At 71.0% G+C, this 92,348-nt stretch carries 86 protein-coding genes, 3 tRNA genes and 1 pseudogene (1 of these 90 only partly in view); 71 read left to right on the top strand and 19 right to left on the bottom strand.

Annotated elements, in window-relative coordinates:
* Together ET526_RS04135 and ET526_RS04140 are read right to left on the bottom strand one after the other, a co-directional pair.
* A protein-coding gene (locus ET526_RS04135) for a CYTH and CHAD domain-containing protein (RefSeq protein ID WP_135466414.1) crosses the window boundary here: on the bottom strand, nt 1-1,098 show its 5' portion. It extends 399 nt beyond the left edge of the window; 1,098 of the gene's 1,497 nt are visible here — the first part of the coding sequence; it begins with the start codon at nt 1,096-1,098; its stop codon lies off the left edge, out of view.
* 29 nt (nt 1,099-1,127) lie between these two features.
* Nucleotides 1,128-1,670 (bottom strand): SixA phosphatase family protein, encoded by a 543-nt coding sequence (locus ET526_RS04140; protein ID WP_135466415.1) that lies wholly within the window; start codon nt 1,668-1,670, stop codon nt 1,128-1,130.
* Between ET526_RS04140 and ET526_RS04145 the strand changes: the two genes are divergently transcribed.
* Nucleotides 1,669-2,343, top strand: a complete 675-nt coding sequence (locus ET526_RS04145) for a DUF6134 family protein (RefSeq protein WP_158295485.1) — start codon at nt 1,669-1,671, stop codon at nt 2,341-2,343. The genes ET526_RS04140 and ET526_RS04145 overlap by 2 nt on opposite strands.
* A gap of 67 nt (nt 2,344-2,410) precedes the next feature.
* Nucleotides 2,411-3,175: a creatininase family protein gene (locus tag ET526_RS04150; RefSeq protein WP_135466417.1), complete on the top strand. Its 765-nt coding sequence runs from the start codon at nt 2,411-2,413 to the stop codon at nt 3,173-3,175.
* Between the two features lie 47 nt (nt 3,176-3,222).
* Here the strand turns inward: ET526_RS04150 and ET526_RS04155 are convergent, their stop codons facing one another.
* A complete protein-coding gene (locus ET526_RS04155) occupies nt 3,223-3,594 on the bottom strand; it encodes a winged helix-turn-helix domain-containing protein (protein WP_135466418.1) in 372 nt (123 codons plus the stop codon).
* Between the two features lie 96 nt (nt 3,595-3,690).
* Here ET526_RS04155 and modA point away from each other — a divergent pair, with 96 nt between their 5' ends.
* Genes modA through ET526_RS04170 form a run of 3 tightly spaced genes read left to right on the top strand, consistent with a single transcriptional unit; the run spans nt 3,691 to nt 6,269 of the window.
* Nucleotides 3,691-4,482 carry a molybdate ABC transporter substrate-binding protein gene (gene modA / locus ET526_RS04160; protein WP_135466419.1) on the top strand — a complete coding sequence of 264 codons (792 nt, stop codon included), beginning with the start codon at nt 3,691-3,693 and terminating at the stop codon, nt 4,480-4,482.
* 7 nt (nt 4,483-4,489) lie between these two features.
* Nucleotides 4,490-5,164, top strand: a complete 675-nt coding sequence (gene modB / locus ET526_RS04165; protein WP_135466420.1) for a molybdate ABC transporter permease subunit — start codon at nt 4,490-4,492, stop codon at nt 5,162-5,164.
* The gene (locus tag ET526_RS04170) at nt 5,157-6,269 is read left to right on the top strand and encodes an ABC transporter ATP-binding protein (protein ID WP_135466421.1); all 1,113 of its coding nucleotides are present in this window, start codon (nt 5,157-5,159) and stop codon (nt 6,267-6,269) included. Before modB ends, ET526_RS04170 begins: the two co-directional genes overlap by 8 nt.
* 7 nt (nt 6,270-6,276) lie before the next feature.
* Here the strand turns inward: ET526_RS04170 and ET526_RS04175 are convergent, their stop codons facing one another.
* The gene (locus tag ET526_RS04175) at nt 6,277-7,233 is read right to left on the bottom strand and encodes an arsenic resistance protein (RefSeq protein ID WP_240048247.1); all 957 of its coding nucleotides are present in this window, start codon (nt 7,231-7,233) and stop codon (nt 6,277-6,279) included.
* A gap of 466 nt (nt 7,234-7,699) precedes the next feature.
* Here ET526_RS04175 and ET526_RS04180 point away from each other — a divergent pair, with 466 nt between their 5' ends.
* The 3 genes from ET526_RS04180 to ET526_RS04190 all read left to right on the top strand — a co-directional run bounded on the left by ET526_RS04180 (nt 7,700) and on the right by ET526_RS04190 (nt 12,855).
* Nucleotides 7,700-9,400, top strand: a complete 1,701-nt coding sequence (locus ET526_RS04180; protein ID WP_158295486.1) for a sensor histidine kinase — start codon at nt 7,700-7,702, stop codon at nt 9,398-9,400.
* Between the two features lie 67 nt (nt 9,401-9,467).
* Nucleotides 9,468-10,322, top strand: a complete 855-nt coding sequence (locus tag ET526_RS04185) for a response regulator (protein WP_135466423.1) — start codon at nt 9,468-9,470, stop codon at nt 10,320-10,322.
* A gap of 10 nt (nt 10,323-10,332) precedes the next feature.
* A complete protein-coding gene (locus ET526_RS04190; protein WP_135466424.1) occupies nt 10,333-12,855 on the top strand; it encodes a hybrid sensor histidine kinase/response regulator in 2,523 nt (840 codons plus the stop codon).
* Nucleotides 12,856-12,879: 24 nt separating this feature from the next.
* On the opposite strand, the gene ET526_RS04195 is transcribed toward ET526_RS04190, so the two are convergent.
* Nucleotides 12,880-13,854 carry a crotonase/enoyl-CoA hydratase family protein gene (locus ET526_RS04195; protein ID WP_135466425.1) on the bottom strand — a complete coding sequence of 325 codons (975 nt, stop codon included), beginning with the start codon at nt 13,852-13,854 and terminating at the stop codon, nt 12,880-12,882.
* Nucleotides 13,855-14,293: 439 nt separating this feature from the next.
* On the bottom strand, nt 14,294-15,637 hold the full coding sequence (locus tag ET526_RS04200; RefSeq protein ID WP_135466426.1) for an NAD(P)H-dependent oxidoreductase: 1,344 nt from the start codon (nt 15,635-15,637) through the stop codon (nt 14,294-14,296).
* 210 nt (nt 15,638-15,847) lie between these two features.
* Between ET526_RS04200 and ltnD the strand changes: the two genes are divergently transcribed.
* The 9 genes from ltnD to ET526_RS04245 all read left to right on the top strand — a co-directional run bounded on the left by ltnD (nt 15,848) and on the right by ET526_RS04245 (nt 25,646).
* A complete protein-coding gene (gene ltnD, locus ET526_RS04205) occupies nt 15,848-16,759 on the top strand; it encodes an L-threonate dehydrogenase (RefSeq protein ID WP_135466427.1) in 912 nt (303 codons plus the stop codon).
* Nucleotides 16,760-16,827: 68 nt separating this feature from the next.
* Entirely contained in the window at nt 16,828-17,010 is a 183-nt protein-coding gene (locus tag ET526_RS04210; protein WP_135466428.1) for a hypothetical protein, read from the top strand.
* 110 nt (nt 17,011-17,120) lie between these two features.
* A complete protein-coding gene (locus tag ET526_RS04215) occupies nt 17,121-17,966 on the top strand; it encodes a flagellin (protein ID WP_135466429.1) in 846 nt (281 codons plus the stop codon).
* 102 nt (nt 17,967-18,068) lie between these two features.
* Nucleotides 18,069-18,410, top strand: a complete 342-nt coding sequence (locus ET526_RS04220) for a flagellar biosynthesis regulator FlaF (protein WP_135466430.1) — start codon at nt 18,069-18,071, stop codon at nt 18,408-18,410.
* Between the two features lie 18 nt (nt 18,411-18,428).
* Nucleotides 18,429-19,874, top strand: coding sequence for a methyltransferase domain-containing protein (locus tag ET526_RS04225; RefSeq protein WP_135466431.1), 1,446 nt, complete (start codon nt 18,429-18,431; stop codon nt 19,872-19,874).
* 1 nt (nt 19,875) lies between these two features.
* Nucleotides 19,876-22,170 carry an O-linked N-acetylglucosamine transferase, SPINDLY family protein gene (locus ET526_RS04230; protein WP_135466432.1) on the top strand — a complete coding sequence of 765 codons (2,295 nt, stop codon included), beginning with the start codon at nt 19,876-19,878 and terminating at the stop codon, nt 22,168-22,170.
* A gap of 83 nt (nt 22,171-22,253) precedes the next feature.
* Entirely contained in the window at nt 22,254-23,198 is a 945-nt protein-coding gene (locus ET526_RS04235) for an N-carbamoyl-D-amino-acid hydrolase (protein ID WP_135466433.1), read from the top strand.
* Nucleotides 23,199-23,258: 60 nt separating this feature from the next.
* Nucleotides 23,259-23,573: a hypothetical protein gene (locus tag ET526_RS04240; RefSeq protein ID WP_135466434.1), complete on the top strand. Its 315-nt coding sequence runs from the start codon at nt 23,259-23,261 to the stop codon at nt 23,571-23,573.
* Between the two features lie 303 nt (nt 23,574-23,876).
* Nucleotides 23,877-25,646: a flavin-containing monooxygenase gene (locus tag ET526_RS04245; protein WP_135466435.1), complete on the top strand. Its 1,770-nt coding sequence runs from the start codon at nt 23,877-23,879 to the stop codon at nt 25,644-25,646.
* 315 nt (nt 25,647-25,961) lie between these two features.
* Here ET526_RS04245 and ET526_RS04250 read toward each other — a convergent pair whose 3' ends face one another.
* From ET526_RS04250 to ET526_RS04260, 3 genes are all read right to left on the bottom strand, one after another.
* Nucleotides 25,962-26,276, bottom strand: a complete 315-nt coding sequence (locus tag ET526_RS04250; protein ID WP_135466436.1) for an antibiotic biosynthesis monooxygenase family protein — start codon at nt 26,274-26,276, stop codon at nt 25,962-25,964.
* Nucleotides 26,277-26,478: 202 nt separating this feature from the next.
* The gene (locus ET526_RS04255; RefSeq protein ID WP_135466437.1) at nt 26,479-27,981 is read right to left on the bottom strand and encodes a tripartite tricarboxylate transporter permease; all 1,503 of its coding nucleotides are present in this window, start codon (nt 27,979-27,981) and stop codon (nt 26,479-26,481) included.
* A 25-nt stretch (nt 27,982-28,006) separates the two neighbouring features.
* The gene (locus ET526_RS04260; RefSeq protein ID WP_135466438.1) at nt 28,007-28,612 is read right to left on the bottom strand and encodes a tripartite tricarboxylate transporter TctB family protein; all 606 of its coding nucleotides are present in this window, start codon (nt 28,610-28,612) and stop codon (nt 28,007-28,009) included.
* A 346-nt stretch (nt 28,613-28,958) separates the two neighbouring features.
* Between ET526_RS04260 and ET526_RS04265 the strand changes: the two genes are divergently transcribed.
* From ET526_RS04265 to ET526_RS04280, 4 genes are read left to right on the top strand one after another with little or no spacing between them, the layout of a single operon-like run.
* Entirely contained in the window at nt 28,959-30,137 is a 1,179-nt protein-coding gene (locus ET526_RS04265; RefSeq protein ID WP_135466439.1) for a M20 metallopeptidase family protein, read from the top strand.
* Entirely contained in the window at nt 30,134-30,922 is a 789-nt protein-coding gene (locus ET526_RS04270; RefSeq protein WP_158295488.1) for a creatininase family protein, read from the top strand. Before ET526_RS04265 ends, ET526_RS04270 begins: the two co-directional genes overlap by 4 nt.
* Entirely contained in the window at nt 30,919-31,902 is a 984-nt protein-coding gene (locus ET526_RS04275) for a ketopantoate reductase family protein (RefSeq protein WP_135466441.1), read from the top strand. Before ET526_RS04270 ends, ET526_RS04275 begins: the two co-directional genes overlap by 4 nt.
* A 41-nt stretch (nt 31,903-31,943) precedes the next feature.
* Complete coding sequence (locus tag ET526_RS04280; protein ID WP_158295489.1) at nt 31,944-32,783, top strand: VOC family protein; 840 nt, start codon at nt 31,944-31,946, stop codon at nt 32,781-32,783.
* Here ET526_RS04280 and ET526_RS04285 read toward each other — a convergent pair.
* Nucleotides 32,773-33,732: a DUF429 domain-containing protein gene (locus tag ET526_RS04285; RefSeq protein WP_135466443.1), complete on the bottom strand. Its 960-nt coding sequence runs from the start codon at nt 33,730-33,732 to the stop codon at nt 32,773-32,775. The genes ET526_RS04280 and ET526_RS04285 overlap by 11 nt on opposite strands.
* A 62-nt stretch (nt 33,733-33,794) precedes the next feature.
* Between ET526_RS04285 and ET526_RS04290 the strand changes: the two genes are divergently transcribed.
* From ET526_RS04290 to dnaE, 31 genes are all read left to right on the top strand, one after another.
* The gene (locus ET526_RS04290; protein WP_158295490.1) at nt 33,795-34,367 is read left to right on the top strand and encodes a cytochrome b; all 573 of its coding nucleotides are present in this window, start codon (nt 33,795-33,797) and stop codon (nt 34,365-34,367) included.
* Between the two features lie 168 nt (nt 34,368-34,535).
* A tRNA-Leu gene (locus ET526_RS04295) sits at nt 34,536-34,620 on the top strand.
* Nucleotides 34,621-34,662: 42 nt separating this feature from the next.
* On the top strand, nt 34,663-36,003 hold the full coding sequence (gene tig, locus ET526_RS04300) for a trigger factor (RefSeq protein ID WP_135466445.1): 1,341 nt from the start codon (nt 34,663-34,665) through the stop codon (nt 36,001-36,003).
* A 239-nt stretch (nt 36,004-36,242) separates the two neighbouring features.
* Nucleotides 36,243-36,887, top strand: a complete 645-nt coding sequence (clpP, locus tag ET526_RS04305) for an ATP-dependent Clp endopeptidase proteolytic subunit ClpP (protein ID WP_135466446.1) — start codon at nt 36,243-36,245, stop codon at nt 36,885-36,887.
* A gap of 160 nt (nt 36,888-37,047) precedes the next feature.
* Complete coding sequence (gene clpX, locus ET526_RS04310; protein WP_135466447.1) at nt 37,048-38,304, top strand: ATP-dependent Clp protease ATP-binding subunit ClpX; 1,257 nt, start codon at nt 37,048-37,050, stop codon at nt 38,302-38,304.
* Nucleotides 38,305-38,472: 168 nt separating this feature from the next.
* The gene (lon, locus tag ET526_RS04315; protein ID WP_135466448.1) at nt 38,473-40,890 is read left to right on the top strand and encodes an endopeptidase La; all 2,418 of its coding nucleotides are present in this window, start codon (nt 38,473-38,475) and stop codon (nt 40,888-40,890) included.
* 209 nt (nt 40,891-41,099) lie between these two features.
* The gene (locus ET526_RS04320) at nt 41,100-41,372 is read left to right on the top strand and encodes an HU family DNA-binding protein (RefSeq protein WP_135466449.1); all 273 of its coding nucleotides are present in this window, start codon (nt 41,100-41,102) and stop codon (nt 41,370-41,372) included.
* Between the two features lie 198 nt (nt 41,373-41,570).
* Nucleotides 41,571-41,642 (top strand) — tRNA-Val (locus tag ET526_RS04325).
* A gap of 97 nt (nt 41,643-41,739) precedes the next feature.
* Nucleotides 41,740-41,816 (top strand) — tRNA-Asp (locus tag ET526_RS04330).
* A 295-nt stretch (nt 41,817-42,111) separates the two neighbouring features.
* The gene (locus ET526_RS04335) at nt 42,112-42,480 is read left to right on the top strand and encodes an NADH-quinone oxidoreductase subunit A (protein ID WP_135466450.1); all 369 of its coding nucleotides are present in this window, start codon (nt 42,112-42,114) and stop codon (nt 42,478-42,480) included.
* 23 nt (nt 42,481-42,503) lie between these two features.
* Nucleotides 42,504-43,061, top strand: coding sequence for a NuoB/complex I 20 kDa subunit family protein (locus ET526_RS04340; RefSeq protein WP_135466589.1), 558 nt, complete (start codon nt 42,504-42,506; stop codon nt 43,059-43,061).
* Nucleotides 43,062-43,125: 64 nt separating this feature from the next.
* Nucleotides 43,126-43,740 (top strand): NADH-quinone oxidoreductase subunit C, encoded by a 615-nt coding sequence (locus ET526_RS04345; protein ID WP_275668631.1) that lies wholly within the window; start codon nt 43,126-43,128, stop codon nt 43,738-43,740.
* Between the two features lie 35 nt (nt 43,741-43,775).
* Complete coding sequence (locus ET526_RS04350) at nt 43,776-45,014, top strand: NADH-quinone oxidoreductase subunit D (RefSeq protein WP_135466591.1); 1,239 nt, start codon at nt 43,776-43,778, stop codon at nt 45,012-45,014.
* 29 nt (nt 45,015-45,043) lie between these two features.
* Nucleotides 45,044-45,694 carry a complex I 24 kDa subunit family protein gene (locus ET526_RS04355; RefSeq protein WP_135466592.1) on the top strand — a complete coding sequence of 217 codons (651 nt, stop codon included), beginning with the start codon at nt 45,044-45,046 and terminating at the stop codon, nt 45,692-45,694.
* Between the two features lie 4 nt (nt 45,695-45,698).
* A complete protein-coding gene (nuoF, locus tag ET526_RS04360; RefSeq protein WP_135466451.1) occupies nt 45,699-47,012 on the top strand; it encodes an NADH-quinone oxidoreductase subunit NuoF in 1,314 nt (437 codons plus the stop codon).
* Between the two features lie 6 nt (nt 47,013-47,018).
* Nucleotides 47,019-49,064, top strand: coding sequence for an NADH-quinone oxidoreductase subunit NuoG (nuoG, locus tag ET526_RS04365; protein WP_135466452.1), 2,046 nt, complete (start codon nt 47,019-47,021; stop codon nt 49,062-49,064).
* Between the two features lie 5 nt (nt 49,065-49,069).
* The gene (gene nuoH / locus ET526_RS04370) at nt 49,070-50,080 is read left to right on the top strand and encodes an NADH-quinone oxidoreductase subunit NuoH (protein WP_135466453.1); all 1,011 of its coding nucleotides are present in this window, start codon (nt 49,070-49,072) and stop codon (nt 50,078-50,080) included.
* 43 nt (nt 50,081-50,123) lie between these two features.
* Nucleotides 50,124-50,612, top strand: a complete 489-nt coding sequence (gene nuoI / locus ET526_RS04375) for an NADH-quinone oxidoreductase subunit NuoI (protein WP_135466454.1) — start codon at nt 50,124-50,126, stop codon at nt 50,610-50,612.
* A 99-nt stretch (nt 50,613-50,711) separates the two neighbouring features.
* On the top strand, nt 50,712-51,407 hold the full coding sequence (locus ET526_RS04380; RefSeq protein ID WP_135466455.1) for an NADH-quinone oxidoreductase subunit J: 696 nt from the start codon (nt 50,712-50,714) through the stop codon (nt 51,405-51,407).
* A 1-nt stretch (nt 51,408) separates the two neighbouring features.
* Nucleotides 51,409-51,717, top strand: a complete 309-nt coding sequence (nuoK, locus tag ET526_RS04385) for an NADH-quinone oxidoreductase subunit NuoK (RefSeq protein WP_135466456.1) — start codon at nt 51,409-51,411, stop codon at nt 51,715-51,717.
* Nucleotides 51,718-51,721: 4 nt separating this feature from the next.
* Nucleotides 51,722-53,638 (top strand): NADH-quinone oxidoreductase subunit L, encoded by a 1,917-nt coding sequence (nuoL, locus tag ET526_RS04390; RefSeq protein WP_135466457.1) that lies wholly within the window; start codon nt 51,722-51,724, stop codon nt 53,636-53,638.
* Entirely contained in the window at nt 53,635-55,149 is a 1,515-nt protein-coding gene (locus ET526_RS04395) for an NADH-quinone oxidoreductase subunit M (RefSeq protein ID WP_135466458.1), read from the top strand. The genes nuoL and ET526_RS04395 overlap by 4 nt, the downstream gene beginning before the upstream one ends.
* A gap of 4 nt (nt 55,150-55,153) precedes the next feature.
* Nucleotides 55,154-56,578, top strand: a complete 1,425-nt coding sequence (nuoN, locus tag ET526_RS04400; protein WP_135466459.1) for an NADH-quinone oxidoreductase subunit NuoN — start codon at nt 55,154-55,156, stop codon at nt 56,576-56,578.
* Nucleotides 56,579-56,670: 92 nt separating this feature from the next.
* Nucleotides 56,671-57,387 (top strand): biotin--[acetyl-CoA-carboxylase] ligase, encoded by a 717-nt coding sequence (locus tag ET526_RS04405; RefSeq protein WP_135466460.1) that lies wholly within the window; start codon nt 56,671-56,673, stop codon nt 57,385-57,387.
* Nucleotides 57,388-57,389: 2 nt separating this feature from the next.
* Nucleotides 57,390-58,190: a type III pantothenate kinase gene (locus ET526_RS04410; protein WP_135466461.1), complete on the top strand. Its 801-nt coding sequence runs from the start codon at nt 57,390-57,392 to the stop codon at nt 58,188-58,190.
* 141 nt (nt 58,191-58,331) lie between these two features.
* The gene (locus ET526_RS04415) at nt 58,332-59,918 is read left to right on the top strand and encodes a ribonuclease J (protein ID WP_240048259.1); all 1,587 of its coding nucleotides are present in this window, start codon (nt 58,332-58,334) and stop codon (nt 59,916-59,918) included.
* 54 nt (nt 59,919-59,972) lie between these two features.
* On the top strand, nt 59,973-60,236 hold the full coding sequence (locus ET526_RS04420) for a DUF1467 family protein (RefSeq protein ID WP_135466463.1): 264 nt from the start codon (nt 59,973-59,975) through the stop codon (nt 60,234-60,236).
* A 405-nt stretch (nt 60,237-60,641) separates the two neighbouring features.
* On the top strand, nt 60,642-61,952 hold the full coding sequence (gene proS / locus ET526_RS04425; RefSeq protein WP_135466464.1) for a proline--tRNA ligase: 1,311 nt from the start codon (nt 60,642-60,644) through the stop codon (nt 61,950-61,952).
* A gap of 10 nt (nt 61,953-61,962) precedes the next feature.
* A complete protein-coding gene (locus tag ET526_RS04430) occupies nt 61,963-63,219 on the top strand; it encodes a lipoprotein-releasing ABC transporter permease subunit (protein ID WP_135466465.1) in 1,257 nt (418 codons plus the stop codon).
* A complete protein-coding gene (locus ET526_RS04435; protein WP_135466466.1) occupies nt 63,212-63,901 on the top strand; it encodes an ABC transporter ATP-binding protein in 690 nt (229 codons plus the stop codon). The genes ET526_RS04430 and ET526_RS04435 overlap by 8 nt, the downstream gene beginning before the upstream one ends.
* A gap of 61 nt (nt 63,902-63,962) precedes the next feature.
* Nucleotides 63,963-67,403 (top strand): DNA polymerase III subunit alpha, encoded by a 3,441-nt coding sequence (gene dnaE / locus ET526_RS04440; protein ID WP_135466467.1) that lies wholly within the window; start codon nt 63,963-63,965, stop codon nt 67,401-67,403.
* A 15-nt stretch (nt 67,404-67,418) separates the two neighbouring features.
* On the opposite strand, the gene ET526_RS04445 is transcribed toward dnaE, so the two are convergent.
* Complete coding sequence (locus ET526_RS04445; protein ID WP_135466468.1) at nt 67,419-67,787, bottom strand: sensory rhodopsin transducer; 369 nt, start codon at nt 67,785-67,787, stop codon at nt 67,419-67,421.
* A gap of 115 nt (nt 67,788-67,902) precedes the next feature.
* Between ET526_RS04445 and chrA the strand changes: the two genes are divergently transcribed.
* Nucleotides 67,903-69,135, top strand: coding sequence for a chromate efflux transporter (gene chrA, locus ET526_RS04450; protein WP_135466469.1), 1,233 nt, complete (start codon nt 67,903-67,905; stop codon nt 69,133-69,135).
* Nucleotides 69,136-69,144: 9 nt separating this feature from the next.
* Here chrA and ET526_RS04455 read toward each other — a convergent pair whose 3' ends face one another.
* Genes ET526_RS04455 through ET526_RS04465 form a run of 3 tightly spaced genes read right to left on the bottom strand, consistent with a single transcriptional unit; the run spans nt 69,145 to nt 71,272 of the window.
* The gene (locus ET526_RS04455; protein ID WP_135466470.1) at nt 69,145-69,483 is read right to left on the bottom strand and encodes a DMT family transporter; all 339 of its coding nucleotides are present in this window, start codon (nt 69,481-69,483) and stop codon (nt 69,145-69,147) included.
* A complete protein-coding gene (locus ET526_RS04460; protein ID WP_135466471.1) occupies nt 69,480-70,493 on the bottom strand; it encodes a glycosyltransferase family 2 protein in 1,014 nt (337 codons plus the stop codon). The genes ET526_RS04455 and ET526_RS04460 overlap by 4 nt, the downstream gene beginning before the upstream one ends.
* A gap of 38 nt (nt 70,494-70,531) precedes the next feature.
* Complete coding sequence (locus tag ET526_RS04465; RefSeq protein WP_135466472.1) at nt 70,532-71,272, bottom strand: class I SAM-dependent methyltransferase; 741 nt, start codon at nt 71,270-71,272, stop codon at nt 70,532-70,534.
* 120 nt (nt 71,273-71,392) lie between these two features.
* On the opposite strand from ET526_RS04465, the gene ET526_RS04470 reads away from it, so the two are divergent.
* From ET526_RS04470 to ET526_RS04480, 3 genes are all read left to right on the top strand, one after another.
* Entirely contained in the window at nt 71,393-72,967 is a 1,575-nt protein-coding gene (locus ET526_RS04470; protein WP_240048248.1) for a hypothetical protein, read from the top strand.
* 72 nt (nt 72,968-73,039) lie between these two features.
* Nucleotides 73,040-74,011, top strand: a complete 972-nt coding sequence (locus ET526_RS04475) for a DMT family transporter (protein ID WP_240048249.1) — start codon at nt 73,040-73,042, stop codon at nt 74,009-74,011.
* A gap of 47 nt (nt 74,012-74,058) precedes the next feature.
* A complete protein-coding gene (locus tag ET526_RS04480) occupies nt 74,059-74,934 on the top strand; it encodes an MBL fold metallo-hydrolase (RefSeq protein ID WP_135466473.1) in 876 nt (291 codons plus the stop codon).
* A 7-nt stretch (nt 74,935-74,941) separates the two neighbouring features.
* Here the strand turns inward: ET526_RS04480 and ET526_RS04485 are convergent, their stop codons facing one another.
* The 4 genes from ET526_RS04485 to ET526_RS04500 all read right to left on the bottom strand — a co-directional run bounded on the left by ET526_RS04485 (nt 74,942) and on the right by ET526_RS04500 (nt 79,610).
* The gene (locus tag ET526_RS04485; RefSeq protein WP_240048250.1) at nt 74,942-75,637 is read right to left on the bottom strand and encodes an NUDIX hydrolase; all 696 of its coding nucleotides are present in this window, start codon (nt 75,635-75,637) and stop codon (nt 74,942-74,944) included.
* Nucleotides 75,630-76,460 carry a nitroreductase family protein gene (locus ET526_RS04490; RefSeq protein WP_158295491.1) on the bottom strand — a complete coding sequence of 277 codons (831 nt, stop codon included), beginning with the start codon at nt 76,458-76,460 and terminating at the stop codon, nt 75,630-75,632. The genes ET526_RS04485 and ET526_RS04490 overlap by 8 nt, the downstream gene beginning before the upstream one ends.
* A gap of 50 nt (nt 76,461-76,510) precedes the next feature.
* Entirely contained in the window at nt 76,511-78,571 is a 2,061-nt protein-coding gene (locus ET526_RS04495) for an acetate--CoA ligase family protein (RefSeq protein WP_135466475.1), read from the bottom strand.
* 127 nt (nt 78,572-78,698) lie between these two features.
* Nucleotides 78,699-79,610, bottom strand: coding sequence for an SDR family NAD(P)-dependent oxidoreductase (locus ET526_RS04500; protein WP_135466476.1), 912 nt, complete (start codon nt 79,608-79,610; stop codon nt 78,699-78,701).
* Nucleotides 79,611-79,755: 145 nt separating this feature from the next.
* On the opposite strand from ET526_RS04500, the gene ET526_RS04505 reads away from it, so the two are divergent.
* The 10 genes from ET526_RS04505 to ppa all read left to right on the top strand — a co-directional run bounded on the left by ET526_RS04505 (nt 79,756) and on the right by ppa (nt 87,917).
* The gene (locus ET526_RS04505) at nt 79,756-80,220 is read left to right on the top strand and encodes an SUF system Fe-S cluster assembly regulator (protein ID WP_135466477.1); all 465 of its coding nucleotides are present in this window, start codon (nt 79,756-79,758) and stop codon (nt 80,218-80,220) included.
* 8 nt (nt 80,221-80,228) lie between these two features.
* Nucleotides 80,229-81,728, top strand: coding sequence for a Fe-S cluster assembly protein SufB (gene sufB, locus ET526_RS04510; RefSeq protein ID WP_135466478.1), 1,500 nt, complete (start codon nt 80,229-80,231; stop codon nt 81,726-81,728).
* A 13-nt stretch (nt 81,729-81,741) separates the two neighbouring features.
* The gene (gene sufC / locus ET526_RS04515; RefSeq protein ID WP_135466479.1) at nt 81,742-82,491 is read left to right on the top strand and encodes a Fe-S cluster assembly ATPase SufC; all 750 of its coding nucleotides are present in this window, start codon (nt 81,742-81,744) and stop codon (nt 82,489-82,491) included.
* The gene (gene sufD, locus ET526_RS04520) at nt 82,488-83,795 is read left to right on the top strand and encodes a Fe-S cluster assembly protein SufD (RefSeq protein ID WP_135466480.1); all 1,308 of its coding nucleotides are present in this window, start codon (nt 82,488-82,490) and stop codon (nt 83,793-83,795) included. The genes sufC and sufD overlap by 4 nt, the downstream gene beginning before the upstream one ends.
* The gene (locus ET526_RS04525; protein ID WP_135466481.1) at nt 83,792-85,048 is read left to right on the top strand and encodes an aminotransferase class V-fold PLP-dependent enzyme; all 1,257 of its coding nucleotides are present in this window, start codon (nt 83,792-83,794) and stop codon (nt 85,046-85,048) included. Before sufD ends, ET526_RS04525 begins: the two co-directional genes overlap by 4 nt.
* Nucleotides 85,048-85,509, top strand: coding sequence for a Fe-S cluster assembly sulfur transfer protein SufU (gene sufU / locus ET526_RS04530; protein ID WP_135466482.1), 462 nt, complete (start codon nt 85,048-85,050; stop codon nt 85,507-85,509). Before ET526_RS04525 ends, sufU begins: the two co-directional genes overlap by 1 nt.
* Nucleotides 85,502-85,888 (top strand): SUF system Fe-S cluster assembly protein, encoded by a 387-nt coding sequence (locus tag ET526_RS04535; RefSeq protein ID WP_240048251.1) that lies wholly within the window; start codon nt 85,502-85,504, stop codon nt 85,886-85,888. The genes sufU and ET526_RS04535 overlap by 8 nt, the downstream gene beginning before the upstream one ends.
* 22 nt (nt 85,889-85,910) lie before the next feature.
* Nucleotides 85,911-86,282, top strand: coding sequence for a HesB/IscA family protein (locus ET526_RS04540; RefSeq protein ID WP_135466484.1), 372 nt, complete (start codon nt 85,911-85,913; stop codon nt 86,280-86,282).
* A gap of 72 nt (nt 86,283-86,354) precedes the next feature.
* The gene (locus tag ET526_RS04545; protein ID WP_135466485.1) at nt 86,355-87,107 is read left to right on the top strand and encodes an SDR family NAD(P)-dependent oxidoreductase; all 753 of its coding nucleotides are present in this window, start codon (nt 86,355-86,357) and stop codon (nt 87,105-87,107) included.
* Nucleotides 87,108-87,383: 276 nt separating this feature from the next.
* A complete protein-coding gene (gene ppa, locus ET526_RS04550; RefSeq protein ID WP_135466486.1) occupies nt 87,384-87,917 on the top strand; it encodes an inorganic diphosphatase in 534 nt (177 codons plus the stop codon).
* Between the two features lie 102 nt (nt 87,918-88,019).
* Here the strand turns inward: ppa and rpsU are convergent, their stop codons facing one another.
* A complete protein-coding gene (gene rpsU / locus ET526_RS04555) occupies nt 88,020-88,223 on the bottom strand; it encodes a 30S ribosomal protein S21 (protein ID WP_135466487.1) in 204 nt (67 codons plus the stop codon).
* 216 nt (nt 88,224-88,439) lie between these two features.
* Here rpsU and def point away from each other — a divergent pair, with 216 nt between their 5' ends.
* From def to ET526_RS22595, 5 genes and pseudogenes are all read left to right on the top strand, one after another.
* A complete protein-coding gene (def, locus tag ET526_RS04560; protein ID WP_135466488.1) occupies nt 88,440-88,961 on the top strand; it encodes a peptide deformylase in 522 nt (173 codons plus the stop codon).
* Nucleotides 88,958-89,542, top strand: coding sequence for a COQ9 family protein (locus ET526_RS04565; protein ID WP_135466489.1), 585 nt, complete (start codon nt 88,958-88,960; stop codon nt 89,540-89,542). Before def ends, ET526_RS04565 begins: the two co-directional genes overlap by 4 nt.
* A gap of 63 nt (nt 89,543-89,605) precedes the next feature.
* On the top strand, nt 89,606-90,751 hold the full coding sequence (locus tag ET526_RS04570; RefSeq protein WP_135466490.1) for an ATP phosphoribosyltransferase regulatory subunit: 1,146 nt from the start codon (nt 89,606-89,608) through the stop codon (nt 90,749-90,751).
* A 4-nt stretch (nt 90,752-90,755) separates the two neighbouring features.
* The gene (locus ET526_RS04575; RefSeq protein ID WP_135466491.1) at nt 90,756-92,045 is read left to right on the top strand and encodes an adenylosuccinate synthase; all 1,290 of its coding nucleotides are present in this window, start codon (nt 90,756-90,758) and stop codon (nt 92,043-92,045) included.
* A gap of 196 nt (nt 92,046-92,241) precedes the next feature.
* Nucleotides 92,242-92,348: pseudogene (locus ET526_RS22595) on the top strand (IS5/IS1182 family transposase); the annotation flags it as partial.

Genomic DNA, 92,348 nt, shown 5'->3' on the forward strand with positions numbered 1-92,348 from the left:
CGCCTCCAGCAGCGCCGCCTGCTTCGGCGCCTCGGCGGCTGCCTCGCGCCAGGGGCGGCAGAGGAGAAGCGCGATGCCGTCCAGCGCCAGCACCCGGAAGCCCGGCCCCTCAAGGGTCCGGCGCAGCGTGCGGTAGGCGAGGAGCCGCCGCGCCTCCATCGCCTTCAGCAGCGCGGCGATGCGGCGGTCGCCGGGGAAGCCCGCCGTCACCCTGGCGCCGAGCCCCTCCAGGAACACGTCGAGGTCGCGCGCCGCGCCAAGGGTGGCGGCGAGGTCCCTGAGCCCCGCCTCGAAGGCCGCCACGGCGGGGCAGCGCGCGGCGGGGCGGAAGGCGCGGAGCACCGAGCGCAGCCGGCGCAGCGCCACGCGCATCTGGTGCACCCCCTCCGGCCCCGCCTCGGGGCGGCAGAGCGGCGCCTGGTGCAGCAGCACCTCCAGCAGGTGGCCGGCGGCCCCGGCGAGCGCCGCCTCCACGGTCGCCGCGCCGCCGATCTCCGGCGGTCCCGCCCGGCGCGGCCGGGGCGCCTCGCCGCGGGCGAGGGCGCGGCCCTCCTCGGCGAGGGCGGGCCCCGGCAGCAGCGGGAGGTCGGCAGCCAGGGCGCGGGCGAGGGCGAGCACCGCCTCGGGGGCGCCGGAGAGGCGGAGCCGCGCCGCCGGCCGCTCGGCCGCCACGGCACGCAGCCTGCCCGAGCGGAGTTCGAGCTGCACCGGCCCCGAAGGTGCGGCGAGGGGGATGAGGAGGCGCCGGCCGCTGAAGGCGGCGACCGGCATGGTCGCCTCGCCGGCCGGCGCCGCCTCCTCCGGCGCGGCGGCGGGCGGGGTGCCGGGGATCCAGGCCTCCCCCTCCTCCGGCAGCACCCGCAGCAGGCGGCGCGGCCCGCGGCGCGGCGCCTCCGCCACCAGCCCCGCCGCGGCGAGCGCGCCGTCGGGCGTGTCGAGCCAGATCAGCTCCTCGGCCGTGCCGCGCGTCCGCCCGGCGCGCGCGGCGCCGATCGCCGGATGGCGGGCGAGCCGCGGCGCGGCCGCCGGATCGAGGACGAATTCAAGGTCGAGCCAGGGCCTGTCCTCGGCGGCCCCGGCTCCGGCCGTCCCCGGCATCGGCTCGGCATGGAGGGCTTCGAGGACGGTCAGGCCGGTATCTCCCCCGTGGTCGGCAGGTCGCGCGGGGCGAGGAAGCGCACGAGCCGCCCGCCGCCCGGCTCCAGCAGCCGCCAGGGGGAGGCGATGCTGAACTCGGCCAGCGCGCCCGTCGGGTAGGACTCGGCGAGGCGGCGCGCATCGGGGCCGGCGGTGGCGAGGCCGGCCGCGCCCATCAGCGCCAGGGCGAATTCGTGCAGGCCGGGATTGTGGCCGATCAGCATCAGGCTGCGCGCCGTCTCGGGCACGCCGCGCACCACCGAGAGCAGCGTCTGCCACGGCGCGAGGTAGAGCTGGTCCATCGGCTCGACCAGGGTGCCGGCCTCGAGCGGGCGCAGGGCATCGAGCGTCTGCAGCGTCCGCCGCGCCGAGGAGACGAGCACGATGTCCGCCGAGAGGCCGAGTTCCCGCATCGCCTGCGCCATGGCAAGAGCGGCCCGCCGGCCGCGCGTGTTGAGCGGCCGGGCGTGATCGGGAAGGCTCGGGTCGTCCCAGGAGGACTTCGCGTGCCGCAGCAGCAGGAGCTGACGCATGTTCGGGATGTTGCCACGGCCGGACCGCCCTGTCGCGCCCCCTCCGCCCGGGGCGGCGTCGGCGCGGCCCGGCCGGCGTGCGCTGCTCCTGGCCGTGGCGGGCCTCGCGCCGGCGGTGCCGGCGGCCCTGGCCGCGCGCGCCCCGCTCCGCTTCCGCATCCTGCGCGAGGGCGCCGAGATCGGCACCCATCTCGTGACCTTCGCCGGCACCGCCGGGGCGCCGACCGCGCTGACCGAGGTGGACATCACCGTGCGCCTCGCCGGCTTCACCGTGTTCCGGATGCGCCACAGCTTCCGCGAGAGCTGGGCGGAGGGGCGGCTGCGGGAGGCGGCCTCGCGGCTTGACCGCAACGGGCGCGTCTCCGAGATGGCGGCCCGCGCCGAGGGGGATGCGATCCTGGTGGAGGGAACGGCGGGGGCGCGGCGCCTGCCGCGCGAGGCGGCGCCGCTCACCTGGTGGGAGACGCGGCGCTTCGGCGGCCCGCTCTTCGACAACGCCACCGGCCGGCCGCTGCGCCTGCACTGGACGCGCACCCCGGCGGCGGGGGGGATGGTGCGCTGGCGCTGCACGGGAGACACCGAGGCCGAGGGGCTCTACGCCGCGGACGGCACCTGGCTCTCCTGGGCGACGCGCGGCGACGACGGCAGCGCCGTCACCTACGAGCGCGCGTGACGCCCGGCCGGCTTGCGCCCCCCGCGGGCCGGCGCCAGGATCCCGCGCGGGAGCGGGAGGAGACGCGATGGCCCCCGAGATCGAGTGGATGCACCTGACGGCGGAGGAGCTGCGCGCCCGCGCCGCGGCCGACGCGCTCGTGATCGTTCCCGTCGCCTCCCTGGAGCAGCACGGCCCGCACCTGGCGACCGGGGTGGACATCGTGCTCGCCACCGCGGTGGCGCAGCGCACCGCGCGCCGGCTCGCCGCGGCCGGGCAGGCGGTGGTGGTCACGCCCTGCGTCTGGACCGGCCTCGCCGAGCATCACATGGCCTTCGGCGGCACCGTCACGCTCGACTACGAGGCCTTCGCCGGGGTGCTGCGCGGCATCCTGCGCAGCGCCGCGCGCGGCGGCTTCCGGCGGGCGATGCTGCTGAACGGGCATGGCGGCAATGCCGAGGCGGTGGCGGTCGCGGCCTCCGCGCTCTCGGTCGAGCTCGGCATCCGCGTCGCCGCCGGCACCTACTGGCACGTGGCGCCGGAGGTGATCGCCCCGGTGCTGGAGCGCCAGCCGGGGCTGATGCACGCCTGCGAGGCCGAGACCTCCATGATGATGGCGCTGCTGCCGGAGGCGGTGCGGCGCGAGCGGCTGGCCGAGGCGCACGGCCCCGCCTCGACGCGGGTGGAGGGGCAGCCGCCGGCGCTGGCGCTGCGCCGCTCCTTCCGCGACCTCTCGCCGTCCGGCGTCATCGGCGATGCCCGCGCGGCGACGGCGGAGAAGGGCGAGCGGCTGCTGGAGGCGATCTCCGCGCGGATGGCGGAGGTGCTGCGCAACCCCGCCCTCTGGGCCTGACGCCCGGCGCGCAAGGCCCTGCGGGTGTCGGGGCGCCCGGCGGGATGTCACCGCCGCAGCCGCGCGCGCAGCCGGTTGAGATGGGGCTCCGTCGCCGTGATCGCCGCGCGCTCGACCTCGCGGTAGGTCGCCAGGACCTCCTCCCCCAGCGCGCTCAGGCGCGCCCCGCCGCCGCGCGCGCCGCCGACGGTCGCCTCCACCAGGGGCGCGGCGAAATCCCGGTTCAGGGCCGAGACCAGATCATGCGCCCGCTGGTAGGACATGCCGAGGCGCCGGCCGGCGGCGGCGATCGAGCCGGTATCGCGGATCGCCTCGAGCAGCGCCGCCTTGCCCGGGCCGAGCGCCACCCGCTCGCTCAGGTCCAGGCGCAGCGTGATCGGCAGGCGCGAGGCGGGGGAGGCGGCGGGTCTGCGGGGCATGGCGCCAGACAATCACGCGCGGCGGGCCCGTCCAAGCGCGATGGACAGCGTCGCCGTCGCCTCGCTATCCGTAAAGGAAGATAGCGAGGGGTCCCGATGCACGCCTTCCCGTCACCGCGCCGTGCCCTGGCCGCGCTGCTGGCGCTGCCCGTCCTCCTTCCCCGCGCCGCCCGCGCCCAGGCGCAGCCGCCCCTCGTCGCCGGCGCCGCCGACCTGCAATTCGCGCTCGAGGAGGTCGCGCAGCGCTTCCGCGCCGAGACCGGGCGGCAGGTGCGGCTTTCCTTCGGCTCCTCGGGCAACATCACGCGCCAGATCGAGCAGGGCGCGCCGGTGGAGCTGTTCCTCTCGGCCGACGAGGCCTTCGTCTTCCGCCTGCACGAGGGCGGCCACGCGCGCGACCGGGGCACGCTCTACGCCGTCGGCCGGATCGTGCTGTTCACCCCGCCCGGCTCGCCGCTGCGCACCGACCAGGGCATGGCCGCGATCCGCGCCGGGCTGGAGGCGGGCCGGATCCGCCGCTTCGCCATCGCCAACCCCGAACACGCGCCCTATGGACGCGCCGCCGAGCAGGCGCTGCGCGCCGAGGGGCTGTGGGAGCGCCTGCAGCCGCACCTCGTGCTCGGCGAGAACGTCTCCCAGGCCGCGCAATTCGCCCTCGCGGGCGGAAGCCAGGGCGGCATCGTCGCCTACTCCCTGGTCCTCGCCCCGGCGCTTCAGGGGCGGGGCGCCTTCGCGCTGATCCCCGACTCCCTGCACGAGCCGCTGCGCCAGCGCATGGTGCTGACGCGCCGCGCCGGGCCGGTGGCGGAAGCCTTCCACGCCTACATGCAGGCCGCGTCCGTGCGCGAGATCATGCGCCGCTACGGCTTCGTCCTGCCGGACGAGTGAGCCCGCCATGGACTGGGTCGCCTTCCGGCTTTCGGTCGAGCTCGGGCTCGCCACCCTCGCGCTGCTGATGCCGTTTTCGGTCTGGCTCGGCCGGGCGCTGGCATATCGCCGCTTCCCCGGCCGCGGCTTCGTCGAGGCGGCGGTGGCGCTGCCGCTGGTGCTGCCGCCGACCGTGGTGGGCTTCTACCTGCTCGCCGCCTTCGGCGCGCAATCGCCGCTGGGCCGGGCCTGGGAGGGGCTGTTCGGCCATGGCCTCGCCTTCTCCTTCGAGGGGTTGCTCCTCGCCAGCGTGATCGTGAACCTGCCCTTCGCCGTGCAGCCGGTGCAGAACGCCTTCGCCGCCATCCCCCCCCGCGTGCGGGAGGCGGGCGCGGTCTCCGGCATGGCGCCCTGGCGCGTGCTGCTGCGCATCGAACTGCCGCTCGCCTGGCCCGGCATCGCCACCGCCGCGGTGCTGACCTTCGCGCACACGCTGGGCGAGTTCGGCGTGGTGCTGATGGTGGGCGGCGCCATCCCCGGCGAGACGCAGACCATCGCCATCGCCATCTACGACCGCGTGCAGGCCTTCGACGATCGCGGGGCGGGGATCATGTCGGCGGTGCTGCTCGCCGTCTCGGTCGCCGCGCTCGGCCTCACCAACACGATCTCGCGCCGGGTCGGACGGCGGACCAGGGATGCCTGAGGGATCCGAGGCGGGCCTCGAGGTCGCGCTCGGCTCCGAGACGCCGATCCCGCTCGACCTTGCCTTCACCGCCGGGCCTGGGGAGGTGCTGGCCCTGGTCGGCCCCTCGGGCGCGGGCAAGTCCACCGTGCTGCGCTGCATCGCCGGGCTGCACCGCGCCGAGCGCGGAAGCGTGCGGTGCGCAGGCACGGCTTGGTTCGACGCGGCCTCCGGCCTGTGCCTGCCCGCCCATGCCCGGCGCGTGGGCCTGGTCTTCCAGGACTACGCCCTGTTCCCGCACATGACGGTGCTGGAGAACGTCGCCGCGGCGATGGGGCACCTGCCGCGGCGGGAGCGCGCCCCGCGCGCGCGGGACCTGCTGGCGCGGGTGCATCTGGCGGGACTCGACGAGCGCCGCCCGGCGGAGCTCTCGGGCGGGCAGCAGCAGCGCGTCGCGGTGGCGCGCGCCCTGGCCCGGGAGCCGGCGGCCCTCCTGCTGGACGAGCCCTTCTCCGCGGTGGACAGGGCGACGCGGCGGCGGCTGCAGGCGGAGCTTGCCGCGCTGCGCCGCGGCCTCTCCATCCCCGTCCTGCTCATCACCCACGATCTCGACGAGGCGCTGATGCTCGCCGACCGGATGGTGCTGATGCATCGCGGCCGCGGCCTGCAGACCGCGCCGCCGGCCGAGATGCTGGCCCGCCCCGCCTCGGCCGAGGTCGCGCGTCTGCTCGACCTGCGCAACCTGTTCCGCGCCCGGGTGGAGCGCCACGACGCCGGCGCCCGCACCACCTGGCTGCGCTGGGGCGAGCGGCTGGTGGAGGCGGCGCACGCCCCCGCCTTCGCGCCCGGGACCGAGGTGGACTGGCTGGTCCCGGCCTCCGGCATCGTGCTGCACAGCCGCCTGCGCCCCTCGGCGGGAGAGCGCGAGAACCCGGTCGCGGGGCGGATCGCCGAGATGATCGTCCTCGGCGAGGAGGCGCGGATCACGCTCGATGTCGGGGACCCCAGGGGGCATCCGCTCCGTTTCGGCCTGCCGCTGCACGTGGCGCGGCGGAACGGCCTGGCGCCGGGCGTGGCCGCCACCGTCTCGCTGCTGCGGGAGACGATCCACCTGATGGCGCCGTGACTCCCTCTCAGCGCCCGAACAGCCGGGGGACGATGCGGAGGAAGACCAGCATGCCGAACAGCTCGACCAGGGATTGCAGCACGATCACCAGCGCCGCCGCCCGCGCCTCCGGCATCGCCAGCGCGATCGGCAGCACGACGAAGGAGTTCCGCGTGCCGAGGCTGAAGGTGAGCGCGGTTCCCGAGGCCGAGGGCAGGGCGAGGCCGCGCGCCAGGAGAAGCCCGAGCGCCAGCGCCCCCGCCAGGTAGAGCGCGAACACGCCCGCCACCGCGGCGAAGCCCTCCAGCGCCCCGAGCAGCGCCTGGCCCTGGCCGAGCGCGATCAGGAACATCACCGCCGCGAGCAGCGGCACCGGCCAAGCCCCCAGGGCCTGCACCGCTCCCGCTCCCGTCCGCGACCGCTCCGCCCAGCGTTCCAGCAGGAAGGCGAGGCCGAGCGGCAGCAGGATGATGGTGGCGAAGACGAGCAGCAGGCGCTCCGCCGGCAGGATCACCAGCTCCGCCGCGCCGAGGAAGGCCCAGAGATAAGCCGGCAGGAGCAGGAACTGGAGCAGCAGCAGCCAGGGCACCGCCGCGATCAGCCCGGCGGTGTCGCCGCCCGCGAGATGGGTGAAGCTGATGGACCAGTCCGTGCAGGGCAGGAGCAGCACCAGCAGCACGCCGAGGCGGATAGCCGGATCGGGCGGCACGAGCGGCCACAGGGCGAGCAGGAGCAGCGGCACCAGGACGAAGTTGCCGAGCAGCAGCGCCCCCAGGAGCCGCGCATCGCGCAGCGCGCCGGCGATGCGGGTGAGCGGCACCTGGGAGAAGGTGGCGAAGAGCAGCAGTGCGAGCAGGGGCCAGAGCAGCGCCTCGGCCGATTCGGCGGCGGCCGGCCACAGCAGGCCCGCCCCGAGCCCGGCCAGGACGGCGGCGAGGTAGAGCCAGACCTGCAGGCGTTCGAGGGTGGCGCGGCCTGGCATCATCGGGCTGGCTCCTGCGGTCTGCGGCACAAGCGAGCCGGCCGGAACGGCGCGGCGGGAACGGCGCTGCAAGATGCGTGCCGGGCGCGGGCAAGCCAATGACTGTTCATCGGCAGCATGAGGCGCCGCGATGGGGCGCCTGGATTGCGCGCGGGACAGAAAAAACCGAACGATACCGCAATGGTCTTCGCGTTGCCGGAGGGTCGTTACCACCAGAAAGCGTGACACGAACCTGTGATTGTACTATAAGTCCTCTGGCGCTGTCTCGTGACGCGCAATGGCAGTCTGGCCGGCCGGGCTGCACGCTGAAGGATGGCCGAATGCGCCCACACGCGTTGCCGAAGTCCGAAGCCGGGGCCTGTACCAGCTTGCCCTGCGCCCTGCCCCTGCGGGCGGCGCCAGGATGCCGCGGGCGCTGGGCGCGGCGGGGCTGAGGCGGCCGGCGGGGGGACGGGGCGGCGCCGCATCCATGGTCGCGTTCCCTTCACATCCGGGCGCCCATTCCGAACCCGAGGAGGGCCGCGCGCGGCCGGAACCCGGCCTGCGCCTCGCGATCCTCCTCGGCACCGGGGCGGTCGCCGCCTTCCTGCTGGGTGCCCTGGCCCTGCATGGCATCACGGCGCCGCAGGCGCTGCTGGACGCCAGCGGGACGGAGGAGCCGGGGGCGGCCTCCTGGGCCGTGCTCTGGTTCGTGGCGGCGGCGGGCGCCGCCGGCCTCGGCGGCGGCGCAGCCCTGCGCGGCCACCTGCGGGTGCGGGCCCTGCGGCAGGAGAACGCGGCGCTCCGCTCCCGGCTGATGGCCTTCACCGAACTGTCGCCGGCCTTCGACCTCAGCGCGGTCATCCTCCGCTCTCCCGATGGGGTGATCCGCCACTGGTCGGCCGGCTGCGAGCGGCTGTTCGGCTTCACCGCCGCCGAGGCGCTGGGGCGGCTCTGCCACGAGCTGCTGAGCACCCGCTTCCCGGATGGCGGGCGGCGCACGGTGCAGGAGGAGCTGCTGCGGCGCGGCGAATGGCGGGGGGAGCTGCGTCATCGCCGCCGCAATGGCGGGCCCGTCGTGGTCGCCTCGCACTGGATCCTGCGGCGCGACCCCCAGGACGGGCGGCCGCTCGCCGTCATCGAGGTGCATGCGGACGCGACGGCGCTGAAGACCGCCGAGGCGGCGCTGCGGGCCGGCGAGGCGCGGCTGCGCCTGGCGCAGGAGGTGGCCGGGGTCGGCATCTGGGAGTGGGACCCGGAGGAGGACCTGTTCGTCTGGTCCCCGGAGCAGCACGCGCTGTTCGGCCTGCCGCCCGGTGCGCCGGCACCCTGCACGCTCGAGGCCTTCCTGGCGCTGATCCATCCCGATGACCGCGTCGCGGTCCGCGCCGCCGCCTTCGCCGCGCTCGATTCCGGCGAATACGAGGTGGAGTTCCGGGTGCCGCGCGTCAGCCGCAACGGGGCCGAGACGATCCAGTGGCTGATCGGCCGGGGCCGGCGCATGCCCGGCCTTGCCGGCCGGATGGGCGCGATCCTCGGCGTGAACGTGGACATCACCGCCCGCAAGCAGGCCGAGCAGCAGCAGGCGCTGCTGATGCGGGAGGTGGATCACCGCGCCAAGAACGCCCTCGCCGTGGTGCAGGCCGTGCTGCGCCTGACCCGGGCCGACAGCGCGCGGGCCTTCGCCAAGGCCGTCGAGGGGCGCGTGGCCGCGCTCGCCCGCGCCCAGACCCTGCTCACCGAATCGCGCTGGGCGGGGGCCGGGCTGGCCTCCATCCTGCGCGGCGAGCTGGCCCCCTTCATGGGCAGCGGCGGCATGGCGCGCGTCGTGCTCGAGGGGCCGCCGGTGACGCTGGTGCCGGAGGCGGCGCAGCCGCTCTCGATGACGCTGCATGAGCTGACCACCAACGCCGCCAAATATGGCAGCCTGTCCGTCCCCGGCGGCTCGGTCAGCGTGTCGTGGCGGACCGACGACCGCGAGGGCTGCCTCCGGCTGCGCTGGGCCGAGGCGGGGGGGCCGCTGATCACCGGCCCCCCGGCCAGGCGCGGCTTCGGCTCGCGCGTGGTGGAGGCCACCATCCGCGACCAGCTCGGGGGGACGCTGGTGTTCCGCTGGGAGGCCTCGGGCCTGGTCTGCGAGCTCGCGATCCCGATGGATCGCGTTCTCGCCTCGGGTCCGGATAAGGAGTAAGGGGGCTGAGGCACCAGCGGCCGTCAGCCTGCGTGCAGCAACGGCCGGGGCCGTCGAGAGTTTGAGCATGGCGATCATTCTGATCCTCGACGATCGGGCCACCAACCGGAACATCTACGCCCGCCTCGCCACGGCCATCGAGCCGGGCGTCTCGGTCGAGGTCTTCGCCGATCCCAACGACGCGTTGGAATGGCTCGAGCACAACCGCGTCGATCTGGTGATGACCGACTACAAGATGCCCGGCATGGACGGCGCCGAATTCACCCGCCGCCTCCGCGCCCTGCCCACCGGCAAGACCGTGCCGGTCGTGGTCGTCACCGCCTATGACGACCGCAATTTCCGGCTGCGGGCGCTCGATGCCGGCGCCACCGATTTCCTGCAGAGCCCGATCGACCATTTCGAGATCGTCACCCGCGCGCGCAACCTCCTCGCGCTCGGCCGCAAGGCGGCGATCACCGGCGCCCTCCCGAGCGGGCCGATCCCGCCGCCGCTGCCCGCCGAGGGGCAGCGCGCGCCGGCCGCGGCGGATCTGCAGGAACTCGCCCGCATCCTGGACACGGTGCCGGCGATGATCAGCGCCGCCGACCGGGAGGGGCGCTGCGTCTATGCCAACGCCACCCTCGCCGCGGAGCTCAACGCCTCGGTGGCGGAGCTTCTCGGCGCGCCGCCCGAGCGGCTGTTCGGACCGGTGCGCGGGGCGCGCAGCCGTCGTCACGACCTGGCGGTGTTCCAGTCCGGCAAGGCGATCGAGCCCTACCGCGAGGACCTGCCGGCGGGCGAGGGCCGCCAACGCTTCTTCGTCACCAGCAAGCGCCCCCTGCGCAACCCATCGGGAGAGATCGCCGCGGTGCTCACCACATCCTTCGAGGTGACCGGCGTGATGCTGAACGAGCCGGGGCCGTCCCTGCGCAGGGCGGGGTGAGGCCGCGCCGATGCAAAGGCTTCCATCCGGGATACGGCGCTTCCTCCGCTTCGGCTCCCTCCGGGGCGAGGCGGGCAGCGAGCAGGAGATGAGCTTCAACCGGCTCCTCTTCGCCACCGTCTTCTGCGTCTACCTGACCACCGCCGGCCAGGAGGCGGCCGATCCCGGCCTCTACGGCCTGGCGATCTGGAGCGCGCTCGCCCTCGGCATCTTCGTCCACATCCGCCTGCGGCCGGAGCGCTGCACCATCCGCCGCTCCTTCGCCCTGCTGCTCGACATGGGGATCCTGTCCTGGTTCCTGCATGTCGGGGGCGAGACCGCCTCGCCCTTCTTCCTGGTCTATCTTTGGGTCGCGCTCGGCAACGGCTTCCGCTTCGGCGTCCGCTGGCTGGTCGCGGCGATGACGGTCTTCCTGCTCGGCTTCGGCTGGACCGCCTGGCACACCCCCTTCTGGAACGAGAAGCCGCACCTCTCGGTCGGCCTCCTGATCGGCTCCTGCGTGCTCGCGGCCTATGCCGCGGTGCTGATCCGCAAGCTGAACCACGCCCGCCACCTCGCCGAGCAGGCGAGCGAGGCCAAGAGCCAGTTCCTGGCGAGCGTCAGCCACGAGCTGCGCACGCCGCTGAACGCCATCATCGGCATGGGCGGCCTGCTGCGCGAGACGCCGCTCGACCGCGAGCAGCAGGAGATGGCGCGCACCATCGACAGCGCCGCCAAGTCCCTGCTCTCGCTCATCAACGGCATCCTCGACTTCTCCCGCATCGAGGCGGGTGCGGCCAGGGCCCGGCCCGAACCTTTCGAGCTGGTGCCGCTGCTCGAGGAGGTGCGGCGGATGCTGCTGGCCCAGGCCCGGGAGAAGGGCCTGCGCCTGTCCCTGCACGTGACGCCGCGCACGCCCGCGCGCATCGTCTGCGACCGGGGGCATCTGCGCGACATCCTGCTCAACCTGGTCGGCAACGCGGTGAAGTTCACCGAGGCGGGCAGCGTGGTGGTCGCCGCCGACGCCGCGGAGGCGGCTCCGGGCCGGCTCGCCCTCCGCTTCGAGGTGACCGACACCGGCATCGGGCTCGACCCCGAGGCGCAGGCGCGGATCTTCGAGCGCTTCACCCAGGCGGACGAGACCATCGCCAACCGCTTCGGCGGCACCGGCCTCGGGCTCGCCATCTGCAAGGGGCTGGTGCGGCTGCTCGGCGGTGAGATCGGCGTGGAGAGCGCGCCGAAGCGGGGCAGCACCTTCTGGTTCACCGCCGAGGCGCTGCGCGCCGAGGGGGAGGAACCCGCCCCTCCGCCGCTCGCCGGCATCACCGCCACGCTGCTCACCACGGCGCCGGAGGCGGCGGCAGCGCTGGTGGCCCCGCTTGCCGGGGCGGGGGCCGCGGTGCGGGTGCAGGGGGTGGCGCCCGCGGCGCTGGGGGCGCTCTGGGGCGAGGGGGAGACGGCGCCGGCCCACCTGCTGCTGTGCGCCCCGGAAGGGCAGGAGCCGATCCCCGAGGAGGTGGGGCTGGCGCTGCGCGGCCAGGGCGACTTCGCGGAGTACCCGGTCTTCGCCCTCGGCGGCCCGCAGGCGGAGGGCCTGCCCGCCCCTGGGCTGCGCCGGCGTGTCGCCGCGCTGCTGCCGGAGGAGCCGGCGCCGGGCGCGCTGCGCGCCGCGCTCCGCATCGCGGCGGCGCAGCTCCTGCCGGAGCGGGCCGAGACGCAGCGGGCGCTGGTGCCGGTCGCGGAAGGGCAGGGGCTGCGGGTGCTGGTCGCCGACGACAACGGCGTGAACCGCCGCGTGGTACAGAAGATCCTCGAGCGCGCCGGCCATCAGGCCACCCTGGTCGCCAATGGCGAGGAGGCGCTCGATGCGCTCGACGCCGGCTCCTTCGACATCGTGCTGATGGACGTCAACATGCCGGTGCTGGACGGCATCGAGGCGACCAAGATCTACCGCGTCACCTCCCTTGGCCAGCGGCACGTGCCGATCATCGGCCTCACCGCGGACGCCACGCCGGCCGCGGCCGAGCGCTGCCGCCAGGCGGGGATGGACGCCTGCCTGATCAAGCCGGTCGAGCCGGCGAGGCTGGCGGAGATCCTCGAGGCCTATTGCCGGAGCCCGGCGCGGGAGGCCCCGGCCTCCGCCGCGCAGGTGGCGCACATCGCCTCCCACCCCGGCTTCCGCCGCGGCACGCCGCCCTGGGACGCCAAGGTGCTGGCCAATCTGGAGGCGCTGGGGGGGCAGGACTTCGTCACCGGCCTTGCCCAGGACTTCCTGCAGGATGCCGAGCAGCTCGTCGCCGCGATGGAGGATGCGCTCGACAAGGGCGACCTGCGCCGCTTCCGTTCCGAGGCGCATGCGCTGCGCAGCGGGGCGGCGAATGTGGGGGCGCTCGCCATCCGCGACGCCTGCGGTGCGGCGGAGGCGATCGGCTTTTCCGACCTGCCGGCCTCCGGCCCGCGCCAGCTCCGGGTGATCGCCGCCGAGGTCGAGCGCGCCCGGAAGGCCCAGCCCGGCCTTCCGGGGATGGAGGGCGACCGGCACGGCGCGCTCTGACCGGAGCGGTCCTGCGCGCCTTTCTCAAGCGGCCGCCGTCGCCCGCTCGCGCCCCGGCGCCGCCCGCCGGCGGTCCTGCGCCGCGACCAGGCGGGCCATGAGGCGCAGGTCCTGCTCGGTGAGGCGGATCGCCGTCTCGGCCCAGAGGTCCACGATCTCCTGCAGCTCCTCGAGCGTCACCGGGCTGACCCGGCGCCGGGCGCGCAGATGGCCCTGCAGCGCGTTGTGGCGGCGGTTGTTCTTCTCGATGTGGTCGAGCAGCGCGGCCTCGCCCTCTCCATCGGGCGCCAGCACGTCCACGATCCCCATCTCGTGCAGCTCCTCGGCGGTGTAGATCTTGCCGCTGGTGATCATGCGGTCGGCCTCGCGCTGCCCGACCTTGCGCATCAGGAAGCTGTGCGCACCCATGCCCGGGAAGAGGTTGAACAGCACCTCGGGCAGGCCGAATCTGGCGCTCCGCTCGGCCACGATCATGTCGTGCGACAGGGCGCATTCGAAGCCGCCGCCCAGCGCGTCTCCCTGCACCAGGGCGATGGTGATGACGGGCAGGTCGAAGCCGGTGTGGTTGCGGTGGATCGCCGCCACCGCCGCCCGGCCGTAGCGGCGCAGCCCGTCGAGGTCGCCGGCCCCGATCAGCTTATGGAACAGGTTGAGGTCGCCGCCGAGGTTGAAGATGCCGGGGATGGCCGAGCCGCAGACGAAGTAGCGGAAGGGCGCCTCCGCGGCGGTGCGCACGCCCTGGAACATGCGCTCGATCGAGCGGTGCATGGCGGTGACGTCGCGCAGCAGTTCGGGGCTGAAGCAGGGCCGGCCCTGGGGGTTCAGGCGGCACCAGAAGATGCCGTTGCCGCTGTCCAGCTCCACCCGGATCGTGTCGTAGCGCGCCTCGGCGGCGGCCTGGGCCGCCTCGGGGGTGGGGGCGTCCAGGGTGGTGGCGGGGGGGAAGTCGTGGCCGGGGCGGGCGAGGGTGGCGGCAGGCAGGCGGGGAATGAAGGTCATGGCGCGGTTCCTAGGCTAGGGTGAGCCCCGGGCGGATCTGCACGGGGCGCGGGATGCTCCCCACGCGATTGGGAGGCGCATCCATGGACCCAGCCTAACCAAACACGAGAATTTGATACAACTTTCCCTCAACGGAAGGACCGATCAGAACGGCAATTTGATGTTTGGTGCATCAACTAAAAAGAGATGTGGCGCCGCCATTTATATAATTAACGGAGAGTTTGTCCCAGTTTTTCTCTAGGAAAAGCGGTGAGAGGTGTATCAAACGCGCGCCGAACGCGAAAATTCCTTCCCAGGCATGATTCCCTCCACCCGGCACACGCAACCGCGCGGCCCCGCGCCCCGGCGAGTCGGCACGGCCACCCGTCCGTCCCAGAAAGGCGCCTGGGCTGTTCCCGTCCCGCAGGCGGTCCTGGCGTGGGGGGAAGGGCACGGCGGGTCAGCGCAGCCGTGCCGCCGCCTCCATCTCCCGGCGCACCCGCACCGCCTCCGCGGCCGGGTCGAAGGCCACATCGGCCCAGCGCACCGTCTCTCCCCGCCGCACCGGCCGGGTCAGCGCCACCCCGTGCGCGAGGCCGATGGGCAGCGCGCCCATCTCCAGCGAGCGGGCGGCGGGCAGGCACTTTCCCCAGACCATGGCACCGCCCTCGCCATCCAGCACCTCGCCGGCCGCAAGGTCGCGCTTCGCCGTGGCCACCACGTCGCCGCGCCAGGCCTCCGGCGCCCCGGTCGGTTCCCGCCGCAGCGCCGCGCTGGCGACGGACACGCCGAGTTCGAGGCCGATGAAGTGGTAGGGGCGCCACAGCGCGGCGTAGCGCCCGGAGGGATCGGTGGCGACGCCGTACTCGGCGAAGCAGCGGCGGATGTAGTCGGTCTCGCCCTCGAACACCGCATAGACGCCCCAGCGCAGGTCGTCCGCCACCGGCCGCCCGTCGCGCTCCAGCGAGGAGACCACCTCCACCTGGCCCTTGGCGTGCAGCACGCCGCCCTCGGCGCGCGGGCGCAGCACCGTGGGCAGGTCCCGCGTGCCGCAGGGCGGGAAGAGCAGCCCGTCCTCCGGCGGCAGGAGGCCGGTGGCGTTGGCGATCGCCGCCATCTCGATGCCGCTCTTGGTGCCGTCGAGGAAGGAGTTGAACATCTGCGGGTTCATCCCGCCCGCCTGCGCCTGCTCGGGCGCCAGCCCGTAGAATCCCCAGACCGTCTCCGGCGTGCTCTCGTGGAAATGCGGCAGGTACTTCGTGCCCTTGCCGGCGGCCACGACGGGGAAGCCGGCGGCGCGCAGCGTGTCCACCAGTTCGCACACCAGGGCCGGCTGATCGCCATAGGCGAGCGAATAGACCACCCCCGCCGTGCGCGCCCGCTCGGCCAGCAGCGGGCCGGCGAGCACGTCGGCCTCCACATTCACCATGACGACGTGCTTGCCCTGCGCGATCGCCGCCAGCGCGTGGCGGATGCCGGCGGCCGGGTTGCCGGTGCACTCGATCACCACCTCGATCCGCGGCTCGGCGATCAGCGCCATCGCATCCTCGAGCAGCGCGGTGGCGCCGCTCCGCAGCGCGGCGTCGAGGTCGGGCGCGGCGCCGCGGGCCTCCGGCCAGCCGATGCGCGCCAGCGCCGCCCGCGCCCGCGCCGGGGAGAGGTCGGCGATGCCGGCGACGTGCAGCCCGGGCGTGCGCTCGGCGCTGGCGAGGAACATGGAGCCGAACTTCCCGGCGCCGATCAGGCCGACCGTAACGGGCCGCCCCTCGGCGGCACGGGCGCGCAGCATGCGGTGCAGGTTCATCGCGTCTCTCCGGCGCTGGCAGGCGGCGCGGCCCGGGAGCGCGCGGAGGAGGGGAGCCGCGCCGCCCCGGTCGCGCCTGGTGGCGGGCCGGGTCTAGCGCCCGCCCCGCGGCGGCGGAAGCGCGACCCGCGGAAAGGCATCGCCCAGGGCGCGCTTGACGCGGCCGGGGAGGGGCCGGAGCCTCGGCGCACCGGACAAGGGAGAAGCGGCATGCGCGTCGCCGTCATCGGCCTCGGCAATATGGGCATGGGCGCCGCCCTGAACCTGCTGCGCGCCGAGGGGCTGGAGGTGGCGGGCTGCGACCCGCGCGAGGCCGCGCGCGCGGAGTTCGCCGCCGCCGGCGGCACCGCCCTCGCGCGCGCCGACGCGCTGCCGGAGGGGACGCAGGCGGTGCTGGTGCTGGTGGTCAACGCCGCCCAGGCCGAGGCGGCGCTGTTCGGCCCCGAGGGCTGCGCGCCCCGCCTCGCCCCCGGCGCGGCGCTGATCGTCTCCGCCACCATGGCGCCGGAGGCGGCGCGGGCGCTGGCGGAGCAGGCGGCGGCGCGCGGCCTGCTCTACCTGGATGCCCCGGTCTCGGGCGGCGCCGTCGGCGCGCGCGAGGGCGCCCTGACGGTCATGGCCTCGGGCAGCGCACAGGCCTTCGACAAGGCGGCGCCGGTGCTGGCGGCAGTGGCGAGGCGGGTGTGGAACCTCGGCGCCGAGCCCGGCCTCGGCAGCACGATGAAGGTGGTGCACCAGCTCCTCGCCGGGGTGCACATCGCCGCGGCGGCGGAGGCGATGGCGCTCGGCATCCGCGCCGGGCTCGACCCGCGCACGCTGTACGAGGTGGTGGTCGGCGCGGCCGGCAATTCCTGGATGTTCGAGAACCGCATGCCGCGGGTGCTGGCGGGCGACGATGCGCCGCGCTCGGCGGTGGACATCTTCGTCAAGGATCTCGGCCTGGTGGAGGAGATGGCGCGGTCCTTCTCCTTCCCGGCGCTGCTGGCGGCGCAGGCTCATCAACTCTTCGTGTCGGCACGGGCGCTGGGGCATGGCGCGAAGGACGACGCCTTCGTCATCCGCGCCTATCAGGCACTGAGCGGCTTCGCCCTGCCGGGGGAAGCAGGAGCCTCGGGCGGCTGATCCTGCCGGCAGGTCCGGGCCACGCGGAGCGCTTGCCAGCATGTTCTTGTTTTGTTCAAAATCGTCGCATGAGCCGCGCCCGCACCTGCGACCCCTCCCTTGCCATCCCGCCCGTGCCGCGACAGGCCGTCCCCGCCCGGCCGCGTCGCGGGTGGGTGGAAGCGGTGCGGGAGGCGAGCCTCGCCGGAATGGCGACGCTCCTCGCCTCCTGGGGCCTGGCGGAGCTGGCGCTGCTGCTCGGCGGGTACTGAGCGGCCGGTGTGAGATTCCCCTGCCGCCTTAACCGCGGCTTCACCCTTCCCCGGAAGAGTGGTGGCGTGGGTCCGGACGAGCCGGGCCCCGCGCAGAGGGGAAAATCCGGATGTCGCTCAACTCGGTCAACACCAACATCGGCGCCATGGTGGCGCTGCAGTCACTGAACCGCACCAACGAGGAACTGGCGGCGACGCAGAAGCGCATCTCCACCGGCTTCCGCGTCGCCGATGCGCGCGACGACGGTGCCGCCTTCGCGGTGGCCGAGCGCGTGCGCAGCGAGATCGCCGCCACCCGCTCCGCCAACGAGCAGCTCGGCGGCACCAAGGGTCTGCTCAACGTCACCCAGAAGGCGCTGGAGAACGTCTCCAGCAGCCTGACCAAGCTGCGGGAGATCACCGTCAAGCTCGCCGACGGCACTATCAGCGACGACCAGCGCACCCAGTACCAGGCGCAGGCCCGGGAGATCACCAACAACATCAAGGGCTTCCTCGACGACGCCAGCTACAACGGCAAGACCATCCTCGCCGGCACCGCGGCGCAGAAGGTGGTGCGCAATGGCGCCGGCGACATTTACTCCTTCAACGCATACAACGCGCTTTCCAGCGTGTACGACCAAGTCGCGAACGCCACGGGCGTGTTCGGCACCAGCAACGTCACCGCCGGTGACGCCCGGGCCGCCATGACCACGAGCGGCGCGCTCTCCACCGCCATCACGCGCACGCTGACCCAGCTCAACAATTTCGGCAACTACGCCCGCTACATCGACAACCAGATCGAGTTCAACAAGTCCAAGATGGACGCGCAGGAAGCCGGTCTCGGCGCGCTGGTGGACGCCGACCTGGCGAAGGAATCGGCCAGGCTGCAGGCCCTGCAGATCCGCCAGCAGCTCGGTACGCAGTCCCTCAGCATCGCCAACCAGGCGCCGCAGGCGCTGCTCAGCCTGTTCCGCTGAGGCAGGGCACAGGCCGGCAGGAAGCCGGCCCACCCCGCATGATCCCGTCCCGCCGCGCGTTCCGCGTGGCCGGCCAGATCCCTTCCGCGAGGTCCACTCCCCATGATGCCCGAATTGCAAGCCGCGCAGGGTGCCGCCGCCTATCGCCGCCGGCTGACGCCGAAGCAGATGGAGGCCGAGGTGTTCGCCCGCGCCACCCGCGCCATCCGCGCCGCGGAGGGCGGCGGCCCGCTCGACCGCGCCCGTGCCATCGCCGACAACCGCCGCCTCTGGGACGCCGTGCACGACCTGGTCGTGGACCCGACCAATGCGCTGCCTGCCCCGCTGCGCGCGCAGATCGCCAGCGTCGCCCGCGCCGTGGTGCGCGAATGCGACGCCAAGGAGCCCGACCTCGGCTTCGTCGCCGAGATCAACGAAAGCTTCGCCGCCGGCCTCTGGCGCTGACCCGAAGGGAGCCACCCGATGAACGCCGTCACTTCCGCACCGCCGCAGGATGCGGCGCTGGCCGAGCGCCTCGCCGGGCGCGCAAGGCTGGCGCTGCGGGAGAGGCGGCCCGCCGAGGCGCTGCCCCTGCTCGACCGGTTGCGGCGCCTGCCCGGCCAGGCCGGTGCCGCGGCGGCGCTGCGCGCCGAGGCGCTGCTCGACCTCGCCGCCTTCCAGGAGGCCGACGAGGCGGCCGCCGAGGCGCTCACCGCCAATCCCGGCTCCGCCGCCCTTTTGCAGTTGCGGGCCAGGGCCCATGCCGCATGCGGCCGGCGCCTCGACGCGATAGACGCCGCCGCGGGAGCGGTGATGGCCGCGCCAGGCGACCCGCTGGCCAAGGCGCTGCTCGGCGCCATGCTGCTCGACGACCAGCGCACCGAGGAGGCGATCTACTTCCTTGGCCTCGCCTTCAAGGCCATGCCGGACAACCCGCGCATCCAGCTTCGCCTGGCCGCCGCGCTGCGGCAGGCCGGGCGCCACGAGGCGGCGGCGGAACTGCTTGACCACTGCGCCACCATCGCGCCGAACCTGCCCGGCCTCGCCGAGGCGCGGTCGAGAACGGCGCTCGCCGCCGGCGATCCGGAGCGCGCGATCGCGCTCGCCGAGGAGGGGCTGCAGCGCCTCGGGCCCGACGCCGCGCTCTACAGCGCGCTCGCCCACGCGCTGGAGGCGGCGGGGCGGCGCGAGGAGGCCGGGCCGTATTTCCGCATGGCCGCGCGCCTCGCCCCGCACGATCCCTATCTCGCGCATCTCGCCGCCACCATGGCCGGCGAGACGACGGCGCGCGCCACCGAGGGCTACATACAGTCCCTCTTCGACGGCTACGCACCCCGCTTCGAGACCTCGCTGATCGCGCTTGGCTACCGCGTCCCCGGCCTGATCCGCCGCGCTGTCGAGCGGCTGCTGCCCGAGGTCGCGGCGGGGCGGCGGCGGCTCGGCCCGGTGCTGGATCTCGGCTGCGGCACCGGCCTGGTCGGCGTCGCCCTGCACGACCTTCTGGGCGACACGCTGGTGGGCGTGGACCTCTCGCGCCGCATGCTGGAGGAGGCGGCGGCGAAGGGGATCTACACCGCTCTGCGCCGGGCCGAGCTCTCCGCCGCGCTGCGGGAGGACCAGGGCGCCTATGCGCTGATCACGGCCGGGGACGTGTTCTGCTACCTCGGGGAGCTGACGGAGGTGCTCACCCTCTGCCGCGCCTGCCTCGCTCCCGGCGGGCTGCTGCTGTTCAGCGTCGAGCGCGGCGAGCCGGGCAGCGGCGTGCGCCTCGGTGCGCAGGGGCGCTACCATCACGCCCCCGACCTAGTGCGGGCGCATCTCGCCGCGGCGGGACTCGAGGCGGCCGAGACGCGGGAGGAGGACCTCCGTCTCGATCGCGGCCAGCCCGTGCCGGGGCTGCTCGTCGCCGCCCGTATCGCGGGGTGCTGACATGGCCGCGCCGGAGGGTCCCTTCCGCGCCGCCATCCTGGCCCTTGCCGAGGGGCGGCCGGCCGCGGCGGTGCCGCTGCTGGAGGAGGCGGCGGCGCGCGGCGACGGCGGCGGCTATGCCTGGCTGAACCTCGGCCTCGCCCTGTCGCAGCTCGGCCGCCTGGCCGAGGCGGTGCCGCCGCTCGAACGCGCGGCGGAGGCACTGCCCGACCTCGCCGAGCCGCTGTTCCGCCTCGGCCAGATCGCCGGCCTGCGCGGCGAGAACGAACGGGCCGTGGCCTGCTTCCGTGCCGCCCTGGAGCGCCACCGCGATCACGTCCCCTCCCTCGCCGCGCTGGCCGCGACGGAGGAGACGGCCGGGCGGCTTCTGGAAGCGGCAGCGCTGATCGCCCATGCCCGCGCCCTCGATCCGGCCGAGCCGGAGCTCGGCGCCTGGGCGGCCCGCATCGCCCTCGCCCGCGGCGACGCCGCCACCGCGCTGGAGGAGGCGGAGGCGGTGCTGGCGCAGCGGCCGGAGCATGTCGGCGCGGCGCAGACCTTTGCCCGGGCGCTGCTGCGGCTGCACTCGGCCGAGATGGCACTCGATCGGGTGGCCGCGCACGCCGCTGCCGATCCCTTCGCCGCCGGCTGGCCCGTCGCCGCCGCGACGGTGCATGCGCTGAGCGGCAACCTCGCCGCCGCCCTGGCCGAGCTGCAGGCCGCGGCGGCGCTGGCGCCCGAGGCGGCCGAGGTGCAGGGCGAACTCGGCAAGGCGCTCGCCGCCGCAGGCCGCACCGAGGAGGCGGAAGCGGCGTTGCGCCTTGCCGTCGCCGCCAGACCCAACGATGTCGGCCTGCGCAACCGGCTGGCGACGGTGCTGTGGAAGGCGCACCGCCTGGCCGAGGCGCTGGCGATGCTCGACGCCGCCATCGCCGATTTCGGGCCGGAGCCGGCGCTGCTGATGAACCGCGCCCTGCTGCTCAACCTGCGCGGCGAGCAGGCGGCGGCGCTGGAAGCGGCGGACCGCGCCATAGAGGCCTCGCGCGGAAGCCGCGAGGCGCTGGTGAACCGCCTCTCCGTGCTCGCCTACCATCCGGAGGGCCATGCGCAGGCGCTGCTCGGCATCGGGAGACGCATCGCCGCGAGCCTGGGGCCAGCTCCCGCGCCGCTACATGATGCGCGGCCGGCTGATCCTGACCGCCCGCTGCTCGTCGGCCTGCTGACGGGCAACCTCTGCCGCCATCCGGTCGGCTGGCTGACGGTGTCCGGCATCGAGGCGCTGCCGGAGGACGGCTTCCGCATCGCCGCCTATTCGCTGCGCCCGCGCGAGGATGCCATCACCGCCCGCTTCCGCGCCCGCGCCGCGATGTGGCGGGAAGTGGGGGCGGCGGACGATGCCGCCATCGCGCGGCTGATCGCAGCAGACGGGGTGGACGTGCTGCTCGACCTCGGCGGCTACGGGGAGGGCGGGCGACCCTTTGTGCTGCATCGCCGGCCGGCGCCGGTGCAGATCAAGTGGGTCGGTTCGCAGGCCTCCAGCACCGGGCTCGACTGCGTGGACTGGATGCTGACCGACCGCTGGGAGACGCCGGAGGGGTTCGAGCGCTTCTACTCCGAACGGCTGCTGCGCCTCCCCGACGGCTATGTCTGCTACGCGCCGCCGGCCTACGCGCCGCCGGTGGCGCCGCTGCCGGCGCTCGCCACGGGGCGGGTGACCTTCGGCTGCTTCAACAACCTCGCCAAGATCACGCCGGCGGTGATGGCCGCCTGGGCGCGCATCCTGGTCGCGCTGCCGGAGTCCCGCCTGGTGCTCCGCACCTCCGCACTGAGCGACGCGGAAACCCGGCGCCTGCTGCTGCGCCGGCTCATCGGGGCGGGGCTGCCCGAGGGGCGCGTCACGCTCGGGGAGGGGCTGCCGCATCACGCCTTCCTCGCCTCCTATGGCGAGGTGGATATCGCCCTCGATCCCTTCCCCTACACGGGGGGGCTGACGGTGTGCGAGGCGCTGTGGATGGGCGTGCCTACCGTAAGTCTCGCCGGCGACAGCTTCGCCGCCCGCCATGCCCTGAGCCATCTGAGCAATGTCGGCCTTGCGGACTGGGTGGTGGAGACCGTGGACGCGTATGTCGCCCTGGCCCTGTCGCGGGCGCGCGACCTCGGCGGCCTCGCGGCCCTGCGTGCTGGGCTGCGGGAGCGGGTGCGTGCCTCGCCGCTGTGCGATGCCCCGCGCTTCGGCCGGAACCTTGCGGCGGCGTTGCGCTTCGCCTGGCGCGACTGGTGCGCGCGCGCCGGGGCGGAAGGAAAGCGGGCGCGCTGACGCCTTGCCCGGCGCGCCGCCTTGGCGGAGCGACGCGACGGGTGCAAGGAAGCGGCGGATCGCCCTTGCCGGAGATGAAGCCGATGCCCCGCATCCTCCGCGTCGCCGGGGCCCAGACGGGTCCCATCCAGCGCGCCGACAGCCGTGCCCGAACCCTCTCGCGCCTGATCGCGCTGCTCGAGGAGGCCGCGGGGCAGGGGGCGCGGCTTGTCGTCTTTCCCGAACTGGCGCTCACCACCTTCTTTCCGCGCTGGCCGATGGAGGAGGCGGAGCTCCTCGCCCATTTCGAGCGAGCCATGCCGAACCCCGATGTCCAGCCGCTGTTCGACCGGGCGCAGGCGCTCGGCGTCGGCTTCTATCTCGGCTATGCGGAGCTGACGGAGGAGGGGCGGCGCTTCAACACCGCCATCACCGTGGGGCCGGATGGACGCATTCTCGGCAAGTACCGCAAGATCCACCTGCCCGGCAGCCGGGAGATCCGCGCCGGTCAGCGCTACCAGCAGCTCGAGAAGCGCTACTTCGAGTATGGCGATCTTGGCTTCCCGGCCTTCCGCGGCCCCGCGGCATGGGGATCGCCGGTTCTCGGCATGCTGGTCTGCAACGACCGCCGCTGGCCGGAGGCGTGGCGCTGCTACGGCCTGCAGGGGGTGGAGCTGATGATGATGGGCTACAATTCCGCCGCCTACGACCCGAATGGCGGCGAGGGGGAAAGCGCTGAGCTGCGCACCTTCCACTCCACCTTGGCGGTGCAGGCCAACGCGTACATGAACGCCACCTGGGCGGTGTCGGTGGCCAAGGCCGGGGTGGAGGACGGTGCCGGCCTCATTGGCGGCAGCGTCATCGTCGACCCCAACGGCATCGTGGTGGCCGGAGCGCGGACGCTGGAGGACGAGGTGATCGTGGCGGATGTGGACTTCGACGCCTGCCGCCAGGGCAAGGAGAAGATGTTCAACTTCGCCGCGCACCGCCGCCCGCAATGGTATCGCCCGATCGTGGAGCAGGTGGGCGCCGTTCCGCCTCCTGCCTGAGCCCCCGGCGCAACCGCCGCGTTCCCCGCGCGTCATGACCTGCAAGCGGTGGAGGCGGTGATGCGGTGGATCCTTCCTGCGGCGTTGGGCGGTCTGATGACGGCGGGTCTCGCCATGGCGCAAACCCCGGCGGAGCGTGCCGGCCAGGCCCTGGAGCGTGAGATCGCCCGCGACCGGCTCCGCGACGCCGCCGAGGCCGCGCGCGCGGCGGATACGGCCCCTGCCCGCGGCGCCCCACCTTCGGCTCCCCAGGCCCGCCAGCTCGACGAGGATCGTGCCGCCGGGTTGCAGCCCGATGTCGGCCGCCCCGAGCGCCTAGGGCGGCTGCCGGGCACGCAGCGCACGCCCGGCGCGGACGGGAACGTGCAGCGCTAGCGTCCGACCCGCGGAGGCGGGGGCGCCGGAGCGGCGAAGCAGCCACCCCATGAAGGGCGGAAGCGGGGTCCGCCAAAGCGGATCGCGCCGTAGAGCGGATCCGGCTCAGGGGCTCACCTGAACCGGTCAGGATCCTCGCACATCAAACGACCGGCGCGGAGGGACATGCCCTCCGGAACCGTCGTCGCGGGTGTGGCCAGGCGGAAGCGGCGCCAGGACCGTCGGCGGTCGATATGGCCGGCGCTTGCCCCGCCCGGTTCCGGCGCCCAAACTCCGCCCCAGAAAGCGACGGAGGAACGCGCCATGGACGGCATCCTGACGGGACGCCCGGTGGAAGCGGCGGCACGCGAATGGCTCGACGCCTTCGGGGCAGCCCTGGCCTCGGGCAGCGCCCCGGCCCTCGCCGGCCTCTTCGCCGAGGAGTGCCACTGGCGCGACATCCTCGCCTTCGGCTGGGACCTGCGCACCACCTCCGGCGCCGCGGCGATCGCCGGCCGGCTGGCGCCGGCCGCGGCACGCGCCCGTGCGCGTGGCGTGGCGTTGGCCAGGGACCGCACGCCGCCGCGCCTCGTGACCCGTGCCGGCACCGAGGCGGTGGAGGCGATCTTCGCCTTCGAGACGGAAACCGGCCCCTGCAATGGCGTGGTGCGCCTGGTGAAGGAGGGCGGCGCGCCGCGCGCATGGACGCTGATGACCGCGCTCGACGAGCTCCGCGGCCATGAGGATCCGGCCAACGGCAAGCGCTGGCAGGATGTGGACTGGAAGCGGAATTTCGGCGGCGAGAACTGGCTCGACCGCCGCAGGAAGGCCGTGGCCTACGCCGACCGCGACCCGGCGGTGCTGGTGGTGGGGGCAGCGCAGTCCGGGCTCACGGCCGCGGCGCGGCTGACGCTGCTCGGCGTGGACACGCTGGTCGTGGACCGCGAGGCGCGGATCGGCGATTCCTGGCGCCGTCGCTATCATGCGCTGACGCTGCACAACGAGACGCGCGTCAACCACCTGCCCTACATGCCCTTCCCCAAATCCTTCCCGGTCTTCATCCCGAAGGACATGCTGGCCAACTGGTTCGAGATCTACGCCGAGGCGATGGAGCTGAACGTCTGGACCGGCACGGAGCTGACGGATGGGCGCTGGGACGAGGCGGCGGGGTGCTGGGACGTCACGCTGCGCCGCGCTGATGGGACCGAGCGCCGGATGCGCCCGCGCCACATCGTCATGGCCAACGGCGTCAGCTCCATCCCGATCATGCCGGAGCTGCCGGGCCTCAGGGAGTTTCGCGGCACGGTGCGCCATTCCGGCGATTACGGCAGCGGCCTCGACTGGAAGGGCCGGCGGGCGCTGGTGCTCGGCACCGGCACCTCGGGGCACGACGTGGCGCAGGACCTCGCCGTTTCCGGCGCGGCGGAGGTGACGCTGATCCAGCGCAGCCCGACGCTGGTGGTGAGCCTCAAGGAGGCGCAGGCGCCCTACGCCCTCTACGACGAGGAGATCCCCTTCGAGGACAAGGACCTGCTCGCCACCTCCTTCCCCTTCCCGGTCTACCGCCGCGCGCATCAGCTCATGACGGCGAGGAATGAGCAGGCGGATCGGGACCTGCTGGAAGGTCTGCGCCGGCGCGGCTTCCGCCTGACTTCGGGGCCGGACGGCACGGGCTGGCAGATCATGTACCAGAACCGCGGCGGGGGATACTATTTCGACGCCGGATGTTCGCAGCTCATCGTCGAGGGACGTGTCGGCCTCATCCAGTATGCCGATATCGAGCGCTTCGGGCCCGAGGGCGCCATCATGAAGGATGGCAGCGTCAGGCCGGCCGACCTCATCGTGCTGGCGACCGGCTACGAAGGCCAGCTCGCGGCGGCGCGGCGCATCCTCGGGGAGGCGGTGGCGGAACGGGTCGGCAAGGTGTGGGGCTTCGACGAGGAGGGCGAGCTGCACGGCATGTGGCGTCCGACCGGGCAGCCCGGTCTGTGGTTCCATGGCGGCGGCTTGGCGCAGTGCCGCATCTTCTCGAAGGTGCTGGCGCTGCAGATCAAGGCGCGCGAACTCGGCCTTCCCGTGACCGCCGGGTTCTGAGCGCACCGGCGGGAGAGGGCGCTCCGCTCGGAGGATCGCCAGCATGCGGCCGAGGCGCGGGCGGTGGTCCTGCAATCCCGCCTGCGGAACGCCGCAGGGCGTTGGTAGGGCGCCGGAGCAGGCTGCGCGTGCTGGAGGCCGACCCCCCCCGCCATCGCCAGCAAGCACGAGCTGGCGTGTCACCGGCCCGATGCGGCCGCGGCTCGCCGCCCGTCCCAGGCTCGCGCGTGCGGTGAGGGGCCTGCCGCGCCCCCTGTCGCGGATCGCCTGGCCAACTCTCGGTTGGGGGTTAGGGATGGGACCGTCCGGGGGATCTCAGGCCCTGATCTCCTGGATGGTCTCGAAGCCCTCGAACTCCGGGGGACCGAGATAGAGCGGCTTGGCTTGGCCGGCGTCGCGGTGCGCGGTGCGGAACGCCTCCGAGCGGGTCCAGGCCTCGAAATCCGCCCGGCTGCGCCAGAGGCTGTGTGAGGCGTAGAGCACGTGATCCTCCCGCGCCGGGCCGCGCAGCAGGCGGAACTCCACGAAGCCTGGCACCATTCGAAGCTGCGATTGGCGCGTGGTCCAGATCCGCTCGAACTCCGGCGCGGCGTCGGGGGCGACACGGAAGCGGTTCATGGCGATGAACATGTCTCGGCTCCTCCGGCATTCGGTGGCGGGTGATGTAACGCCCATCCCGGGACATGGAAGGTCGTGCCCATCCCATCAGGACGGGCCCGCGCCCACGGGCACGGGAAAGGCCGCCCCGGCTTGCCGGAGCGGCCTTCCGCGGACGCCAGGGCTGATCCACTTTGGCGGATCGCGCCTTCGCTTCTTGTCCAGGCGGTGCGGCTCAGCCGGCCAGCGCCGCCTCCTTGCCCTTGCGCAGGTTGGGCAGCGCCATGGCCAGCAGCGCGACGGCGCCGATGGCGAGCAGGGTGGCGCTGATCGGGCGCTCCACGAACACCATCGGGTCGCCGCGGGAGAGCAGCATGGCCCGGCGCAGATGCTCCTCCATCATCGGGCCGAGGACGAAGCCGATCAGCAGCGGCGCGGGCTCCATCCTCAGCTTGGCGCACATGTAGCCGAACACCGCGAACAGCACCGTCATGTACACGTCGAAGACGTTGTTGTTGATGGAGTAGGAGCCGATCGCGCAGAAGATCAGGATCGAGGGGAAGAGATACTTGTAGGGCACCTGCAGCAGCTTCACCCACATGCCGATCATCGGCAGGTTGATGATCAGCAGCATCAGGTTGCCGATCCACATGGAGGCGATCAGCCCCCAGAACAGGTCGGGCTGCGCCTCCACCATGCGCGGGCCGGGCTGGATGCCCTGGATGATCAGCGCGCCCACCATCAGCGCCATCACCGCGTTGGAGGGAATGCCGAGGGTCAGCAGCGGGATGAAGGAGGTCTGGGAGGCGGCGTTGTTGGCGCTCTCCGGTCCCGCCACGCCTTCGATCGCGCCCTGGCCGAAGAGGTGCCGGTTCTTCGACAGGCGCCGCTCCATCATGTAGGAGCCGAAGGAGGCAAGCGCTGCGCCGCCGCCCGGCAGGATGCCGAGCACCGAGCCGACCACCGTGCCACGCAGCACCGAGGGGGTGGCGCGGACCCATTCCTGCCTGGTCAGCCAGAGCGAGCCGACCTTGGTGCTGAGGACGCTGCGCGCCTCCGGCTTCTCCAGGTTCAGGATGATCTCGGCGATGCCGAACATGCCCATGGCCACGGCGACGAAGCCGATGCCGTCGGACAGTTCCGGAATGCCGAAGGTGAAGCGCTGCTGCCCGGTCTGCACGTCGGTGCCGACCAGGCCGAGGGCGACGCCGAGCACCACCATGCCGATGGACTTCAGGACCGAGCCCTGGGCCAGTACGGCGGAGATGATCAGGCCAAGCAGCATGAGCGAAAAGTAATCCGCCGGCCCGAAGGAGAGCGCCACCGAGGTGAGCAGCGGCCCGGAGGCGGCCACCAGCACGGTCGCCACCGAGCCCGCGAAGAAGGAGCCGATAGCGGCGATGGCGAGCGCCGCCCCCGCCCGCCCGTTGCGGGCCATCTTGTAGCCCTCGAGCGTGGTGACGACGGCGGAGACCTCGCCCGGCAGGTTCAGCAGGATTGCGGTGGTGGAGCCGCCATACTGCGCCCCGTAGTAGATGCCGGCCAGCATGATGATGGCGGTCACCGGCGGCTGCCCGAAGGTGATCGGCAGCAGCAGCGAGATGGTGGCGACCGGCCCGATGCCCGGCAGCACGCCGATCGCCGTGCCGATCAGGCAGCCGATCAGGGCGAAGAGCAGGTTCTCGAAGGAGAGCGCGACGCTGAAGCCGTGCGCCAGGTTGGCGATCAGGGTTTCCATGGGGATCGGTCCCTAGGGCGCGGCGTCAGAGGGACCACGGCCAGACAGGCACGCGGATGTCGAGCTGGCGGATGAAGATCCACCAGCAGAGGCCGAGCAGGAACACCGTGACCCCGACGATGCCGAGCGGCCGCGCCCGGTGATCCGGATCGGCGATCGCCGACACGACGACGGTGCCGATGATTGCCAGCATCAGCCCGCCCTTCTCCAGGAGCAGGGAGAAGACGCAGAGGGCAGCGCAGACATAGCCGAGCATCCGCCAGCCCGCGGCCCAGCAGAGGACGAGGAAGCCCGCCAGCATGCCGAGGCCGACATCGGCGTAGTTCTGCGCGAACAGGGGGCCGAGCCAGGGGGCGACCAGGTACGCGGCGAGGCCGACGGCGACCGCCGCGGCAAGGCTCTTCGCATCCAGGGGGGTCCACTTCTCGAGCGGATCCGGCCCGTTGAAGAGGCCGATCAGCAGGACGATCCCGCCCAGCGCCATCAGCACCCAGAACACCAGCATGGGCATGTAGCCCGGCCCCATGCGGCGGGCGGTGCCGAGGGCATGCTCCTGGTTCAGCCACAGCCCGGCCGCGGCCACGGCGACGAGGAACACGCCCGAGGCGATGTCCTTGGCATTCAACTTCATTCTGAGACCTCTCCTTGCCTCCCTGCTCCTCCGGCTGCGGGCGCGGAAACGCCGCCCGATCCGGTTGCCGCCGCCCTTGAAGCGCCGGGCAAACGAAAGCGGCCGGCGTGCAATCCCCGGCCACTTCACCGCGAGGCATTCTAGCTGGGTCCAAGAAGAGTGCACTACTCGCGCAACCCTGGACTTAAGAACTCATGAAGGACTTGTAACCCCCGTCCTGGTGTTTTCATGCTTTCCGTAAGTAATCCGTAAGCCGGCCATGGCAGGGGGGCCGCTGCCGCGCCGCTTGCCACGCCCTAAGGCAGCGGCGATCCTGCACGCCCTCGCCGCCTGCCGCAGGATGCCCATGCCGCTTGCCAATGACCCCAGAACGCGCATCCGCGACGCTGCCGCCGCGCTCGAGCCGCGGTTGATCGCGCTGCGCCGCGACATCCACGCCCATCCCGAGCTCGCCTTCGAGGAGACCCGCACCGCCGGCATCGTCGCCGCCGAACTCGCCCGCCTCGGCATTCCGCACCGCACCGGCGTGGGGCGCACCGGTGTGCTCGGCGTGATCGAGGGCGGCAGGCCGGGCCCGACGCTCGCCATCCGCGCCGACATGGACGCGCTGCCGATCCAGGAGGAGACCGGGCTGCCCTTCGCCAGCACCGTGCCCGGGAAGATGCACGCCTGCGGGCATGACATCCACACCGTGACGCTGCTCGGCGCCGCCGCGGTGCTGAAGGAGATGGCGCCGCAGCTCGCCGGGCGCGTGGTGCTGGTGTTCCAGCCGGCCGAGGAGGTGCTGGAGGGCGCCGCGGCGATGATCGCCGACGGCGCGGCGGAGGGGGTGGACTACGCGCTCGGCTTCCACAACCACCCGGACATGCCGGCCGGCCGCTTCGGCTACGTCCGCGGCGCCTCGCTCGCCGCCTCGGACCGCTTCGACCTGGTGCTGCGCGGGCGCTCCGGCCACGCCGCCCACCCCTACGCCTCGGTCGATCCCATCGTCGCGGCGGCGCACCTCGTCGCGCAGGTGCAGACGGTGGTCAGCCGCGAGATGAAGGCGATCCACCCGGCCGTCGTCACCATCGGCATGCTCCAGGGCGGCACCACCTACAACATCATCCCCGAGCGCGTGCATCTGAAGGGCACGGTCCGCACCCTGCACGCCGAGGCGCGCGACAAGGCCGAGGCCGCGATCCGCCGCCTGGTGGAGGGGATCTGCGCCGGGATGCGCGTGGCGGCGGAGCTCGCCTACCAGCGCAAGGTCCCGCCGCTGGTCAATGACGACCGCGTGCTGGAGCCCGCCATCGCGGCCGTGCGCGAGCAATTCGGGGAGGTGATGGAGGAGGGTGAGCCCTCCATGGGCGCCGAGGACTTCTCCGCCTTCGCGGAGCGGGTGCCGAGCTTCCAGCTCCGCGTCGGCTCCGGCGCGCCGGGGCGGGAGGACCGGCTGCACAACGCGGCCTACCAGCCGGACGAGCGCTGCATCGGCCTCGGCGTGCAGGCGCTCTCCCGCATCGCGCTGGACATGCTGCGGTGACGCGCCGCATCGCCGAACTCACCGCACCCGAGGTGGCGGAGCGCCTCGCCGCCGGCGCCTGCGTGCTGCTGCCCATGGGCAGCCTGGAGACGCACGGGCCGCAGGCGCCGATGGGCGACTTCCTGCTGGCCGAGGCGGTCGCCGGGCGCATTGCCAGCGCCGCCGCGGCGCACGGGACGGATGCGCTGCTCCTCCCGCCCATCCCCTTTGGCGGCGAGGACTTCTTCTCCTTCGTCCCTGGCGGCGTGGTGCTGACGCCCGCACTGCTGCAGGCCGTAGTGGAGGAGGTGTGCGGCAACCTGATCCGCACCGGCACGCGGCGCATCCTGATCGTCAACGGCCATGCCGGCTCGATCGCGCCGGTGGACGCCGCCTGCCGCGCGCTGCGCCGGCGCCACGACCTCCGCATCCCGGCGTTGCATCTCTGGCGCGCCGCGGGCGCGCTGCACGGCGAGCTCGGCGGCAGCCCCGACAGCCTCGGACATGGCGGCGACCCGGTCTGGTCGGTGGCGCTGCACCTCCGCCCCGACCTCTGCCGCCCGGAGCGGGCGCGGGCGCGGGAGGCGGTGCCGCCCATCCTCGGCCTGCCCGTCGCCGATTTCGGCACGCTGCGCATCGCCGGCGTGCCCTTCGCCGTGCCGATGGAGGTGGAGGAGGTCGCGCCCGGCGGCGTCGCCTGCGCCGACAGCCGCCCCGGCAGCGCGGAACACGGCGAGCGCCTGGTGGCGCGGCTGGCCGAGGCCGGCGCCGCCATGCTCGCGCAGCTGAAGGAGCATGTCGCGTGAGGATCTGCGTCTACGGCCCCGGCGCCATCGGCGGGCATCTGGCGGCGCGGCTGGCGAAGGGGGGCGCGGAGGTTTCCGTGGTCGCCCGCGGCGCGCAGCTCGAGGCGATCCGCGCCCGCGGCCTCGCGGTCCGTGCCGCGGACGGGGTGATCGAGTGCCGTCCCCGCGCCAGCGACGACCCGGCCGAGCTCGGCCCTCAGGACGCGGTGGTGGTGACGACCAAGGTGCCGGCGCTACCCTCCGTCGCCGCCCGCATCGCGCCGCTGCTGGGGGCCGACACGCCGGTCGCCTTCGTCACCAACGGCATTCCCTGGTGGTACTTCGACTGGCATGGCGGCCCGCGCGAGGGCGACCGCGTGCCGGAGGCGGATCCGGGCGACGTGGTGCGCCGCGCCGTCGGCGTGGAGCGCGCCATCGGCGGGGTCATCTACTCCGCCTGCTCGGTCGCGGAACCCGGCGTGGTCGAGGTGACCAGCCGCACCAGCAAGCTGATCCTGGGCGAGCCGGACGGCGCCCGCTCCCCCCGCGCCGTGGCGCTGGCCGCGGCCTTCAAGGCGGGGGGGCTGCCCTGCTCGGTCTCGGCCGACATCCGCACCGATGTCTGGGCAAAGCTGCTGAACAACCTCTCCAACGGCCCGGTCTGCCTGCTGACCCGGCGGCACATGCGCGACACCTTCGCCGATCCTGCGATCCGCGCGGCGGCGGTGCGCGTGGTCGAGGAGGGGATGGCGGTCGCCGCCGCGCTCGGCCGGCCCGTGCCCGGCTCGGCCGAGGAGCGGATCGCGCTCTCCGCCGACCTGCCGCACAAGCCCTCCATCCTGCAGGACCTGGAGGCGGGACGGCCGATGGAGGTGGAGGCGCTGTTCATGGCGCCGCTCCGCCTCGCCCGCGAGGCCGGGGTGCCGACGCCGACCCTGTCCCTGCTGGTGGCGCTCGCGGCCCAGGCGGCGGAGGCGGCGGGCCTATATAAGCGGGTATGAGCGGGCGGGCTGAGGTGCTTCGCCTCGGGGAAGGACACCGCATGGGACCGCTGATAGACCACGTCGTCGTGGATGTGCGCGACCGGATGGAGGAGGGGGCGCGGCGCTACCGTGCCCTCGGCTTCACCCTGACGCCGCTCGGCCGGCACAGCCTGGGCTCGGCCAACCATCTGGCGATCTTCGGGCGCGACTATCTGGAGCTGCTCGGCACCGACGTCCCCGGCGGGGCGCTGCGCCCCGACCTCGCGGGCTATCCGGTGGGGCTGAACGGGCTGGTGTTCCTGGCCAGGGGGGCGGAGGCGCTGCAGCAGGCGCAGCAGGCGCGCGGCGTGCCGGTGCAGGGCGTGGTCAATTTCTTCCGCCCGGTGGAGTTCCCGGACGGCACCCGCGCCGATGCCCGCTTCAACGTCGTGCGCCTCGACCCCGCCGCCGCCTTCGACGGCCGCATGTACTGGTGCGAGCATTTGACGCCCGAGAATGTCTGGCGCGCGGAGTGGCAGGACCACCCGAACGGCGCCACCGGCATCGCCCGCGTGCTGCTCTCGGTGCGCGACCCGGCGCGGCAGGCGGCGCTGTTCACCCGCATCTTCGGTCCCGGCCACCTGGCCGAGGGGCCGGGCGGGCGGCGCATCCTGAAGGCCGGGGACGCGGTGGTGGAGTTCGCGCCGCACGCCGCGGTGCGGGAGGAGCTTGGCGCCGCCGCGCCCGACCCCGCCGAGCGGGGCGACCACATGGTGCTGGTGGGGCTGCGTGTGCGCGACCTCGCCCGCACCGCCGAGGTGCTGCGCGCCAACGGCGTCGCCGGCGTGGAGGAGAAGGACGGCCGGCTGCGCGTCCCGGCGTCCGAGGCGATGAACGCGACGATCGACTTCATGGCCTGAGCGGCGCGGGGCGCGGCAGGGCGGTCTGGCCGAGCACCCAGCCCTCCCAGCGCCGGATCCAGGGGTCCTCCGGCACGAAATCCGGCCGGGCCCCGTCCAGCACGCCGATCAGGCCGAGCAGGCCGATGACGGAGTCGAACCGGTCCTCGGCCGCCGCGTCGCGCCCGAAGCCGGCGGCGATGGCCTCGGCCAGGGCGGGCGTGGGCTCGACGCGCCGCGCCGCCATGGCGCCGGCCAGCGCCGGGGCGAGCGCCCGCCGCGCCGCCTGCGCCCGCTTGCTGCCGGAAAGGCGAAGGCCGCAATGACGCAGCGCCTCGGCCGGATACACCTCGGCCAGCACCAGCCGCCCCGGGGCGAGCAGCGCGCGCAGCCGGCCCTCGAAGGGCCACAGCGCGAGCGGCGCCCCGGCGGCGAGGGCGGGCGCCAGCCAGTCCCGCCAGGCCGTGATCGCCGCCTTGCCGGACTGGTTGGCGCCGAGCGTCCAGAATGGCGGCGCCCCGGCCGGGCGTTCCGCCGTCGCGCGGTCGCACCAGCGCGACAGGGCGTCGGGGCCGGCGAGGCCGAGCGCGGCCGCATGTGCCGCCCGCGTCATCCCCTTTGCGCCGCGCGCCGGGTAGAAGGGGCGGTCGGGCGAGACCGTCTCCAGCCCCGCATTCACCGCGAAGAAGCCGGGACGGCCGGCGAGGCCGCGCAGGAAGGTGGGGAAGTCGGGCTCCGGCCGCCCCGCCGCCCAGGCGCGCGGCAGGCCGAGCGGGAGGTCGAGGCCGAGCGCTGCCGGCACACCCTCGCCGAGGAGCGTCGCCGCCAGCGCCGCCGGGTCCCGCACTTGGCAGGGCGCCTCCGCCCGCCATGTGCCGCCCTGGCGGCGGGCGAGGGTGGCCCACCGCTTGCGCGGATCGCTGCTCCAATCCGCATGCGCGGCAACCAGGTCGGGCGGCGGGGGCGGCATGTCGGGGCTCGGCGTATAAGGCGGGCGGCGCGGGACCGCCGCGGCAGGCGAGGGGAAGGGCGATGGCGGAGGCGAGAATACCGGAGAGGACACGCGGGCCGGAGGCGGCGACGCCCTACAACACCCCCGCCAAATGGTTCCACTGGGTCACGGTGGCGCTGATGGCGGTGGCCCTGCCGGTCGGCCCGCTGATCAAGTTCGTCCGGGACGAGGACAAGATGGCGTTCTACGCGCTGCACGAATCGGCGGGGCTGACCCTGCTGTTCGTGGCCATCGCCCGCCTCGCCTGGCGCCTGCGCCACCCGCCGCCGCCCCTGCCCGCGCATGTTCCGCGGCCGCTGCGGTTCGCGGCCAACGGGGTGCACAACACCCTCTACGCGCTGCTGATCCTGCAGCCCGTCCTCGGCTTCCTCATGACCAACGCCTTCGGCTTCCCGATGCGGGGGGAGACCGCCTATCTCGGCTTCATCCACTTCCCGAAATTCATGGAGCCGGTGGAGTGGCTGGCCGAGTGGCTCAAGACCGCGCACATCATCGGCGGCTGGACCATCGCGGCGCTGCTGGTGGCCCATCTGGGCGGGGTCGTGTACCACCAGGCGATCCGCCGCGACGACCTGCTGCTGCGCATGGTCTGATGCCCGGCGAAGGCCACGGCTTCCGTGACGGCTGCGCGCCAGCCTCGAGGGTCACGCCCCAGCCATGGGGCGGGGCTTCGCACGGCCGGGGATGGCGCCTCGGGGGGCGGCTTTCCACCCTGTCCGGCCTGCGCTAAAGGCGCCGCTTCACGGCTGCGGGTGGGCCACGCGGGCGTGGTGGAACTGGCAGACACGCCGGATTTAGGTTCCGGTGGCGCAAGCCGTGGGGGTTCAAATCCCTCCGCCCGCACCACCACCCCCGGCCTGACCCCCTTGGAAAGTGGGCGAGACGACGATGCAGGTGACCGAGGTCGCGAATGAGGGGCTGAAGCGGGCCTACCAGGTGGTGGTCCCGGCGAGCGATATCGCGGCCAAGCGCGCCGAGCGGCTGGACAGGCTGGGCCGCGAGCTGCGCCTGCCCGGCTTCCGCCCCGGCAAGGTGCCGCCCAAGGTGGTGGCCGCCCGCTACGGCCAGGCGGTGACCGGGGAGGTGCTTGAAGAGAGCGTGAATGACGCCACCCGGCAGGTGGTCTCCGACCGCGGCCTGCGCCCGGCCCTGCAGCCGAAGATCGAGCTGGTGAACTTCGCCGAGGGCGCCGATCTCGAGTTCAAGATGGAGCTCGAGGTGCTGCCTGAGGTGCCGATGCCGGATTTCGCCGGCATCGCGCTGGAGCGACTGAAGGCCGAGCCGACCGAGGAGCAGGTCGCCAAGGCGCTCGATTCCATCGCCCAGCGCAACCGCCGCCTGGAAGACATCGAGGAGGCCCGTCCCGCCGCCCGGGGCGAGGTGCTGGTCTGCGACTTCACCGGCCGGCTGATCGGCGAGGATGGGACGCCGGGCGAGCCTTTCCCCGGCGGCTCGGCCACCGACATGCCGATCGAGGTGGCGGGCGAGGGCTTCATCCCGGGCTTCACCGAGCAGCTGGAGGGCATGGCGCCCGGCGAGACCCGGACCATCCGCGTCACCTTCCCCGAAGGCTACGGGGCCGCCGAGCTGGCCGGCAAGCAGGCGGCCTTCGAGGTGACCGCCAAGGCCCTGAAGCGGCCCGTCACCCCGGCCCTGGACGACGAGCTGGCGAAGTCCCTCGGCTTCGACGACCTGGAGAAGCTGAAGGGCGCGCTGCGTGAGCAGCTTCAGAAGGAGTATGACAGCCTGTCGCGGCTGCGGATCAAGCGGGCGTTGCTCGACGCGCTGGCGGAGCGGGCCGACTTCCCGGTGCCCGAGGGAATGGTCGAGGCCGAGTTCGCCCAGATCTGGCAGCGGGTGGAGGCCGACCTGAAGGCCGGGCGGCTGGACGAGGACGACAAGGGCAAGGATGAGGAAACCCTGAAGGCCGATTACCGCCGGATCGCGGAACGGCGGATCCGCCTCGGTCTGCTGCTGTCCGAGATCGGCCGGACCAACAACATTTCGGTCACCGCCGAGGAGCTCGGCCGGGCGATGCGTCAGGAGGCGGCCCGCTACCCTGGCCAGGAGCAGGCCGTGATGGAGTTCTTCCGCAGGAACCCCCAGGCGGCCGAGAATCTCCGCTCCCCCATCTTCGAGGAGAAGGTGGTGGACTTCATGCTCGAGCTGGCGCAGGTGACGGAGCGGACCGTGTCGCCGGAGGAACTCTCCGGGGGGGCGGCGGCCTGAGCCGCCCGGCTGCGGCGAGGCATGGCCGGCGGTTCAGGCCGTCACGGGACGGTATCGAGTGGTCACAGCGGGCGCGGCAGCCCTTCCGGTGCGCTGGCGCTTGCCCCACATTAGCGGGGCCGGGCGATTCCGCCCGCCGGGCGGGGCGGCGTGGCGGCCGATCCGAGGCCGGCCGGAGACCCTGGCGGCATTCGGGCCGCGCGTGCCGGCTGCGCCCCTGCGACTGAAAGGCATGACCTATGCGGGACCGTGATCCGGTCGAGTTCTACAACAGCAACCTCGTTCCGATGGTGGTCGAGCAGACCGCCCGGGGCGAGCGTGCCTACGACATTTATTCGCGTCTGCTGAAGGAGCGCATCATCTTCCTGACGGGCCCGGTCTACGACCAGGTGTCCTCGCTGATCTGCGCCCAGCTCCTGTTCCTGGAGAGCGAGAATCCGAACAAGGATATCGCCTTCTACATCAATTCGCCGGGCGGTGTGGTTTCGGCCGGCCTCGCGATGTATGACACGATGCAGTATATCCGCAGCCCCGTGAGCACGGTCTGCATCGGCCAAGCGGCTTCCATGGGCTCGCTGCTGCTCTGCGCCGGCACCAAGGGCAAGCGTTTTGCCCTGCCCAACAGCCGGATCATGGTGCATCAGCCCTCTGGCGGCGCCCAGGGGCAGGCCACCGACATCGAGATCCAGGCCCGGGAGATCCTGAAGCTCCGCCAGCGGCTGAACGAGATCTATGTCAAGCACACGGGTCAGCCCATCGAGGCGATCGAACGCAAGCTGGAGCGGGATACCTATATGTCGGCCGAGGAGGCCCGGGATTTCGGCCTGATCGACCAGGTGGTCGAGCAGCGTCCCGCCGCGCCGGGCGCCGAGGCGAAGAGCTGAGGCCCGCCCTGTCGGGTACCGGTGTCCCGCCCCGGCGCCCGCCGCCCGCCTGCCGGGCCGGGCCCGCACGGAGCTTTCCCCCTGATGACAGGGGGGCTACAGTCCTGACCAGCGCCCCTCACGGCCGGCACCCCGGCCGAGCGGGGGGCGGGGAGTGCCCATGAGCAAGTCCGGCGACTCGAAGAACACCCTGTACTGCTCGTTCTGCGGCAAGTCGCAGCACGAGGTCCGCAAGCTCATCGCCGGACCGACCGTGTTCATCTGCGACGAATGCGTCGAGCTGTGCATGGACATCATCCGCGAGGAGCACAAGACGCACCTCGTGAAGTCCCGCGACGGGGTGCCGACCCCCAAGGAGATCTGCAAGGTCCTGGACGATTACGTGATCGGCCAGGAACACGCGAAGAAGGTGCTCTCCGTTGCGGTGCACAACCACTACAAGCGGCTGGCGCACGGCGCGAAGAACAACGACGTCGAGATCGCCAAGTCCAACATCCTGCTGATCGGCCCGACCGGCAGCGGCAAGACGCTGCTGGCCCAGACGCTGGCGCGCATCCTCGACGTGCCCTTCACCATGGCCGACGCGACCACGCTGACCGAGGCCGGCTACGTGGGCGAGGATGTGGAGAACATCATCCTCAAGCTGCTGCAGGCTGCCGACTACAACGTGGAGCGGGCGCAGCGGGGCATCGTCTACATAGACGAGGTGGACAAGATCAGCCGCAAGTCGGACAACCCCTCCATCACCCGCGACGTGTCGGGCGAGGGCGTGCAGCAGGCGCTGCTCAAGATCATGGAGGGCACCATCGCCTCCGTCCCGCCGCAGGGCGGGCGGAAGCACCCGCAGCAGGAATTCCTGCAGGTGGACACCTCCAACATCCTGTTCATCTGCGGCGGCGCCTTCGCGGGGCTTGAGAAGATCATCGCCGCGCGCGGCAAGGGCTCCGGCATCGGCTTCGGCGCCGAGGTGCGCAGCCCCGATGAGCGGCGCACGGGCGCGATTCTGCGCGAGGTGGAGCCCGAGGACCTGCTGAAATTCGGCCTGATCCCGGAGTTCATCGGCCGCCTGCCGGTGATCGCCACACTCGACGACCTCGACGAGAAGGCGCTGATCGAGATCCTGACTAAGCCCAAGAACGCCCTGGTCAAGCAGTACCAGCGGCTGTTCGAGATGGAGGGGACGAAGCTCACCTTCACCGAGGACGCGCTCAGGTCGGTGGCGGCGCGGGCGATCCAGCGCAAGACCGGGGCGCGCGGATTGCGTTCGATCATGGAGCAGATCCTGCTTTCGACCATGTTCGACCTGCCCGGCCTCGACGACGTGGACGAGGTGGTGGTGAACCGGGAGGTGGCGGAGAGCCGGGCCAGCCCCCTCTTCATCTATGGCGAGCGGGCGGCCGAGCAGAGCTCGGCTTGATACGGCCGGTGCCGGGGAGGGGACAGCCCCGCCCCGGTTTTCAAGATCTTGTTGGGGGGTGCGCGCGGACCCATCTCCCCCGCATCCCCGCGGCGCCGCGGGCCGTGCCGCAGACCGGGCGTTCCCCGGGGGCGGACCGCGCGCCGACTGTCCTTCAGTGAGGTCCCGATGGCGGAACAGAACCTGCAGCCGGTGCGCGGCGAACTCCTCCCCGTGCTGCCGCTGCGCGACATCGTTGTCTTCCCCCACATGATCGTTCCGCTCTTCGTCGGGCGGGAGAAGTCGGTGCGCGCGCTCGAGGCGGTGATGCGCGATGACAAGCAGATCCTGCTCGTCGCGCAGAAGAACGCCGCCCAGGACGATCCGGCCCCGGAGGACCTTTATCAGGTCGGTACCGTCTCGACCGTGCTGCAGCTCCTCAAGCTGCCCGACGGCACGGTGAAGGTGCTGGTCGAGGGCGGGCGGCGCGCGCGAATCGTCGGCTTCAAGGAGACGCAGAGCCACTTCGAGGCCTACGCCACCGCCATCGAGGAGGAGGTGGGCGAGCCGCAGGAGACGGACGCGCTGGCGCGCACCGTGATCAGCCAGTTCGAGCAGTACATCAAGCTCAACAAGAAGATCGCGCCCGAGGTGCTGGTCTCGATCAACCAGATCGAGGAGCCGGCGAAGCTCGCCGACACGGTGGCGGCGCATCTCTCGCTCAAGATTCCAGAGAAGCAGGAGCTGCTCGAGACCGCCGGCGTCGCGGCCCGGCTCGAGAAGGTCTTCGCGCACATGGAGAGCGAGATCGGCGTCCTTCAGGTGGAGAAGCGCATCCGCAACCGCGTCAAGCGGCAGATGGAGAAGACGCAGCGCGAATACTACCTGAACGAGCAGCTCAAGGCGATCCAGAAGGAGCTCGGCGAGGGCGAGGACGGCAAGGACGAGGCCGCCGAGCTCGAGGCACGCATCAAGGCCACCAAGCTGTCCAAGGAGGCGCGCGAGAAGGCGATGGCGGAGCTGAAGAAGCTCCGCACCATGTCGCCGATGAGCGCCGAGGCGACGGTGGTGCGCAACTACCTCGACTGGATGCTCTCGATTCCCTGGAGGAAGAAGAGCAAGGTCCGCAACGACATCCTCAAGGCCGAGGAGGTGCTGAACGCCGACCACTACGGCCTGGAGAAGGTGAAGGAGCGGATCATCGAGTACCTGGCGGTGCAGAGCCGCAGCCCGAAGATCCGCGGGCCGATCCTGTGCCTGGTCGGCCCCCCCGGTGTCGGCAAGACCTCGCTCGGCAAGTCCATCGCCAAGGCGACGGGGCGGAATTTCGTGCGCATGTCCCTGGGCGGTGTACGCGACGAGGCGGAGATCCGCGGCCACCGCCGCACCTATATCGGCTCCATGCCGGGCAAGATCATCCAGGGCATGAAGAAGGCGAAGACCTCGAATCCGCTCTTCCTGCTCGACGAGATTGACAAGCTCGGCGCCGACTGGCGCGGTGATCCGTCCTCCGCGCTGCTCGAGGTGCTGGACCCGGAGCAGAACGCCAGCTTCAACGACCATTACCTGGAGGTGGATTACGACCTCTCCGACGTGATGTTCGTCACCACCGCCAACAGCCTGCGCATGCCGCAGCCGCTGATGGACCGGATGGAGATCATCCGCATCCCCGGCTACACGGAGGATGAGAAGGTCGAGATCGCTAGGCGCCACCTGATCCCCAAGCAGGCGGAGGCGAACGGCCTGAAGGAAGGCGAGTGGTCCATCTCCGAGGACGCACTGCGGGATCTGGTGCGCTACTACACGCGCGAGGCCGGGGTGCGGAACCTCGAGCGCGAGATCGGCAATCTCGCCCGCAAGGCGGTGAAGGAGATCGTCTCGAAGAAGGCGAAGAAGGTCGCCATCACCCGCAAGAACCTCGACAGGTACGCCGGGGTGCGGAAGTTCCGCTACGGCGAGGCCGAGGCGGAGGACATGGTGGGCGTCGTCACCGGCCTCGCCTGGACCGAGGTGGGCGGCGAGATCCTGACCATCGAGAGCGTCATGGTGCCGGGCAAGGGCAAGGTGCAGCACACCGGCAAGCTCGGCGACGTGATGCAGGAGAGCGTCTCGGCCGCCATGTCCTACGTGCGCTCGCGCGCCACCAGCTTCGGCATCAAGCCGACACTGTTCGAACGGCGCGACATCCACGTGCACGTGCCGGAGGGCGCGACTCCGAAGGACGGGCCGAGCGCTGGCATCGCCATGGCAACCTCCATCGTCTCCGTGCTCACCGGCATTCCGGTGCGCAAGGACGTGGCGATGACGGGCGAGATCACGCTGCGTGGACGCGTGCTGCCGATCGGCGGCCTGAAGGAGAAGCTGCTGGCGGCGCTGCGCGCGGGCGTCACCACCGTCTTCATCCCGAAGGAAAACGAGAAGGACTTGGCGGAGATCCCGGACAATGTGAAGAAGGGGCTCACCATCCTTCCTGTCAGCCATGTGGATGAGGTGATTGGGAAGGCGCTGGTGCGTGCGCCCGAGCCGATCGAATGGGCGGAGCCGCCCGAGCCCGCGGCCCCGCTCGGCAAGGATGCAGACGGGCAACAGCCAGCCTTGCCGCACTGAGGGTAGAGGCGGCGGTCCGGCGGCGCTTCGGCGCCGCCGGCGTTGCGCTGATACCGCGGGTTCGCCCGGAATTCCGGGTCGAACTCCCTGCCACGATTGACGCGTGCAAATCCTGCTGAATACAGTCACTCCGGGTTTCGCGCCCGGAATCGTCCGGGGCGCCTCACGCAGCCTTGGAGCGCGTGTCCTCAGGAAGGGGGGTCTTCCTCGTGAACAAGCAGGATCTGATCACAGTGGTCGCCGAGGCGGGGGATCTGCCCAAGGCCAAGGCGGGCGACGTGGTGGACGCGGTGTTCGAGGCAATCACCAAGTCGCTGAAGAAGAAGCAGGAAGTCCGGCTGGTCGGCTTCGGAACCTTTTCGACCTCGAAGCGCAAGGCCGGCAAGGGTCGCAACCCCCGTACCGGGGAGGAGATCAAGATCCCCGCAAGCATCACCGTGCGCTTCAAGGCCGGCAAGGGCCTGAAGGAAGCGGTGAACTAGACGCTGCCGCGGGCCCCCGCGGCTGGTTGCTCCACCGTTCGGAACCAGGAAGCGGGGGCTTGCCATCCGCGGCTTCTTGCTTTTCCGTTTCCGACGCCGGATCCGCGAAGGCGGTCTCGTCGGAGCGGTGGCTCAGTTGCTCGGCAGGGATGTGGAAGCACGATCCCTCCCGATGGATCATGCTGTGGCGGGCTCCGGGGGCGCTTAGCTCAGTGGTAGAGCGCCTGTCTTACACACAGGATGTCGGCGGTTCGAATCCGTCAGCGCCCAGGCCTCCCTGGGGGGCAGGAAATCGGGCCAAATCCTGTCGTGCCACCCCGCCTTGACAGCAAGGCTGGCAGCCCTTATTTGCCCGCTCCTGTCGCGGGCGGGTGTAGCTCAGTCGGTTAGAGCGCCGGCCTGTCACGCCGGAGGTCGCGGGTTCGAGCCCCGTCACTCGCGCCACGCGGCATTGTTTCGATCGGCGGCGCCAGCCCGGGCAGGGATGGCGCCGTCGCCGCTTCTGGCCTTTTCGTTGCGCCCCATCGGGATCAGATATCGCCTCTAAGGGCGATTGCCCCCTATGGCGGAGCGGGCGGGGCGCGGCTAATGTCCGCGCACGCCGCGCTGCGGCATGCCGGCGTCCGAGGCAGGCGCGGCTCGTAGCCTCCGGCGCTGCGCTCGACCCGCGCGAGCATCGGCGTGACGGCCCGCATGCCCGCCAAGAGCTGCTCGGCCGCCTGAAGGGACGCGACGAAGCATGACGCAACCGCTGCTGGCAGACTATTTCCCGATCCTGGTGTTCCTGGCGATCGCGGGCGGCATTGCGCTGGCCATGGTCGGGGGCAGCCTGCTGCTGGCGCGGCAGAAGCCGGATCCGGAAAAGCTCTCCGCCTATGAGTGCGGCTTCGAGCCTTTCGATGACACCCGGCGGCGCTTTGACGTGCGCTTCTACCTGGTTGCCATCCTGTTCATCATCTTCGATCTGGAGGTGGCCTTCCTGTTTCCTTGGGCGGTGGCCCTTGGGGACATTGGCTGGTTCGGCTTCTGGTCAATGATGGCTTTCCTGGGCGTGTTGACCATCGGCTTCATCTACGAATGGCGCAAGGGCGCCCTGGATTGGGAATGACGGCGCCGGCGCTGGAGAAAGCAATGAGGGCACAAAGCGAAACCATCGCCTGGAACCGCGAGCATCTGCCGCCTGGCCCGGCGCAGGATGCGGTTGTCAGGGGAATCACCGGCGAGATCGAGGAGAAGGGTTTCGTCGTCGCCAGCCTCGACAAGGTGGTCAACTGGGCACGTACCGGCAGCCTGTGGCCGATGACCTTCGGCCTCGCCTGCTGTGCCGTGCCGATGATCCATGCCTACATGGCGCGCTACGATCTGGACCGGTTTGGGATCATTCCCCGCGGCTCGCCGCGCCAGTCGGACGTGATGATCGTCGCCGGGACGCTCACCAACAAGATGGCCCCGGCCCTGCGCAAGGTCTACGACCAGATGGCCGAGCCGCGATGGGTGATCTCCATGGGCAGCTGCGCCAATGGCGGCGGGTATTACCACTATTCCTATAGCGTGGTGCGGGGCTGTGACCGCATCGTGCCGGTGGATGTGTACGTGCCGGGCTGCCCGCCGACGGCCGAGGGGCTGGTCTACGGCATTCTGCAGTTGCAGAAGAAGATCCGGCGGACGGGGACCATCCTGCGTGGCTGAAGTGATCAAGAGCGCGGCCGAAGCAGGCGCGGTCGCACCGGCCGCTCATGCCGAGCGGCTGCGGATACTGGGTGAGGCCGCCCGTGAGGCGCTCCTCGAAGGAAGCGTGGAGGAGGTGCGGCTTGAGCGCGGCGGGCACGAGCTGGTTCTGCGCGTGCGCAGGGAGCATCTGCTGCAGACCATGGCGCTGCTGCGCGACGATCCTCGCTTCGCCTTCGAGCAGCTGATGGACCTCTGCGGCGTGGACTGGCCCGAGCGCGCCGAGCGGTTCGAAGTGGTGTACAACCTGCTGAGCCTGTCGCTGAACCAGCGGATCCGGGTGACGGTGCGGACCGATGCGGCGACGCCCGTGCCTTCCGTTGCCGCGCTTTGGCCCTGCGCCACCTGGTATGAACGCGAGGCCTGGGACATGTATGGCATTGTGTTCGAGGGGCAGACCGATTTGCGCCGCCTTCTCACCGACTATGGCTTCGAGGGGCACCCGCTGCGCAAGGATTTCCCGCTCACCGGCTATGTCGAGGTGCGCTACGACGAGGAGCGCAAGCAGGTGGTCTATCAGCCGGTGTCGCTGACGCAGGACTTCCGCAATTTCGACTTCCTCTCCCCCTGGGAAGGCATGACGACCCTGCCGGGGGACGAGAAGGTGCACCTGAACCGCATCGAGGGACCCGAGCCGTGAGCGGCAGTTCGCACATGGCGTCCGAGGCAGGGCCGATGGCCGCAACCGCGGATCCCGCCGCTCTCGCTTCCGCCACCGAGGTTTCCACGACCCGGACGGTGGAGGTGGACAGCCACACCATCAATTTCGGCCCTCAGCATCCGGCGGCGCACGGGGTGCTGCGCCTGATCCTGGAAATGAAGGGCGAAGTGGTGGAGCGTGCCGATCCGCATATCGGCCTGCTGCACCGCGGCACCGAGAAGCTGATGGAATACAAGACGTACCTACAGGCCATGCCTTACATGGACCGCCTGGACTACGTCTCGCCCATGTGTATGGAGCACAGCTTCGTGCTGGCGGTGGAGCGGCTGCTCGGCATCGAGCAGGACATCCCCGAGCGGGCGCGGGTCATCCGCACCATGTTCGCGGAGCTGACCCGCATCCTGAACCACCTGCTGAACGTCACCACCTTCGCTCTCGATTGCGGAGCTATCACCCCGGCGCTGTGGGGATTCGAGCAGCGCGAGCACCTTCTCGAGTTCTACGAGGCCGCGGGCGGCAGCCACTATCATGTCAACTACTTCCGCGCCGGTGGTGTGGCGCGCGACATCCCGCCCGCCCTTGAAGAGCGAATTGCGGTCTGGACGCGGCAGTTCCCGCGCTTCCTCGACGATCTTGAGGGGCTGCTGACGGAGAACCGCATCTTCAAGCAGCGCACCGTGGACATCGGGGTGATGAGCGCGGAGCAGGCGATCGCCTGGGGCTTTTCCGGGCCGTGCCTGCGCGCCTCCGGCCTGCCATGGGATCTGCGCAAGGCGCAGCCGTACGAGATCTACGCCGAACTCGACTTCGACATTCCGGTTGGCCGGCATGGCGACTGCTATGACCGCTTCCTTGTACGCATGCAGGAGATGCGGCAGAGTCTCCGGATCGTCGAGCAGTGCCTGAACCGCCTCAAGCCGGGGCCGGTGAAGATTGCGGACAACAAGATCGTGCCGCCGCCTCGGGCGGAGATGAAGCGCTCGATGGAGGCGCTGATCCATCACTTCAAGCTCTACACCGAAGGCTATCACGTGCCTGCCGGCGCGACCTATACGGTGACGGAGGCACCGAAAGGCGAGTTCGGCGTCTACCTGGTGGCGGATGGCACCAACCGTCCCTACCGCTGCAAGATCCGGGCGCCCGGCTATGCGCATCTGCAGGCCATGGACGTACTCTCGAAGGGGCACATGCTGGCCGATGCGGTGGCGATCATAGGCAGCCTTGACATCGTGTTCGGGGAGATTGACCGGTGAGCGGCGCTGAGGGTCAGGGAGGGCCTGAGATTGGCGGCGGCTGGGGCGCTTCCCACGCCGCGGATTCCGAGCATCCGGAGCAGCCGGCGCATTTCCACTTCGACGCCGAGAGCGAGGTGCAGATCGAGAAGATCATCCGCCGCTATCCGCCGGGCAAGCAGGCCAGCGCGGTGATCCCGCTGCTCTACATCGCGCAGCGGCAGATGAAGCGGCAGACCGGAAGCGCCTGGGTGCCACGGGTGGCGATGGATGTGGTCGCCGCCCGGCTCGGGATGGCGCCGATCCGCGTCTATGAGGTTGCGACCTTCTACTTCATGTTCAACACCCGCCCGATCGGAAAGCATCACCTGCAGGTCTGCGGCACCACGCCCTGCTGGCTGCGGGGATCGGACGAGGTGTTGCGCGCCTGCAAGGATGCCGGTGGGCTGAAGGGTTATGGCGACACCAGCGCCGACGGCCTCTTCACCTTGACCGAAGTGGAATGCCTCGGCGGCTGCGTGAACGCGCCTGTGCTGCAGGTGGATGACGACTACTATGAGGACCTGGATTACGAGAGCACGGTGCGCCTGATCGAGGCGCTGAAGCGCGGCGAGCGGCCGAGGCCGGGCAGTGTCATCGGGCGGCAGGCCAGCGCGCCGGCGGGCGAGCGCACGACGCTGCTCGACGTGCCGGGGGAATAGGGTCATGGCGCTTTCCGACAAGGACCGCATCTTCACCAACCTCTACGGCCTGCAGGACTGGCGCCTGCCGGCGGCGCGCCGGCGCGGCAACTGGGACGGTACGGCGGCGCTGATCGCCAAGGGGCGCGACTGGATCATCGAGGAGGTAAAGAATTCCGGGCTGCGCGGCCGTGGAGGCGCTGGCTTCCCGACCGGCATGAAGTGGTCCTTCATGCCGAAGCAGTCGGACGGGCGGCCGCACTACCTGGTGGTGAATGCCGACGAGTCCGAACCTGGCACCTGCAAGGATCGCGACATCATCCGCCACGATCCGCATACGCTGATCGAGGGCTGCCTTCTGGCCGGCGTAGCGATGGGCGCGCATGCCGGCTACATCTACATTCGCGGCGAGTATTACAATGAGAGCCTGGTCCTGGAGGCGGCGATCGCCGAAGCCTATGAAGCCGGGCTGATCGGCCCCAACGCCTGTGGCAGCGGCTGGGATTTCGACCTCTACGTGCATCGTGGCGCTGGCGCCTACATATGTGGCGAGGAGACGGCGCTGATCGAGAGCCTGGAGGGCAAGAAGGGCATGCCGCGCCTGAAGCCGCCCTTCCCGGCAGCCGTTGGGCTCTATGGCGCGCCGACCACGGTGAACAACGTCGAGACCATCGCCGTGGTGCCGGAAATCCTGCGCCGCGGGGCCGCTTGGTTCGCCTCCTTCGGCCGGCCGAAGAATTCCGGCACCAAGATCTTCTGCATCCAGGGACACGTGAACAGGCCCTGCAATGTGGAAGAGGAAATGTCCATTCCGCTGCGCGAGCTGATCGAACGCCATGCGGGTGGGGTACGCGGCGGCTGGGACAATCTGCTGGCGGTGATCCCGGGCGGTTCCTCGACGCCGCTGATCCCAAAAGAGATCTGCGACACCGTCCTGATGGACTTCGACGCCTTGCGCGAGGTGAAGAGCGGCCTCGGCACGGCGGGGGTGATTGTCATGGACAAGTCCACCGACCTGATCAAGGCGATCGCCCGCCTGTCGCAGTTCTACAAGCATGAAAGCTGCGGCCAGTGCACCCCTTGCCGCGAGGGCATGGGCTGGGTGAAGCGCATGATGGACCGCATGGTGGAAGGGCGGGCCGAACTTGCAGAGATCGATGTGCTTGAGGATGTGACGCGCCGCATCGAAGGACATACCATCTGCGCGCTTGCCGATGGTGGTGTGTGGCCGGTGCAGGGGCTGATCCGCCACTTCCGCCCGATGATGGAAGAACGCATTGCGGCCTACAAGGCGAGACGCGGCTCTCCGCAGCCGACACTGCCTATGGCCGCGGAGTAGCGCGCGATGGTGAAAGTCACGGTTGACGGGATCGAGGTGGAGGTGCCGAACGGCGCCTCCGTGCTGCAGGCCTGCGAGGCGGCAGGAAAGGAGATCCCGCGCTTCTGCTACCACGAGCGTCTCTCTGTTGCCGGAAACTGCCGCATGTGCCTGGTGGAGGTGGAGAGGGCACCAAAACCCGTCGCCTCCTGCGCCTATCCCGTGGCGGACGGCATGAAGGTCTTTACTGACAGCCCGATGGTGCGCAATGCCCGTCGCGGCGTCATGGAGTTCCTGCTGATCAACCACCCTCTCGACTGCCCGATCTGCGACCAGGGCGGCGAGTGCGATCTGCAAGACCAAGCCTTCGCCTATGGCATGGATCACTCCCGTTTCCGGGAAGCCAAGCGGGTGGTCAAGGACAAGTATGTCGGGCCGCTGATCAAGACGATCATGACGCGCTGCATTCACTGCACGCGCTGCATCCGCTTCATCACCGAAGTTGCGGGAGTGCCCGAGCTTGGTGCCACCGGCCGTGGCGAGGCCATGGAGGTCGGCACCTATGTCGAAAAGGCGATCACCTCCGAGCTGTCCGGCAACCTGATTGACATCTGCCCGGTTGGGGCGCTGACCAGCCGGCCCTATGCCTTCATTGCGCGTCCCTGGGAGCTGCGTAAGACCGACAGCATTGATGTGCTGGATGCGGTGGGCGCCAATATCCGTGTGGACACGCGTGCGGGTGAAGTGCTGCGCATCCTCCCGCGCATCAATGACGAGGTGAATGAGGAATGGCTCGCCGACCGTGGCCGCTTCGCATTCGATGGGCTGAAGCGCCGTCGGCTCGACCGGCCCTGGGTTCGCCGTGACGGGCGTCTGGTACCAGCGACGTGGAGTGAGGCGTTCACCGCCATCGCCGCCCGGCTGAAGGGCATGTCGGGCGACCGGATCGCCGCCGTCGTCGGCGACCTGATGGACGCCGAGGCGATCGTGGCGCTGAAGGATCTGATGGCGGCGCTCGGCAGCGTCAATCTGGAGTGCCGGGTGGATGGTGCCGCGATTGATGCCTCCCGCCGCGACTTCTACACCTTCAACACCACTATTCCCGGCATAGAGGAAGCGGATGCGCTGCTGATCATCGGCAGCAATCCCCGCCAGGAGGCTCCGGTTCTGAACGCGCGCATACGCAAGCGCATGATAGCGGGACGCTTCCCGATCGGCTTCGTCGGGCCGCGTGGCCTTGACCTCACCTATCCGCATGATTGGCTGGGGGAGGGCGGGGCGACCCTGCGTGCACTCGCCGGAGGTGGCCACCGCTTCAACGAGATGCTGCGCAAGGCGGAGCGACCAATGCTCATCCTCGGCCGTGGAGCGCTGCGTCGTCCGGATGGCGCCGCGGTCCTGGCGGCCGCTTGGCAGGTGGCTGCAGAGAACAACATGCTCCGTCCAGATTGGCATGGCTTCAACCTGCTGCATCTGTTCGGCGGGCAGGTTGCTCCTCTCGATCTTGGTTTTGTGCCGCCGCCAAGCGGGCTTCATCCGCAGATCGAGGCGCTGTGGCTGCTCGGCGCCGATGGAATCGAGCTTGAGCAGATCCCTGAAGGCACTTTTGTCATCTATCAGGGTCATCATGGCGAGGCCGCAGCAGCGCGAGCCGACGTTATACTGCCTGGCGCTGCCTATACGGAAAAGGATGCGACCTGGGTAAACACCGAAGGGCGCGTGCAGCATGGCAGGCTTGCCGTCCATCCTCCCGGAGAGGCGCGCGAGGATTGGAAGATCATTCGTGCTATGAGCGAGGTGCTTGGTCGGCGCCTGCCTTACGACAATCTGGTCAGCGTGCGAGCGCGGCTTGTGGAGATCAATCCGGCCTTTAGTGTGGCAGGTGGCCTCGAACGGCACGGCTGCGAAGACAGGCGTGGGCCTGCGGGCGATCTGTCGGCGCTCTCCGATGCACCTTTCGTGATGCCGATCAGCAATTACTGGCAGGCTGACGTGATCAGCCGTGCTTCCGATGTCATGGCGGAATGCGCGCGCACTTACATATCGCCGGCAACGCCGATGGCTGCGGAGTAGGGAGCATGGACGGATTCCTGGCATCGCCGGCCGGCGTGCTGGTGATTACGGTGGCACAAACCCTAGCCCTTCTGGTGCCGGTGCTGATAGCAGTTGCCTATCTCACCTGGGCGGAGCGCAAGGTGCTGGCGGCGATACAGCTCCGCAAGGGTCCGAACGTGGTCGGTCCCTTTGGTCTGCTGCAGCCCTTCGCGGACGCCATAAAGATGCTGATGAAGGAGACGGTGATCCCCTCGGGGGCGAACCGGCTGCTCTTCATCATGGCGCCAATGCTCACCTTCCTTTTGGCGATGGTGGCCTGGGCGGTCATTCCCGTTCAGGATGGGTGGGCGATAGCTGACATCAATGTCGGCATCCTCTATCTGTTTGCAATCAGCTCGCTCGGCGTCTACGGCATCATCATTGCTGGTTGGGCATCCAACTCCAAATACGCGTTTCTTGGCGCGCTGCGCAGTGCGGCGCAGATGGTGAGCTACGAAGTCTCCATCGGCTTCGTCATCGTGACCGTCCTGCTTTGCGTCGGCTCACTGAACCTGACGCAGATCGTCCGAGCACAGGAAAGCGTCTGGTTCTTCATCCCGCTTTTCCCGATGTTCGTGATCTTCTTCATCAGCGCGCTCGCCGAGACCAACCGCGCTCCCTTCGACCTGCCGGAAGGCGAGAGTGAGCTGGTGGCAGGTTTCTTTGTGGAATATAGCAGCATGTCCTTCGCCCTGTTTTTCCTGGGCGAATACGCGAACATGATCCTGATGTCGGCGCTGGCAACCATCCTGTTCCTTGGTGGCTGGTTGCCGCCCATCAACGCCGAGCCATTCACCTGGATTCCCGGCTTCGTATGGTTTGCACTCAAAGTCGCGCTTTGTCTGTTCGTCTTCATTTGGGCGCGCGCGACCTTTCCACGTTACCGCTACGATCAGCTCATGCGGCTGGGATGGAAGGTGTTTCTGCCCTTCAGCCTGTTCTGGCTCGTGCTGACGGCCGGTGTCCTCAAGCTGACGGGGTGGTTGCCGGCATGAAGCCTCTGCTGAAAAGCGCTCCAATCACCAAGGAAATGCGGCTATGGCTAGTCTAGACCGCGTCGCACGCAGCCTGCTGCTATCAGAAATTGTCTCAGGGCTGGCGTTGACATTGCGCTACTTCTTCAAGCCCAAGGCAACGATCAACTATCCCTACGAGAAGGGACCGCTGTCGCCGCGCTTCAAGGGCGAACATGCGCTGCGTCGCTATCCCAATGGCGAGGAGCGCTGCATTGCCTGCAAACTGTGCGAGGCTATCTGTCCTGCGCAGGCGATCACCATCGAGGCCGAACCTCGCGAGGACGGATCGCGGCGCACCACGCGCTACGACATCGACATGGTCAAATGCATCTATTGCGGCATGTGTGAGGAGGCATGCCCTGTAGATGCCATCGTCGAGGGGCCAAACTTCGAATTCGCGACCGAGACCAGAGAAGAGCTGCTTTACGACAAGCAGCGGCTGCTCGCCAACGGCGATCGATGGGAACCTGAGATTGCCAAGCGCCTCGAACTTGATGCCCCCTACCGGTAGCCACGCTTAGGGCCGCACTGACGCGGCCCTTGTTTTCCTGCCCCCTCGGGGATTGCCATCGGACGACATCATGACGCCACTTGGTCCAGGAGGCCTGCGATGATCGCTGCGGCGGCCTTCTACCTCTTCGCAGCCATCCTGATCGCCTCCGCGGTCATGGTGGTGACGGCACGCAACCCCGTGCATAGCGTTCTCTTCCTGATCCTTGCCTTCTTCAACGCGGCTGCCCTGTTCCTGATAGCAGGTGCCGAGTTCCTGGCGATGATCCTGGTGATCGTCTATGTCGGCGCGGTCGCAGTCCTGTTCCTTTTCGTGGTCATGATGCTGGACATCGACTTCGCCCGACTGCGCGAGGGTTTTCAGCGCTACGCGCCGATCGGTGCGATCGTCGGTGGCATCCTGTTCCTGGAGCTTGTCCTGGTGCTTGGTGCCTGGACCTTCGCGGACCAGGCGGAAGCGTTGCGCATTGCGCCCACGCCACCGAGCCCGGTCACCAATACCGAGGCGTTGGGCCTCCTCCTCTATACGGACTACATCTATCTCTTCCAGGCGGCGGGGCTGATACTTCTGGTTGCCATGATCGGGGCCATCGTCCTGACGCTCCGCGGCCGACCCGCCATGCGGAGGCAAAACATCGCTGTTCAGATCGCGCGCAGCGGCTCGGTTGCCGCAGAAAAGGTGCCGGTTGGTGCGGGCATTCGGGAACTCGGCATCCGCCGGCCTCCGCCACCGGAAGAGACGCGCCGTCTAGCGGAACCCGCCCATGGAGAGGCGGATCACGGGGAGCGGCACTGAGATGGTCATCGGTCTTGCGCATTATCTCATCGTTGCCGCCATTCTGCTGGTTCTCGGCATCTTCGGCATCTTCCTGAACCGGAAGAATGTGATAGTGATCCTGATGTCGATCGAGCTGATCCTCCTCTCGGTGAACCTCAACCTGGTGGCCTTTTCCGCCTGGCTGAACGATCTGGCAGGCCAAGTTTTCGCCATGTTCGTTCTCACCGTCGCAGCTGCCGAGGCTGCGATTGGCCTTGCCATCGTTGTCATCTACTTCCGCAACCGTGGAAGCATCGAGGTCGAGGGCATCTCGACCCTGAGAGGCTAGGGCGATGCTCGTCGGTGCCGTTTTCTTCCCTTTGTTGGGCGCCGCCATCAGTGGCCTTTTTGGCCGCTGGATCGGAGACCGCGTCGCCCAATGGTCCACCGTCATCTGTATGGTGCTGGCTGCTGTTTGTGGCATCGGCGCCTTTGCTCAAGTTGCACTCGGCGGTCAGCCTACGACAGTTCCGATTGTCACCTGGATGGAGGTCGGCGGACTCGAGGCCTCGTGGGCGTTGCGCTACGACACGCTCAGCGCCGTCATGGTGATGATGGTCACCTTCATCTCCACGCTGATCCATCTCTACAGCGTGGGGTACATGTCGCACGATGCGACGCCGTACCGCTTCTTTGCCTACCTGTCGCTGTTCACCTTCATGATGCTGATGCTGGTGACGGCAGACAATCTTGCCCAGCTGTTCTTCGGCTGGGAAGGAGTGGGCCTCGCCAGCTATCTCCTTATCGGCTACTGGTATGAGAAGGAAAGCGCGAATGTCGCCGCGATGAAGGCCTTCATCGTCAATCGCGTTGGCGACCTGTTCTTCATGCTGGGTGTCGCTCTGACCTTCTTCGTGTTCGGCAGTATTGAATTCTCCATCATCTTTGCCGCGGTGCCGGACAGGGCGCAGGATATCTTTCTCGGCGTTAATGCCCTGGAGCTGATCGCGGTGCTACTGTTCCTTGGCGCCTGCGGCAAGTCGGCACAGATTGGCCTTCACACTTGGCTGCCAGATGCCATGGAAGGCCCAACGCCCGTTTCTGCCCTGATCCACGCGGCCACCATGGTCACGGCTGGCGTCTTCCTGGTCTGCCGGATGTCTCCGGTGTTCGAGTTCGCACCAACCGCGCTGGCCTTGGTCACCGTGGTGGGTGCGACCACTGCCTTCTTTGCCGCCACCGTGGGCTGCGTGCAGAACGACATCAAGCGGGTGATCGCGTATTCCACCTGCTCCCAGCTTGGCTATATGTTTTTCGCAGCCGGCGTTGGAGCCTATCAGGTGGCGATGTTCCACCTGTTCACCCACGCCTTCTTCAAGGCTCTGCTGTTCCTTGGTGCCGGCAGCGTGATCCATGCCATGTCCGATGAGCAGGACATCCGGAAGATGGGGGGAATCTGGACCAAGATCCCAATCACCTATGTGGTGATGTGGATCGGCAGTCTGGCGCTGGCGGGGATCCCCTTCTTTGCCGGCTACTACTCCAAGGATGCAATCCTCGAGGCCGCATTCGCAGCGCACAGCCCGGTAGGCATGTATGCCTTCATCCTGGGATTGGCCGCCGCGTTCCTGACCGCCTTCTATTCCTGGCGCCTGCTCATTCTCACCTTCCATGGTGCGCCGCGAGCCGATGCGCATACCATGGAGCATGTGCATGAAAGCCCTTGGGTGATGCTGTTTCCGCTACTGGTCCTGGCAGCGGGCGCCATCGGGGTGGGGTACCTGTTCTACCCGCTGTTCATCGGTGCCCACGAGCAGGCCTTCTGGCAAGGCAGCGTCTTTACTGGTCCTGACAATCACATCCTGCACGATATGCACGAAGTGCCGGGCTGGGTGCCGATCGCTCCTGCTGCCATCGGCCTCGCTGGGATCGCGCTGGCCTATGTGATGTACATGATCGCGCCGGAGCTGCCCGGCCGGCTGGCTTCCCGCTTCCGCGGCCTTTATCTGTTCCTTCTGAACAAGTGGTACTTTGACGAGCTGTATGACGCGCTTTTTGTGCGGCCTGCGCGCCGGCTGGCGGAAGTGTTCTGGAAGGTGGGCGATGCCCGCATCATCGACGGCATGCCGAACGGTGCCGCCGATCTCGCTGTCCAGGCTTCCCGGGGCGCCGTGCGGATGCAGACAGGCAGGGTGGCGAATTACGCCTTTGCGATGATCATCGGTCTCGTCATCTTCGTTTCCCTCTTCCTGATCGGTTTCGTGCGATGAACGCCGCCGGCTTTCCCCTACTATCGCTGATCACTTTCCTGCCGCTAGCAGGGGCGGCGATCATCATGTTCGTCCGCGGCGACGAACAGGTCGTGGCACAGAACGCACGATGGACAGCCCTCTGGACCAGCCTGGTCGTCTTCGCGCTGTCGCTGATCCTGTGGTTCCAGTTCGACCGCAGCTCTGCGGAATTTCAGTTCGAGGAGCGGCTGGAGTGGCTGCCCGAGTTCGGTGTCGGATACCGTATGGGGGTGGACGGCATCTCGGTGCTGTTCGTCCTGCTTTCCACCGCGCTGACGCCGATCTGCATCCTTGCCTCCTGGGAAGCCATCACGGCGCGGGTGCGCGAGTACATGGTCGCCTTCCTGGTCCTGGAGACCATGATGGTCGGCATGTTCTGCGCCCTGGATTTCGTCATCTTCTACATATTCTTCGAGGGCGTCCTGATCCCGATGTTCCTCATCATCGGGGTATGGGGCGGGGCGAGACGGGTCTACGCCGCCTTCAAGTTCTTCCTCTACACCCTGCTTGGCAGCGTGCTCATGCTGCTGGCGATCCTCTATCTCTGGTACAACGCCGGCACGACTGATATCCCGGAGCTGTTCAACGTCGAGGTTCCGCGCGCGGCCCAAACCTGGATCTTCCTCGCTTTCCTCGCATCCTTCGCAGTGAAGGTGCCGATGTGGCCGGTACATACCTGGCTGCCGGACGCGCATGTGGAGGCGCCAACCGCGGGCTCGGTCATCCTCGCTGGCGTGCTGCTGAAGATGGGTGCCTATGGGTTCCTCCGCTTCTCCCTCCCTATGCTTCCGCATGCGAGCGCGGAGTTCGCGCCGCTGATCTTCGTCCTCTCCATTGTCGCCGTGGTCTACACCTCGCTCGTGGCGCTGGCGCAGGAGGACATGAAGAAGCTCATCGCCTATTCCTCCGTCGCACATATGGGCATCGTTACCCTTGGCATCTTCACCTTCAACATGCAGGGCCTTTCGGGCGCGTTGTTCACCATGCTGGCGCACGGTGTCGTGTCGGGGGCCCTGTTCCTGTGCGTCGGCGTGCTCTACGACCGGGTGCATTCGCGCGAGATCGCCCGCTACGGCGGCTTGGCGATGATCATGCCGGCCTACGCCCTTGTCTTCATGGTGTTCACCATGGCGTCGGTGGCGCTGCCGGGCACCGCGAATTTCGTCGGCGAATTCCTGGTCATCCTCGGCGCATGGCGGGTGAATCCGTGGGTTGCCTTCGGGGCGGCTCTCGGCATGATCCTCGGCGCGGCCTATATGCTCTACCTCTACCGCCGCGTCGCCTTCGGACGGATCACGCGCGATGACCTGCGTCGGCTGCTTGATCTCTCGCCGCGGGAGTATGCGGTGTTCACTCCGCTGATCCTGCTGACGCTCTGGATGGGCATATACCCGCAATCCTTCCTTTCCTTCTTCGACGCCAGCGTCGCGGCGCTGGTGGCGCGGCACGAGGCCGCGCTCGGCCTCGCCTCCCGCATGGCAGGAATGTGACACCATGGCCTGGACTCTCGCCCTGCCGGAGCTCGTGCTGGCGCTCTGCGGCCTTGCGATCCTGCTGATTGGCGTGCTGCCGAAGCGGGACACCTTCTTTCCCATGGCGATGGCCGTGACGGGCTCGCTGCTCCTTGCCGCGGTGCTGGTCCTCGGGCAGCAGGAAGGAGTGGCCCTTAACGGTCTGTACGTGGCGGACTCCTTCAGCTCCTTCATGAAGGTGCTGGCGCTGATCGGCGCCGCCCTCGGCTTGCTGCTCGCGCTCGACTACAACACCAGGGAGCGGCTGAACCGGTTCGAGTATCCGGTGCTGGTGCTGTTCGCCACGCTCGGCATGATGGTCATGATCTCGGCCAACGACCTCATGTCGGTCTATCTGGGGCTGGAGCTGCTCTCCCTGCCCCTCTACGTCATGGCCGCCTTCGACCGCGATGCCGGCCGGTCGGCGGAGGCGGGGCTGAAGTACTTTGTCCTCGGCGCGCTTGCCTCCGGGCTGCTGCTCTACGGGGCGTCGCTCGTCTATGGCTTTGCCGGCACCACGAATTTCGATCGCCTGGCCGCCGCCTTTGCCGCGCAGGAGGGCGTCTCGCCCGGCGTGGTGGTCGGGCTGGTGTTCGTGATGGCGGGGCTTGCCTTCAAGATCTCGGCCGTGCCCTTCCATATGTGGACGCCCGACGTCTACGAGGGGGCGCCGACGCCCGTGACCGCCTTCTTCGCCGCGGCGCCGAAGGTGGCGGCGCTGGCGCTGCTCGCCCGCGTCCTGCTCGGCCCCTTCGCGGATCTGGCGGCACAGTGGCAGCAGGTGGTGGTGCTGATCTCCATCGCCTCCATGCTGCTCGGCGCCTTCGCCGCAATCGGCCAGCGCAACCTGAAGCGGCTGATGGCCTATTCCTCGATAGGCCATGTCGGTTACGCCCTCATGGGCCTTGCCGTGGTAAGCGATGTCGGGCTGCGTGGCCTGATCGTCTACATCGCCATCTACGTGTTCATGAACATCGGCGCCTTTGCCGTGCTGGTGGCGATGCGGCGGAGCGGCCGGGCGGTCGAGCAGGTAGAGGATCTCGCGGGACTTGGCCGCACCGACCCCGCCATGGCGCTCTGGATGGCGGTGTTCATGTTCTCCATGGCCGGCATTCCGCCCCTCGCGGGCTTTTTCGGCAAGCTCTACGTCTTCCTCGCCGCGGTGCAGGGCGGCTACTGGACGCTTGCGGTGATCGGCGTGCTGACCAGCGTGGTCGCGGCCTACTACTATCTCCGCATCGTCAAGGTGATGTATTTCGACCAGCCGCCAGAAGCCGCGCTGGAGCGCGCCCCGCCCAGCCTTTCCGTGGTGATGGCAACGACCGGGCTGTTCAACCTGGCCTTCTGCCTCTTCCCCGCCCCGATGCTGGCGGCGGCCGGGATCGCGGCGGCGGCGCTGCTCGGGTGAGGCCCGGGGAGGAGGCCCGGACCCTTCCCACCTCCCTCCGGCCCGATGCCGGTGGGACCGCTCCCGCCTTGCCGCCAGGCTGGCGGCTGGAGATGTTCGACACCCTTCCCAGCACCTCGGACTGGCTGATCCAGCAGGCCGAGCGGGGAGCGTCGGAGGGTCTCGCAGTGCTGGCGAAGCGCCAGACCGCGGGGCGTGGGCGGAATGGCCGCCAATGGGCCTCACCGCAGGGCAACCTGTACCTTTCCGTCCTTCTCCGCCCCGCCGGAACGGCGCGGGAGGCGGGGCAGTGGGCGCTGCTCGCCGGTGTCGCGCTGTTCGAGGCCGCTGCGGCCCTGGTGGGAGCACAGGCGCTGCGGCTGAAATGGCCGAATGACCTGCTCCATCAGGACGCCAAGGCTGGCGGCATCCTGGCGGAAAGCGCATTGGCCCGCGATGACGGGCCACAGGGACGGCTTGCCTGGCTGGTGCTCGGCATCGGCGTCAATCTGGCCGCCGCGCCGGCGCTGCCGGACCGGCCGACCACCATGCTCGGTGGCGGCGAAGCGCCGGAGGCCTTCGCCGCGCGGCTGCTGGCACGGCTTGACCATTGGCGCAGGGTTCAGGCGGCGCAGGGCTTCGCGCCGCTGCGCGCCGCCTGGGAGGCCGCTGGGCCCCGCCGCGGCACGGCGTTGACGGTGCGCGTCGGGGAGGGGAGCATTGCCGGGCGCTATGCCGCCCTGGCGGAGGATGGCAGCCTGCTGCTGGAGACGGAGCAGGGCCTTCGGCGCATCACCGCCGGCGAGGTCGCGGCAATGGAGGTGCGCTAGCCATGCTGCTGGCGGTGGATGCGGGCAACACCAACGTGGTCTTCGCCGTGCACGACGGCGTCGAGTGGCGCGGCCGCTGGCGCATCGCCACCCGTGCTGACCGCACCTCGGACGAGTACGCGGTCTGGCTGCTGGCGCTGTTCCAGTTCAGCGGCCTGAAGCCCACCGACATAGACCGGTGCGTGATCGGCACGGTGGTGCCGGCGGCGCTCTACAACCTGCGTCGCCTTGCCCGCGAATGGTTCTCCTGCGAGCCGCTTGTGGCGCGCTCCACAATCGATTGGGGCTTCGAGATCCGGGTGGACCGACCGGCGGAGGTGGGGGCGGACCGCCTGCTCAACGCGCTGGCGGCGCATCATCACTACCGTGGCCCGCTGGTGGTGATCGATTTCGGCACCGCCACCACCTTCGACGTGGTGGACGAGGACGGTGCCTATCTCGGCGGCGTCATCGCCCCTGGCATCAACCTGTCGCTCGAGGCACTGCACAAGGCGGCAGCCCGGCTGCCGCGCATCGGTATCGGCCGGCCCCAGGCGGTGATCGGGCGCGATACCATCGCCGCCATGCAGTCCGGAATCTTCTGGGGCTATGTCGGCATGATCGAGGGCATCGTTGCCCGCATCCGCAGCGAGCACGAGGCGCCGCTGAAGGTGATCGCCACCGGCGGCCTGGCCCCGCTCTTCGCCGAAGGAACCACGATCATCGAGCGCATAGATCCTGACATCACTCTCGAGGGGCTGCGGCTCATCGCGGCGCGCAATCCGGCGCCTGCCCCACCCAGGAACCCGCGTGACTCCGCCTAGACAAGCGTCATGAACCAGCCAGCCATGCCTGCCGGCCCCGAAGGGGACGGCGAATGGGACACGGCGTCCGGGGAGGATCCCTCGGCGCTGCCCGGTGGCGATCTCGCCTTCATTCCGCTCGGTGGAACCGGCGAGATCGGCATGAACCTCAACGTCTATCGCTGCGACGGTGCGCTCCTGGCCGTGGATTGCGGCATCGGCTTCGGCGGGCCCGAGGCTCCGGAGGTCGAGACGATGGTGCCCGATCCGGCTTGGCTGGTCGAGCGGCGGGAGCGCCTGGTCGGCCTCGTCATCACCCACGCGCATGAGGACCATCTTGGCGCGGTGGTGCATCTCTGGCCCTTCCTGCGCTGCCCTGTCTACGCCGGCCCCTTCGCCTCCGCCGTGCTGCGACGCAAGCTGGCGGAGGCAGGGCTACACGGGGAGGTGCGGCTGTCCACCCTTCCGCTCGGCGGCCGCTTCTCCCTGCCGCCCTTCGATCTGCAGTTCCTCGACGTCGCGCATTCGGTGCCCGAGGCGCAGGCGCTGGCGATCCGCACCCGGCACGGCCTGGTGCTGCACACGGGGGATTGGAAGCTCGATCCCGATCCCCTGATCGGTCCGCGCACCGACGAGGCCGCCTTCGCCCGCCTCGGCGAGGAGGGCGTGCTGGCCATGGTGTGCGACAGCACCAACGCGTTGGTAGAGGGGCATTCCGGCAGCGAGGGGGAGGTGCGGCGCAACCTCGCCGCCATCATCCGCGGCCTGAAGGGGCGGGTGGCGGTGACCTGCTTCGCCACCAACATCGCGCGGATCGAGAGCATCGCCCGCGCCGCCACCGCCGCCGGGCGGCAGGTGGCGCTGTTCGGCCGCTCCCTGCGCAATGCCGAGGCAGCGGCGCGGGAATGTGGCTATCTGCGCGACGTTCCGCCCTTCGTTCCGGAGGAGGAGGCGGGATACCTGCCCGATGATTCGCTGCTGCTGATCTGCACCGGCAGTCAGGGTGAGCCCCGCTCGGCGCTCGCCAAGATTGCCGCCGACACTCATCCCGCTATCGCGCTCGGGGAAGGGGACACGGTGATCTTCTCTTCGCGCATGATACCCGGCAATGAGCGCGCCATCCTGCGCCTGCAGGACGACCTCGCCCGCCGCGGCTGCAGGGTGATGACGGCGGATGACCACATGGTCCATGTCTCCGGCCATCCTGCGCGCGACGAGATGAAGCGCCTCTACGGCCTGGTCAGGCCGCGCTACGCCATTCCCGTGCATGGCGAGTGGCGCCACCTTTCCGAGCATGCGGCGCTGGCGCGTTCCTGCGGCGCCGATCCTCTGCTCGTCGAGGATGGGGATGTGGTGCGCCTCGCGCCGGGGCGGCCCGAGGTGGTGGCGGGCGTGCCGACCGGACGGCTGGCGGTGGACAATGGCCGACTGCTGCCGCTGTCCGGCGGCGTGCTGGCGGCCCGCAAGCGCATGCTGTTCAACGGGCTGGTGGTGGCCTCCCTGGCCGTGGACCGGGAGGGGCGGGTGCTGGGAGAGCCCAAGGTCTCCGCCCCTGGCCTGTTCGAGGGCGAGGATGTGGAGCCGCGCCAGCTTGCGGCCGAGGTCGCGCGGGTGATCGGGGAATTGCCGAGCGCGCAGCGGCGTGAGGACGAGGCGCTGCGCGAGGCGGCGCGGTCGGTGCTGCGCCGGGCGGTGGGGCGGCGGCTGCGCAAGCGGCCGAACGTGGAGGTGCACCTGCTGCGGGTATAGAGAGCCCGGGGAACGGCCTCTTGCGGCCGGTGAGCGGGGCAGGGAAAACGCCGCATGAACTGGTTCACCGGCATCATCGTCTATCTTCTGGTGTGGTGGACGGTGCTGTTCGCCGTGCTGCCTTTCGGCACCCGCCCGGATCCTGATGGGGATCCCGCCGCCGGCGGCTGGCGCGGCGCGCCCGAGCAGCCCCTGCTGCTGCGCAAGCTGATCGCCACCACTCTCGTTTCCGCCGTGGTCTGGCTTGGCATCTACGCCCTTGTGGAAAGCAACTGGATCAGCTTCCGCGAGGGCTGGCTGGCGATGCCTGAAAAATAGGCGGCTTGCCCGCCCTTTCGGGGGGTGCCGCCTTCGTTTTGGGCAGATGCTGTTTGAAAGCCGTATTTTGCGGCGTGGCGGGGCGCATTTTTCGTTGTCCCGCCCCGGGCGGTCGCGCCACCATCATCGCCGGGAAGAGGGTGATCCTCTTCCTGCCGTGTGACTGGCGTTTCCTCCCTAAACTCGGGCCGCGCCTAGGCGCGGCCCGCTTTTTGTCTAGCCCATGGCAGGACCGGCGGAAACCTTTTTTTGCGTCCTGCCGGCCCGGTTGCATCCAATGATGCGCGCTGCAGCGCAGCATGGCAATGGAATTGCTGGCTCGTCGGCCGGCCCGTGCCCTCTGGCGGAGGCGGCCCGCCGCCCCTACTGTCCGCCGCACCTGCCCTTCGCCCCGAGGATTCCGCCTTGCGCCTGTCCCGCGCCTTCCTGCCGACGCTCAAGGAAACCCCTGCCGAGGCCCAGGTCGCCTCGCACCGCCTGATGCTGCGCGCCGGCATGATCCGGCAGACCAGCGCCGGCATCTACGCATGGCTGCCGCTGGGCTGGCGGGCGCTGCGCAAGGTGGAGCAGATCGTGCGCGAGGAGCAGGATGCCGCCGGCGCCCAGGAGATCCTGATGCCGACCATCCAGACGGCCGATCTCTGGCGCCAGTCGGGCCGCTACGACGCCTACGGGCCGGAGATGCTCCGCATCAGGGACCGGCACGAGCGCGAGATGCTGTACGGCCCGACCAACGAGGAGATGGTCACCGACATCTTCAAGGCCTACGCGAAGTCCTACCGCGACCTCCCGCGCAACCTGTACCACATTCAGTGGAAGTTCCGCGACGAGATCCGCCCCCGCTTCGGCGTGATGCGCGGCCGCGAATTCCTGATGAAGGACGCTTACAGCTTCGACCTCGACCATGAGGGGGCGCAGCGCAGCTACCGGCAGATGTTTGTCGCCTATCTCCGCACCTTCGCACGCATGGGGCTGAAGGCGATTCCCATGCAGGCGGATACCGGGCCGATCGGCGGCAATCTCAGCCACGAGTTCATCATCCTGGCCGAGACCGGAGAAAGTCAGGTCTTCCTGCACCGGGACCTGCTGGAGTTCGACGTGCTGTCACGCCCCGTGGACTACCAGGGCGACCTTTCGCCCATCGTGGAGTTCTGGACCAGCCGCTACGCCGCGACGGATGAGAAGCACGACGAAGCCGCCTGGGCCGAGGTGCCGGAGGAGAAGCGCGTCACCGCCCGCGGCATAGAGGTGGGCCACATCTTCTATTTCGGCACCAAGTACAGCGCCGCCATGGGGCTGCACGTCAGCGGGCCGGACGGAAAGCCGGTGACGCCGGAGATGGGCAGCTACGGCATCGGCGTCTCCCGCCTGGTCGGCGCCATCATCGAGGCCAGCCACGACGAGCATGGCATCATCTGGCCCGATCCGGTCGCGCCCTTCGCCGCCGCGGTGCTGAACCTGAAGCCGGGGGAGGCGGCCTGCGACGCAGCCGCGGAACGGATCTACGCCGCGCTGGCCCCGCAGGCGGTGCTGGATGACCGCGAGGAGCGGGCAGGGGTGAAATTCGCCGATGCCGATCTGATGGGCTTCCCCTGGCAGGTCATCGTCGGCCCGCGCGGCGCCGCGGCCGGACGCGTCGAGCTCAAGCGCCGCGCCACGGGCGAGCGCGCCGAGGTCTCGCCCGAGGATGCCGTGGCACGCGTCCGAAGCCACTGAACGAGGTTCGATGTTCAACGCCTTCGAGCGCATGATCGCCTTCCGCTACCTGCGGGCACGGAAGGGCGAGCGCTTCGTCTCCGTCATTGCCATCTTCTCGCTTGTGGGCATCGCGCTCGGGGTTGCCACGCTCATCATCGTGATGAGCGTGATGAACGGCTTTCGGCAGGAGCTGCTGGGACGCATCCTCGGCCTGAACGGCCACATGGGAGTCTATGCCGCCGATGGTGGGCCCATGCCCGATTTCGATGCCGTCACCAACCGCATACGTGGCCTGCCCGACGTGGTGGCCGCCACCCCGGTCGTGGAAGGCCAGGTGCTGCTGACCAGCGAGGCGGGCGGCGCCTCCGGCGGTCTCGCGCGCGGCATCAGGCCGGAGGATCTGCGGGCGCGGGAGATCATCGCCGGGAACATCCGCCTCGGCTCGCTCGACGAATTCGAGGGGGAGGATGCCATCGTCGTCGGCACCACGCTGGCCGCGCGCATGCGCGTCGGCCTGGGCGACCGCATCACCCTGGTCTCGCCGCAGGGACGCGCCACCGTCTTCGGCACCGTGCCGCGCGTGCGCGCCTACCGCGTGGTGGCGATGTTCAACGTCGGCATGAACGAGTACGATTCAAGCTTCGTCTTCCTGCCCATGCAGGCGGCGCAGCTCTACTTCCAGGTGCCCGACGCTGCGACGCAGGTGGAGGTGTTCGTCCGCGATCCGACGCGCGTACGTGCCGCCAACCTGGAGATCCGCCGCGCGCTGGCCGATGTGCGGCCGGTGCGCATCGTGGACTGGCAGGAGGCGAACAGCAGCTTCTTCAACGCCGTGCAGGTCGAGCGGAACGTGATGTTCCTGATCCTGACGCTCATCATCATCGTCGCCGCCTTCAACATCATCTCCTCCCTCATCATGCTGGTGAAGGACAAGGGGCGGGACATCGCCATCCTGCGCACCATGGGGGCGACGCGTGGGGCGATCATGCGCATCTTCCTGCTCTGCGGCGCCTCGGTGGGCGTGGTGGGAACGGCGATCGGCTTCGCGCTCGGCCTGGTGTTCTGCCTGAACATCGAAAGCATCCGCCAATTCCTGCAGTCGCTGACCGGGACGGAGCTGTTCAGCCCGGAAGTCTATTTCCTTTCGCAACTGCCCGCAGTGGTGGACCCGAACGAGGTGGCGCAGGTGGTCGGCATGGGGCTGGTGCTGTCCCTGCTGGCGACGCTCTATCCCTCCTGGCGCGCCGCGCGCACCGACCCGGTGGAGGCGCTCCGGAATGAGTAGCAACGGGGCGCCGCCCCTCCGGCTTGAAGGGGTCGAGCGCCGCTACCGCACCGAGGCGGGGGAGCTTCCGGTGCTGCGCGGCGCCGACCTCACCCTCTCCACGGGCGAGATCGTCGCGCTGGTCGCGCCCTCCGGCACCGGGAAATCGACGCTGCTGCACCTTGCCGGGCTGCTGGAGCGCCCGGATGGCGGAGAGGTGGTGGTGGAAGGCCGCGCCGCCGGCACCCTCTCCGACGACGAGCGCACCGCCATCCGCCGCGGCACGATTGGCTTCGTCTACCAGTTCCACCACCTGCTGCCGGAATTCACGGCTGAGGAGAACATCGCGCTGCCGCAGATGGCCGCCGGCACCCCGCGCGCCGAGGCCCATGCCCGGGCGCGGGAGCTGCTGGCCGCTTTCGGCCTGAAGGGGCGGGAACATCACCGGCCCGGCAAGCTTTCGGGCGGCGAGCAGCAGCGGGTGGCGATCGCGCGCGCGCTCGCCAACCGCCCGCGCATCCTCCTGGCCGATGAGCCGACCGGCAATCTCGACCTCGCCACCGCCGACCGTGTCTTCGCCGAGTTGCTGGACGCGGTGCGCAACCGTGGCGTGGCGGCGCTGATCGCCACCCACAATCCGGATCTTGCCGCGCGGATGGACCGGGTGGTGACGCTGCGCGAGGGGAGGGTGGTGGCGGGCTGAGGGTCGGCCCCATGCCCGTCGCGGCGTCCCTGTGCTACCCTGGCGTCCCAGGGAGTCGCGCATGGCCGAGAGCTTCGTCCACCTCCACGTCCATTCCAGCTATTCGCTGAGCGAGGGCGCGATCAAGGCGGAGAAGCTCGCCGCCCTGGCGCGCGAGGCCGGCATGCCGGCGGTGGCGCTGACCGACACGGCGAACATGTTCGGCGCGCTGGAATTCGCCCAGAGCTGCGCGGCAAAGGGCGTGCAGCCGATCATGGGCTGCCAGCTCTTCCTCTCCCGCACCGCCGCCGACGACCGGCCGGAAGCCGAGCGCCTGCCTCCCGACCCGGTGGTGGCGCTGGCCATGGATGCGCGGGGACTCGACAACCTGCAGCGCCTCTCCTCGCGCTCTTTCCTCGATGCCGATCCCTCCGGGCGCCCATGCCTTCGGCTGCCGACGCTTCTGGAGCACGCCGAGGGGCTGATGCTGCTCACCGGCGGCACCACCGGGCCCGTGGCGCGGCTGCTCACGGAGGGTCGGCGGGAGAAGGCGGCGGCGCTGCTCGCCCGCCTCGCCGAAGGTTTCCCGGACCGGCTGGCGGTGGAGCTGCACCGTCACGGGCTGGAGGTCGAACGCGCGATCGAGCCGGCGCTGCTGGCGCTGGCCGACGAGGTGGCGCTGCCCATCGTCGCCGCTAACGACGTCTATTTCGCCGAGGCGCGAATGCACGAGGCGCATGACGCGCTGCTGTGCATCGCCGAGGGACGGCTTCTGGCCGAGCCAGGCCGGCGCCGTGTCACGCCCGAGCACTGGTTCAAGCCGCCAGAGCTGATGCGCGCCGTCTTCGCCGACCTGGCGGAGGCCTGCGACAACACGCTGGCCATCGCCCGCCGCTGCGCGGTGATGACGGAGACGCGGAAGCCCGAACTGCCGGTCTGCCCCAAGGTGCAGCCCGGCATGACCGAGGCCGAGACGGTGCGGGACATGGCGAAGCGCGGCCTCGATGGTCGCCTTGACGCCATGGGGGCGGATGCGGGAACGCGGAGCACCTACCACGAGCGGCTGAACTACGAGCTCGGCGTCATCGAGCAGATGGGCTTCTCCGGCTACTTCCTGATCGTCGCCGACTTCATCCAGTGGGCGAAGGCGCAGGGCATCCCGGTGGGGCCGGGCCGCGGCTCCGGCGCCGGCTCGGTCGCGGCCTGGGCGCTCTCCATCACCGACCTGGATCCCCTCCGCTTCGGGCTGCTGTTCGAGCGCTTCCTCAACCCGGAGCGCGTCTCGATGCCGGACTTCGACATCGACTTCTGCCAGGACCGGCGCGACGAGGTGATCGACTACGTCCGCCGCGAATACGGCGCGGACCGCGTGGCGCAGATCATCACCTTCGGCAAGCTGCAGGCCAAGGCGGCGGTGCGCGACGTCGGCCGCGTGCTCGGTATGCCCTACGGCCAGGTGGACCGCATCGCCTCTCTCATCCCCTTCAACCCCGCGAAGCCCGTGACGCTCGCCCAGGCGATCGAGGGCGAGCCGCGGCTGCAGCAGATGCGCGACGGGGACGAGCAGGTGGCGCGGCTGCTCGAGATCGCGGGGCAGGTGGAGGGGCTCTACCGCAACGCCTCCACCCACGCGGCCGGCGTCGTCATCGGCCGCAAGCCGCTCGTGGAGATCATCCCGCTCTACCGCGACCCGCGGAGCGAGATGCTCATCACCCAGTACTCGATGAAGTATGTCGAGCAGGCGAGCCTGGTGAAGTTCGACTTCCTCGGCCTCAAGACGCTGACGGTGATCGAGAAGGCGCTCGCCATCCTGAAGTCCCGCGGCGTGGAGGTGGACATCGCCCGCATCCCGCTCGACGACGCGAAGACCTATGAGATGCTGCGTCGTGGCGACGCCGCCGGCGTGTTCCAGTTCGAAGGCCAGGGCATGCGGGACTGCCTGCGGCAGATGAAGGTGGACCGCTTCGAGGACCTGGTCGCCGCCGTCGCGCTCTACCGCCCCGGCCCGATGGCCAACATCCCCGCCTACTGCGCGCGCAAGCACGGGGAGAAGTGGGAGAGCCCGCACCCCAGGATCCACCACATCCTGGAAGAGACCTACGGCATCATGGTCTACCAGGAGCAGGTGATGCAGATCGCGCAGGAGCTGGCGGGATACTCGCTCGGCGCCGCCGACCTGCTGCGCCGGGCCATGGGCAAGAAGATCCGCTCCGAGATGGAGAAGCAGCGCGAGATCTTCGTCCGGGGCGCCACCGAGCGGGGCGTGGAAGCCGCGAAGGCGGGCGAGATCTTCGACCTGATGGAGAAGTTCGCCGACTACGGCTTCAACAAGTCCCACGCCGCCGCCTACGCGCTGGTCAGCTACCAGACCGCCTGGCTGAAGGCGAACCACCCGGTGGCCTTCCTCGCCGCCTCCATGACGCTCGACCTCGACAAGACGGAGAAGCTCGCCTCCCACATGCAGGAGGCCACGCGCCTCGGCATTCCCGTGCTGCCGCCCGACGTGAACTGCTCCGGAGCCGAGTTCCTGGTGGAACGGACCGGCGACGGGAAGGATGCCATCCGCTTTGCCCTCGCCGCGGTGAAGCGCGTCGGCGCCGGCGCCATGCGCGACCTGGTCGCGGAACGCGAGCGCGGCGGCCCGTTCGGCTCCATCGCCGCCTTCGCGCAGCGGGTGGACCCGAAGCTGCTCAACAAGATGCAGATCGAAAACCTGGCCAAGGCCGGTGCCTTCGACGCTCTGGAGCCGAACCGCGCGCGACTCGTGGCCGGCGCCGAGATCATCCTGCGCCGCGCCCAGGCCGCGGCCGAGGACCGCGCCAGCGCCCAGATCGGCCTGTTCGGCAGCGTGGACGCCAGGCCCGAGCCGCTGCGCCTGCCCGACGTGCCGGACTGGCCGCAGCTCGAGAAGCTCGCCTTCGAGGCCGAGGCCGTCGGCTTCCATCTTTCTGCCCATCCGCTCGACACCTACAGGGGCGTGCTGCAGCGCCTCGGCGTCACGCCGTCCTCGCGCATCGCGGAACGGGCGCGTGGCGGCACGGCGCGGCTGAAGCTCGCCGGCACGGTGGCGGGGATGAAGGAGCGCACGACGCGCACCGGCAGCCGCATGGCCTGGGTCTCGCTTTCCGATCAGGCGGGCAGCTACGAGGTCACCTGCTTCTCCGAGGTGCTCTCCCGCAGCCGCGAGCTGCTCGCGGAAGGCAGCGCGGTGCTGATCACGGCCGAGGCCCGGCTCGAGAACGAGACGCTGCGTCTGACCGCGAGCGAGGTGGAGGCGCTGGAAAAGGCGGCACAGGAGGTTGGCCAGGGGATGCGCCTCTGGCTGGAGGCAACGGCGTCGGTAGAACCGATCCGCGCCCTGCTACAGCGCGAGGGTCGGGGCAGAGGACGGGTGCTCGTCGTCGCCCGGACCGCGCCGGGGCAGGAGGTGGAACTCGCCCTACCCGGCGGCTTCAATGTCTCGCCGCGGCTGATGCAGGCGATGAAGGTGCTGCCCGGCGTCGCCGAGGTGGAGGCGATGTAGCGCCGGCCACCACCCTCAGCCGCCCGGAAAGGCCATGGTCGTCATCAGCGCCAGCGCCGGTTGCCGCGAATCGAGCCGCGTGTGCTGCACGATCACCGGCAGGTCGGAGCGCAGGAGGCTGGCATAGTCGGTGTCCCGCGGCACCGGCGCGGGGTCCTTGAGCTCGTTGAAGCGGAAATGCCGGGTGCGGCGGGCCGGCACGCTCAGACGATAGGGGCCGACCGGCTCCCGGTCCGTGAAGTAGAGCGTGAGCTCGATCGAGGCGTCCCTCTCGTTGGGGTTGAGCACGCACAGCGTCTCATGGCTCTCCAGCGCCGGTCCCTCGCCGGTGCTCTGGCCGGGGATGTAGCCCTCGGCGATGGCCCACAGCGTCTTCCCGATCATGGCCTTCCCTTCTTTCAGCATATCGGCTTCAACCACTGAGGTGGGCGACTGTTCCGCGGTGACAGGCGCTCGCAAGGGGGGCAGGGAGGCCGCGCCGGCGAAGGGGAGGAACGGCATGAGCAGCACCGCCGATCGGCCACCGGCTGCGACACGGGCCGGAGCGCCGGGTTCCTTCTTCGAGGTGCTGGTGGCCTTCCTCCGTCTTGGCCTTACTTCCTTCGGCGGACCGATCGCGCATCTCAGCTATTTCCGCGAGGAGTTCGTTATCCGGCGGCGCTGGATAGACGAGAAGGGCTATGCTGACTTGGTTGCGCTTGGGCAGTTCCTGCCCGGTCCGGCCAGCAGCCAAGTCGGCTTCGCCCTCGGCCTCTTGCGCGGGGGCGCAGCCGGCGGGGTCGCCGCCTGGGTGGGATTCACCTTTCCTTCAGCAGTCGTGATGCTGCTCGCCGCCCATGGTGCCGAGCTGGCGGTGGGCGGCACCGGCGCGGGCGTGGTGCACGGGCTGAAGCTGGTGGCCGTTGCGGTGGTAGCACAGGCGGTCTGGGGCATGGCCGCGAGCCTCTGCCCCGACCGGCCGCGCGCCACCATTGCCGTGCTTGCGACCGCGGCGCTGCTGCTGCTGCCTTCGACCTTCACCCAGGTCGGCGTGATCCTGGCCGGCGCCATGGCGGGCTTTGCGCTCTACAAGGGTGACCAGATGGGCCTGACTGACATGGCGCTGTCCTTCCAAGCCCCACGCGGAGGCGCGGTCGCCGCGCTGGTCGCCTTCCTGGCACTGTTCTTGGGTCTGCCGCTGCTGACGCTGGCAACGGACTCGCACGCGGTAGCAATGGCCGAAGCCTTCTACCGCGCCGGCTCGCTGGTCTTTGGCGGCGGCCATGTCGTACTGCCGCTGCTGGAGCGCGCCTATGTGCCGCCCGGCTGGGTCACGGCGGACGAGTTCCTGGCCGGCTACGGCGTGGCGCAGGCGCTTCCGGGGCCGCTCTTCACCTTCGCCGCCTTCCTCGGCGCGGTACAGGGACCAGCCCCGAACGGGCTGCTCGGAGGCATCATCGGCCTGCTGGCGGTGTCCCTGCCCGGGCTGCTCCTAGTCTATGGAATGCTGCCCTACTGGGACCGGCTGCGCCACCGGCCAAGCGCGCGAGCGGCGCTGCAGGGGGTGAATGCCGCCGTAGTTGGTGTGCTGGCGGCGGCACTCTACAACCCGATCTGGACCAGTAGCGTGCTGACGGGGGCGGATTTCGCGGTGGCGTTGCTCGCCTTCGCGGCGCTGGTGTGGTGGCGCGTTCCGGTATGGGTGGTGGTAGCGCTGACCGCGGCAGCCGGCACGATCGTGGCAGCGGTGTGATCCCGCTCCTCAGGCGCTGGTCGCAAGCAGCACCACGCCGCCACTGATCAGCAGGATGGCGGCGATCTTCTGCAGGTCGAGCGACTCCCCGAAGGCGAAATGCCCGATCAGTGCGATGGCGACATAGCTCGCCGCCGTGCAGGGCAGCGCCACGCTCATCGGGATGCGGCGCAAAGCGACGATGTAGAGCAGCGCCGCCCCGGCGTAGCAGGCGAGCCCGATCAGCGTGGCCGGCCGCAGGAGCTGGACCAGGAAGCCGCCCGCCACGCCGGCGCCCGCCTTCAGCAGCACCTGGCCGACCAGGGAGGTGGCGATGGCCGCCGCCAGCGCCAGCCAGTAGGGCGTCACTGCCCCGCCTCCGCGGCGAGCAGCAGGCGCTGCGGCGCGGGCTGCGGCGAGGAGGCGGCGCCGGGGCCGATCACCTCGCGCACCACCCCCTGCGGCTTGCCGTTGGCCGAGAGGAAGGCGCGGCCGACATACTCGCCGAGCACGCCGAGGATCAGGAACTGCACGCCGGAGAGCAGCAGCAGCACGGTCATGGTCGAGGCCCAGCCCGAGGGCGTGACCCCCATCAGCGCCTCGATCATCACCGCGAGCGCGCCCAGCAGGCCGAACAGGCCCATCGCCACGCCGGCGACGATCGCCATCCTGAGCGGCAGCACGGAGAAATTGGTGGCGAGGTTCAGCCACAGCCGCACCAGCCGCTTCAGCGTGTAGTTGGAGCGCCCCTCGGAGCGGGCCAGGTGGCGCACCTCGATGCTGTCGAGCCGCTGCGTCACCTGCATGATCAGCCCGTCCACATAGGGGTAGGGGCCGCGGTACTTCGTCACCTCGCGCACGACGAGGGCGCTCATGCAGCGGAAGGAGGAGAGGTAGAGCCCCTTCGGCTTGTCCAGCAGCAGGTCCGCCACCCAGTTGGCGAAGCGGCTGCCGAGGTTCCGCCAGGGGGCGTGCTTCTTCTCCGCATAGCGGGTGTAGACGACATCCCAGTCGCCCGTGCGGGCATGGTCGTAGAGCCGCACCACCTCCTCGGGCGGGTTCTGCAGGTCGTCGTCCATGGTGATGACGTAGGCGCCCCTGGCGTGGCGCAGCCCGGTCATGACCGCGTTGTGCTCGCCGAAATTGCGCGCATGCTCGATGTAGGTCAGCGGCACGCTGGCGGTGCGGGCGAGCATGCGGCAGACCTCACTGGAATTGTCCGGGCTGCCGTCATTGACCAGGATGATCTCGAGGCCGCCCTCCGGGCGCAGCGCCGACAGCGCCTCCACCAACCGGCCGACGGTGGCAGCGCCGCGGTAGACCGGAACGACGATGGACAGCCCCACCGGGGTCGGCGCGGGCTTGATCGGGTGGCTCATGGGGGCGGGGTGCTCCGGTCCCGGGCGTTGGGTCAGGGTCATGGACGCGTGGCGAGGACGAGCAGGGATCCGCCGGCGGGGAAGGACAGGCCCGCGGCCATCAGCCGGCGCTCGAGTGCGGTGACCGCGTGCAGGCTACGGTCCAGCCAGGGCGGAAACGGGGCGACATCGGAGCGATTGTGCGGCGCCCGGGCCAGAACCTTGCGCTGCATCGCCATCAGCGGCAGCAGCAGCGCGTTCCAGTAGCGCACGCGCACCGCGCCGAAGCCCGCCTCCTCGAGCGCCGCCCGGGCGCCGGTGGCGGTGTAGCGCCGGGCATTGTGCACCCGCATGTCGTGGGCGGAGCGCAGCCACTCGAAGGCGGGCAGATTCAGCACCAGCCACCCTCCCGGCGCCAGCACGCGGAACATCTCGGCCAGCGCCCGTTCAGGTTGCACCGCCTGATGGGAGAGCACGTCGAGGCTGACCACCGCCGAGAAGCTGCCGTCCCGGAAAGGCAGGTCGTTGACCGAAGCTGCCGCCACGGGCAGCCCCGCCTTGACACCGGCGCGCCGGGCGGCGGGCGGGTGGACTTCGAGCCCGATCGCCGGAAGGTCAGGCCGCGCCGCGCGCAGGCGGGCGAGGAACCCCCCGGTGCCGCAACCGGCATCGAGCAGCGGCGCTGCGGGCCGGGCGGGCATGACGAAGGCGAGGGCGTCCAGCACCTGGGCATGGAGGGCACGGTACCACCACATGCCCTCCTCGGCCGCGTCCATCAGGTCGTATTCGCGGGGTTCCACGCGGCGCTTCTGGCACGCCGCGGCCGACTCCCACAAGCTGCGGTGCCGTATGCCGGCCGCAATCATCCCGCAACCTCGTCTCCTCAACCCTCCCGGCCCAGGATGCAATCCCCGCCACCCGTGACCTCCCGGCACCGCGCCCTTGCCGGCTCCCCCATACGCGCCCGGGCGGAGGGCGGGGCGCGGCTCCTCCGCCTCCTGGCGCTGCTGCCGGCGCTGGCCTTCCTGCTGACGGTGCTCTCCCCCCCGCTGAACCACGATGCCGCGGCGGTGCTGAATTTCAGCCAGCGCTGGCTGGGCGGAGAGCGGCTCTACGCCGAGCTGATAGACGTCAACCCGCCCCTGATCTTCCTCCTCAACCTGCTGCCCGCGGCGATCGGCGCCTGGACGCCGCTGGATGCGGTGCGGGGGCTGCAGGCGAGCCTGCTCCTGCTCTGCGCCCTCTCGGCCTGGCTGGCGCTGCGCCTGGCGCCGGATCCGGGGCTGCGGCCGGTCGAGGCCGCCTGCCTCGCCATCGCATTGCCGCTGACGACGCTGGCCGCGGGCTACGACTTCGCCCAGCGCGAGCACGTGATGACCGTCGCGGCGCTGCCTTACCTGATGCTTGCGGCCCGCCGGATCGAGGATGGGCCGGCGCCCCTTCTGCCGAGCCTGTCCATCGCCCTGCTGGCCGCGACCGGCTTCGCGCTGAAGCCGCATTTCCTGGCCATCCCCACCCTGGTGGAGGGGCTGGTGCTGCTCCGGCGCGGACCGGGGCCGGCGCTCCGTGACCCCGTGCCCTGGGCGATGGCGGCGGCCTGGGCGGCCTACCTCGCCTCCATTCCCCTGGTCTTCCCCGACTATGCCGGCCATGTCCTGCCACTGGTCTGGAAGCACTACCTCGATCTCGGCGACTTCGCCTGGTGGCAGGTGATCCTGACCGAGCGGCTGGGAACGGCGCTGATGGTGCTGCTGCCGCTCGCCGTCCTGGCGCTGCGCGGCGGCTTCGGGGCGCTGCCGCAGGTGCTGGTGCTGGCTGCGTTCGGCGCGGCGGCGGCGGCGGTGGTGCAGCACAAGGGCTGGAGCTACCACGCCCTGCCGGTGCGGCTTCTGACCGGGCTGCTGGCCGTGGCGATGGCAGCGCGCTGGCTGGACCGCGCCCTCGCGCCCGGCGCCGCGCGCCGCGCCGCCCCTGGCGCCGCCGCCGTCGCCGCCTTCGCCCTCGCCGTCTTCGGCTTCACCGGCGCCGAGGCGCCCTGGCGGCAGATCACCTGGACCTGGTCGGAAGAGGGGCAGGTCAGCGCCGCCCTGCGCCGCGAGGCCTATGGGGAGCGGCTGCTGGTGCTCTCGCCGGACATATTCCCCGTCTATCCGGCGCTGAACTACGCCCGCGCGCGGTCCACGCTGCGCACCATGAATCTCTGGCTGCTCCAGGGGGTCTATGCCACCTGCCCGGAAGGCGGGGCGCGCTACCGCGAGACCTGGGAGATGTCGCGCACCGAATTCTTCCTCTACCGCACGGTGGCCGAGGACTTCGCCCATGCCCCGCCGGCCGCCATCCTGGTGGCGCTCGATCCCCGCATTCCCGAATGCGGCGGCCAGCGCTTCGACGTGATCGCCTATTTCTCGCGCCACCCGCTGTTCTCGGAAACCATGGAGCGCTATCGGCCGGTGGCGGAATTCGCGGGCCACCGACTCTACAGGCGGGAGGAGTGACGCCGTGCCAGAACCATGCCGACCGCGGCGGAAGGGGGAAGCGGCGGTCGCGCAACCGGGGCGGCGGCGCTGATGCGCGACACGCCGGGCCTCGGCGGCGCCTCGCCGCCCGCCCTCGGCACCAGCGGGGAGCAGGCGGTGCGCGGCCTCGCCCTCGTCGCCCTCGGCTTCGCGGTCATCTCCTGCGCCGACGCGGCGGTAAAATGGGTGCTGCCCGAGATCGGCCCCGCCGCCGCCATGATCTGGCGCGGTCTGCTCGGCGGGGCGATGGTGGTGGCGCTCTGCCGGGGGCGGGGGTTGTGGCCGGTGCGGCGCGGGCTGCTCGCCGCGCGCAGCCTGCTGCACACTGCGGTTTCCGCCGCCTGGTACCTGGCCTGGGCGCTCGGCATCGGGCTCGCCGACAGCTACGCGGTGGCGGCGGCGGCGCCGCTGCTGATGACCGTGCTCGCGATCCCGCTGCTCGGTGAGCGGGTGGGCTGGCGGCGCTGGCTCTCCACCTGCCTCGGCTTCGCCGGCGTGCTGTTCATGCTGCAGCCGGGCGGCGAGCTGTGGCGGTGGGAGACGGGGATGCTGCTGGCGGCCACCGCCGTCATGGCACTCACCCGGATCTGGACCCGCATGCTGGCCCGCACCGACACGCCGAGCGCCATCGCCTTCTGGCTGATGGCGGCGCACATCCCCTGCGGCGTGGCGATGCTCGCCGTTCCGGCCATGTGGCCGGCGCCGGCGGGGGAGCCGGTGCCGCCGCCGCTGCTGCCGAGCCTCGCGGGCTGCCTGGCGCTGCTGGTCTTCGGCGCGGCGAACGGCATCGCCCACCTGCTCTTCGCCCGCGCCTTCGCCCTCGCCCCGGTGGGCGCGATCGCGCCCTTCGAATACTCGCCCCTGCTCTGGGGCACGCTGCTCGGCTTCGCCATCTGGGGCGAGATCCCGGCCTGGACCACCTTCGCCGGCGCCGCCGTGGTGATCGCGGCCGGCCTCTACAACGTGCACCGGGAGCGGGTGCGGCGGGCCGAGGAACGGGCGGCGCTGCGACGCGGGGGTTGAGGGGCCGCGCGATCCCCCGCATCCTGCGCCGCGAGGGGGAGGAGAGCATGGGCATCCCGTTCCTGAAGGACGATCCGCTGCGGCCCGGCGAGGTGGAGGAAACGGCGCCGGGCGTGCGGCGCATCCTCTGCGACAATCCCTCCGCCTTCACCTTCCGCGGCACCAACACCTGGATCATCGGCCGTGGCCGGGTGGCGGTGCTCGACCCCGGGCCGGAGGACGCGGTGCATCTCGCCGCCATCCTCGGCGCGCTGAAGGGAGAGGAGATCACGCACATCCTCGTCTCCCACACCCATCGCGACCATTCCCCCGGCGCCCGCGCCCTGCAGGCGGCGACCGGCGCGCCCACCTACGGCTTCGGCCCGCACCGGACGCCGCCAGGGGAGGGCGGGGAGGGGGGCGACCACGCCTTCCGCCCCGATGTGACGCTGGCCGACGGCGCGGCGGTGGAGGGCGAGGACTGGCGCCTCGTCGCGCTGCACACGCCGGGGCACTGCGCCAACCACCTCTGCTTCGCCCTGGAGGGCAGCGGGGCCCTGTTCAGCGCCGACATGGTGATGAGCTGGTCCACCAGCGTGGTCAGCCCGCCCGACGGCGACATGGCCGCCTACATGGCGAGCCTCGCGCGGCTGCGGGCGCGGGAGGGGGACCGCCTCTACCTGCCCGGCCACGGTCCGCCCCTGCCGAGGCCCGGGCCCTTCCTCGCCGCGCTCGCCGCGCACCGGCTGGAGCGTGAGCGGCTGGTGCTGGAGGCGCTGGCCGCGCAGGGCGCGGCGACGGCGGAGGCGCTGGTGCCGCCGGTCTATGGCCCGCTGGACCCGCGCCTGGTGAAGGCCGCGAGCCGCAGCCTGCTCGCGCACCTGATCAAGCTGGAGGCGGAGGGCGCGGTGACGCGGGAGGGGGAGGTCTGGCGGCGGGCATGACCCGGCTTCACCGCTCGGGCATGCGCTGGTCCATGCCGCGGAAGCAGATGAGCGAGCGCGCCGCCCGCTGCTCCGGCGTCATCGCCAGCCAGTCGCGGAATTCGTGCAGCACCTTGGCGGTGATGCTGGCCACCTTGTGGCGGAACGCCTCCTCCAGCGTGAAGAAGCGCAGCTCCTCAAGCTCGCCCGAGCCGCGGATCGCGCCCCGCGCCGCTTCGGCGGGCGCGATCAGAAAGCGGGCGTTGAAGCGCATGAAGCGGTTGGGTGGCGTCACCGCGCGGCAGAGATAGTCGAGCGCCGAGAGCTCCGGCAGCAGGCGGTGCCCCTCCATGCGGCCGAGGACGAGGCCGGTCTCCTCCTGCAGCTCCCGCGCGGCGGCGACGCCGAGGGCCCGGGCAAGGGAGGGCGGCGCCTGCCGCTCCAGGCAGGCGCGGGTGAGGGGGAGCAGCTCGCTCAGCGTCTTTGCGCGGTGGTCGGCGCGGTCCACCCTGCCGCCGGGGAAGACCAGCACGTTCGGCATGAAGCGGTGGCGCGCATGGCGCAGCCCCATCAGCACCTCGGCGCCCTGCCGCCCCTGGCGCCAGAGGATCAGGCTGGCGGCGTGGCGGGGGCGGACGGGGCGGGCGGGGGCGGGCTTCGCCTCCTCGAGGCCGCCGGGGTTGTCGTCGGTCGGCAGCTCGCGGGCGGGGGTGTGCTCAGTCAAGCGCGAGCCCCCTCTGCCGCAGCCAGGTGCGCAGCCCGAAGCGCTCCGGCACGGAGAGCTGGCGGGCGGCGTTCTCGCTCCAGCCGCAGCCCTCCGGCCTGGGGCCGAGAATCTCCGGGTAGCGCGGCTTGGCCGGCGGGCGTGCGGCGTCGTAGGCGGGCAGCGCCGCCTCCAGCCCGCTGTCGTCGTAGCGCTCCCGGTGCACCACGAGGTGCTGCGGCAGGCGCGGGGAGAGCCAGGTGCGCGGCCCCTCCGGCCAGCCGAGGGTCAGCCCCGCCACCGGAAAGACGCCCTTCGGCAGGCCGAGCATCGGCCCGATCCGCTCCACATGGTTGCGCACGTAGGAGATGGGGCAGGTGCCGAGCCCGGCGGCGTCCGCCGCCGCCATCAGATAGGCCATGGCGAGCGCCGCATCCGCCGTGGCGTTGAGGAAGGTGTCCACATTGTCGTTGGCGTGCTCGCGGCCATGGATCTCGCACAGGCGGCGGCCGCGGCGGATGTCGCCGCAGAACAGCAGGAACACGGGCGCCTGCCTGATCCAGGGCATGGTGCCGATCCACTCGGCGATCGCCGCGATCTTCGCTGCGTCCTGGACGACGATGATCGAGTACTGCTGCAGGTCCGACTTGCTCGGCGCCGATTGCGCGGCGGCGAGCAGCGTGCCGAGCAGCCCCTCCGGCACCGCCTCGGCGCGGTAGCGGCGGGTCACGCGCCGGTCGAGGATGGCGGCGAGGGCGGGCGGCACCGCCTCCGGCGGCACGAAGGGGAGCGGCGCCTCGGGCCCCAAGCCGTAGCGGGCGCGGATCATCTCGTCGGGCGACATGGGGCGATGGTCGCACCGCATGGGGGCGCGGGGAAGGGGCGGTGGCGCGATTACCGCCGCACCACCCAGGCATCGGCGACGGTTACGCCCTCGCCCTCCGGCCCGATGATCAGCGGGTTGATCTCGGCCTCCGCGATGTCCTCGCGCGCGGCGAGGCGGGAGAGCGCGGCCACGGCGCGGGCCAGCGCGGCGAGGTCGCCGCGGGGCAGGCCACGCCAGCCCCCGAGCGGGCGCAGCCCCTTCACCTCCGCGATCATCTCCCGCGCCTCCTCCTCGGAGACGGGCGCGAGGCGCAGCGTCACGTCGCGGAACAGCTCCGCCGTCACGCCGCCGGTGCCGAGCATCACCACCGGCCCCACCTCCGGATCGCGGCGGAAGCCGAGGATCGCCTCGCCCAGCCCCTTCGCCATGGGCTGCACGAGGAAGCCGGTGAGCCGCGCCCCGGGCGCCATGCGGGCGACGCGGTAGCGCATCGCCGCCGCCTCCTGCTTCAGCGCGGCGGCATCGGCAATGTCGAGGCGTACGCCGCCGAGCTCCGTCTTGTGGGCGAGGTCGGGCGAGAGGATCTTCAGCGCGACGGGAAAGGCGAAGCCCTCCGGCGGCCGGCCCTCCGGCGCGCGCAGCACGGCGAAGGGGCTGGCGAGGCCGAGCGCGGCGAAGAGGCGGCGCGCATCGGCCTCGTCCGGCCGCTCCGGCAGGGTGTGCGCGATGGCGGGCGCCTCCGGCGCCGCGCGGGGCGCGCGCCAGTCGCACCAGGCGCGGATGCAGTCGGCGGCGGATTCCGGGGTGCGGAAGGCGGCGATGCCCGCCTCGGCCAGCAGGCGCAGGGAGTGCGGCGCCTCCGGCACCAGGAAGGCGGCAATCGGCTTGGGCAGGCCGGCGTCGCGCGCGCGCAGGATGCCGGCGACCGAATCCTGCGGCCGGAACTGCGCCGAGGAGCCGATGACAGAGAGGGCGAGGTCGGTGTCCGCCGCCCGCTGCAGCGCGTTCAGCGCCGCGGCGACGCGGTCCGGCCTAGTGCCGGCCAGCGTCACGTCCAGCAGCCGCCCGTGGTGGGGGAAGCCCGCCTCCTCCAGCGCGGCGGAGGCGGCCGCGTCCGGCGCGCGCGCCTCGATGCCGGCGACGCCGAGGCAGTCCACCGCCATGGCGCCGCCGCCGCCCGTCGTCGTCATCACGCCGACGGCGCGGTGCGGGCGCGCCATGGGGCGGCGGCCGGCGAGCAGGGCGGGCAGCTCCAGCAGCCCCTCGAGCGTGGTGACACGGGCGATGCCGTGGGCGCGGAAGAAGGCCTCGGCCGCGGCGTCGGAGCCGGCCAGCGCGCCGGTGTGGCTGGTGGCGAGCTCGGCGCCGAAGCGGCTGCGGCCGAGCTTGTAGGCGATGACCGGCTTGCCGGCCGCGTGCGCGCGCCGGGCGAGGGCGGCGAACTGCTCCGGCGCGCGGATCGCCTCCAGGAACAGCAGGATGGCGTCCACCTCCGGGTCGTCCACCAGCAGCCCGGCGATCTCGCCCGCGGTCAGGTCGGCCTCGTTGCCGGTGCCGACCAGATGCGAGAAGCCGATCCCGCGCGCCGCGCCGCGCGACAGGATGGCGCCCATCATGGAGCCGGATTGCGAGACCAGCGCGATGCGGCCCGCGGGCAGCGCATCCGCCTCCAGCGCCGCGTTCACCGAGCAGGCGATGCGGGCGTTGAGGTTCACCACGCCCATGGAGTTGGGGCCGAGGAGGCGCAGCCCCGCCGCGCGCGCCGCGGCGAGCAGCCGCTCCTGCCGCGCGAGGCCCTCCGGCCCCGCCTCGGCGAAGCCGTCGGCGAGGACGCAGGCGACGGGGATGCCCTTCTCCGCCACCGCCCCCACCACGCCCTCCACCTGCGCCGTGTTCAGCAGGATGTAGGCGAAATCCACCGGGCCGGGGATGTCGGCGACGGTCGGGTACGCCTGCTCGCCCAGCACCATCCGCTCGCGCGGGTGGACGGGCAGGATGTCGCCGGCGAAGCCGTGCTTGCGCAGGTAGAGCTGGACGCGGGCGGTAAGCCGCGTGCGGTCGGCGGAGGCGCCGATAAGGGCGATGCGCCGCGGCCGGAACAGGGCCTCGTGCAGGCGCCGCGATGCCATCACCTTCCGTTCCTCCGCGCAGGAATGAGGAGGGCCGGTTCCTTCTCCGGGCCGGCGCCTCACGCCCCGGCGGCATGCGGCCGGGGCGATCGCAGGCCGGGCGGGACCGGCCCGGCTCCCCGGCGGATCAGAGCGGATCCCAGGAGAACACGTCGCCCGAGCGCTCGAGCGGGACGAAGAAGGTCCTGAGCGCGGGCAGGGCGTGCTCGGCGATCGCTTCCGGCGTCCAGCCCTCGCTGCGGTGGATGGAGCGGATGGGGCGGCTCTGGCTGAACAGGAAGATCTCGTTCATGCGCGGGCCGAAGACCTGCCCCGTCACCTCCTTCGCCGCGTCGGAGGCGAGGAAGACGGCGAGCGGGGCGTTCTTCTCCGGCCCCATCTTCATGATCTTCTCGACCCGCGCCTTCTGCTCCGGCGTCTCGGCCGGGATGGAGGAGGTCATGCGGCTCCAGGCGAAGGGCGCGATGCAGTTGGAGCGCACGTTGTAGCGCTTCATGTCGAGCGCGATCGACTTCGACAGCGCCACGATGCCGAGCTTGGCCGCCGAGTAGTTCGCCTGGCCGAAATTGCCGATCAGGCCGGAGGTCGAGGTGATGTGGACGTAGGCGCCGCTCTCCTGCTTGCGGAAATGCGTCGCCGCATGGCGGGAGACGTAGAAGGAGCCGTTGAGGTGCACGGCGATGACCGCGTCCCACTCCTCCGGCGTCATGCGGTGGAAGATCTGGTCGCGCAGGATGCCGGCGTTGTTCACCACGATGTCTATGCGGCCGAAATTGTCCAGCGCGCACTGGATGATCTTGCCGGCGCTCTCCCAGGAGGCGACGCTGTCGGTGCTGATGGCGGCCTGGCCGCCGCGCTGCTCGATGATCTGCTTGGTCTGCTGCGCCGGCGTGGCCGACTGGCCCTCCCCGCTCAGCGAGGCGCCGACGTCGTTGATGACGACCTTGGCGCCGGCCTGCGCCATGTGGATCGCGATCTCCCGGCCGATACCGCCGCCCGAGCCGGTGACGACGGCGACCTTCCCATCCAGCATGCCCATCTGACGCTCCTCTCTCCATTGTGCGGCTCCGCATTGGTAGCGGCAGCGCCGCGGCGCGTGAAGCCGGGCCGGTGCGCCCCGGAGCCCCCGGGGGCTGGAAAGCGGACCTCAATGGTCCTATTTCACGGACGAGGAGGAAGGGGCCGTGCTGAGGCTTTCCAAGCTGACCGACTACGCCGTGGTGGTGCTCGCCCGGCTGGCGCAGGAGGGGGCCGGCCCCGGGGGGCGGGTGCAGACCGCCCCCGGCCTCGCCACCACCACCGGTATCGCCGAGCCGACGGTGGCCAAGGTTCTGAAGATCCTGGGGCAGGCCGGGCTGGTCGAGGGAGTGCGCGGGGCCCGCGGCGGCTACCGGCTGACCCGGCCGCTGGCGGCGGTGCCGCTCTCCGAGGTGATCGTCGCCTTCGACGGGCCGATCGCGCTGACCGCCTGCGTGGACGGCGGCAGCGGCCTGTGCGAGGCGGAGGGGATCTGCCCCGTCCGCGGGCGCTGGGACCCGGTAAACCGCGCCATCCGCCAGGCGCTTTCCGGGATCACCATTGCCGATCTCGCCCCGTCGCAGGAGAAGGCGTCCGCCGCCCTTCCCGCCGCGCATCTTGCCGCCGAGTAGGACATCGCATGCCAGCCGTCACCGAAACGCTCGAAACCGTCCAGTCCGTCACCGCCACCGGCTACAAGTGGGGCTTCGAGACGGACATCGAGATGGAGTTCGCCCCCAAGGGGCTGAACGAGGACATCGTCCGCTTCATCTCGCGCAAGAAGAACGAGCCGGAATGGCTGCTGGAGTGGCGGCTGAAGGCCTTCGCCCTCTGGCAGAGGATGGAGGAGCCGCGCTGGGCCGCGGTGAAGTTCCCGCCCATCGACTATCAGGACGCCTACTACTTCGCCGCGCCGAAGCAGAAGGCGAGGCCGAAGTCGCTCGACGAGGTGGACCCCGAGCTGCTGCGCACCTACGAGAAGCTCGGCATTCCGCTGAAGGAGCAGGCGATCCTCGCCGGCGTCGAGGGCGCGGGCGAGGCGCCGGCGGACAGCGGCCGCATGCCGGTCGCGGTGGACGCAGTGTTCGACAGCGTCTCGGTCGCCACCACCTTCAAGGAGCGGCTGGCGAAGGAAGGCATCATCTTCTGCTCGATCTCGGAGGCGGTGCAGACCCATCCCGAGCTGGTGCGGCAGTATCTCGGCACCGTGGTGCCGCAGGGCGACAATTTCTACGCCGCGCTGAACAGCGCCGTGTTCACGGACGGCAGCTTCGTCTACATCCCGAAGGGCGTGCGCTGCCCGATGGAGCTGTCCACCTACTTCCGCATCAATGCGAAGAGCACCGGGCAGTTCGAGCGCACCCTGATCATCGCCGACGAGGGCAGCTACGTCTCCTACCTCGAGGGCTGCACCGCGCCGATGCGCGACGAGAACCAGCTCCACGCCGCGGTGGTGGAGCTGATCGCGCTCGACGACGCCACCATCAAGTACTCGACGGTGCAGAACTGGTATCCGGGCGACGAGCAGGGGCGGGGCGGCATCTACAACTTCGTCACCAAGCGTGCCCACTGCCGCGGCCGCCGCTCCAAGGTGAGCTGGACGCAGGTGGAGACCGGCTCCGCCATCACCTGGAAGTACCCGTCCTGCGTGCTGCTGGGCGACGATTCGGTGGGCGAGTTCTACTCGGTCGCCATCACCAACAACTTCCAGCAGGCCGACACGGGCACCAAGATGATCCATGTCGGCAAGCGCACCAGCTCGACCATCGTCTCCAAGGGCATCTCCGCGGGACAGGGGCAGAACACCTATCGCGGCCTGGTGCGGGTGGCGCCGACCGCGGCGGGCGCGCGCAACTTCACCCAGTGCGACAGCCTGCTGATCGGCGACCGCTGCGGGGCGCACACCGTGCCCTACATCGAGAACCGCTGCATGACCGCCAAGGTCGAGCACGAGGCGACGACGAGCCGCATCGCCGAGGATCAGCTCTTCTACTGCCGTTCCCGCGGCCTGTCGGAGGAGGACGCGGTCGGGCTCATCGTCAACGGGTTCTGCCGCGAGGTGCTGAAGGAGCTGCCGATGGAGTTCGCGGTGGAGGCGCAGAAGCTGCTGCAGATCAGCCTGGAAGGCTCGGTGGGTTGAGGAACTGAGGACGATGACGCTGAAGATCGAGGGCCTGACCGCCGAGGTCGAGGGCAAGCCCATCCTGCGCGGGGTGGATCTCGAGGTGCCGGCCGGCGAGGTCCACGCCATCATGGGGCCGAACGGTTCGGGAAAGTCCACGCTGGCCTACGTGCTGGCCGGCCGCGAGGGCTACGAGGTGACGGGCGGCAGCGTCACCTTCGACGGCCAGGACGTGCTGGCGCTGGAGCCGGAGGAGCGCGCGGCGCTCGGCATGTTCCTCGCCTTCCAGTATCCGGTCGAGCTTCCGGGGGTGGGCAACGCGCTGTTCCTGCGCACCGCGCTGAACGCGCTGCGGCGCACGCGCGGGGAGCCGGAGCTCGACGCGATGCAGTTCCTGAAGCTCGCGCGCGAGCGGATGCGGGCGCTGCACATGCCGGAGGACATGCTGAAGCGTGGCGTGAACGTCGGCTTCTCCGGCGGCGAGAAGAAGCGCAACGAGGTGCTGCAGATGGCGCTGCTGCAGCCTAGGTTCGCCGTGCTGGACGAGACCGACAGCGGTCTCGACATCGACGCGCTCAGGATCGTCGCCGATGGCGTCAACGCCCTGCGCGGCCCCGGCTTCTCCGCCCTGGTGATCACCCACTACCAGAGGCTGCTGAACTACATCGTGCCGGACCGCGTGCATGTGCTGCTCGGCGGGCGCATCGCCCGCTCGGGCGGTCCGGAGCTGGCGCAGGAGCTGGAGCGGGCCGGCTACGGCTCGGTGCAGGCGGCGGCATGACCGCGATCCCGGAGACGCGACCCTCCGGCGCGGCGGGGTTCCTGCACCGCTACGAGGGACTCGCCGGGCGCCTGCCCGGCCACCGCCTGCCCTGGCTCTCGGCGCTGCGCGCGCGGGGGGCGGAGGCGTTCCGCGCCCAGGGCCTGCCGACGCGGCGGGTGGAGGCGTGGAAGTACACCGACCTTCGCCCGCTCGCCGATGCCGGCTTCGAGGAGCCGCTGACCGCCCTCGACACCGCGCCGCCGCTGCCGCGTCCGCGCGGCGGGGCGCGCGCGGTGTTCGTGGACGGCCGCTTCCGTCCCGACCTTTCCGGCCTGGACGGCGCCGCCCTCGAGGCCGGCTCGCTGGCACAGGCGCTTCCCCGCCTCGAGGGGCGCATCGGCGCGCTGGCGTCGCCCGAGGAGCTGCCGCTGGTGGCGCTCAACACCATGCTGTTCGAGGACGGGCTGCTCGCCTGGGTGCCGGAGGGCACGGATGCCGGGGTGCTGGAACTCGTCTCGGTGGCGACCGACAGCGGCCGCCCCGCTGCCTTCCATCCGCGCCACCTGATCCGGCTGGGCCGCGGCGCGCGGCTGACGGTGATCGAGACCGCGGCGGGCAGCGCCGGCGCGCGCTACCTGCACAACCCGGTCTACGAGATCGAGGTGGCGGAGGGCGCCACCCTCGTCCATGCGCGCCTGCAGCAGGAAGGGCGGCAGGGCTTCCAGCTCTCCACGGTGCAGGCGCGCGTCGCCGCCGGCGGCACCTACGACAACTTCACCCTGAACGCCGGCGCGCGGCTGGTGCGCAACGAGATCCACGTCGCGCTCACCGGCCCGGGTGCCGCCTGCCACATGAACGGGGCGCAGCTCCTGGCCGGAGGGCAGCACGCCGACACCACCACCTTCCTCGACCACGCCGCGCCCAACTGCGTCAGCCGCCAGACCTACAAGACGGTGCTGGCCGGGCGCTCGCGCGGGGTGTTCCAGGGCAAGATCCTGGTCCGCCAGGCGGCGCAGAAGACCGACGGCTACCAGATGAACCAGGCGCTGCTGCTCTCCCCGGAGGCGGAGATGGACAGCAAGCCGCAGCTCGAGATCTACGCCGACGACGTGAAGTGCAGCCACGGCGCCACGGTGGGGGAGCTCGACCACGACCAGCTCTTCTACCTCCGCACCCGCGGCGTGCCGGAGGCGGAGGCCCGCTCTCTGCTGATCGAGGCCTTCCTGGTCGAGGCGGTGGAGGGCGTCACCGACGAGACCGCGCGCGGCACGCTGCAGGAGGCGGTGCGCGGCTGGTGGGCGCGGGAGGCCGCAGCGTCATGACCGACGGCCCCGCCTCCTCCGCCCCGCGCCTCGATGTCGAGCGGCTGCGGCGGGACTTCCCGATCCTGGCCCAAACCGTGCGCGGAAGGAAGCTGGTGTTCCTCGACAGCGGCGCCTCGGCGCAGAAGCCGCGCCAGGTGATCGAGGCGATGGTGCGCTGCATGGAGGAGCGCTACGCCAACGTCCACCGCGGCGCTTACTTCCTGAGCGAGGCGGCGACCGAGGCCTACGAGGCGGCGCGCGGCGCGGTGGCGCGCTTCCTCAACGCCGCCGACCCGCGCGAGGTGGTGTTCACCCGCAACAGCACCGAGGCGATCAACCTGGTCGCCCATGCCTGGGGGCGCGGCGTGATGCGGCCCGGCCAGGCGGTGCTGGTCAGCGAGATGGAGCACCACGCCAACCTCGTGCCGTGGCAGATGCTGCGCGACGACGGGCGGGGCATCGCGCTGCGCGTCTGCCGGGTGACCGATGACGGGGAGCTCGACCTCGAGGATCTCGCCGCCAAGCTGGCGGACGGCAAGGTGGGGCTGGTCGCCGTTACCCATATGTCGAACGTGCTCGGCACGGTCACGCCGGCGGAGCGCATTGTCGCGATGGCCCATGCGGCGGGCGCGAAGGTGCTGCTCGACGGCTCCCAGGCCGCGGTGCACCGGCGGGTGGACGTGCAGGCGATCGGCGCCGACTTCTACTGCTTCACCGGGCACAAGCTGTACGGCCCGACGGGCATCGGCGTGCTCTGGGCGCGGCTCGAGCATCTCGACCGCATGCCGCCCTTCCTCGGCGGCGGCGACATGATCGCCTCGGTGACGCTGGAGCGCAGCGAATGGGCGCCGCCGCCGGCGAAGTTCGAGGCGGGGACGCCGGCGATCGTCGAGGCGGTAGGGCTGCACGCGGCGGTGGACTACGTCACCGCCCTCGGCTGGCCCGCCATCGAGGCGCATGAGCGGGCGCTGGTGGACCGCGCCATGCGGCGCCTCTCCGGCATCGAGGGGCTGCGGCTGCTCGGCCGGGCGCAGGACCGCGGCGGGGTGTTCAGCTTCGCCCTCGACAATGCGCATCCGCACGACCTGTCCACCCTGCTCGACCGCGCCGGCATCGCGGTGCGCGCGGGGCGGCACTGCGCCGAGCCGCTGCATGCGCGCTTCGGGCTGGAGGGCGGCACCTGCCGCGCCAGCTTCGGCCTCTACACCACGGAGGAGGAGGTGGACTTCCTGGCCGAGGCGCTGGTCAAGGCCCGGGAGTTCTTCGGCTGATGTTCGACGACCTGCGCGATCTCTACCAGGAGATCATCCTCGACCACGGCCGCAAGCCGCGGAATTTCCGCCGGCTCGAGGATGCCGACCTGTCCGCCCGGGGCGACAACCCGCTCTGCGGCGACCGGATGGACCTCTGGCTGAAGATGACGCCCGATGGCCGCATCGCCGACGCTGCCTTCCAGGGGCGGGGCTGCGCCATCTCCATGGCCAGCGCCTCGCTGATGACGGAGACGGTGAAGGGCAAGTCCGCCGAGCAGGCGAAGGCGCTCGGCGCCCGGTTCCGCGAGCTGGCGATGACCGGCGCCTGCCCCGATTGCGGCGACCTCGCCGAGGAGATGGAGCGGCTGCAGCCGCTCGCGGGCGTGCACGAATTCCCGAGCCGGGTGAAGTGCGCCACACTCGCCTGGCACACGCTGAATGCTGCGCTGGAGGGGAACAAGGAGGCGAGCAGTGAGTGAGGACAGCGTGACCACGCCGCCGCCCGCCGTCCACGGCGCCTGGACGCCGGAGGGCGAGACGCCGCCGCCCGCGCCCGCGGTGAGCGAGGAGGCGATCATCGGCGTGCTCAAGACGGTGTACGACCCGGAGATCCCGGTGGACATCTACGAGCTCGGCCTGATCTACGCCGTGGAGATCGCCGACGACGGCGCGGTGAAGGTGGAGATGACGCTCACCACCCCCTCCTGCCCGGCGGCGCAGGATCTGCCGGGCCAGGTGGAGGAGGCGGTGCGCCTCGTCCCCGGTGTCACCGACGTGAAGGTCGAGGTGGTGTGGGACCCGCCCTGGGATCCGAGCCGCATGAGCGAGGATGCGCGCCTGGCGCTGAACATGTACTGATGGGACGCCCGGAACACGCCACATGAGCAGCCAGACCGACACCGCCCCCCGCCCGAAGCGCGAACTGCCGCCACTGATGCGCCTGACCGATGCCGCGGCCGAGCGCCTGCGCGCCCTCTACGCCCGGGGCGAGCAGGGCAAGCTGCTGCGCATCGGGGTGAGGACCAAGGGCTGTTCCGGCCTTTCCTACGACCTCTCCTGGGCGGACGCGCCGGCGCCGACCGATGAGCGCGTCACCGACAAGGGGGTGACCGTGCTGGTGGACCGCAAGGCCAGCCTGTTCCTGATCGGCACCGTCATGGATTACGAGCAGAAGACCCTCTCCGCCGGCTTCACCTTCACCAACCCGAACGAGAAGGGCCGCTGCGGCTGCGGCGAGAGCTTCCACGTCTGAGCCGCCGGCGCTTGCCATCGCCGCCTCCCGGCGCGAACCTTTCCCTCGCGACGGAGCAAGGGAGGAAGCGCGATGCGCCTGCGGGACAAGGTTGCCCTCGTCACCGGCGCCGCCTCGGGCATGGGCGCCGCCACCGCACGCCTCTTCGCCCGCGAGGGGGCGCGGGTGATGGTCGCCGACCTGCTGGAGGAGGAGGGGAGGGCGGTGGCCAGGGAGATCGCCGGCGCCGGCGGCACCGCCCGCTTCCAGCGCCTCGACGTGGCCGATGAAGGCCAGTGGGAGGCCGCCATCGCCGCGCTGCTGGCGGAGTGGGGGCGGCTCGACGTGCTGGTGAACAACGCCGGCATCTCCGGCAGCGCCACCAACGACCTCTACGACACCGCGCTGTGGGACCGCATCATGGCGGTGAACGCGCGGGGCGTGTTCCTCGGCGTCAAGCACGGCGTCGCGGCGATGCGCCGCACGGGCGGCGGCAGCATCGTCAATCTCTCCTCCATCTCCGGCAATGTCGGGCAGAAGCGGATCCACTGCGCCTACAACGCCTCCAAGGGCGCGGTGCGCATCCTGACCAAGTCGGTCGCGGTGCAGGAAGGGGAGGCGGGCATCCGGGTGAACTCCGTGCATCCCGGCCTGATGCCGCCCATGCGCACCTCGGGCGCCACCGCCGACCCCGCGGTGCGCGCCAAAATGCTGGAGCATGTGCCGCTCGGCCGCGCCGGCGAGGCGGAGGAGGTGGCGCGGGCGGTGCTGTTCCTCGCCTCCGACGAATCCTCCTACATCACGGGGGCCGAGCTGCACGTGGACGGCGGCTACCTCGCCTGCTGAGCGCCCCGCGGGGGAGGGCGGGCGGCCCTGCCCTTCCATCCGGCTCCGGCGACGGCCGATCACTTTGCCGGTGCGGCTTCTCCGCGCGCCGGCCGCGAGGTGCTACAGCGTGATCCAGCTTGGCGGAGCATGCTTCCGGCCCTCTTCGGGCGCCTGCCTCGCCGCTTCGGCGATTCCGCCTCCGCGGCTCAGGCGCTACTAGGGGCGGCAGGGGGCGTGCCCCCGCACCATTCGGTCGGCCGCCGGCGTGGCGGCAAGCAGCGGAGAGCCCAGGCCATGCGCCTCGACGCCATCCCCATCGGCAACAACCCGCCCGAGGACATCAACGTGGTGGTGGAGGTCCCGATCGGGGGCGAGCCCATCAAGTACGAAATGGACAAGGCCGCCGGCACGCTGTTCGTGGACCGCTTCCTCTACACGCCGATGCGGTATCCGGGGAATTACGGCTTCGTGCCGCACACCCTCTCCGAGGACGGCGACCCGATCGACGTGCTGATCGCCAATACCCGTCCGATCGTGCCGGGGGCGGTGATCAACGTCCGGCCGGTCGGCGTCTTCAAGATGGAGGACGACAAGGGCACCGACGAGAAGATCATCGCCGTTCCGGTGCCCAAGCTGACCCGGCGCTACGAGCACGTGACGAACTACACCCACCTGCCGCCGATCACGCTGGAGCAGATCCAGCACTTCTTCGAGCACTACAAGGATCTGGAGAAGGGCAAGTGGGTGAAGACGATCGGCTGGGGGGATGCGGAGGAGGCGCGGCGGATGATCCTCGCCGCGATGGAGCGGGGCCGGCAGGGAGGCTGAGGCGCCCTCCCGGCACACCGAACCGCGGCCCGTGGGTCGCCCCACGCCGCGGTTGCCCAGATCCCTGCTTCCGGGAGATCCGCCCGGCGGCGGATCGTCTGGTCAGAAGCCCTCGCGCTCCAGCCGCTTGCGCTCGATCTTGCGGGCGCGGCGGACGGCCTCGGCGGCCTCGCGGGCCCGGCGCTCGGACGGCTTCTCGTAGTGGCGGCGCAGCTTCATCTCGCGGAAGACGCCCTCCCGCTGCAGCTTCTTCTTGAGCGCCTTTAGCGCCTGGTCGATGTTGTTGTCACGGACGACGACTTGCACGCGGCTCAACCTCCTATGGGCTGTGGAAGCACAAACGAATCGCCGCGCCGGGCGGACGGTTCCCGCGCGGCCCCGTCCCCCGGGGCCGCGCGCGCCGTCCCCACGCAGCGCGGAGGCAAGGCTCATATCACAGCCGGACCCCCTGCCGGAAGCCCTCCCGCTCCCGCCCCGGCCTGCCTACCTCCCCAGGCACCGCCCCGAGGGATTGAGGACGCCATGGCCATCCTGAAGATCGCCCGCATGGGCCACCCCGTGCTGCTGCGGGAGGCGGAGGCGGTCCCCGACCCCACCGCGCCGGACATCCGCCGGCTCATCGGCGACATGATCGAGACCATGCTGGATGCGGGCGGGCTCGGCCTCGCCGCGCCGCAGGTGCACGTGCCGCTGCGGCTGTTCGTCTGCCGCAGCGGCCCCGGCGCCTTCATCCTGATGAACCCCGAGATCGAGCCGCTCGGCGAGGAGCGGGAGAGCGCCTGGGAGGGCTGCCTCTCCATCCCCGGCCTGCGCGGCTGCGTCCCCCGCGCCCGCCGCATCCTCTGGCGCGGTCTGGACGCGGAGGGGCGGCCGGTGCAGGGAGAGGCCGAGGGGCTGCTCGCGCGGGTCATGCAGCACGAGACCGACCACCTGGACGGCATCCTCTACCCGATGCGCATGGAGGACCTGTCCCTGTTCGGCTTCACTGAGGAACTGGCCCGCGCCGCGGCCGAGGCGCCGGCCCAGCAGGAGGCGGCTCGATGATCGAGCGCAGCGACATCCGCGACCGTATCGTGCGCGCCATGCTCCCCCTCGCCGCGGAGCAGGGCTGGACCTGGGCCGCCCTCCGCGCCGGGGCACGGGCCGCCGGCGAGGATCCGGCGCTGGCCGAGAGCCACTTCCCGACCGGCCCGGTCGGCGCCATCGAGGCCTGGTTCGATCTTCTCAACCGCGAGATGGAGCAGGCGGCGGCAGCCGAGGGCCTCGCCGGGCTGCGCATTCCGGCCCGCATCCGCCGGGTGGTCGAGCTGCGGCTGCGGGCGCTCGCCCCGCACAAGCGGGCACTGCGTCGGGCGATGGCGATCCTGGCCCTGCCTTGGAACACGGGGGCGGCGCTGCGCGCCGCGGCCCGGGCCGCCGATTCCATGTGGCACGCGGCCGGGGATACCTCCGCCGACTTCTCCTGGTACACGCGGCGGGCGACCCTGGCTGGGATCTACGCCGCGACCCTGGCCTACTGGATGCGCGACGACGATCCGGACATCGCGGGCGCGATGGCCTTCCTCGACCGCCGCCTGGCCGATCTCGGCCGGCTGAATCGCCGCCGGGGCCGGGCGGCGGCCTGACCGACCGCCCCACGGGGGCGGCCCTTGCGGGGCGCCCCACCCCCTGCCACACCTCCCGCCCGCATGACCGACGACGCGCCCAACCCCGCCCTGCTGCCCGCCGGGCTGATGGACCTGCTGCCGCCCGAGGCCGAGCGCGAGGCCGCGCTGGTCGAGGCGATGATGGAGGTCTTCGCCGGGCACGGCTACGAGCGGGTGAAGCCGCCGCTGCTGGAGTTCGAGGACAGCCTGCTCGCCGGCTCCGGCGCCGCCGTGGCCGAGCAGACCTTCCGCCTGATGGACCCGGTCAGCCAGCGCATGATGGGGCTGCGCGCCGACATGACGCCGCAGGTGGCCCGCATTGCCGCGACGCGCCTCGGGCTGGAGGCGCGGCCGCTCCGCCTCTGCTACGCCGGCCAGGTGCTGCGGGTGCGCGGCACCCAGCTCGCGCCCGAGCGCCAGCTTCCCCAGGCCGGGGTGGAGCTGATCGGCGGCGAGGAGCCGGAGGCGGATTCCGAGGTGGCACTGGTGGCGGTGGAGGCTCTGGAGCGGGTCGGCGTCACCGGCCCCAGCCTGGACGTGACGCTGCCCACCATGGCGCTCGCCCTCCTCGACGCGGCCGGGGTGGCGCCGGGGCTGCGCCAGCGCCTGGCCCGCGCGCTCGACCGCAAGGACGCCGCGGCGGTGGCGGCGCTGGCCGCCGAGGCGGAGGCGCTCGCCGCCCTGCCGGCGCTGCTCGAGGCGGCCGGGCCGGCCGAGGGGGCGCTCGCCGCCCTCGCCGCGGCCGAATTGCCGCCGCCGGCGCGCGCCATCGCCGACAACGCCGCCGCCGTCATCGCCGCCATCCGCGCCCGGGCGCCCGCGCTGCGCATCACCCTCGACCCGGTGGAGTTCCGCGGCTTCCGCTACCACGTGGGCGTCGCCTTCACCCTCTACGGTCCGGGCGGCAGCGGCGAGCTAGCGCGGGGCGGGCGCTACATGTCGCTGAACGACGAACCGGCCACGGGGATGACGCTCTATCCGGACGCGGTGCTGCGCGCCGCCCCCGTGGCGCCGCCGCGGCCGCGCCTGTTCCTGCCGCGCGGCGCCGACCCCGCCGCGGCCCGCGCCCTGCGCGCGCAGGGCTTCGCCACCGTCGCCGCGCTGGCCGAGGCGGACACGCCGGAGCGGCTGCGCTGCACGCACATCCTGCGGGACGGCAGGCCCGTCCCGCTGACCAGGGAAGGCTGAGCCAATGGCCAATGTCGCCGTGATCGGCGCCCAGTGGGGCGACGAGGGCAAGGGCAAGGTGGTGGACTGGCTGGCCAGCCGCGCCGACATCGTGGTGCGCTTCCAGGGCGGGCACAATGCCGGGCACACCCTGGTGGTGGGGAACCAGACCTACAAGCTCTCCCTGCTGCCCTCGGGCGTGGTGCGCGGCAAGCTCGGCATCATCGGCAACGGCGTGGTGCTCGACCCGCAAGCGCTGCTCGACGAGATCGGAAAGGTCTCGGCGCAGGGGCTGAAGGTGACGCCCGAGAACCTGCGCATCGCCGAGAACACGCCGCTGATCCTGCCGCTGCACCCGGCGCTGGATAGGGCGCGCGAAGCGGCGCGGGGCGAGGCGCGGATCGGCACCACCGGGCGCGGCATCGGGCCTGCCTACGAGGACAAGGTGGCGCGCCGCGCGATCCGGCTCTGCGACCTCGCGGAGCCGGAGACGCTCTCCCGCAAGCTCGACGAGCTGCTGCTGCACCACAACACGCTGCTGCGCGGCCTCGGCGCCGAGGAGTTCGGCAAGGACGCGCTGCTGGCGCAGCTTCTCGGCTGGGCGCCGCGCCTGCTGCCCTTCATGGAGGCGGTGTGGGAGCGGCTGGACGAGGCGCGGCACAGCGGCGCGCGCGTGCTGTTCGAGGGTGCGCAGGCGGTGATGCTGGACGTCGATCACGGCACCTACCCCTACGTCACCAGCAGCAACACGGTGGCCGGCAACGCCGCGGCGGGGGCGGGGATCGGGCCGGACGCGATCGGCATGGTGCTCGGCATCGCCAAGGCCTACACCACGCGGGTCGGCAGCGGGCCCTTCCCGACCGAGCTGCATGACGAGATCGGCCGCGGCCTCGGCGACCGCGGGCACGAATTCGGCACCGTCACCGGCAGGCGCCGCCGCTGCGGCTGGTTCGACGCCTGCATGGTGCGCCAGGCGGTGAAGATCGGCGGCATCCAGGGCCTCGCCCTGACCAAGCTCGACGTGCTGGACGGGATGGCCGAGCTGAAGCTCTGCGTCGGCTACCGCATCCGGGGCGAGGTGGTCCGCCGCCTGCCCTCGGCTCCCGGCGCCCAGGCCGCCGCCGAGCCGATCTACGAGACGATGGAGGGCTGGTCGGGCTCCACCCGCGGGGCGCGCAGCTACGCCGACCTGCCGGCGGCAGCGGTGAAATACGTCCGCCGCATCGAGGAGCTGGTGGAGGCGCCGGTGGTGCTGCTCTCCACCAGCCCGGAGCGCGACGACACCATCACCCTGCGCGACCCCTTCGCCGGCTGAGGCCGAAGCGCGGCGCATCCTCCACGGCGGGCGCGCGGCCCCCGCCCGGGAGCGCGCCGCGGCACGATCCGCTCCGGACGGGTCCGCCGCCGCGGATCAGGCGCCGTCGCCGTGTCCCCTCGGCCGCGATCGTGGAGACGGCTCCGGCCCCTTGCATGCGGGGCAGGGCCACGCCGCATCTGCCGCCCGATGCCCGGTCATGGCGAACCGGGCCTACGACACCGATGCCATCCGCGCGCAGATCCAGGCCCAAGGCGCGGTGCCAAACATCCCATCCAAGCGCACCCGACGCTGGAAGCACTG

The sequence above is a fragment of the Crenalkalicoccus roseus genome (assembly GCF_004761865.1).
Lineage (GTDB): Bacteria > Pseudomonadota > Alphaproteobacteria > Acetobacterales > Acetobacteraceae > Crenalkalicoccus > Crenalkalicoccus roseus.

Bases quoted from the DNA above. Each gene is read 5' to 3' on its own strand.
- ET526_RS04145 (WP_158295485.1), top strand. From the start codon at position 1,669: ATGTTCGGGATGTTGCCACGGCCGGACCGCCCTGTCGCGCCCCCTCCG.
- ET526_RS04140 (WP_135466415.1), bottom strand. From the start codon at position 1,670: ATGCGTCAGCTCCTGCTGCTGCGGCACGCGAAGTCCTCCTGGGACGAC.
- ET526_RS04150 (WP_135466417.1), top strand. From the start codon at position 2,411: ATGGCCCCCGAGATCGAGTGGATGCACCTGACGGCGGAGGAGCTGCGC.
- ET526_RS04155 (WP_135466418.1), bottom strand. From the start codon at position 3,594: ATGCCCCGCAGACCCGCCGCCTCCCCCGCCTCGCGCCTGCCGATCACG.
- modA (WP_135466419.1), top strand. From the start codon at position 3,691: ATGCACGCCTTCCCGTCACCGCGCCGTGCCCTGGCCGCGCTGCTGGCG.
- modB (WP_135466420.1), top strand. From the start codon at position 4,490: ATGGACTGGGTCGCCTTCCGGCTTTCGGTCGAGCTCGGGCTCGCCACC.
- ET526_RS04170 (WP_135466421.1), top strand. From the start codon at position 5,157: ATGCCTGAGGGATCCGAGGCGGGCCTCGAGGTCGCGCTCGGCTCCGAG.
- ET526_RS04175 (WP_240048247.1), bottom strand. From the start codon at position 7,233: ATGATGCCAGGCCGCGCCACCCTCGAACGCCTGCAGGTCTGGCTCTAC.
- ET526_RS04180 (WP_158295486.1), top strand. From the start codon at position 7,700: ATGGTCGCGTTCCCTTCACATCCGGGCGCCCATTCCGAACCCGAGGAG.
- ET526_RS04185 (WP_135466423.1), top strand. From the start codon at position 9,468: ATGGCGATCATTCTGATCCTCGACGATCGGGCCACCAACCGGAACATC.
- ET526_RS04190 (WP_135466424.1), top strand. From the start codon at position 10,333: ATGCAAAGGCTTCCATCCGGGATACGGCGCTTCCTCCGCTTCGGCTCC.
- ET526_RS04195 (WP_135466425.1), bottom strand. From the start codon at position 13,854: ATGACCTTCATTCCCCGCCTGCCTGCCGCCACCCTCGCCCGCCCCGGC.
- ET526_RS04200 (WP_135466426.1), bottom strand. From the start codon at position 15,637: ATGAACCTGCACCGCATGCTGCGCGCCCGTGCCGCCGAGGGGCGGCCC.
- ltnD (WP_135466427.1), top strand. From the start codon at position 15,848: ATGCGCGTCGCCGTCATCGGCCTCGGCAATATGGGCATGGGCGCCGCC.
- ET526_RS04210 (WP_135466428.1), top strand. From the start codon at position 16,828: ATGAGCCGCGCCCGCACCTGCGACCCCTCCCTTGCCATCCCGCCCGTG.
- ET526_RS04215 (WP_135466429.1), top strand. From the start codon at position 17,121: ATGTCGCTCAACTCGGTCAACACCAACATCGGCGCCATGGTGGCGCTG.
- ET526_RS04220 (WP_135466430.1), top strand. From the start codon at position 18,069: ATGATGCCCGAATTGCAAGCCGCGCAGGGTGCCGCCGCCTATCGCCGC.
- ET526_RS04225 (WP_135466431.1), top strand. From the start codon at position 18,429: ATGAACGCCGTCACTTCCGCACCGCCGCAGGATGCGGCGCTGGCCGAG.
- ET526_RS04230 (WP_135466432.1), top strand. From the start codon at position 19,876: ATGGCCGCGCCGGAGGGTCCCTTCCGCGCCGCCATCCTGGCCCTTGCC.
- ET526_RS04235 (WP_135466433.1), top strand. From the start codon at position 22,254: ATGCCCCGCATCCTCCGCGTCGCCGGGGCCCAGACGGGTCCCATCCAG.
- ET526_RS04240 (WP_135466434.1), top strand. From the start codon at position 23,259: ATGCGGTGGATCCTTCCTGCGGCGTTGGGCGGTCTGATGACGGCGGGT.
- ET526_RS04245 (WP_135466435.1), top strand. From the start codon at position 23,877: ATGGACGGCATCCTGACGGGACGCCCGGTGGAAGCGGCGGCACGCGAA.
- ET526_RS04250 (WP_135466436.1), bottom strand. From the start codon at position 26,276: ATGTTCATCGCCATGAACCGCTTCCGTGTCGCCCCCGACGCCGCGCCG.
- ET526_RS04255 (WP_135466437.1), bottom strand. From the start codon at position 27,981: ATGGAAACCCTGATCGCCAACCTGGCGCACGGCTTCAGCGTCGCGCTC.
- ET526_RS04260 (WP_135466438.1), bottom strand. From the start codon at position 28,612: ATGAAGTTGAATGCCAAGGACATCGCCTCGGGCGTGTTCCTCGTCGCC.
- ET526_RS04265 (WP_135466439.1), top strand. From the start codon at position 28,959: ATGCCGCTTGCCAATGACCCCAGAACGCGCATCCGCGACGCTGCCGCC.
- ET526_RS04280 (WP_158295489.1), top strand. From the start codon at position 31,944: ATGGGACCGCTGATAGACCACGTCGTCGTGGATGTGCGCGACCGGATG.
- ET526_RS04285 (WP_135466443.1), bottom strand. From the start codon at position 33,732: ATGCCGCCCCCGCCGCCCGACCTGGTTGCCGCGCATGCGGATTGGAGC.
- ET526_RS04290 (WP_158295490.1), top strand. From the start codon at position 33,795: ATGGCGGAGGCGAGAATACCGGAGAGGACACGCGGGCCGGAGGCGGCG.
- tig (WP_135466445.1), top strand. From the start codon at position 34,663: ATGCAGGTGACCGAGGTCGCGAATGAGGGGCTGAAGCGGGCCTACCAG.
- clpP (WP_135466446.1), top strand. From the start codon at position 36,243: ATGCGGGACCGTGATCCGGTCGAGTTCTACAACAGCAACCTCGTTCCG.
- clpX (WP_135466447.1), top strand. From the start codon at position 37,048: ATGAGCAAGTCCGGCGACTCGAAGAACACCCTGTACTGCTCGTTCTGC.
- lon (WP_135466448.1), top strand. From the start codon at position 38,473: ATGGCGGAACAGAACCTGCAGCCGGTGCGCGGCGAACTCCTCCCCGTG.
- ET526_RS04335 (WP_135466450.1), top strand. From the start codon at position 42,112: ATGACGCAACCGCTGCTGGCAGACTATTTCCCGATCCTGGTGTTCCTG.
- ET526_RS04340 (WP_135466589.1), top strand. From the start codon at position 42,504: ATGAGGGCACAAAGCGAAACCATCGCCTGGAACCGCGAGCATCTGCCG.
- ET526_RS04350 (WP_135466591.1), top strand. From the start codon at position 43,776: ATGGCCGCAACCGCGGATCCCGCCGCTCTCGCTTCCGCCACCGAGGTT.
- nuoF (WP_135466451.1), top strand. From the start codon at position 45,699: ATGGCGCTTTCCGACAAGGACCGCATCTTCACCAACCTCTACGGCCTG.
- nuoG (WP_135466452.1), top strand. From the start codon at position 47,019: ATGGTGAAAGTCACGGTTGACGGGATCGAGGTGGAGGTGCCGAACGGC.
- nuoH (WP_135466453.1), top strand. From the start codon at position 49,070: ATGGACGGATTCCTGGCATCGCCGGCCGGCGTGCTGGTGATTACGGTG.
- nuoI (WP_135466454.1), top strand. From the start codon at position 50,124: ATGGCTAGTCTAGACCGCGTCGCACGCAGCCTGCTGCTATCAGAAATT.
- ET526_RS04380 (WP_135466455.1), top strand. From the start codon at position 50,712: ATGATCGCTGCGGCGGCCTTCTACCTCTTCGCAGCCATCCTGATCGCC.
- nuoK (WP_135466456.1), top strand. From the start codon at position 51,409: ATGGTCATCGGTCTTGCGCATTATCTCATCGTTGCCGCCATTCTGCTG.
- nuoL (WP_135466457.1), top strand. From the start codon at position 51,722: ATGCTCGTCGGTGCCGTTTTCTTCCCTTTGTTGGGCGCCGCCATCAGT.
- ET526_RS04395 (WP_135466458.1), top strand. From the start codon at position 53,635: ATGAACGCCGCCGGCTTTCCCCTACTATCGCTGATCACTTTCCTGCCG.
- nuoN (WP_135466459.1), top strand. From the start codon at position 55,154: ATGGCCTGGACTCTCGCCCTGCCGGAGCTCGTGCTGGCGCTCTGCGGC.
- ET526_RS04405 (WP_135466460.1), top strand. From the start codon at position 56,671: ATGTTCGACACCCTTCCCAGCACCTCGGACTGGCTGATCCAGCAGGCC.
- ET526_RS04410 (WP_135466461.1), top strand. From the start codon at position 57,390: ATGCTGCTGGCGGTGGATGCGGGCAACACCAACGTGGTCTTCGCCGTG.
- ET526_RS04415 (WP_240048259.1), top strand. From the start codon at position 58,332: ATGAACCTCAACGTCTATCGCTGCGACGGTGCGCTCCTGGCCGTGGAT.
- ET526_RS04420 (WP_135466463.1), top strand. From the start codon at position 59,973: ATGAACTGGTTCACCGGCATCATCGTCTATCTTCTGGTGTGGTGGACG.
- ET526_RS04430 (WP_135466465.1), top strand. From the start codon at position 61,963: ATGTTCAACGCCTTCGAGCGCATGATCGCCTTCCGCTACCTGCGGGCA.
- ET526_RS04435 (WP_135466466.1), top strand. From the start codon at position 63,212: ATGAGTAGCAACGGGGCGCCGCCCCTCCGGCTTGAAGGGGTCGAGCGC.
- dnaE (WP_135466467.1), top strand. From the start codon at position 63,963: ATGGCCGAGAGCTTCGTCCACCTCCACGTCCATTCCAGCTATTCGCTG.
- ET526_RS04445 (WP_135466468.1), bottom strand. From the start codon at position 67,787: ATGATCGGGAAGACGCTGTGGGCCATCGCCGAGGGCTACATCCCCGGC.
- chrA (WP_135466469.1), top strand. From the start codon at position 67,903: ATGAGCAGCACCGCCGATCGGCCACCGGCTGCGACACGGGCCGGAGCG.
- ET526_RS04460 (WP_135466471.1), bottom strand. From the start codon at position 70,493: ATGAGCCACCCGATCAAGCCCGCGCCGACCCCGGTGGGGCTGTCCATC.
- ET526_RS04475 (WP_240048249.1), top strand. From the start codon at position 73,040: ATGCGCGACACGCCGGGCCTCGGCGGCGCCTCGCCGCCCGCCCTCGGC.
- ET526_RS04480 (WP_135466473.1), top strand. From the start codon at position 74,059: ATGGGCATCCCGTTCCTGAAGGACGATCCGCTGCGGCCCGGCGAGGTG.
- ET526_RS04490 (WP_158295491.1), bottom strand. From the start codon at position 76,460: ATGTCGCCCGACGAGATGATCCGCGCCCGCTACGGCTTGGGGCCCGAG.
- ET526_RS04495 (WP_135466475.1), bottom strand. From the start codon at position 78,571: ATGGCATCGCGGCGCCTGCACGAGGCCCTGTTCCGGCCGCGGCGCATC.
- ET526_RS04500 (WP_135466476.1), bottom strand. From the start codon at position 79,610: ATGGGCATGCTGGATGGGAAGGTCGCCGTCGTCACCGGCTCGGGCGGC.
- sufB (WP_135466478.1), top strand. From the start codon at position 80,229: ATGCCAGCCGTCACCGAAACGCTCGAAACCGTCCAGTCCGTCACCGCC.
- sufC (WP_135466479.1), top strand. From the start codon at position 81,742: ATGACGCTGAAGATCGAGGGCCTGACCGCCGAGGTCGAGGGCAAGCCC.
- sufD (WP_135466480.1), top strand. From the start codon at position 82,488: ATGACCGCGATCCCGGAGACGCGACCCTCCGGCGCGGCGGGGTTCCTG.
- ET526_RS04525 (WP_135466481.1), top strand. From the start codon at position 83,792: ATGACCGACGGCCCCGCCTCCTCCGCCCCGCGCCTCGATGTCGAGCGG.
- sufU (WP_135466482.1), top strand. From the start codon at position 85,048: ATGTTCGACGACCTGCGCGATCTCTACCAGGAGATCATCCTCGACCAC.
- ET526_RS04540 (WP_135466484.1), top strand. From the start codon at position 85,911: ATGAGCAGCCAGACCGACACCGCCCCCCGCCCGAAGCGCGAACTGCCG.
- ET526_RS04545 (WP_135466485.1), top strand. From the start codon at position 86,355: ATGCGCCTGCGGGACAAGGTTGCCCTCGTCACCGGCGCCGCCTCGGGC.
- ppa (WP_135466486.1), top strand. From the start codon at position 87,384: ATGCGCCTCGACGCCATCCCCATCGGCAACAACCCGCCCGAGGACATC.
- def (WP_135466488.1), top strand. From the start codon at position 88,440: ATGGCCATCCTGAAGATCGCCCGCATGGGCCACCCCGTGCTGCTGCGG.
- ET526_RS04565 (WP_135466489.1), top strand. From the start codon at position 88,958: ATGATCGAGCGCAGCGACATCCGCGACCGTATCGTGCGCGCCATGCTC.
- ET526_RS04570 (WP_135466490.1), top strand. From the start codon at position 89,606: ATGACCGACGACGCGCCCAACCCCGCCCTGCTGCCCGCCGGGCTGATG.
- ET526_RS04575 (WP_135466491.1), top strand. From the start codon at position 90,756: ATGGCCAATGTCGCCGTGATCGGCGCCCAGTGGGGCGACGAGGGCAAG.